Source organism: Streptomyces sp. NPDC014991, assembly GCF_043080665.1.
Classification (GTDB): domain Bacteria; phylum Actinomycetota; class Actinomycetes; order Streptomycetales; family Streptomycetaceae; genus Streptomyces.
On record NZ_JBIBVY010000008.1, the window covers coordinates 169,420 to 283,767 of the forward strand.

General features: G+C 72.7%; 95 protein-coding genes, 1 pseudogene and 1 riboswitch (2 of these 97 cut by a window edge). Of the genes and pseudogenes, 45 read left to right on the plus strand and 51 right to left on the minus strand.

From position 1 onward, the window contains the following. From ACF1BE_RS15500 to ACF1BE_RS15555, 12 genes are all read left to right on the plus strand, one after another. Positions 1-2,675 carry the 3' portion of a Cof-type HAD-IIB family hydrolase gene (locus ACF1BE_RS15500; protein ID WP_392199533.1) on the plus strand. Its footprint begins 340 nt before the window's first position, so only the last 2,675 of its 3,015 coding nucleotides appear in the window; its start codon lies off the left edge, out of view; the stop codon is at positions 2,673-2,675. Then, the gene (gene malQ / locus ACF1BE_RS15505) at positions 2,672-4,720 is read left to right on the plus strand and encodes a 4-alpha-glucanotransferase (protein WP_392199534.1); all 2,049 of its coding nucleotides are present in this window, start codon (positions 2,672-2,674) and stop codon (positions 4,718-4,720) included. Before ACF1BE_RS15500 ends, malQ begins: the two co-directional genes overlap by 4 nt. Before the next feature lie 8 nt (positions 4,721-4,728). Next, positions 4,729-5,934, plus strand: a complete 1,206-nt coding sequence (locus ACF1BE_RS15510; protein WP_392199535.1) for a sedoheptulose 7-phosphate cyclase — start codon at positions 4,729-4,731, stop codon at positions 5,932-5,934. Continuing rightward, positions 5,927-6,298 (plus strand): cupin domain-containing protein, encoded by a 372-nt coding sequence (locus ACF1BE_RS15515; protein ID WP_392199536.1) that lies wholly within the window; start codon positions 5,927-5,929, stop codon positions 6,296-6,298. Before ACF1BE_RS15510 ends, ACF1BE_RS15515 begins: the two co-directional genes overlap by 8 nt. Further along, positions 6,279-7,319, plus strand: coding sequence for an ROK family protein (locus tag ACF1BE_RS15520; RefSeq protein ID WP_392199537.1), 1,041 nt, complete (start codon positions 6,279-6,281; stop codon positions 7,317-7,319). Before ACF1BE_RS15515 ends, ACF1BE_RS15520 begins: the two co-directional genes overlap by 20 nt. Beyond that, the gene (locus ACF1BE_RS15525) at positions 7,316-8,245 is read left to right on the plus strand and encodes a sugar nucleotide-binding protein (protein WP_392199538.1); all 930 of its coding nucleotides are present in this window, start codon (positions 7,316-7,318) and stop codon (positions 8,243-8,245) included. Before ACF1BE_RS15520 ends, ACF1BE_RS15525 begins: the two co-directional genes overlap by 4 nt. 23 nt (positions 8,246-8,268) lie before the next feature. Continuing rightward, positions 8,269-8,535 (plus strand): hypothetical protein, encoded by a 267-nt coding sequence (locus ACF1BE_RS15530; RefSeq protein ID WP_392199539.1) that lies wholly within the window; start codon positions 8,269-8,271, stop codon positions 8,533-8,535. Positions 8,536-8,680: 145 nt separating this feature from the next. Beyond that, on the plus strand, positions 8,681-10,171 hold the full coding sequence (locus ACF1BE_RS15535) for a GMC family oxidoreductase (protein WP_392199540.1): 1,491 nt from the start codon (positions 8,681-8,683) through the stop codon (positions 10,169-10,171). Between the two features lie 38 nt (positions 10,172-10,209). Beyond that, on the plus strand, positions 10,210-11,154 hold the full coding sequence (locus tag ACF1BE_RS15540) for an aldo/keto reductase family oxidoreductase (protein ID WP_392199541.1): 945 nt from the start codon (positions 10,210-10,212) through the stop codon (positions 11,152-11,154). Positions 11,155-11,314: 160 nt separating this feature from the next. Next, complete coding sequence (locus ACF1BE_RS15545) at positions 11,315-12,544, plus strand: sensor histidine kinase (protein ID WP_392199542.1); 1,230 nt, start codon at positions 11,315-11,317, stop codon at positions 12,542-12,544. Then, positions 12,541-13,212, plus strand: coding sequence for a response regulator (locus tag ACF1BE_RS15550; RefSeq protein WP_392199543.1), 672 nt, complete (start codon positions 12,541-12,543; stop codon positions 13,210-13,212). The genes ACF1BE_RS15545 and ACF1BE_RS15550 overlap by 4 nt, the downstream gene beginning before the upstream one ends. Positions 13,213-13,529: 317 nt before the next feature. After that, positions 13,530-13,877, plus strand: coding sequence for a zf-HC2 domain-containing protein (locus ACF1BE_RS15555; protein ID WP_392199544.1), 348 nt, complete (start codon positions 13,530-13,532; stop codon positions 13,875-13,877). Positions 13,878-14,034: 157 nt separating this feature from the next. On the opposite strand, the gene ACF1BE_RS15560 is transcribed toward ACF1BE_RS15555, so the two are convergent. Beyond that, positions 14,035-14,397, minus strand: coding sequence for an STAS domain-containing protein (locus tag ACF1BE_RS15560; RefSeq protein ID WP_392199545.1), 363 nt, complete (start codon positions 14,395-14,397; stop codon positions 14,035-14,037). Between the two features lie 16 nt (positions 14,398-14,413). Continuing rightward, on the minus strand, positions 14,414-15,850 hold the full coding sequence (locus ACF1BE_RS15565) for a PP2C family protein-serine/threonine phosphatase (RefSeq protein WP_392199546.1): 1,437 nt from the start codon (positions 15,848-15,850) through the stop codon (positions 14,414-14,416). A 162-nt stretch (positions 15,851-16,012) separates the two neighbouring features. Here ACF1BE_RS15565 and ACF1BE_RS15570 point away from each other — a divergent pair, with 162 nt between their 5' ends. The 4 genes from ACF1BE_RS15570 to ACF1BE_RS15585 all read left to right on the plus strand — a co-directional run bounded on the left by ACF1BE_RS15570 (position 16,013) and on the right by ACF1BE_RS15585 (position 18,893). Next, positions 16,013-16,645, plus strand: coding sequence for a suppressor of fused domain protein (locus ACF1BE_RS15570; RefSeq protein ID WP_392199547.1), 633 nt, complete (start codon positions 16,013-16,015; stop codon positions 16,643-16,645). Between the two features lie 845 nt (positions 16,646-17,490). After that, entirely contained in the window at positions 17,491-18,114 is a 624-nt protein-coding gene (locus ACF1BE_RS15575; protein WP_392199548.1) for a histidine phosphatase family protein, read from the plus strand. Between the two features lie 161 nt (positions 18,115-18,275). After that, positions 18,276-18,443, plus strand: a complete 168-nt coding sequence (locus tag ACF1BE_RS15580; protein WP_392199549.1) for a hypothetical protein — start codon at positions 18,276-18,278, stop codon at positions 18,441-18,443. Positions 18,444-18,689: 246 nt separating this feature from the next. After that, the gene (locus tag ACF1BE_RS15585) at positions 18,690-18,893 is read left to right on the plus strand and encodes a hypothetical protein (protein ID WP_392199550.1); all 204 of its coding nucleotides are present in this window, start codon (positions 18,690-18,692) and stop codon (positions 18,891-18,893) included. 25 nt (positions 18,894-18,918) lie between these two features. On the opposite strand, the gene ACF1BE_RS15590 is transcribed toward ACF1BE_RS15585, so the two are convergent. The 3 genes from ACF1BE_RS15590 to ACF1BE_RS15600 form a co-directional block, all read right to left on the minus strand. Next, entirely contained in the window at positions 18,919-19,878 is a 960-nt protein-coding gene (locus ACF1BE_RS15590; RefSeq protein WP_392199551.1) for a redoxin family protein, read from the minus strand. 414 nt (positions 19,879-20,292) lie between these two features. Then, positions 20,293-20,580 carry an STAS domain-containing protein gene (locus tag ACF1BE_RS15595; RefSeq protein WP_392199552.1) on the minus strand — a complete coding sequence of 96 codons (288 nt, stop codon included), beginning with the start codon at positions 20,578-20,580 and terminating at the stop codon, positions 20,293-20,295. Next, the gene (locus ACF1BE_RS15600; RefSeq protein ID WP_392199553.1) at positions 20,580-24,740 is read right to left on the minus strand and encodes a SpoIIE family protein phosphatase; all 4,161 of its coding nucleotides are present in this window, start codon (positions 24,738-24,740) and stop codon (positions 20,580-20,582) included. Before ACF1BE_RS15600 ends, ACF1BE_RS15595 begins: the two co-directional genes overlap by 1 nt. Positions 24,741-25,430: 690 nt before the next feature. On the opposite strand from ACF1BE_RS15600, the gene ACF1BE_RS15605 reads away from it, so the two are divergent. The 4 genes from ACF1BE_RS15605 (at position 25,431) to ACF1BE_RS15620 (ending at position 29,848) form a co-directional block, all read left to right on the plus strand. Next, on the plus strand, positions 25,431-27,803 hold the full coding sequence (locus ACF1BE_RS15605) for a SpoIIE family protein phosphatase (protein ID WP_392199554.1): 2,373 nt from the start codon (positions 25,431-25,433) through the stop codon (positions 27,801-27,803). Between the two features lie 91 nt (positions 27,804-27,894). Beyond that, entirely contained in the window at positions 27,895-28,317 is a 423-nt protein-coding gene (locus ACF1BE_RS15610) for an STAS domain-containing protein (protein WP_392199555.1), read from the plus strand. A 218-nt stretch (positions 28,318-28,535) separates the two neighbouring features. Then, positions 28,536-28,709 carry a CsbD family protein gene (locus tag ACF1BE_RS15615; RefSeq protein ID WP_392199556.1) on the plus strand — a complete coding sequence of 58 codons (174 nt, stop codon included), beginning with the start codon at positions 28,536-28,538 and terminating at the stop codon, positions 28,707-28,709. Between the two features lie 272 nt (positions 28,710-28,981). Next, positions 28,982-29,848: a YihY/virulence factor BrkB family protein gene (locus tag ACF1BE_RS15620; protein WP_392199557.1), complete on the plus strand. Its 867-nt coding sequence runs from the start codon at positions 28,982-28,984 to the stop codon at positions 29,846-29,848. A 90-nt stretch (positions 29,849-29,938) separates the two neighbouring features. Here ACF1BE_RS15620 and ACF1BE_RS15625 read toward each other — a convergent pair whose 3' ends face one another. Beyond that, positions 29,939-31,123 carry an MBL fold metallo-hydrolase gene (locus tag ACF1BE_RS15625; RefSeq protein WP_392199558.1) on the minus strand — a complete coding sequence of 395 codons (1,185 nt, stop codon included), beginning with the start codon at positions 31,121-31,123 and terminating at the stop codon, positions 29,939-29,941. Positions 31,124-31,340: 217 nt separating this feature from the next. On the opposite strand from ACF1BE_RS15625, the gene ACF1BE_RS15630 reads away from it, so the two are divergent. Then, a complete protein-coding gene (locus tag ACF1BE_RS15630; protein WP_392199559.1) occupies positions 31,341-32,516 on the plus strand; it encodes a Glu/Leu/Phe/Val dehydrogenase dimerization domain-containing protein in 1,176 nt (391 codons plus the stop codon). Positions 32,517-32,651: 135 nt separating this feature from the next. After that, positions 32,652-33,272: a TetR/AcrR family transcriptional regulator gene (locus ACF1BE_RS15635; protein ID WP_392199560.1), complete on the plus strand. Its 621-nt coding sequence runs from the start codon at positions 32,652-32,654 to the stop codon at positions 33,270-33,272. A 100-nt stretch (positions 33,273-33,372) separates the two neighbouring features. On the opposite strand, the gene ACF1BE_RS15640 is transcribed toward ACF1BE_RS15635, so the two are convergent. Together ACF1BE_RS15640 and ACF1BE_RS15645 are read right to left on the minus strand one after the other, a co-directional pair. Then, positions 33,373-34,158, minus strand: a complete 786-nt coding sequence (locus ACF1BE_RS15640) for an SGNH/GDSL hydrolase family protein (RefSeq protein WP_392199647.1) — start codon at positions 34,156-34,158, stop codon at positions 33,373-33,375. Between the two features lie 252 nt (positions 34,159-34,410). Beyond that, complete coding sequence (locus ACF1BE_RS15645) at positions 34,411-35,325, minus strand: peptidoglycan DD-metalloendopeptidase family protein (RefSeq protein ID WP_392199561.1); 915 nt, start codon at positions 35,323-35,325, stop codon at positions 34,411-34,413. Positions 35,326-35,330: 5 nt separating this feature from the next. Continuing rightward, positions 35,331-35,485, minus strand: a riboswitch (cyclic di-AMP (ydaO/yuaA leader). Positions 35,486-36,297: 812 nt separating this feature from the next. Here ACF1BE_RS15645 and ACF1BE_RS15650 point away from each other — a divergent pair. Then, entirely contained in the window at positions 36,298-37,095 is a 798-nt protein-coding gene (locus ACF1BE_RS15650; protein ID WP_392199562.1) for a tyrosine-protein phosphatase, read from the plus strand. 31 nt (positions 37,096-37,126) lie between these two features. On the opposite strand, the gene ACF1BE_RS15655 is transcribed toward ACF1BE_RS15650, so the two are convergent. Together ACF1BE_RS15655 and ACF1BE_RS15660 are read right to left on the minus strand one after the other, a co-directional pair. After that, on the minus strand, positions 37,127-37,249 hold the full coding sequence (locus ACF1BE_RS15655) for a DUF6126 family protein (RefSeq protein WP_356944375.1): 123 nt from the start codon (positions 37,247-37,249) through the stop codon (positions 37,127-37,129). After that, positions 37,246-37,866 carry a helix-turn-helix domain-containing protein gene (locus tag ACF1BE_RS15660; protein WP_392199563.1) on the minus strand — a complete coding sequence of 207 codons (621 nt, stop codon included), beginning with the start codon at positions 37,864-37,866 and terminating at the stop codon, positions 37,246-37,248. Before ACF1BE_RS15660 ends, ACF1BE_RS15655 begins: the two co-directional genes overlap by 4 nt. Before the next feature lie 124 nt (positions 37,867-37,990). On the opposite strand from ACF1BE_RS15660, the gene ACF1BE_RS15665 reads away from it, so the two are divergent. Beyond that, positions 37,991-38,275, plus strand: a complete 285-nt coding sequence (locus ACF1BE_RS15665) for a hypothetical protein (protein ID WP_392199564.1) — start codon at positions 37,991-37,993, stop codon at positions 38,273-38,275. A gap of 24 nt (positions 38,276-38,299) precedes the next feature. Here ACF1BE_RS15665 and ACF1BE_RS15670 read toward each other — a convergent pair whose 3' ends face one another. From ACF1BE_RS15670 to ACF1BE_RS15750, 17 genes are all read right to left on the minus strand, one after another. Then, positions 38,300-39,685, minus strand: a complete 1,386-nt coding sequence (locus ACF1BE_RS15670) for an aspartate aminotransferase family protein (protein WP_392199565.1) — start codon at positions 39,683-39,685, stop codon at positions 38,300-38,302. After that, positions 39,682-41,580 carry a 1-deoxy-D-xylulose-5-phosphate synthase gene (gene dxs / locus ACF1BE_RS15675; RefSeq protein ID WP_392199566.1) on the minus strand — a complete coding sequence of 633 codons (1,899 nt, stop codon included), beginning with the start codon at positions 41,578-41,580 and terminating at the stop codon, positions 39,682-39,684. Before dxs ends, ACF1BE_RS15670 begins: the two co-directional genes overlap by 4 nt. Before the next feature lie 174 nt (positions 41,581-41,754). Continuing rightward, on the minus strand, positions 41,755-42,777 hold the full coding sequence (hpnH, locus tag ACF1BE_RS15680) for an adenosyl-hopene transferase HpnH (protein ID WP_392199567.1): 1,023 nt from the start codon (positions 42,775-42,777) through the stop codon (positions 41,755-41,757). Between the two features lie 5 nt (positions 42,778-42,782). Then, entirely contained in the window at positions 42,783-43,424 is a 642-nt protein-coding gene (locus ACF1BE_RS15685) for a 1-hydroxy-2-methyl-2-butenyl 4-diphosphate reductase (RefSeq protein ID WP_392199568.1), read from the minus strand. Position 43,425: 1 nt separating this feature from the next. Next, positions 43,426-45,456 (minus strand): squalene--hopene cyclase, encoded by a 2,031-nt coding sequence (shc, locus tag ACF1BE_RS15690; protein WP_392199569.1) that lies wholly within the window; start codon positions 45,454-45,456, stop codon positions 43,426-43,428. 102 nt (positions 45,457-45,558) lie between these two features. Next, complete coding sequence (locus ACF1BE_RS15695; protein WP_392199570.1) at positions 45,559-46,692, minus strand: polyprenyl synthetase family protein; 1,134 nt, start codon at positions 46,690-46,692, stop codon at positions 45,559-45,561. Continuing rightward, positions 46,692-48,119 (minus strand): hydroxysqualene dehydroxylase HpnE, encoded by a 1,428-nt coding sequence (gene hpnE / locus ACF1BE_RS15700; RefSeq protein ID WP_392199571.1) that lies wholly within the window; start codon positions 48,117-48,119, stop codon positions 46,692-46,694. Before hpnE ends, ACF1BE_RS15695 begins: the two co-directional genes overlap by 1 nt. Then, positions 48,116-48,235 carry a DUF6380 family protein gene (locus ACF1BE_RS15705; protein ID WP_392199572.1) on the minus strand — a complete coding sequence of 40 codons (120 nt, stop codon included), beginning with the start codon at positions 48,233-48,235 and terminating at the stop codon, positions 48,116-48,118. The genes hpnE and ACF1BE_RS15705 overlap by 4 nt, the downstream gene beginning before the upstream one ends. Further along, entirely contained in the window at positions 48,235-49,197 is a 963-nt protein-coding gene (gene hpnD, locus ACF1BE_RS15710; protein ID WP_392199573.1) for a presqualene diphosphate synthase HpnD, read from the minus strand. The genes ACF1BE_RS15705 and hpnD overlap by 1 nt, the downstream gene beginning before the upstream one ends. After that, positions 49,194-50,093 carry a squalene synthase HpnC gene (hpnC, locus tag ACF1BE_RS15715; protein ID WP_392199574.1) on the minus strand — a complete coding sequence of 300 codons (900 nt, stop codon included), beginning with the start codon at positions 50,091-50,093 and terminating at the stop codon, positions 49,194-49,196. Before hpnC ends, hpnD begins: the two co-directional genes overlap by 4 nt. Before the next feature lie 359 nt (positions 50,094-50,452). Continuing rightward, positions 50,453-51,241 (minus strand): ABC transporter ATP-binding protein, encoded by a 789-nt coding sequence (locus ACF1BE_RS15720; RefSeq protein WP_392199575.1) that lies wholly within the window; start codon positions 51,239-51,241, stop codon positions 50,453-50,455. Then, positions 51,234-52,163 (minus strand): ABC transporter permease, encoded by a 930-nt coding sequence (locus tag ACF1BE_RS15725; protein ID WP_392199576.1) that lies wholly within the window; start codon positions 52,161-52,163, stop codon positions 51,234-51,236. Before ACF1BE_RS15725 ends, ACF1BE_RS15720 begins: the two co-directional genes overlap by 8 nt. An 89-nt stretch (positions 52,164-52,252) precedes the next feature. Further along, positions 52,253-53,125: a glycosyltransferase family 2 protein gene (locus ACF1BE_RS15730; RefSeq protein ID WP_392199648.1), complete on the minus strand. Its 873-nt coding sequence runs from the start codon at positions 53,123-53,125 to the stop codon at positions 52,253-52,255. 5 nt (positions 53,126-53,130) lie between these two features. After that, positions 53,131-53,916: a CDP-alcohol phosphatidyltransferase family protein gene (locus ACF1BE_RS15735; RefSeq protein WP_392199577.1), complete on the minus strand. Its 786-nt coding sequence runs from the start codon at positions 53,914-53,916 to the stop codon at positions 53,131-53,133. Beyond that, entirely contained in the window at positions 53,894-54,955 is a 1,062-nt protein-coding gene (locus ACF1BE_RS15740) for an iron-containing alcohol dehydrogenase family protein (protein WP_392199578.1), read from the minus strand. The genes ACF1BE_RS15735 and ACF1BE_RS15740 overlap by 23 nt, the downstream gene beginning before the upstream one ends. Continuing rightward, a complete protein-coding gene (locus tag ACF1BE_RS15745; protein WP_392199579.1) occupies positions 54,943-55,695 on the minus strand; it encodes a sugar phosphate nucleotidyltransferase in 753 nt (250 codons plus the stop codon). The genes ACF1BE_RS15740 and ACF1BE_RS15745 overlap by 13 nt, the downstream gene beginning before the upstream one ends. Beyond that, positions 55,692-57,539: a DUF5941 domain-containing protein gene (locus tag ACF1BE_RS15750; RefSeq protein WP_392199580.1), complete on the minus strand. Its 1,848-nt coding sequence runs from the start codon at positions 57,537-57,539 to the stop codon at positions 55,692-55,694. Before ACF1BE_RS15750 ends, ACF1BE_RS15745 begins: the two co-directional genes overlap by 4 nt. 264 nt (positions 57,540-57,803) lie before the next feature. Between ACF1BE_RS15750 and galE the strand changes: the two genes are divergently transcribed. From galE to idi, 3 genes are all read left to right on the plus strand, one after another. Continuing rightward, complete coding sequence (galE, locus tag ACF1BE_RS15755) at positions 57,804-58,775, plus strand: UDP-glucose 4-epimerase GalE (protein ID WP_392199581.1); 972 nt, start codon at positions 57,804-57,806, stop codon at positions 58,773-58,775. A gap of 221 nt (positions 58,776-58,996) precedes the next feature. Further along, positions 58,997-59,938, plus strand: a complete 942-nt coding sequence (locus tag ACF1BE_RS15760; RefSeq protein WP_392199582.1) for a cation diffusion facilitator family transporter — start codon at positions 58,997-58,999, stop codon at positions 59,936-59,938. A gap of 183 nt (positions 59,939-60,121) precedes the next feature. Continuing rightward, positions 60,122-60,715, plus strand: a complete 594-nt coding sequence (idi, locus tag ACF1BE_RS15765) for an isopentenyl-diphosphate Delta-isomerase (RefSeq protein ID WP_392199583.1) — start codon at positions 60,122-60,124, stop codon at positions 60,713-60,715. Between the two features lie 6 nt (positions 60,716-60,721). Here the strand turns inward: idi and ACF1BE_RS15770 are convergent, their stop codons facing one another. Further along, positions 60,722-61,213 (minus strand): ATP-binding protein, encoded by a 492-nt coding sequence (locus ACF1BE_RS15770; protein WP_392199649.1) that lies wholly within the window; start codon positions 61,211-61,213, stop codon positions 60,722-60,724. A 276-nt stretch (positions 61,214-61,489) separates the two neighbouring features. Here ACF1BE_RS15770 and ACF1BE_RS15775 point away from each other — a divergent pair, with 276 nt between their 5' ends. Further along, positions 61,490-62,245, plus strand: coding sequence for an enoyl-CoA hydratase/isomerase family protein (locus ACF1BE_RS15775; RefSeq protein ID WP_392199584.1), 756 nt, complete (start codon positions 61,490-61,492; stop codon positions 62,243-62,245). Here the strand turns inward: ACF1BE_RS15775 and ACF1BE_RS15780 are convergent. Together ACF1BE_RS15780 and ACF1BE_RS15785 are read right to left on the minus strand one after the other, a co-directional pair. Next, positions 62,232-62,867, minus strand: coding sequence for a DJ-1/PfpI family protein (locus ACF1BE_RS15780; protein WP_392199585.1), 636 nt, complete (start codon positions 62,865-62,867; stop codon positions 62,232-62,234). The two genes, ACF1BE_RS15775 and ACF1BE_RS15780, sit on opposite strands and share 14 nt — an antisense overlap. 72 nt (positions 62,868-62,939) lie before the next feature. Beyond that, positions 62,940-63,899 (minus strand): GlxA family transcriptional regulator, encoded by a 960-nt coding sequence (locus ACF1BE_RS15785; RefSeq protein WP_392199586.1) that lies wholly within the window; start codon positions 63,897-63,899, stop codon positions 62,940-62,942. A gap of 194 nt (positions 63,900-64,093) precedes the next feature. On the opposite strand from ACF1BE_RS15785, the gene ACF1BE_RS15790 reads away from it, so the two are divergent. Further along, positions 64,094-66,514: a Tex family protein gene (locus tag ACF1BE_RS15790; protein ID WP_392199587.1), complete on the plus strand. Its 2,421-nt coding sequence runs from the start codon at positions 64,094-64,096 to the stop codon at positions 66,512-66,514. Positions 66,515-66,801: 287 nt separating this feature from the next. On the opposite strand, the gene ACF1BE_RS15795 is transcribed toward ACF1BE_RS15790, so the two are convergent. Beyond that, positions 66,802-68,442: an ABC-F family ATP-binding cassette domain-containing protein gene (locus ACF1BE_RS15795; protein ID WP_392199588.1), complete on the minus strand. Its 1,641-nt coding sequence runs from the start codon at positions 68,440-68,442 to the stop codon at positions 66,802-66,804. Between the two features lie 167 nt (positions 68,443-68,609). On the opposite strand from ACF1BE_RS15795, the gene ACF1BE_RS15800 reads away from it, so the two are divergent. Then, entirely contained in the window at positions 68,610-69,524 is a 915-nt protein-coding gene (locus ACF1BE_RS15800; RefSeq protein WP_392199650.1) for an FAD-dependent oxidoreductase, read from the plus strand. A gap of 156 nt (positions 69,525-69,680) precedes the next feature. Here ACF1BE_RS15800 and ACF1BE_RS15805 read toward each other — a convergent pair whose 3' ends face one another. After that, a complete protein-coding gene (locus ACF1BE_RS15805) occupies positions 69,681-71,630 on the minus strand; it encodes a Xaa-Pro dipeptidyl-peptidase (RefSeq protein WP_392199589.1) in 1,950 nt (649 codons plus the stop codon). A gap of 177 nt (positions 71,631-71,807) precedes the next feature. On the opposite strand from ACF1BE_RS15805, the gene ACF1BE_RS15810 reads away from it, so the two are divergent. Beyond that, positions 71,808-73,295, plus strand: a complete 1,488-nt coding sequence (locus ACF1BE_RS15810; RefSeq protein ID WP_392199590.1) for a M1 family metallopeptidase — start codon at positions 71,808-71,810, stop codon at positions 73,293-73,295. A gap of 489 nt (positions 73,296-73,784) precedes the next feature. Here the strand turns inward: ACF1BE_RS15810 and ACF1BE_RS15815 are convergent, their stop codons facing one another. Further along, complete coding sequence (locus ACF1BE_RS15815) at positions 73,785-75,260, minus strand: amino acid permease (protein WP_392199591.1); 1,476 nt, start codon at positions 75,258-75,260, stop codon at positions 73,785-73,787. A gap of 254 nt (positions 75,261-75,514) precedes the next feature. On the opposite strand from ACF1BE_RS15815, the gene ACF1BE_RS15820 reads away from it, so the two are divergent. Further along, entirely contained in the window at positions 75,515-76,264 is a 750-nt protein-coding gene (locus ACF1BE_RS15820) for a MerR family transcriptional regulator (protein WP_392199592.1), read from the plus strand. Positions 76,265-76,361: 97 nt separating this feature from the next. Here ACF1BE_RS15820 and ACF1BE_RS15825 read toward each other — a convergent pair whose 3' ends face one another. The 3 genes from ACF1BE_RS15825 to ACF1BE_RS15835 are packed head-to-tail and all read right to left on the minus strand — an operon-like array spanning position 76,362 to position 80,995. After that, positions 76,362-78,539 (minus strand): 3-hydroxyacyl-CoA dehydrogenase NAD-binding domain-containing protein, encoded by a 2,178-nt coding sequence (locus ACF1BE_RS15825; protein ID WP_392199593.1) that lies wholly within the window; start codon positions 78,537-78,539, stop codon positions 76,362-76,364. Between the two features lie 41 nt (positions 78,540-78,580). Next, positions 78,581-79,795 carry an acetyl-CoA C-acetyltransferase gene (locus ACF1BE_RS15830; RefSeq protein WP_392199594.1) on the minus strand — a complete coding sequence of 405 codons (1,215 nt, stop codon included), beginning with the start codon at positions 79,793-79,795 and terminating at the stop codon, positions 78,581-78,583. 42 nt (positions 79,796-79,837) lie between these two features. Next, positions 79,838-80,995: a CaiB/BaiF CoA transferase family protein gene (locus ACF1BE_RS15835; protein WP_392199595.1), complete on the minus strand. Its 1,158-nt coding sequence runs from the start codon at positions 80,993-80,995 to the stop codon at positions 79,838-79,840. A 407-nt stretch (positions 80,996-81,402) separates the two neighbouring features. Here ACF1BE_RS15835 and ACF1BE_RS15840 point away from each other — a divergent pair, with 407 nt between their 5' ends. Continuing rightward, positions 81,403-82,581: a saccharopine dehydrogenase family protein gene (locus tag ACF1BE_RS15840; RefSeq protein ID WP_392199596.1), complete on the plus strand. Its 1,179-nt coding sequence runs from the start codon at positions 81,403-81,405 to the stop codon at positions 82,579-82,581. Between the two features lie 182 nt (positions 82,582-82,763). Here the strand turns inward: ACF1BE_RS15840 and ACF1BE_RS15845 are convergent, their stop codons facing one another. Then, positions 82,764-83,513: an endonuclease V gene (locus ACF1BE_RS15845; protein ID WP_392199597.1), complete on the minus strand. Its 750-nt coding sequence runs from the start codon at positions 83,511-83,513 to the stop codon at positions 82,764-82,766. A gap of 59 nt (positions 83,514-83,572) precedes the next feature. On the opposite strand from ACF1BE_RS15845, the gene ACF1BE_RS15850 reads away from it, so the two are divergent. Further along, positions 83,573-83,869 carry a YciI family protein gene (locus ACF1BE_RS15850; protein ID WP_392199598.1) on the plus strand — a complete coding sequence of 99 codons (297 nt, stop codon included), beginning with the start codon at positions 83,573-83,575 and terminating at the stop codon, positions 83,867-83,869. Between the two features lie 10 nt (positions 83,870-83,879). Here the strand turns inward: ACF1BE_RS15850 and ACF1BE_RS15855 are convergent, their stop codons facing one another. After that, the gene (locus ACF1BE_RS15855; RefSeq protein WP_392199599.1) at positions 83,880-84,218 is read right to left on the minus strand and encodes a plasmid stabilization protein; all 339 of its coding nucleotides are present in this window, start codon (positions 84,216-84,218) and stop codon (positions 83,880-83,882) included. Between the two features lie 55 nt (positions 84,219-84,273). After that, a complete protein-coding gene (locus ACF1BE_RS15860) occupies positions 84,274-85,437 on the minus strand; it encodes a WD40/YVTN/BNR-like repeat-containing protein (protein ID WP_392199600.1) in 1,164 nt (387 codons plus the stop codon). Positions 85,438-85,665: 228 nt separating this feature from the next. Between ACF1BE_RS15860 and ACF1BE_RS15865 the strand changes: the two genes are divergently transcribed. The 4 genes from ACF1BE_RS15865 to ACF1BE_RS15880 all read left to right on the plus strand — a co-directional run bounded on the left by ACF1BE_RS15865 (position 85,666) and on the right by ACF1BE_RS15880 (position 90,124). Next, positions 85,666-86,082, plus strand: coding sequence for an SsgA family sporulation/cell division regulator (locus ACF1BE_RS15865; protein WP_392199601.1), 417 nt, complete (start codon positions 85,666-85,668; stop codon positions 86,080-86,082). A 312-nt stretch (positions 86,083-86,394) separates the two neighbouring features. After that, entirely contained in the window at positions 86,395-88,020 is a 1,626-nt protein-coding gene (locus ACF1BE_RS15870; RefSeq protein WP_392199602.1) for an ABC-F family ATP-binding cassette domain-containing protein, read from the plus strand. A 146-nt stretch (positions 88,021-88,166) separates the two neighbouring features. Continuing rightward, a complete protein-coding gene (gene ddaH, locus ACF1BE_RS15875) occupies positions 88,167-88,943 on the plus strand; it encodes a dimethylargininase (protein WP_392199603.1) in 777 nt (258 codons plus the stop codon). 206 nt (positions 88,944-89,149) lie between these two features. Continuing rightward, on the plus strand, positions 89,150-90,124 hold the full coding sequence (locus ACF1BE_RS15880; RefSeq protein ID WP_392199604.1) for an acyl-ACP desaturase: 975 nt from the start codon (positions 89,150-89,152) through the stop codon (positions 90,122-90,124). Positions 90,125-90,176: 52 nt separating this feature from the next. Here the strand turns inward: ACF1BE_RS15880 and ACF1BE_RS15885 are convergent, their stop codons facing one another. Next, positions 90,177-90,422, minus strand: a complete 246-nt coding sequence (locus ACF1BE_RS15885) for a WhiB family transcriptional regulator (protein WP_356820306.1) — start codon at positions 90,420-90,422, stop codon at positions 90,177-90,179. Between the two features lie 310 nt (positions 90,423-90,732). Between ACF1BE_RS15885 and ACF1BE_RS15890 the strand changes: the two genes are divergently transcribed. Then, on the plus strand, positions 90,733-91,524 hold the full coding sequence (locus ACF1BE_RS15890) for a VOC family protein (protein ID WP_392199605.1): 792 nt from the start codon (positions 90,733-90,735) through the stop codon (positions 91,522-91,524). Positions 91,525-91,585: 61 nt separating this feature from the next. Here the strand turns inward: ACF1BE_RS15890 and ACF1BE_RS15895 are convergent, their stop codons facing one another. Further along, positions 91,586-92,680, minus strand: a complete 1,095-nt coding sequence (locus tag ACF1BE_RS15895; protein WP_392199606.1) for a LacI family DNA-binding transcriptional regulator — start codon at positions 92,678-92,680, stop codon at positions 91,586-91,588. A 757-nt stretch (positions 92,681-93,437) separates the two neighbouring features. Beyond that, positions 93,438-94,457 carry a non-homologous end-joining DNA ligase gene (gene ligD, locus ACF1BE_RS15900; RefSeq protein ID WP_392199607.1) on the minus strand — a complete coding sequence of 340 codons (1,020 nt, stop codon included), beginning with the start codon at positions 94,455-94,457 and terminating at the stop codon, positions 93,438-93,440. 74 nt (positions 94,458-94,531) lie between these two features. Between ligD and ACF1BE_RS15905 the strand changes: the two genes are divergently transcribed. Beyond that, on the plus strand, positions 94,532-95,608 hold the full coding sequence (locus tag ACF1BE_RS15905; protein ID WP_392199608.1) for an ATP-dependent DNA ligase: 1,077 nt from the start codon (positions 94,532-94,534) through the stop codon (positions 95,606-95,608). 1 nt (position 95,609) lies between these two features. Here the strand turns inward: ACF1BE_RS15905 and ACF1BE_RS15910 are convergent, their stop codons facing one another. Then, positions 95,610-96,800, minus strand: coding sequence for a zinc-dependent alcohol dehydrogenase (locus tag ACF1BE_RS15910; protein ID WP_392199609.1), 1,191 nt, complete (start codon positions 96,798-96,800; stop codon positions 95,610-95,612). A gap of 207 nt (positions 96,801-97,007) precedes the next feature. Here ACF1BE_RS15910 and ACF1BE_RS15915 point away from each other — a divergent pair, with 207 nt between their 5' ends. Both ACF1BE_RS15915 and ACF1BE_RS15920 read left to right on the plus strand, forming a co-directional pair. After that, positions 97,008-97,952: a DUF3048 domain-containing protein gene (locus ACF1BE_RS15915; protein WP_392199610.1), complete on the plus strand. Its 945-nt coding sequence runs from the start codon at positions 97,008-97,010 to the stop codon at positions 97,950-97,952. A gap of 209 nt (positions 97,953-98,161) precedes the next feature. Continuing rightward, positions 98,162-98,395 (plus strand): annotated as a pseudogene (locus tag ACF1BE_RS15920) (4-carboxymuconolactone decarboxylase); the annotation flags it as partial. Positions 98,396-98,508: 113 nt separating this feature from the next. On the opposite strand, the gene ACF1BE_RS15925 reads toward ACF1BE_RS15920, so the two are convergent. Then, the gene (locus ACF1BE_RS15925; protein ID WP_392199611.1) at positions 98,509-101,190 is read right to left on the minus strand and encodes an ATP-binding protein; all 2,682 of its coding nucleotides are present in this window, start codon (positions 101,188-101,190) and stop codon (positions 98,509-98,511) included. A gap of 302 nt (positions 101,191-101,492) precedes the next feature. Between ACF1BE_RS15925 and ACF1BE_RS15930 the strand changes: the two genes are divergently transcribed. Continuing rightward, positions 101,493-102,539 carry a DUF2510 domain-containing protein gene (locus ACF1BE_RS15930; protein WP_392199612.1) on the plus strand — a complete coding sequence of 349 codons (1,047 nt, stop codon included), beginning with the start codon at positions 101,493-101,495 and terminating at the stop codon, positions 102,537-102,539. 136 nt (positions 102,540-102,675) lie between these two features. Here ACF1BE_RS15930 and ACF1BE_RS15935 read toward each other — a convergent pair whose 3' ends face one another. Then, positions 102,676-103,290 carry a TetR/AcrR family transcriptional regulator C-terminal ligand-binding domain-containing protein gene (locus ACF1BE_RS15935; RefSeq protein WP_392199613.1) on the minus strand — a complete coding sequence of 205 codons (615 nt, stop codon included), beginning with the start codon at positions 103,288-103,290 and terminating at the stop codon, positions 102,676-102,678. Positions 103,291-103,537: 247 nt separating this feature from the next. Between ACF1BE_RS15935 and ACF1BE_RS15940 the strand changes: the two genes are divergently transcribed. Next, complete coding sequence (locus ACF1BE_RS15940; protein WP_392199614.1) at positions 103,538-104,338, plus strand: phosphatase PAP2 family protein; 801 nt, start codon at positions 103,538-103,540, stop codon at positions 104,336-104,338. Next, complete coding sequence (locus tag ACF1BE_RS15945) at positions 104,335-105,363, plus strand: hypothetical protein (RefSeq protein WP_392199615.1); 1,029 nt, start codon at positions 104,335-104,337, stop codon at positions 105,361-105,363. Before ACF1BE_RS15940 ends, ACF1BE_RS15945 begins: the two co-directional genes overlap by 4 nt. Before the next feature lie 86 nt (positions 105,364-105,449). On the opposite strand, the gene ACF1BE_RS15950 is transcribed toward ACF1BE_RS15945, so the two are convergent. The 6 genes from ACF1BE_RS15950 to ACF1BE_RS15975 all read right to left on the minus strand — a co-directional run. Beyond that, positions 105,450-106,295, minus strand: coding sequence for a phospholipid scramblase-related protein (locus ACF1BE_RS15950; protein WP_392199616.1), 846 nt, complete (start codon positions 106,293-106,295; stop codon positions 105,450-105,452). A 66-nt stretch (positions 106,296-106,361) separates the two neighbouring features. Then, the gene (locus ACF1BE_RS15955; RefSeq protein WP_392199617.1) at positions 106,362-108,410 is read right to left on the minus strand and encodes a phosphocholine-specific phospholipase C; all 2,049 of its coding nucleotides are present in this window, start codon (positions 108,408-108,410) and stop codon (positions 106,362-106,364) included. Between the two features lie 326 nt (positions 108,411-108,736). Then, entirely contained in the window at positions 108,737-110,914 is a 2,178-nt protein-coding gene (locus ACF1BE_RS15960) for a discoidin domain-containing protein (RefSeq protein ID WP_392199618.1), read from the minus strand. Positions 110,915-110,971: 57 nt separating this feature from the next. Further along, positions 110,972-112,579, minus strand: coding sequence for a glycoside hydrolase family 13 protein (locus tag ACF1BE_RS15965; RefSeq protein WP_392199619.1), 1,608 nt, complete (start codon positions 112,577-112,579; stop codon positions 110,972-110,974). Positions 112,580-112,626: 47 nt separating this feature from the next. Further along, a complete protein-coding gene (locus tag ACF1BE_RS15970) occupies positions 112,627-113,508 on the minus strand; it encodes a carbohydrate ABC transporter permease (RefSeq protein WP_392199620.1) in 882 nt (293 codons plus the stop codon). Beyond that, positions 113,505-114,348: the 3' portion of a carbohydrate ABC transporter permease gene (locus ACF1BE_RS15975; RefSeq protein WP_392199621.1), read on the minus strand. It continues 110 nt past the right edge of the window; only the last 844 of its 954 coding nucleotides appear in the window; its start codon lies beyond the right edge, outside the window — the gene reads right to left on this strand; its stop codon occupies positions 113,505-113,507. The genes ACF1BE_RS15970 and ACF1BE_RS15975 overlap by 4 nt, the downstream gene beginning before the upstream one ends.

A 114,348-nucleotide genomic window follows, 5' to 3' on the forward strand; every position in this document is an offset into this window, starting at 1 on the left:
TGCTCCCCGACCGGCTGTATCCGCCGCCCGGCACCGAAGGCACGGATCTCGCCCACTTCAAGCCTCTGGTGTTCCAGGTCGCGGGCGCCCGCTTCATCCAGCGGTACCTGCACGGCGAGGAGGCGGTGGTGCACGGCTTCGAGCCGTACTACCACTACCTGCTGCCGCTCCTGTTCGCCGGGGACCCGTCCCTGCGGACCGTGAGCACGGTCGCGGCCAACGCACCCGTCACGCAGAAGGTGTACCGCCCGCAGGTGGAGCGGCTGCTCGACATGTTCGGCGTACACGCGGACCTGGACGCGCCGGAGGGTCCGCCGCCCGCCGAGGACAGCCCTGAGGCGACCATGGCGCGGGTTCTGACCGGTACCCGGATGCACGTCGAGTACGGCCCGGACCATGTCGCCTTCATGCCGCTGGTCCTGGCCCACGCCGATCTGGTCGACTTCGTCTCGCCGGGCCAGCGGGACTACTGCAGCACCTTCCGCGACACCCCGTTCGAGGACCTGTTCCGGGCCCTGCCGGTGTCCCGCATGCTGCGCGAGCAGGCGCACAAACTGCTCATGGGAGGCTGCGGGATATCCGGCAGCTGGCTGGCGCGGGATCCGCGGGCCGTGGACCGCGAGGCGGTGCTGCGTTCCCTGGGCCTCGACCCCGCCCTGCCGGTCTTCTACCACGCCGCCCGCTACGCCGTGCACCACAAGGGGCAGCTGGAACTGGTCCGAGCCGTCGAGGACGTCCTGGCGGGCGGTACGGAGGCGGCGTTCGTCCTGCGCTTCGCCACCAGCGGGGGCGGACAGGCGGCGCCTGCCGGCAACGCCTATTTCCGGAGCGTCGCCGACCGGTACCCGGGCCGGATATACCTGGACTGGCGCCTGGCCGACGAGGACACCCTGTTCGAGCAGGCCGCCTGTGCCGACTTCTGCGTCTTTCCCTCGAAGTTCGAGCTCGACGGGTTCCTCATCGCCCAGGCCGAGGCGATGGCGTGCGGCGCGGTACCGATCGCGACCGCGCAGAGCGTCACGGCGCACTTCGGGCACGCCCTGCCCCCGCACGATCCGCGCGCGACCGGGTTCTCGCTGCCCGGCTCGTTCCGCGACGACGACCCGTCCCTCGCCGGGGCACTCGCCGAACGCATACGCCAGGCCGCGGCGCTGCGGCGCGCGGCCCCCGAGGACTACGCCCGGCTGTCGGCCAACTCCCGTGCCACCGCTCGGCAGTTCACCTGGGCCTGGAGCGCGGGTCTGCGCCTGACGGCCTTCGAGGACCTGCTGCGCGGCCGGCCCAGGACCTTCCCCGTCGAGGACGCCGTCCGGTACGGCTGGTTCGACGCCCTGCCCGCCGCCGCCTGGGACCGGCATCGGGAACCCATCGCACGATCCGCCGCGGCCCTGGGCGACACGGCGGCCTACGGACGCTGCGCACCGCTGGACGAGGAGGCGTACGAGCGTCTCTTCGAGGCCGCCTACGCGCGAGCCGACTTCGAGCGGTGCGCCGAGACCGCGCGCGAGGCCGGCCGGGCCGACTGGGCGGCGCGGGTGCGCGGACGCCACAGGGTGCTCCGGGACGCCGCGGGCCGCCGGCACCTCGAGTACCGCCACCCGCACGCCCGGCACGTGGAGCTGGCGGTCCCCGGTACCGGTGCCTCCCCCGCGGGCCTGGAGTCTCCCGCGGAGGCCGTCGCCTCCGACGAGGTCGTGCCCGCGGACAGCGGCATGGTGCTGACGCCCCTGACAGCGGCCGCAGAAGGCGTCTTCCGGGGCGTCGTGCCCGGATCCCCCGTCGGAGGCCGTCTGCTCCTCATGCTGACCCTGGCCTCGGGACGGGTCACCTGGGACACCGTCCCGTGCGAGGGGTTCGCGGACCCGCCGCTCTTCCGTCTGGTGGCGACCGATCTCGACGGCACCCTGCTGCGCAGCGACCAGACCGTCTCCGACCGCACCCTGCGCGCCCTCGCCCGGGCGGCCGAGGCCGGAGCGCGCCATCTCGTGGTCACCGGAAGACCGGCCACGGCCTGCAAGCAGTACCTGGCCGCACTCGGCTACCGCGGACTCGCCGTGTGCGGGCAGGGCGCCCAGCTCTACGACGCCGGCACCGACCGGCTGCTCACCTCGGCCTCGCTCGACCTCGATGTCGCACGCGAGGTGGTGGAACGCGTCGAGGCGGCGCTGGGTCCCCTGGAACTGGGCGTCGTGACGGCGCCGCCGGAGAGCCGCTTCAAGGTCACTCCCCGGTTCGGTGAACGTGTCCGCCACGGCTGGGACGTCACGACCGACCGCGGCCTGCTGTGGACGGACCCCATCGACAAGCTGGTCCTGCACCACACGAGTGTGCCGGAGGAGGAAGTGGAGTCGGTGGCAAGGTCGCTGTGCGGTGACAAGGTCACCGTGGTGCACTCGGTGCGGGGAATGGTGGAGGTACTGCCGGCGGGCACCACCAAGGCGGCCGGGGTGGAGCGGGCGGCGCGGCTCCTGGGATGCGACGCGGCCGAGACCGTCGCGTTCGGCGACATGCCCAACGACATACCGCTCCTGGCCTGGGCCGGGTACGGCGTGGCCGTGGGCAACGCCCATCCGGCTCTGCGGGCGATGGCGGACGAGATCGCGCCCGGAAACGACGAGGACGGCGTCGCCGTGGTCCTGGAACGCCTTTTCGGCACCGCGGAGCGGGCGTCATGACCGGGATACTGCGCGAACTGGCCCGTGCCCACGGGATAGCCACCGCCTACACCACCGACCGGGGGCAGCGGGTGGCGGTGGCCCCGGACACCCTCGTGGCCGTGCTCGCCGCGTGCGGTGTGGACGCGGCCACCGGCACGGCGGCCCGCGCCGCTCTCGCGGCCCACCGCGAGCGTGCGGCGGCCCGGCTGCTGCCCGCGTGTGTCGTCGTGCGCGGGGGCGTCGTGCCACCGCTCGCCCTGCCCGGGAACGCCACGGCGGAGGTGGAGCTCGAAGGAGGGGGCCGTGCCGCCCTGTCCGGCCCCCTGCCGACCGGCCGGCACACCCTGCACGTCAGCGCGCCGGGGGGAGGCCGACGCGCACCGCTGCTCGTCGTGCCGGAACGGCTGCCTGTGCCCGCCGAACGGCACTGGGGGTTCCTCGTCCAGCTGTACTCGGTGCTTTCGGAGCGCTCCTGGGGCATGGGGGACCTCGGTGACCTGGCGGAGCTGGCGTCCTGGTCGGGTCGCGCGCTCGGCGCGGACTTCGTGCAGCTCGGCCCGCTGCACGCCGTGGAACCCGGTCCGCTGCCCGATCCGTCGCCGTACCGCCCCGGTTCGCGCCGGTACCCCGACCCCATGCATCTCAGGGTGGAGGCGATCCCGGAGTACGCGTACCTCACGGGCGAGGGACGTCGCACCGCCGACCGGTGCGTCACCCGGGCCCGGGCGCTCAACGAGGGTGTGCTGCGGGGCGATCTGCTCATCGACCGGGAGACGGTGCGCTTCCTCAAGCACGAGGCGCTTCGGGCGGTGCACCAGGTGCCGCTCCCGCCCGGGCGGGCGGCCGCGTTCGCGGAGTTCACCGCGCGTGAGGGCGGCGACCTGACGGACTTCGCCACCTGGTGCGCGCTGGCCGGCGTGCACGGCGGGGCCTGGCGCTCCTGGCCCGCCGGGCTGCGGGACCCGCGGTCGCCGGCGGTCGCCCGCGCCCGGGAGGAGCTGGCCGCCGAGGTCGACTTCCACCGCTGGCTCGCCTGGGTCACCGACGAGCAGCTGGCCGCGGCTCAGGCGGCGGCCGTCGACGCCGGTATGGGGATCGGCCTGATCCACGACCTGGCGGTCGGGGTGGCCCCGGAGGGTGCCGACGCCTGGGCACTCCAGGAGAGCCTGGCCACGGGGATGAGCGTCGGCGCGCCACCGGACGACTTCAACCCGCACGGCCAGGACTGGGGGCAGCCGCCGTGGCGTCCGGACGGGCTCGCGGCGGCCGGGTACCGGCCGCTGGCCGGGCTGCTGCGGGCCGGGCTGCGGCACGCGGGCGCGCTCCGCGTCGACCATGCCATGGGTCTGTTCCGGCTGTGGTGGGTGCCCGAGGGCCGGGCACCGTCCGAGGGTACGTACGTCCGCTACGACGCCGAGGCGATGCTGGGCGTGCTGATGCTCGAGGCGCACCGCGCCGGGGCGGCCGTGATCGGCGAGGATCTCGGCACGGTCGAGGCCGGCGTGCGGAGGCTGCTCGACGAGCGGGGGATCCTCGGCACGTCCGTGCAGCGGTTCGAGTACCTCGGGGGGTCGGAGGGACGGCAGGGTCCGTTGCCGCCCGAACAGTGGCGACGCGACTGCCTCGCCACGGTGACCACCCACGACCTGCCGACGACCGCGGCCTGGCTCAGCGGTGAGCATGTCGAACTGCGCGCCCGTCTGGGCCTGCTCACACGTCCGGAAGCGGAGGAGAAGAGCGAGGCCGCGGCCGAGCGCGACGGCTGGCTGGCCGAACTGGAGCGGCTCGGACTGCTGCCCGACCCGGACGGTGACGTCGTGGCGCTGCACCGTTTCCTGTGCCGCACCCCGGCACGTCTGCTCGGCGTCTGGCTGCCGGACGCGACCGGCGACCGCAGACCCCAGAACATCCCCGGGACGTCCACGGTGCACCCCAACTGGCGGCTGCCCGTGAGCGACGGCCAGGGCCGTCCCGTACCGCTGGAGGACCTTCCCGGCCGGCCGCTCGTGGCCGCTCTGTCCCGGGTGTTCGCGGACCTCCGGCGGCACCGTGAGAACTCGTGAGGAGAGAGATGTCAGGCCAGGTTCTTGATCGGGTCGACCATCCGGCGGGGGTCCGCGAGGATCCCGGCGGTTTCGACCTGAGAGCACCGGACGGCACCAGGTACCGGGTCGACCTCGCCACCGGGGTGCTCGACCCGCACAACACCCTGCTCGCCGACCACCTCGGGTCCCGCCGGGTCGTGACCTTCGTCAGCCCCACCGTCGACCGGCTCCACGGCGACCGGCTGCGCGCCTATCTGGACGCACACGCCCGGCCCGGCCAGTGGACCCTGCACGTGATACCCACCGGAGAACGCCACAAGACGCTCGCCGCGGCGGAGCACGTCTGCGCCCTCGCCAAGGCGGACGGGCTGGACCGGCACGGGGTGATGCTCGCCGTCGGCGGTGGCATCGTCGCCGACGTGGTCGGCTTCGCCGCGTCCATCTACGCCCGGGGCATCCGCTACATCAAGGTCAACACCACCCTCGTGGGTCAGGTGGACGTCGGCGTCGGTGTCAAGACCGGTGTCAACGCCCTCCGGACGAAGAACATGTTCGGCGCCTACCACCCGGCCCACGCCTCCCTGAACGACCCCGCCTTCCTCGCGACGCTCCCGCCCCGGGAGATCCGCTGCGGGCTCGCCGAGATCGTGAAGATGGCCGTGATCCTGGACGAGGACCTGTTCCGGACGCTGGAACAGCACCCGGACGCGTTCCGGCGCCCGGGCGGCGTAGGCCACCCGGGCCGTGCGCACGGTCATCTGGAGAACTACATCCTGCGCACGTCGATGCGCCTGATGATGGAGGAACTCTGCCCCAACCTCCACGAGCACGACCTGGCCCGCCTCGTCGACTTCGGCCACACCTTCAGCCCGGTCGTCGAGACGGCCGGCGGCCATCGCCTGGGGCACGGCGAGGCGGTCGCCGTCGACATGGCGCTGTCCGCGCACCTCGCGCGGCTCCTCGGCCTGGCGGACGACGAGACCTGCGACCGCGTCGTCCGGCTGCTGCGGCGGATCGGGCTGCCGGTGTTCGATCCCGGTACCTGCACACCGGAGCTGATGACGCAGGCCCTGCGTGCCTCCTGGCAGCGCCGGGGCCGCAAGCTGCACCTCGTCGTACCGACGGGTGTCGGCAAGGCGGCCTTCGTGGAGGACCTCGAGGACGTGCCCGGGGACGTCCTGGTGGCCGCGCTGGAGGCGCTGGCCGCGGACGGGGAGCGGTGCGATGCCTGAGGCCGTGGTCAACCTGAGGGAACTGCTGGCCGGCAAGGAGCGGGACCACGGCGGTCTCGGCACGATCCTCGCGCACCGCGTCTTCGCTCGCCGGCCCGGCTCGCCGGGTGCCGACTTCATCGACCTGGCGGTCCTGCCGCCGGGTACCTCGATCGGCCGGCACCGGCACGGCGCCGACCGCGAGACCTACATCGTGCTGGACGGCAGCGGACTGATGTACCGGGACGGCGCGGAGTTCCGGGTGGGCCCCGGCGATGTCGTCGTCAACGACGCCTACGGCGAGCACGGCCTGCTCAACGACTGTGAGCGGGATCTGCGGCTGCTCGTCTTCGAGGAGGAACTGGATGAGCGGCGTGCAGGCTGACGACGCCTTCACCGTGCTCGACGTGGGCGGCACCACGCTGCGGGTGGGCGCCTACGACCCCGCGACGGAAACCCTGTCCCGGGTGCGCCGGGTACCGGTCGACGGCATGCACCGGGACCCCGGCGCACCGGTGCCGGTGCTCCAGCGGCGGGTGCTGGACCAGATCGTGCGCGAGGTCGCCGCGCACACGGGGGGAAGGCCGCCGCGGGCGCTGGGCGTGGCGTTCGCCGGGCCGATCACGGCCGCCGGGCTCGTGCTCGCCGCCCCCACCGTCTGGGGACGGCGTGGCGCCCCCCTGCCGCTCGGCGAGCTGCTGACGGAGCGGACCGGGACGCCGGCCGTCGTGGTCAACGACCTGACGGCGGCGGCCTGGCGGTACGCCGCGGCCGAGCCCGGGGACTTCTGCCTGCTCACCGTCAGCTCCGGCATCGGCAACAAGGTGTTCCGGGGCGGCGAGGTGCTGGTGGACGCCGACGGCCACGGCGGCGAGCTGGGCCACTGGGTCTGCGACCTGTCCCCCGACGCGCCGCTGTGTGACTGCGGGGGCCGCGGCCACCTGGGCGCCATCGCCTCCGGGCGGGGTGTGCTGGCCGCGGCGCGCCGGGCCGCGCACGCCCACGAGGCCGCCTTCCGCGGCTCCCGGCTCGCCGGGCTGTGCGCCGGCCGCGCGGAGCACATCGACAACCGGGCCGTCGCGGAGGCGGTCCGTGCCGGTGACCCCTTCAGCACGGAGGTGCTGCGCGGCACCCTGACCCCTCTCGCCCAGGCGGTCGCCGGCGTGTTCGCGTCGGTCGGGGTGTGCCGCTACATCCTGATGGGCGGCTTCGCCCTGGCGATCGGTGAACCGTACCGGCGCCTGCTGGTCGCCGAGTTGGTGCGGCTGGGCTGCTTCGGCCTCGATCCCGGGCAGATCGACGCGATGGTGTCGCTCGGCGTCGCCGATGACGACCACGGACTGATCGGCGCGGGCCGGCTGCTGGCGGAGCGGACACCGGTGCCCTTCTCCCAGGGGGCGTCATGACCGGTGAGCCGGTCCTCGTCGTGGGCAGCGGCCTGGTGGGCGGCGGGATCGCCCGGCGTCTGGCGGCGACGGGTGATCCCGTGACCCTCGTCTCGCGCCGCCCTCCCCTGCTGCCGCCCGACGGGTACGGAGCCCGCTGGGCCGCCCTCGACGCCACCGACGCCGAGGCCTGCCGGCGGCTGCTCGACCGCCTGCGTCCCGGACGCATCGTCCTGGTGCACGGCCCGTCCGACGTCACCTGGTGCGAGGACCACCCGGAGGAGGCACGCGCGGCGCATGTCACGGTGGCGGACACCTTCGCCGGCCTGGCGCCGGACACGCGCATCGTCATGATCTCCACCGACAACGTCTTCGCCGGCGACTCGGCACACCACACCGAGGGCACCCCCGTGTCGCCGGCGAACGCCTACGGCCGGGCGAAGGTGAGGGCCGAGGAGGCACTGCTCGCCAAGGCCGCCCGGGCGGTGGCCCTGCGGGTCAGCCTCGTCTACGGCCATGAGCCGGCCGACGCGGGAAAGTGGCTGAACTTCTTCGCCGCCTGCGCCCACCGGCTGCGGCGCGGCGAGCGGATCGAAGCACCTGACGACCACTGGACGACACCGGTGCTCCTGGACGACGTGGCCGAGGTGACGGCGGCCCTCCTGCACGCCGGGCACCCGCTGCCACCCGTGCTGCACCTGGGCGGCCCCGACCGCGTCACGCGCGCGCAGTGGGCCACCGTCATCGCCCGGGCACTGGGAGCACCCGCGGACCTGGTGGCACCGGTGCCGCGGGCCCGCACCCGCTACGCCTCCCGCCCGGTGAACGCCTGCCTCGCCAGTGAGGTGCTGGCGACACTGCCCGCCACCGAGAGGATCGCGGTCCGGGGGGTGCGCGAGGGAGCGCGCCTGCTGGCGTCCGCGTTCGCCGGAACTCCGGCCGACTGATGTCGCACATGGGAGGAGCCCCCGTGGCCGCAGCACCCACCCGTTTCCGTCATGCCCGGCTGTACCTCACCTTCCGCCGCAACGCCCGCTGCGGCTACTGCGACGTCTGGCAGGATGCCGTCTTCGACGGACACCGGGAGCTGACGTCCGAGGGGCTGCGCCGCTGCCTGGACGAGCCCGCGGCGCTGGGCGTCACCTACCTCGACATCACCGGCGGCGAACCGTCCCCGCACCGCGAACCGGTCACGGCGGTACGGCACTCCGGCGCTGGAGGGCGCCGGATCCGGTGACGGCCCCGGACATCGAACGGCGTCTGCTCCTCGCCGAACTCGGGGTCGGGCCCCCGCGCGACCTCGGTGCCGCCGTTCGTCCCTTCCCCGCCCAGCCGGTCCATTCCCGCCGGACCTCCGGCGACGACATCCCGACGGAGCGACCATGACAAGTGCATCCATCCGGTCCGGCTACGACGTCGTCATCCTCGGTGGCGGAGTGGCCGGATGCGTACTGGCGGCCCGCCTCACCGAGGATGCCGGCCGGTCCGTGTGCCTCGTGGAGGCGGGCCCCGACTACGGACCGCGGCAGCAGGAGTGGCCGGAGAAGATCCTGAACGCCCGTGCCCTGCCACGCGACGACGTGTGGGAGCGGCACACCGCGTTCTACCGCATCCGGGCCCGGGTCCTGGGCGGCTCGTCGTGCATCAACGGCGCCTGGAACACGTGGGGTTCGCACGCCGACCACGCGGAGTGGACCCACGCCGGCGGTGAGCGATGGTCGGCCGGCGCGCTGGAGCCGTACCGGCTCCGGGCCGTGGAGCGCATGGGGCTGCGCACCGTTCCGGACAACGAGCTCTCCGCCTGGACCTCGGCCGCCCTGGAGGCGGCGCGCGAACTCGGCCACCGGGAGGTGGACATGGGCGTGCCCGGCCGCCCCGGCTACGGCCGGCCGCTGCTCAACTCGGTCGACGGACTGCGTCGGAACGCCGCCTTGGCCTACCTGGACCCGGCGACCCGGTCGCGGCCCGGCCTGACGATCCTCGCCGGCGCCCTGGTGGACCGGCTGTCCGTACGCGCGGGCAGGGTGGTCGGCGTGCACGCCGTCCTGGACGGGGAGCAGGTGACCCTGGAGGCCGACACGTACGTACTGGCGTCCGGTACCTTCGGCTCCCCCACCGTGCTGCTGCGCAGCGGCATCGGACCCGCCGCGCACCTGGAGGAGATCGGGATCCGCTGCGAGGTCGATCTGCCGGGCGTCGGCGCCAACCTGTCCGACCAGCCGGGTGTCTTCGTACCCCTGGTGCCCACGGGCGCCCTGAACAGGGCGCTGGCGGCCAAGGAGTCGGCGGGGGAACTGTACGTCAGCCGCATGCTGGTGCGGGCGGCCAGCGAGTACTGTCCGGACGGGGCGTGGGACCTGCATCTTCTGCCCACGGCCGGCCCGCCGCTGTTCGGCACGCTCCCGCCCGGTCAGTACGAGGCCGGTGTCTCCGCGTTCCTGATGAAGCCGGTCTCCCGCGGGTATGTCCGGCTCCGCTCGGCCGATCCCCTGGAGCCCCCCGAGATCGACCCCGCCTTCCTGACCGATCCGGCCGGCCGCGACATCGCCGTCGTCCGGGCGGGTCTGGAGAAGGCGCGGGAACTCGCCGCGGGCATGAAGCCGCTGGCGGATCCCTCGGAGGCGACCCCGGTCCAGGCGCTGTCCGACGCCGGCCTCCGCGACCGGGTGGGCACCTACTGGCATCCTGTCGGCACCTGCGCCATGGGCCCGGTCCAGGACCCGTGGTCCGTCGTCGACGGGCAGGGCGCCGTCCACGGTGCGGCAGGCCTGCGCGTCGCCGACGCCTCCATCCTGCCGACCGTGCCCGCCGCCAACACACAGCTGCCGGTCCTGGCCGTCGCCGAGATGCTCGCCGACACCCTTCGCGCCTGACCGCCCCGCCACCACCCGCACTCACCACGGAGACCACCATGGCGGCAGAGACCGACATACGCGCGCACAAGCTGATCCACGGCTGCATGGGACTCGGCGGCGGCTGGGACACGAAGCCGTACACACCCGAGGACGTCCAGCACGCCGAGACCGCGATCGAGACGGCCCTGGCCGCCGGCATCACGGCTTTCGACCACGCCGACATCTACCGGTACGGCAAGTCGGAGGCCGTCTTCGGGGAGGTGCTCGCCCGCAGCAGCGGGCTGCGGGAACGCATCGTCCTCCAGAGCAAGTGCGGCATCCGGCTGCCCGACGGAGACCGGCCCGGGTACTACGACCTGCGAGGGGCCGGCATCCTGCGGCGAGTCGAGGAGAGCCTCGTCCGTCTGCGCACGGACGTCCTGGACGTCCTCCTCCTGCACCGGCCCGACCCCTTGGCCGATCCCGTCGAGATCGCCGAAGCCCTGGCCGCTCTGCACGCCCAGGGGCTGGTCCGCCGGTTCGGCGTCTCCAACATGAGCGGCCCGCAGATCGCCTCGCTCCAGGCCCACGTGGATGTCCCGCTGGTCGTCAACCAGCTGGAGATGAGCCTCGCCCAGCGGGACTGGCTGGAGGCGGGCGTCCTGTTCAACACACCGGACGCCACGCGGAACGGCTTCGCGACGGGCACGCTGGAGTGGTGCGCGGCCAACGGCATCCGGCTACAGGCCTGGAGCCCACTGGCCCGGGGCCGCTTCACCACCCGCACGGACACGAGGGTGAACCGGCTCGTCGCCGGCCTCGCCCGGCGCAAGGGCACCACGCCGGAGACCATCGTCCTGTGGTGGCTCCAACGCCACCCGGCGGGCATCACCCCCGTCGTCGGCACCACCCGCCCCGAGCGCATCAGCGCCTGCGAGGACGCGGTGTTCCGCGAGCCGGACCTCACTCACGAGGAGTGGTACGACTTGTGGATCACCGCACGCGGCGCCCCACTGCCCTGAAAGCCGTTCGGTCCCGGACAAGGTCGTGAGGGCTCGCGCCACGCGCCCGGCGTTCGGGGCTCACTGCCCATGGTCCACCGGGCTCCTGCGGCAAGGCGGTCGGGCGATGGCCGGCGACGACAATCCGGCAGCACTCGGACATCGCCCCTACCGTGGTGGCATGGCAGTGATCCACGGTTGGCGGCGGGGAGCGGGAGCCGGGGGCGGCACGATGGACGTGCTGGGGCCGGTCATGCTCTTCGTGATGTCGGTCGTGGCCGCCTCCGTCGTCCCGCACGAGCACCGGATCTCGTTCCGTTGGCCTGCCGTGGTGGTGGCGGCGGTCGGGTGCTACGCCTTGCTGTGGCGTCGTCGCCACCCGTTCGGCGTACTGGTCACCGCGGTCGCCTGCGGGGTCGTTTTCCAGGTACTGGGGGTTCGGGAGAGCCCGCTGGTCACGAGCCCCGTCATGGTGTCCGTCTACACCGTGGCCGCCCGGACAGACCGGCGGACCACCTGGATCGTCGCGTCCGCCTCGGCTGCCCTGCTGGTGGGAGCAGCCATCGTGTCGGCCCCTGGCTCGTGGCTGGCCCCGGACAACGCGGCGATGCTGGCCTGGACGGCTCTGCCCGCCGCCGTGGGAGACGGGGTCCGCTCACGCCGCGCGTACGTGGCGGCCGTGGAGGAACGGGCGGAGCACGCGGAGCGGACCCGTGAACAGGAGGCACGGCAGCGAGTGGCGGCCGAGCGGGTCCGGATCGCACGCGAGCTGCACGACGTCGTCGCGCACCACATCGCCCTGATCAACGCGCAGGCAGGTGTCGCCGTCCATCTGGTGGAGCGGCGGCCGGAGCAGTTGGTCACCGCTCTGGAGGGTATCCGGGACACCAGCCGGTCCGCGCTGGACGAGCTGCGGGTGACCGTGAGCCTCCTGCGGCAGTCCGGTGACATGGAGGCGCCCCGGGATCCGATGCCGGGCCTGGCGCAGGTGCCGGCGCTGCTGGCGTCCTTCGAGCGTGCCGGACTGTCGGTCAGGCACACGCGGCATGGCATGGCCGAGCCGTTGGCGCCGGCGGTGGACGTGACCGCGTACCGCATCGTGCAGGAGGCTCTGACCAATGTGCGCAAGCACGCCGGGGCCGATCACGCCCGCCTCCACCTGCACTACCGGCCTCAATGGCTGACGATCACCGTCGAGGACGACGGGGGCGCACGACGGCCGCCCGAGCCCCGCCCGGGGACCGGACACGGGCTGATCGGGATGCGCGAGCGTGCAGCGAGCGTCGGGGGAGAACTGGAGGCGGCAGCACGCCCCGACGGGGGCTTCACCGTCATCGCCGAACTGCCGCTGCGGCCGAGTCCGGCAACGGGAGCACCGCTCGGGCGGACCGCCGAGGAGAGTCCGGCATGACGATCCGCGTACTGCTCGCCGACGACCAGGCCCTGCTGCGGGGCACCTTCAGGATGCTGTTCGATTCCGCCGACGACATGAGGACCGTGGGCGAGGCGTCCAACGGCCGCGAGGCAGTGGAGCTGGCGAGGACACGGCGACCGGACGTCATCCTGATGGACATCCGCATGCCCGAGATGGACGGCCTCGTCGCCACACGGCTGATCGGCGGGGACGAGGACCTCGCGGAGGTGAAGGTTCTCATCCTGACCACCTTCGAGGACGACGAGTACGTCGCAGAAGCACTGCGGTCGGGCGCGAGCGGCTTCCTCGGCAAGGGGGCCCTGCCCGAGGAACTGCTCGACGCGGTCCGCACCGTCGCAGCGGGGGACGCGCTGCTGTCCCCCGCTGCGACGCAAGGGCTGATCAGGCGGTTTCTGGCGCAGCCGGAATCGTGCTCGGCAGCGGTGCACGAACGGCTGGAGTGCCTGACGCGACGGGAACGCGACGTCGTGGGGCTTGTCGCGCTGGGGCTGTCGAACGACGAGATCGCCGCCCGCCTGTTCGTCAGCCCACTGACCGCCAAGACCCACGTCAACCGGGCGATGACCAAGCTGGCCGCCCGGGATCGGGCCCAGCTCGTGGTCATCGCCTACCAGTGCGGCCTGGTCAGCGCAGGGCGGCAGTGACTCGCCCATCAGTGTCCGGGTGAACGTCGGTACGGCTCGGCGGGGAGCGTGCCGCGTCGCGGACGTAGGACGGTCCACCGCGTACCGCGACCGTGGTACCCGGGAATCGCTGCACGGGGACGACGCGCAAGCGGCCGTTCCCGGGCGATGGTGAGGTCATGGACGGAGCTTCCGTACGAGTGCACCAGCCGTGTACCGGCTCCGTTGTCGTCGGTCGCGCTCGGCCGGACCTTCTCGGCGTCCTCCGACCACGCTCACTCCCGACTCTCGTGGCGCCGGCTGCGCGATTCTCACCCCGCACGAAGGGAAACCCCACCATGCTCGCTCCCTCCCAGGACTGCCGCACGATCTGCGACCTGCTGGCCGGACACGCACTCAATGTCCTGGAGCCCGCTGACGCGAGCGCCGTCGGCACCCATCTGGCGACCTGTTCCACCTGCCGGGACGAGCACGACTGTCTGGCGGCCGTGGCCGCACACCTGACCTCTCTCCGCGACGCCCTGGCGCGCCGCACCGGCCGGCAGCAGCTGTCGCACATGCCCGGCCTGGCCGGGCCCTGTCACCGCTCACGCCACCGGCACCGTGCACGCGGTTCCGCCCGCGGAGCCGTGGCCGCCTCGCTCACGCTGCCCCAGTGGGTGAGCCGGATCGCCTACGTCAGGTGAGCGCGGCGAGCGGCCTGCGGTGTCGCCAGGATCCGTTCGGCGGCGTGTCCGGCTCCCGACGCCCGGTCCTTTCCCACGGCGGCAGGTCGCGCCGCCCCGGGACACGGTGCCACCGCCGCCGTCTCCCGTCGGGAGTGCCTGATGCGCGCGGGTCGCGTCAGGACGGCCCTGCCGGCCCCGCTCGCACGGCGTCGGCAGCCGTGGGATGCACCGGAAGGATCTCGTCCACGCCGGTGAGGGTGAGCATGCGCTGCAGGCGGGTCGGCACGCCGACCACGGCGAGCGAACCGCCCGACTGACGCATGAGGTGCCAGATCCCGATCAGGACGCTCAGGCCGGTTGAGTCGCAGAAGCCGATACGGGACAGGTCCAGAACCAGGTGAACGGGTTCGCCCCGGACGAGGTCCGCGACCCGGTCGCGCAACCCACGGCCGCTCCGCTGGTCCAGGTCACCGATGAGAGCGGCGAGTACGACCCCTTCACGAGGCTTCTCGAAGGTCATCTCGACGTCGTCGATCATGTCGTCGTCCCTCCTCTCACCGCTCGACCGGGACCGACAGCGCCAGGACGGCGACGTCGTCCGCGGCCCCGCCGGGCAGCGTCTCCAGCAGGGCGACGGTGTCCCGCACCAGGGCGGTGGCGCTGACCGGCCCGGTGCGCTGGTGCAGAAAGCCGGTCAGTCCCTCGTTACCCAACATGACGCCCTGAGCGGTATGCGCCTCGATCAGACCGTCCGTGTAGAGGAGCAGCGCTTCCCCCGGGGCCAGCCGGAAGGCGACCTGGGCGAACCGCGCCTCGGGGAACGCGCCCACGAGCATCCCTCCTTTGGGCCGTACCGCCCGCACCCACGTCGCACCCTCGTGGTCCGGACGCAGGTGGTAGACAGGGGGGTGGCCTCCGGTGGCGATCGTGACCTCGAACCCGCCGGTCTCCTCGGGTGTGAGCAGGCCGAAGACGGCAGTGCAGAAGCGGCTGCCGGCGGCGACATCGGTGAGCAGGACCGTGTTCAGCGCGGACAGGACCCCGGCGGGGTCGCAGTCGACCCGGGCGGCCGCCCGCAGAGTGTGACGGGCCAGCGAGGTGACGGTCGCCGCCTCAGTGCCCTTGCCGCATACGTCACCCAGGAAGAACACCCAGCGGTCGTCGTCGAGGGGGAAGACGTCGTAGAAGTCCCCGCCCACCTCGTACACGGAGGCCGCGTGGTAGTGGCAGGCCAGTTCGAGACCGTCGGCGGTCGGTAGCACCGGGGGCAGCAGGGCGCGCTGGAGCGTCGAGGCGAAGGCGGCGATCGCGGCTCGGTCCTGCTCCGCACGTTTCCGTGCCGCGCTCTCCGCCTCGGCCCTTGCGTGCTCCGCTTCCGCTCGTGCGCGTTCCGCCTCCGCCTGACGGCGCTCGGCCTCGCGCCGCTCCTGCTCGTGTCGCAGGGCCCGCAGGGCGGACAGCCGCAGTTCCAGCTCGTCCATCACGATCGAGGCCAGGTCGGCGAGGGTGGCGGTGTCGGCCCGGGTGATGGAGCGCGGCTTGGTGTCGAGGATGTTGACCGTGCCCAATCGGTGTCCGTCACCGGTGACGATCGGGGCCGCGGCGTAGAAGCGCACTCCCATCTCGCCTGCCACGAGCGGGTTGTCCGCCGCGACCGGATCGAGCAGCGTGTCGGGGATCACGAGCGTCTCGTCGCGCAGGACGGCCGAGCCGCACAGTCCCGGATCGCGGCCTATCTCCTTCACACCGTCCAGGCCGTGGGTGGCCTTGAACCAGATGCGGTCGGTGTCCACGATCGTGACCGTCGCCACCGGCACGTCGAAGAGCCGGGCGGCCAGCGCCGCCACCCGGTCGAACGCCCCGTCGGGCGGCGTGTCCAGGATGTCGTAACGGCGGACCGCCTCGATGCGGCGAGTCTCCACCTCGGTGTCCGGAACCACCTCGGGGCGCGGCCCCGGGACAGGGCCGACCGCGGAAGTCTGCTGGGTCATCGCTGTTTCGCCTTCGCTGCCCGTACGAGGGGGGTTGACACGGACTGGTGCACCCTAGTCCGAGGACGGGTCAGCGACCAATCATGGTGAGGGACATCGACCCCGGGACTGGTAGGCCCGCATGTCTCGGTGTCGCGTATTCGGGGCGGATGCCCACGAGTCATGACGCTGGGTAAGAGGTCAGGCCGGTTGGTTGTGGTCTGGCATGATCGCGCGGTGAGTGATGCGAGGCTGCAGGCCGCGGAGGCCGTTGAGTCACATGTCCGGGCGTTCTTCGAGGGACATTCCGTGGAGGTCGTTGTCCGGGACCTGGGGCCGGACCGGCGCGAGGCCGTGCCCGACCTACGGGTTCTCGTTGTGGGCCCTGGTCCGCGCAGCGACAGTTGGGCCTATGTGACCGCCGGATGCTGGGCCGCCATGGAGAAGGACGGTCATGGGCTTGAGTTCGTCATGACCGCCCACGTCCGCGACCAGCGGTTCATCGACCTCATGGCCATGATCGCCTACTACCATTGCGGAGGGCACCAGCTCGACCTTGAGCACAGCATGCCGATCGGTGAACCATGGGTGCCTGGCTCGACCTGCGATCACCTGCTCATCAGCCTGCCCTATCTCCACGGGCCTGACCTTGAGCACTGTTCACTGCCTGGTGGGCATGCCCGCATCCTGTGGACCCTGCCTGTGACGGCCACCGAGATCGACTTCCGCAAGCACCAGGGTCATGAGGCGTTGGAGCGACTCTTCGACGACGCGGAGATCAATCCCACTGATCCTTTCCGGGCATCGGTGGTGTGAGGCGTTGGCCAAACCGTTCCCGGCGGTCACCGACAGGTGTTGCCGGGACTGGATGTAGGCCCGCATCAGGTCGGCGACGGGTTGTGGCAGCGGGGACGGCGGGTCTCCCAGCAGGGCGGTGTCGGTGGTCTCGTCGTCGGTGACGTCGTCGATGGTGAGGCGGACGATACGGCTGACGGGTTGCGCGTAGAGGAGAACGAGCGCGGCGGCGACCCGGGCCCGCAGGGCCAAGGATTCGTCGTTGAGGACCCGGCGGAGGATCGCGAGCCGGCGGTGCTGGTGCAGCGGTTCCGCATCCTGGGTGACGACCGCCGGCGGCAGCGTGAGGCGGGGCATCCGGCTGGTCTTCATGCACCACCGCAGGAATGACTGGGACGGACGGCGGGTTGCCAGGCTCTCGGTATGCCAGGCGTCGATGTCGGCCTGCCGGCACTGCCCGATTGCACATCCTCGGCCGGCGAGCCATGCGAGGAAGGCACCGGCCTGGGTGACTTCCTGCTTGGTGTGGTTGGTCCGGGAGCGTCCCAGCGGTCCCTTCTCCGCCTTGGTCCGCAGGCGCCGCATCTGGTGCCAGGTGGCGAAGTAACGGAGAAGCTGACGGTGTTCGGGGTCTTCGACGGGAGCGAGCCGTTCGGTCAGCCAGCGTTGGTAGAGCATGAGCTGCCGGTCGACCCGCGGGAGGACACCGCTGTCCATCAGCAGGTCACGCAGGCGAGTGCTCGGCCGCTACAGCTTCAGCGCCTCGGCCCCGCTTGAGGCCCGACTCCCCCCTTCGTGGAACCGGTCTGCGTGGGTCGGCGTCCTTCCATGAGTCCGCAAGATCGACTTCACTGGAGGACGCATCCATGACCGGTACGGCCGCCCGTTACCTCTACATCGCCCGTCACGGCGAGGCATCGCCGGATGAGAGTGGATTGACGGAGGCGGGCCGCCGCCAGGCCGCCCTGCTGGGGGAGCGGCTCCGTGGGGTCCCGCTGGCGGCGATACACCACGGCCCTCTCGCCCGTGCCGAACAGACCGCCCGGCTGGTCGGTGAGCAGCTCGACGGGGTTCCCTGCCGTCGTTCCGAAGCGGCTGGCGACTACCTTCCCTACCTGCCGGAACGCGAGGAGCTGCCGCCGGAGGCAGCGGACGCCTGGATCGAGTTCCTGCACCAGTTCACGGCCGAGGAACGCGAGCAGGGCCCCGGGCTCGCCGCGACGGCACTCGCAGAGTTCACCGGGACTGTCGTCGGAGACGAACCGCGGCACGAGCTGGTCGTCACCCACAACTTCCTCGTCGGCTGGCTCCTCCGAGCCGCCCTCGACGCGCCGAAGTGGCGATGGCTGGGCATCAACCATGCCAACGCGGCCCTGACCGTCATCCGTTACGCACCTGACCGTCCCCCGGCGGTCCTCCTCTTCAACGACACCGGCCACCTCCCCGCCGAGCTCCGCTGGACCGGCTTCCCGCCAGAGCTCCACGTCTGAGGCCCGTGGCTGAGATTTTGACGACAGGCGGCCGCCGCGTCCGATGAACCCGTGCAATCCGGGGGTTCGCGGCGGCCCGAATCCGATCAGGCCCGATAGTGATTGCTGACAGGGTTTGACGACAGACAGGGTTCGATCCTCCGCACGGAAGGGGCCCACGAGTGGCGAACCTGGTCCACAAGCGGGTCTCGACCGACCAGCAGTCGACCGCCCGGCAGAACCTCGTCCTGGACGAGGCCGGGATCGAGGACCCGGTCGTCTTCGAGGAGAACCCGGGCACCTCCGGTCGCCTCCACCCCCTCCAGCCGGCGAACTCCAGCGCGAGCTGACCTACGACGGGCTGCGCGCCGCCGAGGCCAAGGGCAGCAAGGGCGGTCGCCGCGCTGCCATGGCGGCCGAGAAAGGCCGCTCGATCGCCGCCCTCGCGCGCGAGCACGGAGTCAGCCGCGGCGCGATCCGCACGGCCGTCGCCGACCTCATGCCCGACCACACCGCCATCGAGGAGGACGCCCCCGCCCCCGAGTTGCCGGTCACCCTCGACATGCAAGGTCGCCGACTTTCTCCGCGCCACCGAGATGGGCGATGCCGAGCCGGCCGCGCCCGACCACGGCGTAACCGAACGGCGCGGCCGGGGCTACACCCTGCGCGTCAGCGCCACCCCGGCAGTCCACCGCCAGCTCCTCAACGGCACCCAGGACGAGCCGACCGTCCCGGCGCAGCGCATGGCCCGCCGTGAATACGCGAACAGGGTCAGCGCCCTTGTTCCGACGGAACCATGATCCCGCCAACAGCTGTACCGACGTATCAAGGCCGGTGGGCGTTGTCGCTGAGCCAGGCCAGGACCTGGCCGGCGTGCTTGTCCGGCGGGAAGACCGGGTAGAAAACGTGCTCGATCACGTTGTCCTTGATTATCAGCGTGAGCCGCTTGTACAGCGTCAGCCCGCCTGTGGTGAATGTGGGAAGGTCCAGTGCCTGGGCCAGACCCCGTGCGGGGTCGGACAGCATCTGGAACGGCAGGTGGAGCCGCTCGGTGACCTCACGTTGGTAGTCGCTGTCCTGGCTGGAGAGGCCGTACACCTGGGTCGCGCCGGCCGCGAGCAGGTCCTGGTAGTGGTCGCGGAAGCCACATGCCTCGGCGGTGCAGCCACGGGCGCCGGGGATGGAGTCCCAGCCCTCGGGCAGATCGGTGCCGGGGCGGCCCGTCAGCGGGTAGATGTAAAGCACCGTGCGACCTGCACCCAGCGCTTCAAGGCTGACTGTGGCGCCGGCGGTGGCATGGAGTTCGAGCTGCGGCATGCTCGCACCGCGCAGGCGGGCAGCAGCGCCGTCGTCCTCGGGAACGGGCAGGTCGGCAGGCAGGCTCGTGTAGTCGGTCATCGGTTCCTCTCCTCCAGCCGGCAAGAAGTGGCTGTTGCGGTGAGCGGCCTCGTGCAGGTGCGCCACCAGCACCGCCCGGCGGGCGGTGAGGCCCTCAATCCGCTGCGTGAGCTCAGCAATGGCGTCCCGGTACCCGGCCAGCGCGGCCGGGCAGTCGTCCGCGTGCCGGTGCCCCAGGGCCAGGCATTCCACAAACGGCCGTGTCGCCTCGACAGGGATGCCGAGGAGGCACAGCGCCCGGATCTCCTGCGTGAGCCGTACGTCGTGCTCGTCGTAGTCCCGATAGCCGTTGGTCAGCCGCACCGGCGCGAGCAGCCCCAGCGATTCGTAATAGCGCACAGCCTTGGTCGTCACACCCGCTCGCCGGGCCAACTCACCTATCCGCATGCCTCTCACCTCGAAGAACGCTAAACCTTGCCCCTGAGGGTAAGGTCAAGCGCTCCGCGGGGATGCCTGCACGACCCGCAGGTGAACACAGCCCGCCCGCTGGTTCAGGCATTCACTGCTCGTACGGAGCCCGCCTCGGATCGAGGCGATGTGCGCGCTCATCGACACCACCGGCCATGATCGTTCTCACCGATGACCGCTGTACCGATGTTCTCCGAGGCCGGACTTGGGGAGGGCGGCGCAGCCAGGCCTCGCGTAGCCAGTCGCCGGGTGGCCGGGCGCGCCTCCTGGCACCTGGGCGGCGCGGTGCCGCTGCGCCGAACGCCTGAGACCGCGCCGCCGTCCTGCCCGCGGCAGCCCACCGTCGCCCCAGCCGTTGGCGCGCCACCGCGATGGCCCGCCCTCGGGCGTCGGCTACAGACCGTGGACGGTGGTGAGGTCGGCGAGTCCCGAGATCGTCAGCACCGGGGCGAGGAGAGCCGTGGCCACGAGCTCGACCCGGTCGGCGCGGGCGAACAGGACGTTGAGGCCGGCGCTGTCCAGGTACTCGACGCCGGTGAGGTCGAGGACGACCGGGCCGTGCGCGGTGTCCAGGGCCTCGCAGAGGGCGTCGGTGTTGGTCATGTCGATCTCGCCGACGGCGGTGAGCAGCGCGGTGCCGTCGGACCGCCGGCCCGGGGTCAGGGTGAGCGGGGTGGTCATCACGCGATCCTTGTGTGCATCTGGACGGTGGTACCGGCGGCGCCGGAGGTGACGGTGACGTGTTGCATCATGGCTTTCATCAGGGTCATGCCGCGGCCACGGTGGGCGTTGGCCTCGGGTTGCGGGGTCTTCCACTGTCCGGTGTCGGCGATCACCAGGCGCAGGTCGTCCACGAACGCCTCGGCGCGCAGCCGGACGGGCTCGCCGGGGGTGTCGCGATGGCCGTGTTCGATGGCGTTGGCGCAGGCTTCGCCGACCGCGACCAGGACGTTCTGCGCGGTCTGCGGGGGGAGCTGGCACCGTTCGAGCCAGGTACGTAGAGCCTGGCGGACCGGTGCGAGCTGCGAGGATTCGGCGGGGAAGGTCATCTCCAGCGGGGCCGGGTGCCGGTACAGCAGCAGGGCGACGTCGTCGTCGTAGCCGTTCTCGGGGGCCAGACGGGTCATGACCTGGGTGGCGAGATCGTCGACGCCTGCGTCCCTGCCGTCCTGGACGGCTTCGCCGGCCTGGTGGATGCCCGCGCTCAACGGGCGTCGCCGGCGCTCGACGAGACCGTCGGTGTACAGCAGCAGGGTGGCGCGCGCCGGGATCGTGCACTCCCCCTCGGGGCGTGCTCTGCCCGGCCGCACGGCCAGGGGCAGGGACCGCCCGTCCTCGAGCAGGCGGGTCGTGCCGTCGTGGTGGGCGAGGATGCCCGGCGGGTGTCCGGCGCTGGAGTAGGTCAGCCGGCCCGTCCCGGGGTCGAGAACACCGCAGAAGACGGTGGTGCACAGCGCGCCGGGGATGCCGGCGGCGAAGCGGTCCAGGGCCATGAGGGTCTGGGCGGGATCGGCGTCCTGCAGGAGCAGGGCACGGCAGGCGCTGCGCAGCTGGCCCATGACGCTGGCCGCTTCCAGTCCCCGGCCGACGCAGTCACCGACGACGATGCCGATCCGTCCGTCGGGCAGCGCCACGGTGTCGTACCAGTCACCGCCCACCTCCAGGGGCTGGGTGGCCGGTTCGTAGCGGACCGCGAAGCCGTCGGGCAGGTGGGAGGGGCCGAGGATGGCCCGTTGCAGGGCGATCGCGGTCTCGCGCTGCTGGTCGATCTGGTGGGCGCGGACCAGACCCTGGGCCAGGTGCCCGGCCAGCAGCGACAGCAGCAACTGGTCGTCGTGGGTGAACGGCCGGCCGGCGCCGAGGTCCACCCGGAGCACCATGGGGCCGTCGGGGTGCTCCACGGTGATGCTCGCGCTGGTGTGGTCGGTGACCGGGGTCAGCAGGGGTCTCTCGCGCAGGACGGTGAGCGTCTCGCGCCGGTCGGCGGGCAACTCCCGCCAGTGCGGCGCGGCGTCCGTGGCGGTCACTACGGGATCCGCGTGATGGCCGAAGACGACTGCCAGGACCTGTCGGGCGCGCCACAGCTCCTTCAGCTCGCTCAGGGCACCGGTCAGTGCTTCGCCCAGGCTGGTGGCCTGGGAGATCCTGAGACTGAGCGCCGCCAGGGCGCTGTCGCGCTGGATGGCGTAGTGCTCGGCGGTGACGTCGCGGAAGGTGCCGACGACCACGCGGCGTCCGGTGTCGGGATCCTGGGCGTGGTTGAAGGCGACGTCGATCCACAACCGGTGCCCGTCACGGTGGGTGACGGGGATGGTGTAGCGGCCACGTCCTTTCTCCATCAGTTCGGCGAAGGCGCGGCCCACCTGCTCGTGGCCCTCCGGATCACTGTCGGCCTCCGGCCACCAAGGGTGGACCGGCTGGTAGGGCAGTTCCTCGGGGCCGTAGCCCAGGAGGCCGGTGAACGCCGCGTTGATCTCGACGACCGCGCCGTCCTCGTCACAGACGAAGAACGCCTCCTGGAGGGAGTCGACCAGCGCGGTGCGCCAGCGGGCGTGGTGAGTGCGCAGGCGGGACAGTTCCACGTTGGCCCGCACCCGGGCCAGCAGTTCCGCCGCCGCGAACGGCTTGACGAGGTAGTCGTCCGCACCGGCCTGCAGGCCCTCGATGGAGGCTTCCTGCCCGGCCCGGGCGGACAGCAGCAGCACAGGCACGGCAGCGGTACGCGGGTCGGCTCGCAGCTCCCGCACCAGGGCCAGTCCGTCCAGGCGGGGCATCATGACGTCACTGACCACGAGGTCGGGAGCCTCCGCGCGGACGGCCCACAGGGTTTCGTGCCCGTCGGTGACCGCCTCCACGTGGTATCCGGCGCCCCGCAGGATGCGGGTGAGGTATTCCCGCATGTCGGCGTTGTCGTCCGCGATCAGCACCCGCGCCGGTACCACGGGACCCGAGGTGTAGGCGGTGTCGCTCGTCGCCGGTGCCACGGGTGTCTCCGCGTCGGGCGTGTCCGTGGGGAGCCAGCGCAGCGCCTCCACGACGTACGGCTCGGCGGTGGACGAGGGGACGGCGGTGGAGGCGGCCGGCGCCAGGGCGTCGGCCGGCAGGTGCTCCGTACCGAAGGGCAGGCGGACCGTGAAGCGGGTGCCCCGGCCCGGTGTGCTGTCCGCGGTGATCGTGCCGCCGTGGAGGCTGACGAGCTCCTTGACCAGCGCGAGCCCGATGCCGCTGCCCTCGTTGGAACGCGAGCGGGCGGTCTCGATGCGGTGGAAACGCTCGAAGAGCCTGGGCATCTCCTCGGCGGGCACACCGATGCCGGTGTCGGCGACCGTGACCACCGCGTGGCCGTCCTCGGTACGGACCGATACGCGGATGGATCCCTCGAAGGTGAACTTCAGCGCGTTGCTGATCAGGTTCAGGACGACCTTCTCCCACATGCCGCGGTCGATGTGCACCGGATCGTCCAGCGCGGGGCAGTCGACGTCGAAACCGAGACCGGCCTTGTCCACTGCCGAGCGGAAGACACTGGCCAGCTCGGCGGTGACCGCCGACAGGTCGACGGGCTCGTAGCTGGCCTGCATCCGCCCCGCTTCGATCCGGGAGAAGTCCAGCAGGCTGTTGACGAGTTTGCCCAGCCGGAGGCCGTTGCGGTGAACGGCCTCCAGTTCGTCGCGCACCCGGGGATCGCCTCCGTCGAACCGCGCGCGCAGTTCCTCCACCGGCCCCATGATCAGCGTGAGCGGAGTGCGGAACTCGTGGCTGATGTTGGAGAAGAAGGTGGTCTTCGCCCGGTCCAGCTCCGCCAGTTCCTCGGCCCGCCGCTGCTGGGCCTGGTAACTGCGCGCGCTGGAGATCCCGGCCGCGATGTGTCCGGCGACCAGTTCGACGAAGCCGCGGTAGCCCGCGTCCAGCGGGCGGAAGCGGTTGAGTCCGGCCACCAGGAACCCGTAGGGGGCGCTGCCCTGCTGCAGCAGTGGCACGGCCAGCGCCCGGACGGGCGGCTCGGGCCACGGCTCGACGGGCAGCGCGGTGAACGGGGCGCCGACGAGGTCCATCACCGCGGACTCACCTCCGGCCAGGGCGGCGGCCGGCCACAGAGCGTCCTGCGCGCCGGCCGGCAGACCGGCCGGCGCCGCGGGGTGTCCCGCCGTCAGCCCGGTGCATCCCGCCAGTCGCGCGGTGCCGTCCGGCTGGAAGAGGTACGTCAGCGTGAACGGCAGGTCCCGCAGGTTGTGACTGAGCTGCTGACCGGCGAAGGCCAGCATCTCCTCTTCGGTCCGCACCACGCTCGGATCCGAGCCCAGGTCCCGCAGCGTCGTCATCCGCCGTTCGCCGATGACCCGCTCGGTCTCCTCGCTCACCACGCACAGCATCCCGACCACCGCGCCGGAATCGTCCCGCAGGGGGCTGTACGAGAACGTGTGGTACGACTCCTCGGGATACCCCGAGCGCTCCAGGAACAGCAGCAGCGCCTCGTCCCACGTGGCCTCGCCCGTGGCCAGTACGGCGTCGATCCGCGGGCCGATGTCGCCCCAGATCTCCGCCCAGACCTCGCTCGCCGGACGACCCAACGCCCAGGGATACTTCTGTCCCAGGGTGTCCCGGCGGTAGGCGGCGTTGCAGAAGAACGTGAGATCGGGTCCCCAGGCCATCCACATGGGAAACCGTGACGACAGCAGGATGCTGACCGTCGTCCGCAGGCTTTGCGGCCAGCAGTCCGGCGACCCGAGCGGGGTCGCGGCCCAGTCCACCGCGGCAAGGTCTTCGCCGACCTCCGCGTCGGCGGCGAACACATCGGCCGCCGCGGTCGACGGCCGGTGCCCAGCATCTGTGGAACCCGCCACACCCATCCCTCTCCTCCACGCCGTCCAGTCCACCCACCGTGCCGACCGCGCCGGAGGCCGACCCGTTGCCCACGTGCGGAACGAGGCGACGACGTCTCCGCACGAGTCGTCGGCACGACGAACCCCGCCCGGCACGGCCTCCCGCTCGGTACCGCGACCGCCCTGTCCGCTCGGAGCGGAGCGCTACGTAGGATAGGCGGGCCGGCCAGGGCGCCGGCACAGGACCTCCGGCGCCCAGACGGCCGGCGTGGCGACCGGGGACACGACCAGGTGCGCGGTGGCGCCGTCGCGCGCTGTCACCGATGCCGTGACCGATCCGCGTACCGCGGATCACCCTTGGCCACCTCGGCGGCCCGGGCCCGGGAGACGGTGTCGGCGACGACACGGCTCCGCTCACCCTGTCCGTTCCCGTACCGCCCGCACCACCCCGTCAGGAGAACCGGTGACGGACGCCACGCCGCCACTGTGCGCGGCCCGCGCCGCATCCGCGCGGGGCGGCCGGGTACAGGGAGGGCAGCACGGACCGGGACGAACCAGAATCGGCCAGGGACTAACCTGTGATGTCCACGGTCCTGCTGTTCGTCCATGGCCCTACCCCCTTCAGTGATCGAGGTGTGACACCGCGTGCGGGACGCCCGGTTCGACCTGTCGGCTTTCGGTCTCAGTGAGACAGCCCGATGCAGTGCTCACTTGCGGAAGGCCGTCAGCGGTGCGCCGTCACCGGACGCGGCGGCTCAAACGGTCGCCGACTTCTTCTACGACAGCCTGGTCGACGGGCGTGAAAGCCGCGCCTGCCCCGCGGTGGGTGTCTTCCTCGCCGGGCCGTGGAACGCCGTCACCGCGGCACCGGCAGGCGAGGGACCGCCCGCTGAGCACGCGCGGCGTCTGACCCTGGCCGGATTCCGTGGCCCGTACGTCCCCTGGCCCGGCGCGGAGGGATCCGGTCCGCTGCGCATGCCCGTGCCGTCGTCCGGCGGCGCCCACGAGACACCTTCGGTGCACCGGCTGCTCGAACGCCTGGGAGTCACGACCGGGGAGGCGGACGGCGCTGTGCCACCGGCGAGCGACGTCGAGGTCGTGCACGTGTCCGGCAGCCGGGTGGACGGGCTGGAGGAACTTCTGCCGGGGCAGGGCGTCCGTTCCGCGCTGGCCTTCGGGGGAACCCTGTCGCCGGGTGAGTGGTTCGCGGTGGTGCTGTTCTCCCGCGTTCCGCTGCCCGCCGAGGCCGCCACGCTCTTCCGCACCGTCACCGGCAGTACGCGCCTGGCGCTGCTGTCCGCCGGCCGGCCGTCGCCCAGCGCGGAGGCGGACGCGGCGCGCACCCTGCTGGAGGACATGGAGAGCCTGGTGGGACAGCGGGCCGCGCACCTTCAGACGGTGGTGGCCGAGCTGCGCTCCACCACGACGGAGCTGCGCCGGTCCCAGCAGGAGCTGGAGCAGCGCGAGCGTGACCTGCGCGAGGAGGCGGCGATCGTCGAGCTGCTGCAGGAGGTCGGCAGCGTCCTGGCCGCGGAACTCGACCTCGACGCGCTGGTCCAGCACGCGGTCGACGTCACCACCCGCCTGGCCGGGGCGGCGTTCGGCGCCTTCTTCTACAACGTCCTGGGCGAGACCGGAGAGTCCTACCTGCTGTATGTGATCTCCGGTGTCGACCGGTCGGCCTTCGACAAGTTCCCCATGCCGCGCAACACCCAGGTGTTCGAGCAGACCTTCCGGGGCCTCGGCGTGATGCGGTCCGACGACATCACCGCGGACAGGCGTTACGGGCACAACGCACCGCACCACGGCATGCCGGAAGGGCACCTGCCGGTGCGGAGCTACCTGGCCGTTCCGGTGATGTCCCGGGGGACGGTGCTCGGCGGGTTCTTCTTCGGCCATCCCGAGCGGGGGGTCTTCACCGAGCGACACGAACGCCTGGTCACCGGTGTCGCCGCGCAGACCGCCGTGGCGCTGCAGAACGCGCAGACGTACCGCCAGGAGCGGGAAGCGGCCACAGAGCTGCAACGCCACCTGCTGCCGGCTCTGCCACGCGTCGACGGGGTCTCCAGCACGTCACGGTACCTGCCCGCCGCGCGGGATCGCGGCGCCGGCGGTGACTGGGTGGACCTCATACCGCTCCCGGACGGCGAAGTGGCGCTGGTCGTCGGTGACGTGATGGGCAAGGGCGTCAGGGCGGCAGCGGTCATGGGCCAGATCCGCACGGCCTGCCGGGCCTACGCACAGCTCGGTCTCGCCCCCGCCGACGTGCTGGAACAGCTGAGCGTCCTGGTGGACGACATCGCTCCCGGTTCCATCGCCACCTGCGTCTACGCGGTGCTCGACACGCGCCGCGACCAGTTGCGCGCCGCCGTCGCCGGGCACTTGCCGCCGGCCCGGCGCGACCCGGAGGGCGGCGTGCGATTCCTCGACGAGAAGGTCGGCCCGCCGCTGGGGGTGGGCAGGCACCGCTATGCGGAGCAGGTGGTCCCGCTGCCGCCCGGATCGCGGCTGCTGCTGTACACCGATGGCCTGGTCGAACGCCGCGGGCGCCCCATCGACGACGGGCTGCGGCAGCTGCGGGAGCTGCTGGCCGGGCCCGTGGGCGAGATCGAGGCGGACTGCGACTCGTGGCTGGACGCCCTGGCCGGCGGTCAGCACGACGACGACATCGCCCTGCTGTACCTGCACCGGCCCGAGGACGCGTCGCACCAGGTGGTGGCGGTCGCACGTGACTACCCCCCGGTCTCCAGCGCGGTCCCCGACGCCCGTGACCTGGTGTCCAGGGTCCTGCACGAGTGGGGTCTGCGGCATCTGGCGAACGACATGATGCTGATCGCGGACGAGTTGGTCGCCAACGCCGTCCGCCACGCCAGGACACCGCTGCGCGTCGAGCTGCGGCGGGCCGGTGAACGCGTCGTCCTGGAGGTGACGGACAGCAGTCTCGAGGAGCCTCGTCTGATCGTTTCCCAACCCGGGGAGTTCGGGCACCGGGGCATATTCCTGATCGACGCCATTGCGACACGATGGGGCACCCGCTGGATCGACGGAGGAAAAGTGGTGTGGGCGGAGGTCAAGACCTCGTGACGACGTACTCCGGTCGGCTCCCCGGCCGGCACCAGGACAACCAGCCGACCCGTTGGCCCCGTTCGCCCCGGATACAGGAGAGCCACTCCCGATGACCCCCTCGCCCGGCCCCGAGGCGCACAGGCCCACCGTCGGCTCACCACCGGTCGATTCCAACAGCCTGGTTCCCACCGGCCCCACCCTGACCCTCGCGTCGCACCGCGGCCCACGACACGCGGTCGTCGCCGTGGACGGCCCCATCGACTACCACACCGCGCCCCAGTTGCTGGGGCATCTCACCACCACGGAGATGCAGGGTGTGCCGCTGCTGGTCCTGGACCTCACCCACGTGAACTTCTGCGACTCCAGCGCGCTGGGAGCCTTCGTCGACATCCACCGCCGCCGTACGGACGCCGGGCACCGGTTCGCGTTGACCGGTGTCCAGCCGGAGGTCAGACGCATCCTCGAACTCACCCGGCTCACCTCGGTGCTGCCGATACACGAGACGGTCAAGGACGCGCTCTCCGAAGACTGATCCCCGCCGGCCGGGCGCGAGGCGGCCGGCGACGCCGGACGGAGCGTGAGCCTGGATCATCACGGCGCCTCCACCGGGACGGACGCCCGTCCGCGAAGCCGCCCCTGCAGGCCGGCTGAGCGAACCGACCTGGCGCACGGCCCTTGTTTGTGGAGGGAAGGCCGGGGCACGAGCGGGTTACCGCGACAGCGGAAGGACCTATCAGGAGGTGTGCTCCCATGACCGCCGGCGAGAAGACCGAGGCGAAGACCGAGCAGGCCGCGGGCAAGGCGAAGGAAGCCCTGGGAAGCGCTGCCGGAAACGACCGGATGGCCGCCGAGGGACAGGCGGAGAAGACCACGGGTGATGCCCGCGAGGCCAAGGAGAAGGCCAAGGACGCGTTCAGGCACTGACCGCGCGTCCCGCCGGGAGCGTGGAAAGGGCCCGGCGCGATTCCGGGGGAGCGCCTTCTCGGCGCCCTCATCGACTTCCGTCCCTGGCCGTCGTTCAGGTCGCCGCCATGACCGCGCCCCCGACCTCCCGGGAGAGGGAAGCGTGCTGTTCACCGCGCGGTGACCGAGAGAGGCGAGGGGCCGTGGCCCGGCCGCGACTGTACGCCGGGCGAACCGGTGGCTCGGAACGCGCGCCGGTCATACGTATCGACCGGAGGTGGAGCATCCGCGTCATGGATGACGGAGACGGCGGCACGGCCCGGTGGTGGGCGGCGCTGCGCCGGACGCCGGTGGCCGTCTGGAACGATGACGTCACGGACTGGGCCGCCGCGCTGACCTATTACGCGGTCCTGGCCCTGTTTCCCCTGCTGCTGGTGATCCTCTCGATCCTGGGCCTGACCATGCCCACGGCCAAGCCGGAGGTCATCGACCGCATGTCGCAGGCCGCTCCGGTCGCGTCCCGCCCTCTGCTGCGCAGCACCCTGGGGCAGATGGCCCGGCAGTCGTCAGCGGCATGGACGCTGATCTTCTTCGGAGGAGCCGGAGCCCTGTGGTCGGGATGCAGCTATCTGAGCGTCTTCCGCCGAGCGTTGCACGCGATGCATCGAGTCAGCGCGCACCGGCCGGTCTGGCGCACCGCCCCCCGCATCATCGCCACGGCCCTCGTCCTGGTCTCCCTGCTACTCACATCGACCCTCGCGCTGTCTCTCACCGGCAGCCTGGCCCGGCGTCTGGGCCGGGCGCTGCACCTGGGGACCGGGCCGCAGGACGCCTGGGAGACGCTGCGGTGGCCGGTCGTGGCCGCGGTCGCCGTCACCCTGGTGCTCGTCCTGTACCGTTCGGGCCCGGCGTCCTCCCGCCCCGTCCGGAGGATGGCGCCCGGCGGCACACTGGCAGTGGTGCTCCTGTTGGCCGCCTCACTCGGCTTCGCCCTCTATGCCGCGCATGTCGGCACCTATCACCGTCTGTACGGTTCACTGGCAGGCGTCGTGGTCTTCCTGGTGTGGCTATGGCTGTCCAACCTGGCGCTCCTGGTCGGCGCCCAGCTCAACGCAGAGCTGATGAAGCCCGTGGAGAGGGAGTCCCCGCAAGGGGAATGAGACGGTCTCCCGCACACTCGCGGGGGCTCCCCTCGTCCGGCCTCCGACAGGCTGCGAGGACTTCCGGGACGCGCTCCGGTTCCTGTACGTTCAGGCCTCGCCCACAAGGTCGAGGTCGTCCCGAGAGGCCACCGGAGTGATCTGCGCAACAGGCCACTCACGGTGCAGCGGCAAGGACGCGTCCCGCCACCAGGGGCGCGTAGGGAGGACGCCGGCAGGCTCGAAGGGCCGGCCCGGAACGGGGAGGGCGACCGCCTGCCCCACCGCCTCGGCCGCGGCCAGCGTCCACTCCCCCGGCTCGGCCCAGGGGTGCGGGGCCAGGTTGAAGGTGCCCCAGTGGATCGGCAGGAGCACGCCGTGCGGCGCCCCGCCCTGGAGGTCGAGGTGAGCGCGCATGCCCTCCTCGGGAGTCATGTGGATGTCGGGCCAGAACTCGCTGTACGCCCCGATCTGGATCATCGTGGCGTCGAACGGGCCGTGCGCGGCACCGATGTCCTTGAAGCCGTCGAAGTAGCCGGTGTCACCGCTGTGGTAGATCCGGTGCTGCTCGCCGGCGACGACCCAGGACGCCCAGAGGGTGTGCTGGGTGTTGCGCAGGCCCCGGCCGCAGAAGTGGCGGGCCGGGGTGGCGGTGAGGGTGAGGCCGCCGACCCGGGTGGACTCGTGCCAGTCCAGTTCGCGCAGCCGGTCCGGGGAGACGCCCCAGTGTTCGAGGTGGGCGCCGACGCCCAGCGGCACGGCGAACAGGGTGTCGGTGCCGGCCAGCGCCTTGATCGTGGGCAGGTCCAGGTGGTCGTAGTGGTCGTGGGAGATGACGACGACATCGACCGGTCCCAGCGCGGCCAGCGGCAGCGGCACCGGGTGCAGCCGCTTGGGCCCGGCGAACGGGAACGGGGAGCAGCGCTCGCCCCAGACGGGGTCGAACAGGACCCGGTGGCCGTCGATCTCCGCGAGCACGCTGGAGTGGCCCACCCAGGTGAGCCGGAGCCCGGTGGCGGGCGGCTGGGCCAGGTCGGCGTAGGTCGTGGGGTGCACCGGGACGGTGCCCCTGGGGGCGCGCAGGGGCCGGGTGTCCTTGTCGAGGAACACCTTGGCGACGTCGAGCGTGGAGCCGGAGGGGCGGGTGCGTGCGGAGCCGCCCGGGTTCAGGAAGACACCGTCCTTGAAGTGCGGCGAGCGGCGGATGCGTGCCAGACGCTCTCCGCCCGGGTCCGCGCCGAAGGCCGCGGGCCGCAGCGCGCGGAGCCCGGAGTTCGGGGAACGCAGACCGGTCACGGTACCTCCCGGTGGAGTGGGTGAGGCCTTCCATTATGGTCGGCCGCACCGACAGTCCCGACGCGCCGGGGGCCCGCCTGCCGTCAGCGGGCTTCCGTCCGCCACGTCGACGCCCGCCGGACCGGCTCCGAACACTGACCCGCCATTCAGTGTCTAGCGTTGTCGCACCGTCCGGCCGGCACCCTCGCAGCCGCGCCCCGGCCCCCCTGGAGACCCCGTGACCGCCCCTTGGATGTCGCTCGTCTGGACCGACCACGTCACCGGCCGCCAGGGCTTCCTGGTCGTGGACCGGCTGGTGCGGGGCGTGGCCAGCGGCGGGCTGCGGATGCGGCCCGGCTGCACGCTGGAGGAGGTGACGGGGCTCGCCCGCGGTATGACGATGAAGGAGGCCCTGCACTACCGCCCCGGTGGCCGCTACATCCCGCTCGGCGGCGCGAAGGGCGGCATCGACTGCGATCCGCGGGACCCGGGGGCGTACGGGCTCCTCGTACGGTACCTGCGCGCCGTGCGGCCGTACATCGAGACCCTCTGGGCCACCGGCGAGGACCTCGGCCTCAGTCAGGACGTGGTGGACCGCGCGGCGGCCGAGGTGGGGCTGGTCTCCTCCGTCCAGGCGGTGTATCCGCTGCTGGACGACGAGGCGGCGGCCCGCAGGCGGCTCGCGGACGCCTTCGCGGCCGAGGTGGACGGCATCGGCCTGGACGAGCTGGCCGGCGGCTGCGGGGTCGCCGAGTCGGTGCTCGCGGCCCTGGACCGGGCCGCGGTGCCGTACGCGGGGACCCGGGTCGCCGTGCAGGGTTTCGGCACGATGGGCGGGGCCACCGCGCGTTTCCTCGCACGCGCGGGCCTGACGGTGGTGGCCGTCGCCGACGTCAAGGGCACGATCGCCAACCCGGCGGGGCTCGACGTCGAGGCCCTGCTGGCCGCGCGGGACGGCTACGGCACCGTGGACCGCCGGGTGCTGCGCCCGGACGACCTCGAACTGTCCGGCGACGCCTGGCTGTCCACGGAGGCGGAGGTGCTGGTGCCGGCGGCCGTGTCGTACGCGATCGACAGCCTGAACCAGGAGGAGACCGGCGCCCGTTGGATCGTCGAGGCCGCCAACATGCCGGTCGTGCCCGAGGCGGAGGAACTGCTCGCCGCGCGGGGGGTGACGGTGCTGCCGGACGTGGTCGTCAACTCCGGGACCAACGCCTGGTGGTGGTGGACGCTGTTCGGCGACATCGGTGCCGACGCCGAGGAGGCGTTCGCGTACATCCGTCGCTCGATGCGCGCCCTGGTCGGGCTGACGCTCGACCGCGCGTCGGCCGACGGGACGACCCCGCGGGCGGCCGCGCACGCCCTGGCGGCCGACCGGCTGCCGCTGATCACGGAGCGCTTCGGCTGGTACTGACGGGCCCAGGAAGAGGGCGGGCGGCACGGCCGCGGGTGCCGAACGCCGCCGTGCCGGGGTGTCCCGGCGGCGTGGGCGGGGCGGGGGACGCCGGACGGCTTCGGCGTCCCGGGCGACAACGGCTAGGGTGACCGCGTGGCGAGAGTGCGGTTGAGCGTGGCGGAGCGGCGGGAGGAACTGCTGCGGGCCGCCATCGAGCAGATCGAGGCGCGGGGCGTGGCGGCGGTCAGGATCGCCGACGTCGCCGCGACACTCGGTGTGAGCAACGCGCTGGTGCTGTACCACTTCTCGACGAAGGAGAAGCTGGTCGCCGCCGCCTTCACCTACGCGGCGGCGGACGATCTCGCGCATCTGCGCGGGCTGCTGGGACGCCGGACGTCCGCGCTTCGCCGGCTGCGGGCGGCGGTGCGCTGGTACGCGCCGACGGGGCAGGCCAAGGGCTGGCGGCTGTGGATCGAGGGCTGGGCGGTGGCCCTGCGCGAGCCCGCGCTCCGCGATGTCACCCGGGACCTGGACAGGCAGTGGAAGGCGGCCATCGCTGCGGTCATCAGCGAGGGTGTGACGGCCGGCGAATTCGTGTGCGCGGACCCGTCCGGTGCGGCGCTGCGGCTGACCGCGCTGCTGGACGGTCTGGCCGTGCAGCTGACGTCCTACCCGGGCGGGGTGCCACGGGCCCGGGCCCAGGAGTGGGTGGACGACGCCCTCGCCCGGGAACTGGGCCTGGACCGGCAGGCGTTGGCCGGACGCGAGCGCTGAGCGCGCCCGCCCGGGGCGGGGATGCACCGCACGGGCGGCGCATCCCCGCCCCGGGCGGGCACCGAGGCCCGCACCGACCAGGCGCGGTTCGGCCGTGGGGTCAGGCCACGGTGGCGATCCGCATCCTGATGTCGTCCGGCGACAGGAGGCCCTTGGCGGTCACGTGGTCGCCGGAGGACTCCCCGCGCAGCCGGCGCCCGATCCAGGGGACGAGGTGCTCGCGGGCCCAGTGCACGTCGTCGCGGCGGATCTCCAGGGTGCCCCGGGGCGGCAGCGGCGGCCACGGCTGCTCGGGGTCGGCGGGGATGTCCAGGCCGAGGGCCTGCCCGGCCCGCAGGGCCACGCGCGTGTGCCCCTCGGGCGAGAGGTGCAGCCGGTCCCGGTCCCAGGCCCTGCGGTCCTGCACGGACTTGAGGGACCACAGGTCGAGCACGGGGCAGCCGTACCGGTCGGCGACGGCGCGGACGTGCCCGTTGTACGTGGCGATCTTGCCGCGCAGGTGCTTGAGCACGGGCACGCCTCGGGTGTCGAAGCCGGTCGTCACCAGCACCGTGCCGACGGCCTCGGTCAGTCGGGCCACGGCGCGTTCGAAGCGCTCGGCCACCTCGTCGGGGTCGGTGCCCGGGCGGATGATGTCGTTGCCGCCCGCGCAGAAGGAGACCAGGTCCGGAGCCAGTTCCAGGGCCTTGGGGAGCTGGTCCGCCATGACCTGGTCCAGCAGTTTGCCGCGCACGGCGAGGTTGGTGTACTGGAAGTCGCCCTCGGGACGCCGGTCGGCGAGCAGCACCGCGAACCGGTCTGCCCAGCCCACGAACGCCCCGTCGGGACCGGGGTCGCCGACGCCCTCGGTGAAGCTGTCCCCCACCGCTACGTACGACCCGATCACTGATCTGTTGTCATTCTTCGAATCGTCTGCCACGTCGGATCATGATTCACCTTCCGGTGTGACCTACGCGACCGTAAGCGGGGGTTGACGATCGGTGAGATGAGCCACTCCAGGGATCGCGCCCATCACGGAATAGGGCGGCCGTCAGGCGCGTTGAACGCCGCACAACCGGAACACCGAAGGCCGGGCCCCGAGTTCGGGGTCCGGCCTTCGGTGTGCGTGTCAGGCAGGTGGTGCGGAAGGGGCCGGGCGTCAGCCCACGGCGAGGCCGTGCCGGCGGAGGTAGCCGACCGGGTCGATGTCGGAGCCGTAGTCCGGCGTGGTGCGGATCTCGAAGTGCAGGTGCGGGCCGGTCACGTTTCCGGTGGCGCCGGACAGGCCTATCTGCTGGCCCGGGGAGACGCTCTGGCCGGCCGAGACGGAGAGCTGGGAGAGGTGGCCGTACTGGGCGTAGTAGCCGTCGTGCAGCCGGATGACGACCTGGTTGCCGTACGCGCCGCCCCAGCCGGCGGAGACGACGGTGCCCGCGGCGACGGCCTTCAGGGAAGTGCCGGTCGGGACGACGAAGTCGACGCCGGTGTGGTAGCCGCTGGACCACATCCCGCCGGCCACGTGGTAGGCGGTGCCGGTGGCGGCGCCGGCCACCGGGAGGGTGTAGCCGGTGGAGGTGGACGTGGGTGCGGATCCGGAGGACGGCGCCGCCTGCGCGGACCGGGCGGACCGGGTGGACTTCGGGGCGGCCGGGACGTGCCGCGGGGCGGCGGTCTCGGTGCGCGTCCGCGCGGCCTTCGCGCCCAGGCTGAGCTTCAGGCCCGGGTGGATCAGCGACGGATCGGCGCCGACGGCCTGCCGGTTGTCGTCGTAGAGGCGCTGCCAGCCGCCGCTGACACGCTGCTCGTCGGCGATCTTCGAGAGGTAGTCCCCGCTGCGGACCGTGTAGGTGCGCAGGCTCGTGCCGGGCTGCGCGGCGGTCTTGTCCGCCGTGTCCGGGAGGGACTGCACGGTCTTTCCGGACACGGCCTGCGCGGGGGCCGCGGCCTGCGCGGCGTGCGCGCCGGTGGCCCCGATCAGCGGGAGTGCCAGCGCGGCGCCACCGGTTCCGGCGGCGGCGATGGAGCGGGAGAAGCGCTGGGGCTTGGGGCGTCGGTGCTTACCCTTGGCGGGCATGGCGCGGTTCCTCTCCGGCGCCTGCGAGGTCAGCTGTCGGGTTCGGGCTGGAGCTGCCCGGCCGTGCGCTGCACGGCTGCACCCCAAAGCCTGTCGCGGAGACCGGACAGGCAGTCGTACCTGGTGGGTCCCCCGCTCCTGCCGGACGCGGGTCAAGTGAGGGGCTCCGGGCGGCGGCAGGATTCGGCGTCCCGTCCGGATTGGTGGTGAACGTAAGCGAGCGGGACGCGAGGAAACAAGCATCGGATGCCCGCTGTTCGTGTTTCGGGTGACCGGATAGGGGGTTTCATGGTCACCCTGCGTTGTTTCCGTCTCCCCCCTCCCCTCAATTTCCCTTGTGCGCACCGGAATTACGTGAACATGACGCGCGACGCACGGTCACGGATATGACGCTCCTCACTTGAGCCCTCCCCAGACCGTCCCCTTTGGCGCCGAGTTGGACGAAAAGCCGCAATTCGGTCAGCCGGCTCAGATGCGACGCAACCGGAATGCCGGGTCGCGTCCGCGTGGCCGCGCTTCTCGGTGACGTCGGTGCCGAGGGCGGCCCTGGGCAGGTGCTGGTGGCCGGTGCGGCTCGGCAGCGGGGCCGCCCTCGACGGGATACTCCTCGCGGCCGTCGAGCGGGGACTCCGAGGGCCGGCGACCGGGCAGCGGGCCGGCCGTGAGGGCCTCGGCGCCGGCGAGGGCGAGCCGCGGCCCCCAGTACGGGCGGAGCGGCTCGCCCTCGCCGGTGAGGTGCGGGGCGTGACCGCTGCCGGGCCCGGCAGGAGACACGTACGGCCCTCTTCGGCGATGTCCGCCGCCCAGACCTCACAGGTGCCGGCTCCCGCATCAGGCATCGCCGTCATCGAGGACACCGGAGCGCGTGACCATGCCTGTGGACAACTCGTCGCCCGGGGAAATCGATGTCGTATCGTCGTCGCAGTGCCCGCCGGTGAGCCGCTCCGGCGGGGCCGACCGGGAGGAGCCCCCGTGACGCAGCAGGTCCCGTCGACCGAGCCGGAGCTGGCCGGAGTGCGCAATTTCCGTGACGTGGGCGGGTTGCCGACCACGGACGGACGGCGGGTGCGCTACGGCGTGCTGTTCCGCAGCGGGCATCTGGCGCACGCGACCGAGGACGACGCGGCGTTCCTCGCCTCCCTGGGCCTGCACACGGTGTTCGACTTCCGCAACGCGGCCGACCAGACGCTGGAGGGCCCCGACGTCGAGCTGCCCGGCGTGCGGAACGTGAATCTGCCGCTGAGCGACCCGGCGGACGGCGCGGAGTTCTGGAAGATGGTCCGGGACGGCGACCTCGACCAGCTGCGCGCGATCCTCGCCGACGGCAAGGGGGCGGCCCGGATGATCGCCTCCTACCGGAAGATCGTCAGAGAGCGCACCGCCGAGCACTCCCGGGTGCTGCACGCGCTCGCCGGTGACAGCGTGCCCGCGCTGATGCACTGCGCGGCCGGCAAGGACCGCGCGGGCATCTCCATAGCGGTGACGCTCCTCGCCCTGGGGGTGGAGCGGGACGCGATCGTCGCGGACTACCTGGAGTCCAAAGCCCGGCACCGCCGCTACAAGGTCCGCCGCAGCGGTAGCGCGGACTCCGCGTACACCCCCGAGATCATGGAGCTGCTCGACCCGCTCTTCGACGCCCGCGCCGAGTACCTGGAAGCGGCCTTCGAGAGCATCGCGGAGACCTGGGGCGACGTCGACACCTACCTGTGTCAGGGCCTGGACCTCTCCCCCGGGACCCGTGAACGGCTCCGCGAGCGCCTGCTGGACTGACCGGTGACCCCGGCCGCGGCCGCCCGGCGGTTCACGACTTGGCGCCCACCGTGAACAGCAGGTACAGGAACGCGGCCAGGACATGCCCGAGGGCGATGTAGATGACCAGCCGGATCCAGAGGGAACGGGGGAACTTGGTCTCGAAATCGCTCATGGCAGCTCTCCGGTCAGCGGCCCCAGGCACAGCGTGGCCGTGGGACTCTGCAACAGGGTGTGGACGAACAGCAGCTCGACGCCGTCCTGGTCCTCGGCGGCGAGGCGGTGCGGGGTGAGGGAGTCGAAGTGCGCGCTGTCACCGGGGGCGAGCAGGTGCGCGGTGTCGCCGAGCCGCAGCCGCAGCCGCCCCCTCAGGACGTACAGCCACTCCTCACCGGGATGCACGCGCACGATGTCGCCCTGCGAGCCGTGGGGCACGCGCACCCGCAGGGCCTGCATACCGCGCCCGGGCGCCCCGGCCTGCACGTACGTCCAGCCGCCCGCCTGCGTGGGCTCCATGTCGGAGGCCCGCAGGATCGCGTCCCGGTCGGTGACCGTCTCACCGAGCAGCTCGGAGACGGTCGTACCGTAGATACGGGCGAGCGCGAGGAGCATCGGCAGCGAGGGCTGGCGGTGCCCGGTCTCCAGACGGGACAGGTGGGCCGGCGAGAGCCCCGCGGCACGCGCCGCGGCCTCCAGGGTCAGCCCCGCACGCCGGCGCAGGGCGCGCAGCTGGGGCGCGACGGCGGGCAGGTCGTCGCCCGGTCCCCGCGGCGGGACGTCTGAGGCGTTCATGCCTCCATTCAGCCCGATTTTTGCCCGTGCGGCAATTTCTTTGCCTCAGAGGCAATAAGCGCGACCGCCATGTGCCGCTACGATCGAACCCTGGATTTGAACGCGTTCAGAACAGGGGGATCTCATGTCCGCGAGCACCACGGGCCGAGCCGACACGCCCGCCGGCGGCCTCAGCCCCACCGCACTCGTCCTGGGGACCATGGCCGCCGCGGGCGTGTGGCCGACGCTGACGTTCGGCCTGCTGCCGGTGATGGTCGTCGCCGGGGGCCTCGCCGTCACGTTCGGACTGGCGGGCGTCCACCACGCCCGGCGGGGCGTCGGCCAGCTGTGGACCGCTGTGACGGGCACCGTCCTGGGCACGGTCGGGCTGCTCCACCCCCTCGTCCTCCTCATGGCGCTGTCCGGCTGAGCCGACCGGCCGGACGGCCCGCCGTCAGCGGTTCGCCACCGCCTGCTTGATCAGGGTCTTGCCGAAGTCCCACAGCAGGCCGCTCCCGCTGTGCGCGTCGTCCATCACCGCGGTGAAGGCGTCCACGAACCGGTCAACGTCGGCCTCGTCGACGACCAGCGGCGGGATGAGCTTGATCACCTCCAGGTGGTCGCCGGAGACCTGGGTGAGGATCCGGTGCCGTTGCAGCAGCGGGACGACGACCATCTGCGCGAACAGCCCCTTGCGTGCCGCCTGGAGCACCGTCCAGCGGCTGCGCAGCGCCAGCGAGGACGGCCGGCCGAACTCGATGCCGATCATCAGGCCCCGCCCGCGGACGTCGGCGAGCAGCTCGTACCTGTCGATGAGCGCGGTCAGCCGGGACTTCAGCAGCTCACCCGTCCTGCGCACCCCGGCGACGATCTGCTCGTTCTCCATCACCGACAGCACGGCCAGGCCGGCCGCCATCGCCTGGGCGTTGGAGCCGAAGCTCGCCGAGTGGACCAGGACGCGGTCCATGGACGAGTAGACCTTCCTGAAGATCCACTCCTTGCCGAGGGTGGCACCGACCGGGACATAGCCGCCGGACAGCGCCTTGGCCACGCACACCAGGTCGGGTTCGACGCCGTCCTCGTGCTGGTAGGCGTAGAAGTCGCCGGTGCGGCCGAGCCCGGTCTGCACCTCGTCGACGATGAGCAGCGCCCGGTACCGGCGCAGCAGCTCCTGCGCGGCGCGCAGATAGCCGGGCGGGGTCTCGTGCACGCCCTTGCCCTGGATGGGCTCGACGATCAGGGCGGCCACGTCGCCCTTGCTCAGCTCCCGGGCGAGCGCGTCCAGGTCACCGAGGGGTACGGCCGTGTCGGGCAGCAGCGGGTCGAAGCCGTCCCGGAAGCCGCTCTCGCCGTTGACCGACAGCGACCCGGTGGTCAGGCCGTGGAAGGCGTGGTGGCAGTAGAGGATGCGGGGCCTTCCGGTGGCGTACCGGGCGAACTTCAGGGCCGTCTCGACCGCCTCGGTGCCGCTGTTGCCGAAGAACACCCGGTCCAGGTGCGGGCTGTGGGCCAGCAGCCGCTCGGCGAGCAGGCCGGGCAGTGGCTGGCAGTCGAAGCGGGTGAGGTCGGCGAGGTCCATGTCCAGGACGTCGTGCAGCGCCTTGCGGACGACCGGGTGGTGACGGCCGAGCCCCATGACCCCGAACCCGGCAAGCATGTCCAGGTAGTCGTTGCCGTCGGCGTCGTAGAAGTGGGCGCCCTCCGCCCGCTCGTAGACCTTGTCGAAACCGATGGTGTGCAGCATGCGCGGGAGCTGCGGGTTGAGATGCCTGGCGTGCAGCTCGTAGCGTTCGGTTCCGCGCTGGGCGAGCAGGGCGCCGAGGTCGAACTCGGTGGTCATTCACTCTCCTTGGCTGTGCCGTCGGCGTCCTTGGCGGCCAGACCGGCGCTGATCCGGCCGGCGATCTCGACGGGCGTGAGGCCGATGTCGGCCAGCACCTCGTCGCGTCTGGCGTGTGCGAGGAACTGCTCCGGGATACCGAACCGCCGTACCGGCACGTCGACGTCGGCATCGCCGAGGGCCAGAGCCACGGCCGAACCGACGCCCGCCGCGCGGCTGTTGTCCTCGACCACGGCCACCATCCGGTGGCCGGCCGCGAGTCCGGGCAGGGCGGGGTCGACGGGCTTGACCCACCGCGGGTCCACCACCGTGCAGCCGAGGCCGCGGGCTTCGAGCAGCTCGGCCGCCTGGAGGCACACCGGGGCCATCACGCCCACGGCGACGAGGAGCACGTCGGGGCGGTCGGCGCGGTGCAGGACGTCCATGCCGCCGACCCGGTCGAGGGCCGGGACGGACGGGCCGGCGGTCTCCTTGGGAAAGCGGACCAGGGTCGGCGCGTCGTCCACGGCGACCGCCTCGCGCAGCTGCGCGCGCAGCTGGTCGGTGTCGCGCGGGGCGGCGATCCGCAGCCCCGGGACGACCTGGAGGACGGACATGTCCCACATCCCGTTGTGGGAGGCGCCGTCCACGCCGGTGACGCCGGCCCGGTCCAGGACGAAGGTGACCCCGCAGCGGTGCAGGGCGACGTCCATCAGCAGCTGGTCGAAGGCGCGGTTGAGGAAGGTGGCGTAGACGGCGACGACCGGGTGCAGGCCGCCGGTCGCGAGCCCGGCCGCGGAGACGGCCGCGTGCTGCTCGGCGATGCCCACGTCCCACACCCGGTCCGGGAAGCGTTCGGCGAACTCGCCGAGGCCCACCGGGTGCAGCATGGCCGCCGTGATGGCGACGACGTCCTCCCGCTCCTCCCCGATCCGCACGATCTCGTCGCCGAACACCGAGGTCCAGGACGGCCCCCGGGAGGGCAGCAGCGGTGCGCAGGTCAGCGGGTCCATCACGCCGACGGTGTGGAAGTGGTCCTCCTCGTGGGCGAGAGCGGGCTCGAAGCCGCGGCCCTTCTCGGTGAGGCAGTGGACCAGGACGGGGCCGTGGAAGCGTTTCGCCCGGCGCAGCGCGGACTCGACGGCGCCGATGTCGTGGCCGTCGACAGGGCCGACGTACTTCAGGCCCAGGTCCTCGAACATGCCCTGCGGGGCGAAGGCGTCCTTGAAGCCCTTCTTCGCGCCGTGCAGGGACTCGTAGAGCGTGTTGCCGACGACCGGGGTGCGCCGGAGCACGTCCTTGCCCCAGGCGAGGGCCTTCTCGTAGCCGTCGGTGGTGCGCAGGGTGGCCAGGTGGCCGGCGAGGCCGCCGATGGTGGGGGCGTACGACCGCTCGTTGTCGTTGACGACGATGATCAGCGGCCGGTCCCTCGCGGCGGCGATGTTGTTGAGCGCCTCCCAGGCCATGCCTCCGGTCAGCGCGCCGTCCCCGATGACGGCGACCACATGGCCCTTCTCCCCCCGCACCTGACGGGCCTTGGCGAGGCCGTCGGCCCAGCCCAGCGCGGTGGAGGCGTGACTGTTCTCGATGACGTCGTGCTCGGACTCCGCACGCGAGGGGTAGCCGGACAGACCGCCCTTGCCGCGCAGTTTCGAGAAGTCCTGCCGTCCCGTCAGCAGTTTGTGTACGTAACTCTGGTGGCCGGTGTCCCACAGGATGCGGTCGACGGGTGAGTCGAAGACCCGGTGGAGCGCGACGGAGAGTTCCACCACGCCCAGATTGGGTCCGAGGTGGCCGCCGGTTCTCGACACCGCGTGCACCAGGAACTCGCGTATCTCGTCAGTCAGTTCACCGAGCCTCGCCTCGGACAGCGCCTTCAGGTCGCGTGGTCCCCGGATGCTCTCCAGAATCGTCACGCTCGGCCCCCTCTCGGTCCGCGCATCGCCTCAACCCGTCTGTTCCGCCGCACCGCACCGGGCCGGCGCCCCCGACCGCCACCGGCCCGGCCCGGATCCGCCGCGACTGCCGGTGCGGCGGATCCCCACGCGCCGGTCCCTCGGGAACCACCCGAGGGGACGGCGGTCATCGCGTCAGTCCCGGTTCCCGGAGACGGTCTCGCGCATCGCCCGCAGCGACTCCTTCAGGGACCCCATGGTGGCGAGGACGGCCGTGGGCTCGTACCCGCAGTGCGCCATGCAGTTGGCGCAGCGCGGGTCCTTGCCGCGGCCGTACTTGTCCCAGTCGGTCTTCTCGATCAGCTCGCGGTACGTCGGCACGTACCCGTCGCTCATCAGGTAGCAGGGGCGCTGCCAGCCGAAGAGCGAGTAGTTGGGGATTGCCCACGCGGTGCACGGGAAGTCGACCTTGCCCTCCAGGAAGTCCAGGAAGAGCGGGGAGTGGTTGAGCCGCCACTTGCGGCGGTTGCCTCCCGCGAAGGCCTTCCTGAACAGCTCGCGGGTCTGCTCGACACCGAGGAAGTGCTCCTGGTCGGGTGCCTTCTCGTAGGCGTACGCGGGCGAGATCATCATCTCGTCGACCTGGAGGTCGTCGTTGAGGAAGTTGAGCACCTCGATGATCGTCTGCGGGGTGTCGGTGTTGAAGAAGGTGGAGTTGGTGGTCACCCGGAAGCCACGCCGCCTGGCCTCCTTGATGGCCTCCACCGCCTCGTCGAACACCCCCTCCTTCGCCACGGAGGCGTCGTGCCGCTCGCGCAGGCCGTCGATGTGCACCGCGAAGGCGAAGTAGGGCGACGGCGTGAACTTGTCGATCTTCTTGCGCAGCAGCAGCGCGTTGGTGCACAGGAAGACGAACTTCTTCCTGGCCACCAACTGCCGCACGATCTCGTCGATTTGGGGATGCATCAACGGTTCGCCGCCGGCGATGGACACCATGGGCGCGCCGGACTCCAGCACCGCGCCCACGGCCTGCGCGACCGGCATGCGCTGCTTGAGCACACCGGCGGGATGCTGGATCTTGCCACAGCCCTCGCACTTGAGATTGCAGGCGAAGAGCGGTTCGAGCTCGACAATGAGCGGGAACTTGTCCCGCCTGCGCAGCTTCTGTTCAGCCAGGTATGTAGCGACCTTGATGGACTGACGCAACGGCATGGCCATCTGGCTCACCTCCGGGGGAGCGGCAAAGAACGGTGCCATTCGAAAAAAGCGGGAAGAACGGAACGGAGAACACGGAAAGCTGATATTCCACCGCGCACCGTGCCGATCCGGACGAGTTCGTGTTCGGGAGCGTCCACGACCACCCGGACGGCCGCAACCGGGCGCGGGCCCGCGCGGACGGCCGCGAGGAGCGTCGCCGCCGACTCCATGTCGACCGCGATCGCGCCGGTCGCGAGCAGTTCGGACCGCTCGTGTCCCCGGACCACGTGGTCGGAGCCGGTGAGCGGGCCGGTGTGCACCGTACGTCCGGGCAGCCGGCGCACGAGTTCCGCCACCAGCGGCGCGGTACCCGCGCACGGGACGGTCCCGCGCGGGTCCCGGGTCTCCTCGGCGACGACGAGGTCGCCGGGGTGCATGCCGGGGGCGAGTCCGGCGCAGAAGCCGGTGGCCAGGACGGCCGCGCCGGCCAGGACCGGGTCGCCGAGGTGCCGGATGACGGAGCGTTCCGCCGCACGGGGGCCCATGCCCGTACGGACGAGGGTGACCGGCCCGTCCGCCCCGCTCCTGTCGCCGGCGCGCAGGGCGAGGTGCTCGATGCCGAGCGCGCAGGCGATCAGGAGCGGGGCGGGGACGGGCGGGTTGCTCACGTCAGGCCCCCTTGGCCCCGGTGAGCGGTTTCACGGCCCGGGCGAGCGGCTGCCGCTCGAAGGGGTCCCCGTGGAGGTACCGGCCGAGCGCGGTCAGCGGGAACACCTGCCGGTACAGGTGGTAGTTGATGGAGAAGTCCCAGGGGAAACCGGTGCCGGTGAAGTAGGGCTCGTCCCAGGTGCCGTCCGCCCGCTGGGTGGTCGCCAGCCACCGGACGCCGCGCTCCACGGCCTTGGAGTCCCGCTCACCCGCCGCGAGCAGTGCCATCAGCGCCCACGCGGTCTGGGAGGCGGTGGAGGCGCCGCGGCCGCTCCACTCCTTGACGTACCTGTAGGAGCGCAGGTCCTCGCCCCAGCCGCCGTCGTCGTTCTGGACGCTCTCCAGCCAGACCACGGCCCGCCGGATCGCCGGGTGCGAGCCGGGCAGTCCGGCCGCGGTGAGCGCGGGCACCACCGACCCGGTGCCGTAGAGGTAGTTGACGCCCCAGCGGCCGAACCAGGAGCCGTCGGGCTCCTGTTCGGCGAGCAGCCAGGCGATGCCGCGCCGGGTGCGTGGATCGTGGGCCAGGCCCTCGGCGGCGAGCATCTCCACGACGTGCGCGGTGACGTCCGCGGACGGCGGGTCGATGACCTCACCGAAGTCGCAGAACGGCAGCCGGTTGGGGAACGGGCTGGTGTTGTCGGCGTCGAACGCGCCCCAGGCGCCGTTCCTCGACTGCATGCCCAGGTTCCAGCGGACCGCCCGGCCGATGGCCCGGTCCACGCGCTCGGGGTCGTGGTGACGGACCCGGCGCAGCGCGAGCGCGACCTCGGCGGTGTCGTCGATGTCCGGGTAGTTGTCGTTGTGGAACTCGAACGCCCAGCCGCCGGGCGGGAGATGAGGGCGTTTGACGGCCCAGTCGCCGGGCCGGACGATCTCCTCGCCGAGCATCCAGTCGGCCGCCTTGACCAGTTGCGGATGGTCGACCGGGAGCCCGGCGTCGACGAGGGCGATGGTGGCCAGGCAGGTGTCCCACACCGGGGACTGGCAGGCCTCGATCATCCGGGCGCCGTCCTCGCGCCAGACCGCGAAACGGTCCAGGGAGGCGAGGCCCTCACGCATCACGGGGTGCTGGAGGTCGTAGCCCAGCAGGTACAGGGCGATGACCGAGTACACGGCCGGCGGCTGGATACCGCCCCAGCAGCCGTCGTTCTCCTGGCGTTCGATGATCCAGCGGGCCGCCGAGTCCATCGCCGCCTTGCGCACCCTGCGCGGGGCGACCTTGCGCAGCCGGTGCAGCGCCTTGTCAAGCCGCTGGAAAGCTCCGTCCCAACTCGCCAGCGGAGCAAGGGGCCTGGGCGGGTTGGGCTGGGCGGGGTCGGTGTGCAGCTCGTCCAGCGGAAAGGGCGCCGGGCGGACCGGGCGCTTGGCCGAGACGATGGTGAGCGGCACGATGGTCTGCCGGGCCCAGCAGCCGAAGTCGTAGATGTTGAGCGGCATCCAGGTGGGGAACCAGATGAGTTCCGGCGGGAGTTCGGGCAGGTCCTCCCACTTCCACCAGCCGAACAGGGCGAGCCAGATCCGGGTGAACACGCGGGCGGCGGCGATGCCGCCGCGCTCGCGCACCCAGGCCGACGCCTTCGCCATGTGGGGGGCGTCGGGCGCGTCACCGGCCAGCCGGAGGGCGACGTAGGCCTCGACGGTGGCGGACAGGTCGCCGGGCCCGCCGTAGAAGGTGGCCCAGGTGCCGTCGTCACGCTGCTCGCCGCGGATGAACCTGGCGGCGGCCTGCGTGGTGTTCTCGTCCAGGATGTCCAGGAACTGACGCAGCAGCAGGTCCTCGGCGTCCATGGTGACGTTCGTCTCCAGGTCGCCCTTCCACCAGCCCTGGGCGTCCTGCCGGGCCAGCAGGAAGTCGGTGGCGCGCTGCGCGGCGCGTGCGGCGGCTTCGTGTACCCCGGTCGCCTCGGGGATGGTGAAGGTGGTGTCGCTGGCCGCGGCAGCGCGGGACGGCAAGGTCGCCCCGGTGCTTCCGTCGGTCGTCGCTGTCATGGCTTCCCCTTCGTGCAGTCGTGCGAGTCGTGCTGCTGTGGGAACGCCGTCGGCCGGTGTCACCGGCCGGCGACTACGCGAGGCTTGTCGAGCCGGTGACGGTCACCGCTTCCGTACGACGACGAAGTCGGCGAGGGCCGTGAAGGAGTCCCGCACCCGGTCGGGCATGTCGACGGCGTCGAGGGCCTCGACGGCGATGGTGTGCTGACGGCGCGCCTCCCGCGCCGTCCATTCGCGGCCGCCGGCCTCCTCGATGAGGGCCGCGCGGGCCGCGAACTCCTCCTCGGAGAAGTTCGCGAAGTCGCTGCTCTTGGCGTCGGCGGCGAGGATCTCCCCGAGCTGGTCCGAGGCGGGGCCGCCGGCCGCGAGCGCGGCCACCACCGGCAGGGACTTCTTACGCTGGCGCAGGTCGCTCCACGTCTGCTTGCCGGTGGCCTCCGGGTCGCCCCAGATGCCGAGGAGGTCGTCGACGGCCTGGAAGGCGAGGCCGAGGTGGTATCCGTAGCGCTCCAGCGCGTCGGCGGTGGCGTCGTCGGCTCCGCCGAGGACCGCGCCGATGGAGGAGGCGCAGGCGAGCAGCGCGCCGGTCTTGTTGCCCTCCATCTCCAGGCACTCCTCGACGCTGACGCGGTCGCGGTGCTCGTAGGAGATGTCCTGGGCCTGACCGTCGATCAGGGCGCGGGTGGCGCTGGTCAGCCGACGGGTGGCGCGGCCGGCCTCGACGGTGCCGAGTTCCAGCAGGACCTCGTTGGCGAGGGCGAACAGGGCGTCACCGACCAGGATGGCCTGGGCGGGCCCGTGCACCTTCCAGACGGTGTCCCGGTGCCGGCGCTGCTCGTCGCCGTCCATCAGGTCGTCGTGCAGCAGGGAGAAGTTGTGCACGAGTTCGACGGCGACCGCGCCCGGGATGCCCGCCTCGGGTGCGGCGCCGGTGACCTCGGCGGAGAGAACGGCGAGCGCGGGGCGGACGGCCTTGCCGCCGTCGCCGTCGGCGGGGTTGCCGGCGGCGTCGATCCAGCCGAAGTGGTAGGCGGCGACGGTGTCCATGGGAGGCGCCAGGCGGTCGACGGCCGCACGCAGGACCGGTGTGGCCAGGGTCCGGCCGCGCTCCAGCAGCGCGGTCACGTCCACCGCGGCCCGTGGAGCGGGCGTCGAGGCCGGGGGCACAGTGGGCACAGTCTCTCCTCTTGTTGCGGTACCGGGGGTGCGGGGGCCTGCCGCCCGCTGACCGGGCATCAGGTCGCCTCCTCGAAGCCGAAGAGGCGGCGGGGGCGGGGCCGGCCCAGGGCGCCGAGCGCGGCGTCGGCCGCGCTCACTCCACTGCGGACCGCACTCTCCATGGTCGCGGGCCACCCGGTGGCGGTCCACGCTCCGGCCAGGTACAGGCCGGGGGCCTTGGTGCGGGCGCCGGGCCGCAGCCGCCCGACGCCGGGGACGGGGGCGAACGTGGCCGTGCGCTCCCGGGTCACGAAGAAGTCCTCCACGACGGCCGTACGCGTCGCCGGGATCAGTCGTGCCAGCTCGGGCAGGTAGCGCTGACGCAGTTCGGCGACCGGGGTGTCGATCTCGTCCTGCGCGGCCGACTGGGACAGGGCGAGGTACTGGCCGGTACGCAGTCCCGAGGCGTCGGTGCGGTCGAAGACCCACTGCACCGGGGTGCCGAGTGCGGCGAAAAAGGGTTTCGCCAGGACCCGGCGGTCGTAGACGACGTGGACGTTGAGGATCGGCGCGGTGCCGATCTCCAGCAGCCGCCGCGGCGCGTCGAGGGCGCCGGACGGCAGCAGTTCGTGGGCCTCGCGCTGGGGTACGGCGAGGACGACGGCGTCGGTCTCCAGCGTCTCGCCGGGAACCTGAACGCTCCAGGCCCCGTTTGCGTTGAGGGAGAGGGAGGTGACGCGTGTACGGACCTCGGTACGGACGCCCGCGGAGTCGAGCGTCCTGCGGGCCAGCCGGTCGTGCAGTTCGCCCAGCGGGACGCGGGCCCAGCCGATGTCGGCCGCGCCCGGGGCGGACAGCAGACCGGTCCTGAACACCATCGCGGCGAGCCCCAGCGAGGCGTCGCCCGCGACCGCGTTGAGGGTGGCGACCCCGACCAGGTCCCACAGGGCCTCGATGGCGCGTGCCGACTGGCCGTGCGCGGCCAGCCAGCTGCCGAAGTCCTGTGCGTCCAGGGCCGGATCGGCGGGGTCGAGTCCCTTCAGCGCGAGCGCGGCCCGTCCGACGGCCGCGCGCTCGGCGAGCGAGAGGTGCGGATAGGCGGCCAGGCTGCGCCCCAGGTGGAGGGGGACGGGCAGCGGGTCGCGCCGCAGCCGGCCGAGCCGCCTGCCGGCGGGCTTGGTGACGTCGACGACGGGCACGTCCAGGCGGTCCTGGAGCGGCGCCAGCGCCGCGCCCTCGATCCGGTCGAGGAACCAGCGGTAGGCGGTGCAGCAGCGCAGGTAGACGTGCTGGCCGTTGTCGACGGTCAGCTCGCCGCGCCGGAAGGAGAAGGCGAGGCCGCCCAGGCGGGGTCTGCCTTCGAGCAGGGTGACGCGGACGCCGGCGTCGGCGAGGGCGAGCGCCGCGGTGATGCCGGCGAGGCCGCCGCCGACCACGACGGCGCTGCGGCCCGCCGGCTGCGGGGTCGCGGCGTGCGCCGGTGCGGGGCGTGGGCCGTCGCTCATCGTGCGTCCTTCCGTGCGTGCCGGTTGAACGGTGCACGCCCGGCTGTCACAGTGAGGGACGCCGCGCCGCGGCGGAGGGTTGCCCGGCCTCTGCCGTCCGGTCCCGGGAGGTCCATCAGGCGCGCCTCCTGACGGACCGCCGGGAGACATGGCGGGTCACGTGCCGGGTGTCGAGCCCGGACAGGCCGCGCACGGCGACGTAGGCCTTCTCGTGTCCGGGCAGCGAGACCCGGCCGCGCAGCACGGCCGCCGGGTCGCGCTCGATGCGGTCGAGCAGCCGGCGGTAGATGCCGGCCATCGCGGCCACGCAGGCGCCGCTGCGCCGGTCGAGCATGGGCAGCAGTCGGTAGCCCTCGGCGAACAGGGCGCGGGCGCGGCGTACTTCGAAGTGCACGAGGCCCGCGAAGTCGGAGCCGTCCGGCGGCGTCGGCCCGTGGAACCCGGCCGAGCAGCCGAACTTGGCGAGGTCGTCGGCGGGCAGATAGGTGCGGCCGCCGTCGGCGTCCTCGCGGACGTCCCTGAGGATGTTGGTGAGCTGGAGCGCGAGACCGAGGGTGTCGGCGTACTCGGGTGCGCGCTCCGCGCCGCGGGCCCCGGCTTCGGTGCCGAACACGCCGAGCGAGAGGCGGCCGATGGCACCGGCGACACACCGGCAGTAGACCTTCAGGTCGTCCCAGGTCTCGTAGGTCTGTCCGCGCACGTCCATCTGGACGCCGTCGATCAGCTCGTCCAGGCCGCCGAGCGGGACCGGGAAGGCCTGTGCCGCGTGGGCGAGGGCGACGGCCACCGGGTCGGTGTCGTCCTCCTCGACCTTGCCGTCCCTGACCCGGGCGAGCAGCGTGCGGGTGTCCTCGAGGCGGCCCAGTTTGACCTCGCCGGCCAGGTCGCCGTCGCCGATGTCGTCGACCCGCCGGGAGAACGCGTACAGCGCCGACATGGCGCGGCGCTTGGCCGTCGGCAGCAGCCGGATGCCGTAGGCGAAGTTGCGGGCCTGCTGCCCGGTGACGGTCTCGCAGTAGCTGTAGGCGGCGAGTACCGGTGCGGACACGTGCTGCGGAGAATCCACGGTCCGGATCACCCCTTTCCTCGCAGGATCACGCCCGCCTCACGCAGCAACCGGAGCGTGCCGGGCTCGGGCGGACCGGGAAGTACGTCGAACTCGGCGGCGGCGATCGCCCGGATCGCCGCCCTCCCCCCCGCCACGAACCCCGCGAGCAGCAGTTTCAGCCTGCCGTGGACGCTACCCACCAGGGGGGCGCCTTCATTCAGCAGATCGCCGGCGCGTTGTGCTTCATATGCAACCAGGGCGCGCACCGATGCGCCCGCGGTTTTCACGGCGAGGTCCCTCTCCTGGACGTGGAAGCGCTTCATGTCCTGCGCGGGCAGGTAGATCCGGTCGCGGCCGAGGTCCTCGGCGACGTCCTGGAGGTGCTCCACGATCTGGAGGGCGGTGCAGACCGCGTCGGAGCGCCGGATGCGCTCGGGGGTCGAGGTGCCGGTGACGGCGAGGACGAGGCGGCCGACGGGGTTGGCGGACAGCTCGCAGTAGGCGAGGAGGTCGTCGTAGGTCTCGTAGCGGGTGACGAGCTGGTCCTGGCGGTTGGCGGCGATCAGCCCGAGGAAGGGTTCGGGCGTGAGGGCGTGGCGGCGGACGGTCGGCTGGAGGCGGCGCAGCAGCGGATGGCGCGGGGTGCCGTCGAAGACGCGGCGCAGGTCGGTCTCGAAGGCGTCGAGGAGGACCAGCCGGTCCTCGGCCTCGTCCGGCGACACGCCGAGCAGGCGGGCGTCGCCACCACCGGGGGCGAGGTCGCCGTCGCCGATGTCGTCCACCAGACGGGCGAAACCGTAGACGGCCATGAGGTCGTCGCGCCATGCCCGGGGCAGGAAGAAGGGGGCCACGGGGAAGTTCTCGCTCGCGGCCTTGTCCAGGGTGGCGCGTACCGGGTCCGGCGCCGGGTCGGTGGCGGCCGTCATCGCACGCTGCCCGGGGCGGGGACGGCACATGCTGCGTCGAGCAAGGGAGTCTCCGTAGCCATTGCCGTCACATCTCCCGTTCTACACTGCCGACCTAATACACACTATTTCGGACACGCCGCCCGGCCGCGCGCGAGGCGCCCCGACGGAGGGTGTCGTGCGTTATCGCCCCACTTGCCGGGTTCCGGCGCCGGTACAGCTTACGTTGTACAACGCGGCACGGATCGCCGGGGTGTCCCGCACATCACAACAACACACCGATTGGCTCCAAGATTCCTGAGCCCAGCGGGAGTTGACGTTTCCTTTGCAGACGCAGGGCCCCGCCGGACGGATACCGGCGGGGCCCTGGCCGAAACGGGTCACTTGCCCGTGAACTTCTCGTACTCCTTCAGGACCTCGTCGGTGGGTCCGTCCATGCGCAGTTCACCGCGCTCCAGCCACAGCACACGGTTGCAGGTGTCGCGGATCGACTTGTTGTTGTGACTGACCAGGAACACCGTTCCGGCCTCCTTGCGCAGTTCCCGGATGCGCTCCTCCGAGCGCTTCTGGAACTTGCGGTCACCGGTGGCCAGCGCCTCGTCGATCATGAGCACGTCGTGGTCCTTGGCGGCGGCGATGGAGAACCGCAGCCGGGCGGCCATGCCGGAGGAGTACGTGCGCATCGGCAGGGTGATGAAGTCGCCCTTCTCGTTGATGCCCGAGAAGTCGACGATGTCCTGGTAGCGCTCCTTGACCTGCTCCCGGGACATGCCCATGGCGAGGCCGCCGAGGATGACGTTGCGCTCGCCGGTGAGGTCGTTCATCAGGGCCGCGTTGACGCCGAGCAGGGAGGGCTGGCCGTCGGTGTAGACCTTGCCCTTCTCGGCGGGCAGCAGGCCGGCGATGGCACGCAGCAGGGTGGACTTGCCGGAACCGTTGGAACCGATCAGCCCGATGGCCTCGCCGCGGTACGCGACGAAGGACACCCCCCGCACGGCGTGCACCTTGCGCACCCCGCGCCCCGCGTCGTCGGAGCCGCGTCTGAGGATCCGGCTCAGGGCCGCCGTCGCGCTGCCCTTGCCGGTCCTGGCGCCGTTGACGCGGTAGACGATGTGCAGCTCGTCGGCGATGACCGTCGGGCGACGCTCGCCGTTGTCGTGTTCAGCCACGGCCGTACCGCTCCTCCGCCTTCCAGAAGTACACGAAGCCGCCGGCGAAGACCGCCAGGGCCCAGAACAGGGCGATGGCCCACACGTGCGGCGGCAGGTTCGAGGCACCGTAGCCGTCGATCAGCGCGAACCGCATCAGGTCCATGTAGATCGCGGCCGGGTTGACCTGGAGCAGCCGGACGATCCACTCGGGGCGCCCCTCCAGCATCTTGTTGATCGAGAACATGACGCCGGAGGTGTACATCCAGGTGCGCAGCAGGAACGGCATGAGCTGCGCGAGGTCCGGCGTCTTGGCGCCCATGCGGGCCACGATCATCGCCAGCCCGGTGTTGAACAGGAACTGGAACACCAGCACGGGCACGATGAGCAGCCAGGACACGCTCGGGTAGCTGCCGAAGCCGATCGCCACGACGAACAGCACGATCATCGAGAACAGCAGCTGCTGGAGCTGCTGGAGCGAGAAGGAGACCGGCAGCGACGCGCGCGGGAAGTGCAGGGCCCGCACCAGGCCGAGGTTCCCGGAGATCGCCCGGACCCCGGACATCACCGAACTCTGGGTGAAGGTGAACACGAACACGCCGGTGACCAGGAACGGGATGTAGACGTCCCGGGACATCCCGCGGCTGGCCTGCAGGATCACGCCGAAGATGAAGAAGTACACGGCCGCGTTCAGCAGCGGCGTGGCCACCTGCCACAGCTGGCCGAGCTTGGCCTGGCTGTACTGGGCCGTCAGCTTCGCCTGGGAGAAGGCGAGGATGAAGTGGCGGCGCCCCCACAGCTGACGGACGTACTCCACGAGCGAGGGCCGGGCGCCGCTGACGGTCAGCCCGTACCTGGCGGCCAGCTGGTCCGCTGTCGGTCCCTCGTCGGGCGACGGGGCCGCGGTCACCGCGACCGTGCCGTCGTGCGTGGTCTCACTCACAGGTGGAAACTTTCGTCTTCGGGTTCGCGTTCGAGTTCGTCGTCCGGTGCGTCCGTCGGCGGGCGCACGGGCCCTCACGGACGAGCTTGTCAGATGACCGGGGGACGGCCCAGTCGGGTGAGGCGCCACACCGTACGCCAGCGCATCGGGCGGCGTGGACCGCACGGTGTGCTCCAGCCTTCCCGGAACCCGCCGAACCAGGCCTTCAGGGCCGGCCGCGAAGGGCGGCGCAGGAGGGTGAGCAGCAGCCAGACCCCGAGGTAGACGGGGACCAGGAGGGCGGGCAGGTTGCGGCGGGCCAGCCAGACGCGGTTCCGGGCGACCATGCGGTGGTAGACCGCGTGCCGCGAGGGCGCGGTCGTCGGGTGGTACAGCACCATGTCGGACCGGTAGTCGATCATCCAGCCCGCGTCGAGGGCCCGCCATGCCAGGTCGGTCTCCTCGTGGGCGTAGAAGAACTCGTCCGGGAGCCCGCCGACCTCGGCGAAGACGCGGGTGCGTACGGCGTTGGCGCCGCCGAGGAAGGTGGTGACCCGGGAGGAGCGCATCGGGTCGGCGGCGCGCAGCCGGGGCACGTGCCGGCGCTGGGTCTCGCCGGTGCCGGGGTCGGCGATGCGGAAGCTGATGATGCCGAGTGCCGGGTCGGCGGCGAAGGCCTCCCGGCACAGCTCGGCGGTGTCGTTCCGGGCGAGCAGGCCGTCGTCGTCGAGGAAGAGCAGGATGTCCACGTCGCGGCCACTGGGACCGAAGGCCTCGATGCCGACGTTGCGGCCGCCGGGGATGCCCAGGTTCTCGGGCAGCTCGACGGTGCGTACGCCGGCCGGCACGTCCGGGACCGGCGAGCCGTTGCCGACGACGACGACCTCGACCGGGTCGCCGTCCTGCTTGGCGACGGAGTCGAGCAGGGCCCGCAGCTCCTCGGGCCGGTTGCCCATGGTGATGATGACGGCGCCGACCTTCACGGCACTCACCGCAGCCTGCTGGACGCGAGGACGGACACCAGGTGCAGCAGCGTCTGGAGCACGGCGATGCCGGCGAGGACGGCGGTGCCCAGACGGGTGAAGAACAGGTCGCCGCGGGCCTGGTCCGCGATGGCGAGGACCAGGATGAGCAGCGAGGCCTCGATGCCGAGGATGAGCCGGTGGAACCGCAGCGCCGAGGCGGCGCGGCGGGCCAGCGCCATGCCCGCGGAACGCGGCTCGGCGACGCCCGCCGCGTCCTGCACGGGCGGCATCCCGGCCTGGTGGCGGGCGACGCCGACCAGGTCGGTCTCGGCCTTGATCAGGACGGCGCCGAGCGCGGCGAGGGTGCCGAGGAAGGCCCACAGCCAGTCGATGCGGCCGCTGCCCCACAGGTCGGCGGCGCGCAGGCCCAGGCCGACCAGCACGGCCGCGTCGGTGAGGTAGGCGCCCACGCGGTCCAGGTAGACCCCGCTGAGCGAGTACTGCTTCTTCCAGCGGGCGATCTCGCCGTCGACGCAGTCCAGCAGGAGGTACAGCTGGGTGGCGACGATCCCGAGGACGGCGCCCGCGATCCCCGGCACCAGCAGGGCCGGGGCCGCGAGCACGCCGCAGACGGTCATCAGGTACGTGAGCTGGTTGGGCGTGACCCTGGTGTCGACCAGGTAGCGGTCGACACGCAGGGACACCTCACGCATGTAGAGGCGTCCCGCCCAGTGCTCACCGCTGCGCCGGTCCTTCACCCCCGCGGGGTGGACGACCGGACGGAGTTCAGCTACCGATGGCCTTGACATAGTCGGCGTAGATGTCCTTGATCTGGTTCGTCTTGAGGTCGAGGTGTTCGATGATCGTGTAGCGGCCGGGCCTGGTCTCCGGGGCGAACTCCACCACGCGGACGAACTCGTCCACCGTGAAGCCGATCTCCTCCGGCAGCACCGGAAGCCCGTGCCGGCGCAGCACCCCGGCCATGTACGCCGACTCCTCGTGCGCGCCGCGCAGGTACATCGCGAAGGCGGCGCCGAGGCCGCACTGCTCGCCGTGGGCGGCCGCCCGCCTGGGGTAGAGCAGGTCGAAGGCGTGGTTGATCTCGTGGCAGGCGCCGGAGGACGGGCGGGAGTCACCCGACACCGACATGGCGATGCCGGTGAGGACCAGCGCCTCGGCCAGTACCTGGAGGAAGCCGTCGTCACCGACCCCGCCAGGGTGCCTGAGCACCGCCTCGCCGGCCTGACGGGCCATGGCGGCGGCCAGGCCGTCGATCTTCTCGCCGTTGACGCGGTGGGACAGCTCCCAGTCCGCGACCGCGGAGATGTTGGAGATGGCGTCGCCGATGCCGGAGCGCACGAACCGGACGGGCGCCTCGCGGATCACGTTCAGGTCGATGACGACCGCGATCGGGTTCGGCACGCCGTACGAGCCGCGGCCCGCGTCGTTGTCGAGGGTGGCGACCGGCGAGCACAGACCGTCGTGCGCGAGGTTCGTGGCGACGGCGACCAGCGGCAGGCCGACGCGGGCCGCCGCGAACTTGGCGCAGTCGATGATCTTCCCGCCGCCGAGGCCGACGACCGCGTCGTAGTGGCCGGCCTTTATGTCGCCCGCCAGCCGGACCGCGTCGTCGATGGTGCCGCCGTCGACCTCGTACCAGGTGGCGCCGGGCAGCGAGGGGGCGATCCGGTCGCGGAGCCGGGCGCCCGACCCGCCGCTGACGGCGATGGCGAGCCGGCCCGACTGGGAGATGCGCTCGTCGGCGAGGACACAGGCCAGGTCGTCGAGGGCACCCGGGCGGATGTCCACGACGACCGGCGAGGGAATGAGCCGGGTCAGTACTGGCACGCGATCTCCCGTCCCCGGGCGAGGTCGTCGTGGTTGTCGATCTCCACCCACGGGACCTCGCCGATCGGCGCGACGTCGATCCTGAAGCCGCGGTTCACCAGCTCCTGGTATCCGTGCTCGTAGAACTGCTGCGGGTCGGTCTCCCACACCGTCTTCAGCGCGTCCGCCAGCTCGGGGGCGGCGTCGCCCTCGATCAGGGTGACACCGATGTACTCGCCGGTCGCCTCGGCCGGGTCCATCAGCTTGGTGATCTTCCGGACGCCCTTGGCGGGGTCGACGACGACCTTCATCTCCTCATCGGCGAGGGACTTGACGGTGTCCAGCGCGAGGATGATCCGCCTGCCCTCGCCGCGGGCGGCGAGCAGCGTCCGCTCCACGGAGACCGGGTGCACGGTGTCGCCGTTGGCGAGGATGACGCCGTCCTTCAGGGCGTCACGGCCGCACCACAGCGAGTAGGCGTTGTTCCACTCCTCCGCCTTGTCGTTGTCGATGAGCGTGAGCTTCAGGCCGTACTTCCGCTCCAGGGCCGCCTTGCGCTCGTACACGGCCTCCTTGCGGTAGCCGACGATGACCGCGACCTCGGTCAGCCCGATCTCGGCGAAGTTGCCGAGGGTCAGGTCCAGAACCGTCGGTTCGCCCTCTATGCCCGCGGGGCCCACCGGCACCAGAGCCTTGGGAAGGCTGTCGGTGTAGGGGCGCAGACGCCGTCCGGCGCCGGCCGCCAGCACGAGGCCGATCATGCGGGTTCTCCTTCATCGTGTACGGCGGGCGCGCCACCCTTGTGGGCGGACACCCAGAAGCGGATGCTCTCGACGAGCACCAGCAGGGCGACGGCCACGGCGAGGACCGTGAGCGCGGCCTTGAACTGCGAGGCGGTGAGCACCGCGGCCAGGACGGTGACGAGCAGCGTCCGCCCTTCCTGCCCCCCGACGGCACGCACCAGCCAGGCCGGGGGCGCTCCGGCGTTGCCGCGGATGCGGTACACCGTGTCGTAGTGATGGTAGGCGACGGCGGCCACCAGGCCGAAGGCCGCGGGAAGGGCCCCGTTCACCCCCGCTCTGCCGGCCAGGGCGAGCACGGTGCCGTACTCGGCGGCCCGGAAGAAGGGCGGCACCAGCCAGTCGAGGGCGCCCTTGAGGGGGCGGGCGACGGCGAGGGCGGAGGTGAGGACGTACACGAGGGCGCCGGCGACCGGCAGGACACCGCCGAACCCGGTCAGCGCCGAGGAGGCGACGACCGCGGCACCGCCGAGCAGGGCGACGGCGGGCACGGCGAGACCGGGCAGGCCCCGCCCGGCCACGCGCCCGATCGTCTCGGCGAGCGGGCCGGAGTCGGTGAGGTCGGCGAGCGCCTGCGCCGCCCGGTCGGTACGCCGGGCCCGTCGGGTCACCGAGCGCAGCACGCGGCCGGCCGTCGTGTAGGTGGCCGCGAAGGCGCAGCCGGCGAGCAGGACGTAGAAGGTGATCCGCGGGGTCGTCGCGGCCGTGAGCACGGCGATCATCGCCCAGCGCTCGCCGATCGGCAGCACGATCATGCGGCGCAGCCAGACCGTCCAGCCGACGCTGTCGAGCTTGTCGGAGAGGGCGGCGGTGGGGCTGGTGTTGGCGGTGGCGTCGTGGTTGGCCTCGTTGAAGGAGAAGTCGACCACGTGCCGGCAGGTCTGGAGGATCATCGCGCCGAGCGCGAGCGCCCACACGTCGTCCCCGCCGCGGGCCGCGCCGAGCGCGAGGCCGGCGTAGTAGGCGTACTCCTTGGCCCGGTCGAAGGTGGCGTCGAGCCAGGCGCCGAGCGTGGAGTACTTGAGCGCGTAGCGGGCGAGCTGGCCGTCGGTGCAGTCGAGCACGAAGGACGCGATGAGCAGCACGCCGGCCGCGACGAAGCCGCCGCGGGTGCCGGTGGCCGCGCAGCCGGCCGCTATCAGGGCGGTGAGGAGCGAGGCGGTGGTGACCTGGTTCGGGGTCAGGCCGCGACGGGCGCACCAGCGGGCGAGGTAGCGCGAGTAGGGGCTGATGAAGAACGTGGTGAAGAAGCCGTCGCGGGACTTCACTGCCGACTTCAGGCGTACGGCCTCGTCGTCCACTGCGGCGACGGCCTGCCGGGCCTCGTTGCGGGCCTGCGGGTCGGCGGGCACGGTGGCGACCAGACTGCCCAGCTCGGGCCGGTGCACGGCGCCGCCCTCGGCGTCGAGGGCGGTGACGACGTGGTCGGCGAGGCTGTCCGGGGCGAGCGCGGGGGCGCCGCCCGGTGCGAGCGCCGCCGGCTCGCCGGCCGTACCGGTGCCCGCGGAGGTCTCGCGCGCCACGGCCCGGGTGAGCGCCTGCCGGGCGGCCGGCTGGGCGGTGACCGCTCCGGGGACGGCGGCGAGCGGGAAGCGCGGGTCGGTCAGTCCGAGACGCAGGGCGTGCGGGTGGCCGACGAAGCGGGAGTCGACCAGGGCCACGCGCCGGTCGGCGGGCACGGCGGCCAGCAGGGTCTCCGCCTCGGCGGCGTCGGCGGCCACGCGCACGTCGAAGCCGAGGGACCGCAGATCGTTCTCGAGTGACGATCCGGGCACCGGCTGACCGGTGACGATGGCGGTCGACAACCGAACTCACTCCCTGGGTGCCGGCGCGCGGGCGCCGGTCTTCTGCGTGGTGGGGCGCCCTGCCTGCGGCACCCGGGCGGCATGTCGGCAGAGGCTATCGGATGGGCCGGGGCCCGTGTTCACCGGCCGTTCACGGCCCGGCCCACGGGGGCTGCCCCGGCCTTTGCCGCGATCATCATCGGGGATCCGGGCCCCGGCCCACAAACCCTGGGAGCAGACCCGGGCATCCGGGACACCGGGCGGCTCGGCATAGGGTGGGCGACCATGACGTGGCTGATCACCGGCGGAGCCGGATACATCGGGGCGCACGTGGCACGGGCCATGACGGGCGCCGGGGAGAGCGTCGTGGCGCTGGACGACCTGTCGGCCGCCGTGCCCGCGCGGCTCCCGGCCGAGGTGCCGCTCGTCCGGGGCTCGACGCTGGACGGGGCGCTGCTCAAGCGGGTCCTCACCGAGTACGGCGTGACGGGCGTGGTCCACCTCGCGGCGCGCAAGCAGGTCGCGGAGTCGGTGGCGCAGCCCACCCGCTACTACCGGGAGAACGTGGGCGGACTGGCCACGCTGCTGGACGCGGTCGCCGAGGCGGGTGTCGGCCGGCTGCTGTTCTCCTCGTCGGCGGCGGTGTACGGCAACCCGGACGTGGACCTGATCACCGAGGACACCCCGTGCGCCCCGGTCAACCCGTACGGCGAGACCAAGCTGGCCGGGGAATGGCTGGTGCGGGCGGCGGGACGGGCGCACGGCATCTCCACGGTGTGCCTGCGCTATTTCAACGTGGCGGGTGCGGCGGCGCCGGAACTCGCGGACACGGGGGTGTTCAACATCGTGCCGATGGTCTTCGACCGGCTCACCCGGGGCGAGGCCCCGCGGATCTTCGGCGACGACTATCCGACGCCGGACGGCACCTGCGTGCGGGACTACATCCATGTCGCCGATCTCGCGGAGGCCCATCTCGCGGCGGCCCGGCGGCTCGCCGGCGGTGAGGTCACCGGTGACCTGACGCTGAACATCGGCCGGGGCGAGGGCGTCTCGGTGCGCGAGCTGATCACGGTCATCGGGTCGGTCACCGGGGACCGCAGGGCGCCCCTGGTGGAGGGGCGCCGCCCCGGCGACGCGCCCCGCGCGGTGGCCTCGGCCGAGCGGGCCGCCGAGGCCCTGGGCTGGCGGGCCCGGCGCGGGGTACGGGAGATGGCGGAGTCGGCCTGGCAGGGCTGGCGACTGCACCACGGCGGGTGAGCGGGCGGGGCGCGTGCGCCGGCGGGGAGGGTGAGCCGGCTCCGGTGCGGCGAGGGGACGCGCGGACGGCGGGCGGACCCGTCCGGGGGTCGGCAGCGCTCTGACCTGCGGAACGTTTACGCAGGTCAGAGCACATGACAACGGTGTTCAGTCCCGCGTTGCCCCCTACCCCGGCCCCGTAGTTGACTGGCCTCCCGGCAGGCACACGGAAGGCGGTAGTCATGGGGGCAGGGCACGACCACGGGCACGCGCACTCCCACGTGCCGGCCACGGGTACGGCCACGGCCGCGTACCGGGGCCGGCTGCGGATCGCGCTGGGCATCACGCTCACGGTCATGCTGGTCGAGATCGCCGGCGGCCTGCTCGCGGACTCGCTCGCGCTGATCGCGGACGCGGCGCACATGGCGACCGACGCCGTGGGCCTCGGCATGGCACTGCTCGCGGTCCACTTCGCGGGCCGCCCGCCGAGCACCAACCGCACCTTCGGCCTCGCCCGCGCGGAGATCCTCGCCGCACTGGCCAACTGCCTGCTGCTGCTCGGGGTCGGCGGATACGTGGTGTACGAGGCGGTGCAGCGGTTCGTCGAGCCCGCGGACACCCGGGCGGGGCTGATGATCGTGTTCGGTCTGGTCGGCCTGGTCGCGAACTCCGTCTCGCTGGTGCTGCTGATGCGCGGGCAGAAGGAGAGCCTGAACGTGCGCGGCGCCTTCCTGGAGGTGGCCGCGGACGCCCTCGGCTCGGTGGCGGTGCTGATCTCGGCGGCCGTGATCCTCACCACCGGGTGGCAGCCCGCCGACCCGGTCGCCTCGCTGCTGATCGGGCTGATGATCGTGCCGCGGACCGTCAGGCTGCTGCGCGAGACGCTGGACGTACTGCTGGAGGCGGCGCCCAAGGACGTCGACATGGCGGAGGTCCGGGCGCACATCCTGGCGCTGGACGGTGTGGAGGACGTCCACGACCTGCACGCCTGGACGATCACCTCGGGGATGCCGGTGCTGTCGGCGCACGTGGTGGTCAGCTCGGAGGTGCTGAACGCCATCGGCAACGAGAAGATGCTGCACGAACTGCAGGGCTGTCTCGGCGACCACTTCGACGTGGAGCACTGCACGTTCCAGCTGGAGCCGGGCGGGCACGCGGAGCACGAAGCGCGGCTGTGTCACTGATCGTCCGTACGGCCGTTCGACGTCTCACGGGCGGTTCCCGGGGGCGTCCGGCGGGCACGATGATCCCCCGGGTCCGGCGTCGCGTGCCACACCGTGCGCGGACGGCTCCCCTGCCGGGAAGTGCCGGGAGCGCCGGATTCGTACGGCAGACTTGGGGTGCGAAGACCGAGGCGAAGGATGGGTATGCCGATCACACCTGCCACCGCGACGCACAGCTCGTCGCAGGGCACCGAAGAGGCGATTCTGCTGGAACTGGTCGACGAGAAGGGTGTGACGACCGGTACGGCGGAGAAGCTCGCCGCCCATCAGCCGCCGGGACAGCTGCACCGGGCGTTCTCGGTGTTCCTCTTCGACGAGCGGGGCCGGATGCTGTTGCAGCAGCGGGCGCTCGGCAAGTACCACTCCCCCGGTGTGTGGTCCAACACCTGCTGCGGTCACCCGTACCCCGGCGAGGCGCCGTTCGCGGCGGCCTCCCGGCGCACGTACGAGGAGCTGGGCGTGTCGCCCTCGCTGCTCGCGGAGGCCGGCACGGTCCGGTACAACCACCCGGACCCCGCCTCGGGCCTGGTGGAGCAGGAGTACAACCACCTGTTCGTCGGCCTGGTGCAGGCCGCGCTCGGGCCGGATCCGCAGGAGGTCGCCTCGACGGCGTTCGTGACGGCGGCCGAGCTGGCCCAGCGGCACGCCCAGGACCCGTTCTCGGCCTGGTTCATGACCGTGCTGGACGCGGCCCGTCCGGCGATCAGGGAGCTGACGGGCCCGTCCGCGGGCTGGTAGGGGTCCTCAGGAGAAGTCGGGCTTGAGCGGCAGGGCGGCCCAGATCACCTTGCCGCCGCTCGCGGTGTGCTCGACGTCGACCACTCCGCCCGCCTCCCGGGCCACCTCACGGACCAGGAGCAGGCCCCGGCCGCCGGTCCGGCCGTGGTCGGCCTCCAGGGCGGTCGGACGGTAGGGGTGGTTGTCCTCGACGGACACCCGTACCCACTCGGCTCCGACGGCGACCTCGACGGCCAGCACCGGCGACAGCAGTGCCGCGTGCCGGACCGCGTTGGTGACCAGCTCGGAGACGATCAGCAGCAGCCCGTGCACCAGGTCGTCGGGGACCGGCACGCCCTGGCGCAGCAGCAGGTCCCGTACCGCGTGCCGGGCCTGCGGGACCGAGGCGTCCACCGCGGCCGCGGTGAACCGCCAGACGCCTTCGTACGGCAGTGGATCGGGCGGCCGGTCGCCGCCCTCCGCTGGGCGCCGGCCGTCCCCGCGCCCGTGGTTGTCCATTGTCAGGTCGCCACCCTCGCACTCGATTGTCACCACGCGTCGAGTGTTGGTAACAATCCGCTGCGGTCCGGATGCCTGAACGCAAGTCAGCGGGTATCGAGCGATTTCTGACCGAGTGCGCATGTCGTGGTCACGCGCGGGACCGTTTCTGTCGCCCGGGCGCGGGTTCGCGAACTAGTCCGACGATACGGCGCCGGCCGTGGCCGGCCGGCCGGTTGCCGCCCGCGGGTGCGGACGCCGGGTCCGGCGGACGGCGGCTTCGGTACGATCCGCCGCATGGAGCCCCAGCTGTCCCACCAGGTCACCGACTCCGTCGCCACCGTGGTGATCCGTCATCCCGCCAAGCGCAACGCCATGACGGAGGAAATGTGGCGGGCCCTGCCGCCGCTGCTGGACGCGCTGGCGCACGACCCGGGTGTGCGGGCGCTGGTACTGACCGGCGAGGGCGGCACCTTCTGCGCGGGCGCCGACATCTCCACGCTGCGCGGGTCACCGGACCGGACACCCGGCCTCGCGGTGGCGGCCGAGGAGGCGCTGGCCGCCTTCCCCAAGCCGACCGTCGCCGCGGTGCGCGGGCACTGTGTGGGCGGCGGTGCGCAGCTCGCGGTGGCCTGCGACCTGCGGCTGGCGGAGGAGGGCGCGCTGTTCGGGGTGACACCGGCGAAGCTCGGCATCGTCTATCAGGCCTCCTCGACCCGCCGGCTGGTGTCCCTGGTCGGCCCGGCCACGGCCAAGTACCTGCTGTTCACGGCCGAGCTGATAGACGCCGGGCGGGCCCTGCGGACCGGTCTCGTGGACGAGGTGTTGCCCGGGGGCGAACTGGACGGGAGGGTGGCCGAGTTGACCCGGGTCCTGGTGTCCCGCTCGCAGCTCACCCAGGCCGCCGCCAAGGAGTTCGCGAACGGCCGCACGGACCGGGACGCCCACTGGGCCGGGCAGGCACGGGGCAGCGGCGACACCGCGGAGGGGGTCGCCGCGTTCCTGGAGCGCAGGCAGCCGCACTTCACCTGGAGCGTGTCTACGTCAGGATGAAACGGCTCGCGGAGCGGAACTCCGCGACGAGGTGGGCCGGCGCCTTCTTGGGCGACCCGGCGTCGTAGGGCGGCTGCGGGTCGTACTCCGTCAGCAGTTGGACGGACTGGGCGTGTTCGTCGCCGGCGATGGTGCCGAGCAGCGTGAGGCCCATGTCGATGCCGGACGACACGCCCGCCGCGGTGACGTACTTGCCGTCCACGACCACCCGCTCCCCCGTCGGCTCGGCCCCGAAGCCGCGCAGCTGGTCCAGGGCCAGCCAGTGCGAGGTGGCACGGCGCCCCCGCAGCAGCCCGGCGGCGGCCAGCAGCAGCGAGCCCGTGCACACGGAGGTGGTCCAGGCGCTGGCGGCGTCGGCCGTGCGCAGCCAGTCCAGCAGGACGGGGTTGTCCATCTGCGCCGTCTGGCCTGGACCGCCGGGCACGATCACGATGTCCGGGCGCGGTACGTCGTCGAGGCCCCGGTCGGCGGTGAGCGCGAGGTTTCCGGTGTCGGTGCGGACGGGTCCGGTCCGCTCGGCGACGAACACGGTCTCGGAGTCCGGCAGCCGGCCGAGGGTCTCGTAGGGGCCGACGGCGTCGAGGGCGGTGAAGCGGTCGTAGAGGACGACGGCGATCTGCACGCTGTTTCCTTCTCTCGGGTTCGGTGACCATGAGTCGGGGCAGGTGACGGCGACCAGGAAGGGTCGACCCGGTCAGGTCACGGGGGCGGGGCGGAAGCGGCGGCGGTACTCGGCCGGAGAGGTGCCGAGGGCGCGGAGGAAGGCGCGGCGCATGGCCTCCGGCGTGCCGTGGCCGCTCGCGCGGGCGACCTGCTCGATGCCGTCGGTGGTGTCCTCCAGCAGGCGGCGCGCGTGCTCCAGGCGGACGCGGTCGACGTACCGGCCGGGTGTCGTACCGGTCTCGGCCTGGAAGGCGCGGGCGAAGTGGCGCGGGGAGAGGGCGGCCCGGGCGGCCAGCGCCTCGACGCCGAGGTCGCCGTCCGGGTGCTCGGTGATCCACTGCTGGATGTCCCGGAGGGGTTCCCGCCGGGCCGTCTGGGCGGCCAGCTGGGCGCTGAACTGAGCCTGGTTGCCCGGCCTGCGCAGGAAGACCACGAGGTGGCGGGCGACGGTCAGCGCCGCCTCCCTGCCCAGGTCCTCCTCCACCAGTGCGAGGGCGAGGTCGATGCCCGCGGTGACCCCGGCCGAGGTGGCCACGTTCCCGTCGCGCACGAAGATCGGGTCGGGGTCGACGTGGACGGCGGGGTGGTCCCGGGCGAGCTTGTCGCAGTACGCCCAGTGGGTCGTGACGCGCCGGCCGTCCAGCAGCCCGGCCCGGGCCAGCGGGACGGCGCCGGTGCAGACGGAGACGAGGCGCGTGGCCCGGGGGCCGTGCGCGCGCAGCCACTCGACCAGCCGTGGATCCGGATCGCGGGTCCCCTCCCCGCCGGGGACCAGCAGGGTGTGCGGATCCGCCGCGTCCGCCAGGGAGCCGTCCGGTACCAGGATCAGCCCGCTGGAGGTGCGCACGGGCCCGCCGTCCAGGGAAGCCGTACGGATCCGGTACGAGCCCGGGGTGTGCCGTTCCGCGCCGGCGAAGACTTCCACGGGGCCGGTGACGTCGAGGCTCTGGAGGCCGTCGAAGACGGTGAGGAGTACGGATCGCTGCGGCATGACAGCGATTGTTCGCGGCTGTGGCGATGGCCGCAATGACGTGTTTCCCACCTTTTCGGCCACGCGGGATTCCGCGGCGCCGCGTGCCCGCGGCCGGGGACCCGCGCCCCGCCGCGCGTCGCTCTGATCCCCGGTTGTCGGTGTCACCTGCCACAATTGCCGCGCAACCTCAGTGGAGAAGGCGGTACGGGATCGTGACGACACCCGGTTCCCTGGCAGCAGGGTCCATCGAAGGCAGGATCGCCGAGGAACTCGGCGTACGGGAGCGGCAGGTGAAGGCCGCGGTGGAACTGCTCGACGGCGGTTCCACGGTGCCCTTCATCGCCCGCTACCGCAAGGAAGCGACCGAGATGCTCGACGACGCGCAGCTGCGCACGCTCGAGGAGCGGCTGCGCTACCTGCGGGACCTGGAGGAGCGGCGGACCGCGATCCTGGAGTCGGTGCGGGAGCAGGGCAAGCTGACCGAGGAGTTGGAGGCCCGTATCCGCGGCGCCGAGACCAAGGCGCGCCTGGAGGACGTCTACCTGCCCTACAAGCCCAAGCGGCGCACCAAGGCGCAGATCGCGCGCGAGGCGGGCCTGGAGCCGCTGGCGGAGGGGCTGCTGGGCGATCCCACCGTCGATCCGGCGGCCGCCGCGGCGGCGTTCGTCGACGCGGACAAGGGCGTCGCCGATGCCCACGCCGCGCTGGAGGGCGCGCGGGCGATCCTCACCGAGCGGTTCTCCGAGGACGCCGACCTGATCGGCGAGCTGCGCGAACGCATGTGGGTCCGCGGGCGGCTGGTCGCGAAGGTGCGGGAGGGCAAGGAGGAGGCGGGCGCCAAGTTCGCCGACTACTTCGACTTCGCCGAACCGTTCACCGCGCTGCCCTCGCACCGCGTCCTGGCGATGCTGCGCGGCGAGAAGGAAGAGGTCCTGGATCTCGTCCTGGAGCCGGAGGAGCCCACGGAGGGGCCGTCCTCGTACGAGGGCGTCGTCGCCGCGAAGTTCGGTATCGCGAACCGGGGCCGCCCGGGCGACAAGTGGCTCAACGACACGGTCCGCTGGGCCTGGCGCACCCGCCTCCTGGTCCACCTCGGCATCGACCTGCGCCTCCGGTTGCGTACGGCGGCCGAGGACGAGGCGGTGAACGTGTTCGCCGCGAACCTCCGCGACCTGCTGCTGGCCGCGCCGGCCGGCACCCGCGCGACACTCGGCCTGGACCCCGGTTTCCGTACCGGCGTCAAGGTCGCCGTCGTCGACGCCACCGGCAAGGCCGTCGCCACGGACGTGATCCACCCGCACGTGCCGGCCAACAAGTGGGACGAGGCGATCGCCAGGCTGGCGGAACTGGCCCGGGCGCACGCGGTCGAGCTGGTCGCGATCGGCAACGGCACGGCCTCCCGCGAGACCGACCGGCTCGCCGGTGAACTCATCGCCCGGCACCCCGAGCTGAAGCTCACCAAGGTGGTGGTGTCCGAGGCCGGCGCCTCCGTCTACTCCGCCTCGCAGTACGCCTCCCAGGAGCTGCCCGGCATGGACGTGTCGCTGCGCGGCGCGGTCTCCATCGCCCGGCGCCTCCAGGATCCGCTGGCGGAACTGGTGAAGATCGACCCCCGGTCGATCGGTGTCGGCCAGTACCAGCACGACCTGTCCGAGGTGAAGCTGTCCCGTTCGCTGGACGCGGTCGTCGAGGACTGTGTGAACGGCGTCGGCGTGGACGTCAACACCGCGTCCGTGCCGCTGCTGTCACGGGTGTCCGGCATCTCCGCCGGGCTCGCCGAGAACATCGTCGCGCACCGGGACCAGAACGGTCCCTTCGTCTCCCGCGCGCAGCTGAAGAAGGTGCCGCGGCTCGGCCCGAAGGCGTACGAGCAGTGCGCGGGCTTCCTGCGCATCCGGGGCGGCGCCGACCCGCTGGACGCCTCCAGCGTGCACCCGGAGGCGTACCCGGTGGTGCGCCGCATGGTGAAGACCACGGGTCAGGAGGTGGCCTCCCTCGTCGGCAACACGGGCGTCCTGCGCTCGCTGCGGCCCGCCGACTTCGTGGACGACACGTTCGGCCTGCCGACCGTCACCGACATCCTCAGGGAGCTGGAGAAGCCGGGGCGTGACCCGCGTCCCGCCTTCCGGACGGCCACCTTCAAGGAGGGCGTGGAGAAGATCTCCGACCTGTCCGCCGGGATGGTCCTGGAGGGCGTGGTGACGAACGTGGCGGCGTTCGGCGCGTTCGTCGACATCGGTGTCCACCAGGACGGTCTGGTGCACGTGTCCGCGATGTCGAAGACGTTCGTCAAGGATCCGCGCGACGTCGCGAAGCCGGGTGACATCGTCCGGGTGAAGGTCCTGGACGTCGACATCCCGCGCAAGCGGATCGCGCTGACCCTGCGCCTGGACGACGAGGCGGCCCCCCAGGGCGAGGGCGGCGGCAGGCCGCAGCGCGGCGGCACCCGGCCGCCCCAGCAGCGGCAGAGCGGCGGCGGCCAGGGGCGTCGGCAGAGCGGTGACCAGGGTCAGCGGCAGGTCCGTGGGGGCGGCGACCGGGGCGGCCGGCAGGCGCCGGCGCCGGCGCCGGCCAACAGCGCCATGGCCGACGCCCTGCGCCGCGCGGGCCTGCTGAACCCGAAGAAGCGCTGACCGGCCGGGGCCGGGGCACCACTGCTCCGGCCCCGCGGAGAGTCCGCCCCCCCGGACGGCGCCCTCCGGCGGCACCCCGCCGCGGATCACCGGCCGGAGCGGCGGGGCAGCCGCGGGTCCGGGCCCTCTCGTTCGGATCATCCCGGGCCAGCGAACCTGGTACCGCTCCCTGATGCGGCCTGACCCGAACGAAGGACCCTAGGGCCTCTCTTTCGGATCTTGCCGGGGCCGTGGGGTCTGGCACGCGGCGCCCGCGATCCCGGCCGGCCTGATCCGAAAGAAAGGCCCTAGCGCTCGGTCACCTTGCCGGCCGCCACCTCGAGGCGTCGGGTCACCCGGACCGCGTCCAGCATGCGCCGGTCGTGGGTGACCAGCAGCAGGGTGCCCTCGTAGGCGTCGAGGGCCGACTCCAGCTGCTCGATGGCCGGCAGGTCCAGGTGGTTCGTCGGCTCGTCCAGGACCAGGAGGTTGACGCCCCGGCCCTGGAGCAGGGCGAGCGCGGCGCGGGTGCGCTCGCCCGGGGAGAGGGTCGCCGCCGGGCGCAGGACGTGGCCGGACTTCAGGCCGAACTTGGCGAGCAGCGTGCGGACCTCCGCCGGTTCGGTGTCGGGTACGGCCGCGCAGAAGGCGTCGAGCAGGGACTCGGGCCCGTGGAACAGCTTGCGGGCCTGGTCGACCTCGCCGACCAGGACACCGGAGCCCAGGGCCGCGTGTCCCGCGTCGAGCGGGACGCGGCCCAGCAGGGCGCCGAGCAGCGTGGACTTGCCCGCGCCGTTGGCCCCCGTGACCGCGACCCGGTCGGCCCAGTCGATCTGCAAGGACACCGGGCCGAAGGAGAAGCCGCCGCGCCGCACCTCGGCGTCGCGCAGCGTCGCCACGACCGCACCGGAACGCGGCGCGGACGCGATCTCCATGCGCAGGTCCCACTCCTTGCGCGGCTCCTCGACCACCTCCAGACGCTCGATCATGCGCTGGGTCTGGCGGGCCTTCGCGGCCTGCTTCTCGCTGGCCTCGCTGCGGAACTTGCGGCCGATCTTGTCGTTGTCGTTGCCGGCCTTCCGCCGGGCGTTCTTGACGCCCTTGTCCATCCAGGACCGCTGCGTCTGGGCGCGGTCCTGGAGGGTGGACTTCTTGTCGGCGTACTCCTCGTACTCGTCGCGGGCGTGCCGGCGGGCCACGTCCCGCTCCTCCAGGTAGGCCTCGTACCCGCCGCCGTAGAGGTTGATCTGCCGCTGGACCAGGTCGAGTTCGAGGACCTTGGTGACCGTGCGGGTGAGGAACTCGCGGTCGTGGCTGACGACGACCGTGCCCGCGCGCAGGCCGGTGACGAACCGCTCCAGACGCTCCAGGCCGTCCAGGTCGAGGTCGTTGGTGGGCTCGTCCAGGAGGAAGACGTCGTACCGCGACAGCAGGAGGGACGCGAGGCCGGCGCGGGCCGCCTGACCGCCGGAGAGCGAGGTAGTCGGCTGCTCCAGGTCCACGGCCAGGCCGAGGGAGTCGGCGACCTCCTCGGCGCGTTCGTCGAGGTCGGCGCCGCCGAGACCGAGCCACCGCTCGAGGGCGGTCGCGTAGGCGTCGTCGGCGCCGGGCGCGCCGTCGACCAGCGCCTGGGTGGCCTCGTCCATGACCCGCTGGGCCTCGGCGACGCCGGTGCGGCGGGCCAGGAACTCCCGGACGCTCTCTCCCGGCCTGCGCTCCGGCTCCTGCGGCAGATGGCCGACGGTCGCGGCCGGCGGGGACAGCCGGAGTTCGCCCTGCTCGGGCGGGGTGAGGCCGGCGAGCATCCGCAGCAGGGTCGACTTGCCCGCGCCGTTGGCGCCGACCAGCCCGATGACGTCGCCGGGCGCGACGACCAGGTCGAGCCCGGAGAACAGGGAGCGGTCGCCATGGCCGGCGGCGAGGTTCTTGGCAACGAGGGTGGCAGTCATCAGGCGTCGATCCTAATGGCCGTACGCGCGTGGCTCAGCCCCGTTTCCGCCGCTCACCGGCGCCCCGGGCACACCTGCCCGCCCCTTCGACCGCCTCGGGCCGCGGGGTGCCGCCGGACACCCGCGGGGCCTATCGTCCTGGCGTGGACAGCGAGCCGAGTGACGAAGTGATCGTGGTCGGGGGCGGGATCGCCGGGCTGACGACGGCCGTACTGCTGGCCGAGTCGGGGCGGCGGGTGCGGGTGTGGACGCGGGAGCCGGCCGAGCGGACGACCTCCGCGGTCGCGGGCGGCCTGTGGTGGCCGTACCGCATCGAACCGGAGCCGCTGGTCGGCGCCTGGGCGCTGCACTCCCTGACGGTGTACGAGGAGCTGGCGGCGCGGCCCGGGGAGACGGGCGTACACCTCGTGGAGGGCGTGCACCACGGAGCGCGGCTGGACGGGCTGGGCGCGTGGGCGGGGCGGGTGCCGGGGCTGCGGGCGGTGGCCGACGGGCTGGCGGCACGGCTGCCGGTCATCGACATGCCGGTGCATCTCGCGTGGCTGCGGGAGCGGCTGGTGAAGGCGGGAGGGACGGTGGACCTTCGGGAGGTGACCGACCTGGCCGCGGTGCCCGCCGCCGTGGTGGTCAACTGCGCCGGTCTGGGCGCCCGTTCGCTGGTGCCGGATCCGGCGGTGCGTCCCGTGCGCGGGCAGCTGGTCGTGGTGGAGAACCCGGGCGTCACGACCTGGTTCACCTCCGTCGACCACTCCTCGGCCGCCTCCGTCTACTTCATCCCGCAGCCGTGCGGGCTGCTCCTCGGCGGTACGGCGGAGGAGGACGACTGGTCCCTGGACCCGGACCCGGACACCGCCGCGGCGATCGTCGCCCGCTGCGCGGCGGTCCGGCCGGAGATCGCCGGGGCCCGGGTGCTCGCCCACCGGGTGGGCCTGCGCCCGGCCCGCGACGCGGTACGGCTGGAACGCCGCCCCCTGCCGGACGGCCGCACCCTGGTGCACAACTACGGCCACGGCGGCGCCGGCATCACGGTGGCCTGGGGCTGCGCCCGAGAAGCGGCCGAACTGGCGTTCCCGGGGGCGTGAGCGGGCGTAGGAGCGATGGGCCCCGGGGCCGGTCCCGGCCACGGTGGACGTGCCCCGGCCGCGTGGTGTCGCCCCCGGCCCACGGGCGGGTGTACCGGCCGCCCGCGGTATCGGCAGGCGGCCGGGGTGCCTGGTCGGCGGGTGGTCGGGCCGCCGTCAGGCCGCCGGGATGTGGTGGACGGCGCGAGGCGCGCGGAGGCCGGACAGGGGCGCCGGCGCGGGAGCCGTGGCGCTGCCGGACGTGGCGCGGGCGAACGCCGCCGCACCGCCGGCCAGTGGGAGCCGCGCGCTCGTACCGGACAGGTTCACCGTGAGCGTCGGCTCGGCCGACGGGGGTGGGTCGATGAGGTCCCGGTCGGTGCCGGCGACGATCAGCGCCAGCCGGTGCCCGGCGGGCACGACGTGGTCGGTGGCCGCGAGGTCGAGGGTGATCGTGTACGGCTTGCCGGGGGTGAGCGGGACGCCCTTGCCGAGGGAGGCGTGATGGCCGAGGTCGGCCCAGCCGCGGCTGAACACGGTGTAGTCGACGGCGGCCGTCCTGGCCCTGGTCTCCTTGAAGCAGGCGCTGTCCCCGGCCGTGCTCGCGCCCCAGCAGGTGCGGTCGGTGAGGGTGGTGATGCCCTCGGCGCTGTCGGCGTAGTCGCGGATGGTGTCCGGGCCCAGGTCGACCAGGACGGCGGACAGGTGGGCGGAGGTGGTGGTCGGGGTCGCGGTGACCGTCACGCGGGAGGAGCCGGACAGGCGCAGGCCGCGGGTGAGCGGTGCCGTGAGGAACCCGGCCTTCTCGGGGGTGGGGGTGGTGAGGTGCCCGGCCCAGTCGGTCTCGCCGAGCCGCGGGTCGTCGGTGAGGGTCTCGGTGCCGGCGGCCGGGCGCAGCCCGAGCGTGCCGACGCCGGCCCGGGTGCCGGAGGCCGGGTGCAGGACGGTGGTGCGGGTGCCGTGCGGGGGCCAGGCCGCCGAGGTGACCCACTGGTCGGGGTGGCGTTCGATGTCGGCCGTGGGCTCGCGGTCGATGCCGTTGTCGTAGCCGAGGAGTTCGTGGTCGAACCAGCGGTGCAGGGTGTCGACCCAGGCGCCGCGCCGGTAGTCGAAGGGGTCGACGTGTCCGGTCTGCGACAGCCAGATCTTCCGCTCGACGCCGTGCTGCGCGAGGGCGTTCCACCACTGGCCGAGATGCTTGGTGCGGACGTTGAGGTCCTGCATGCCGTGCACGAGGAACACGCTGGCGCGCACCTTGCCCGCGTCCTTGACGTAGTCCCGTTCGGTCCACAGCGGGGTCCAGTCGCCGCTGCGTGGGCTGCCGTCGGCGAGCTTTCGCTGCACGGCGGCGCAGTGGGCCTGGGCGGCGTCGCTCTCGACGTAGCCGGCCAGTTCGCCGGGGCCGCCGTCGTAGAGGGGGGCGCCCTGCGCGAAGTAGTAGTCGTACCAGGAGGAGATGGCGCTGATCGGGACGATGGTCCTCAGGCCCTTGACGCCCGTGGCGGCGACGCCGTTGGCGATGGTGCCGTCCCAGCTCTTGCCGATCATGCCGGTTCTGCCGTTGGTCCAGCCGGCCCGTACCGGGGTGCCGCCGGTGCGGCTGGTGTACGCCCGGGCGCGGCCGTTCAGCCAGTCGACGACGGCCTTCGCGGACCGGATGTCGGAGCGGCCACCGACGTCGACGCAGCCGTCGGAGCGGTCGGTGCCGGCGAGGTCGACGCCGACGAAGGCGTAGCCGCGGGGCACGAAGTAGTTGTCGTAGAACAGCGGCATCTGTACCACGCGGCCCTGGGCGTCGTACGTCTTGCGCTGGCTCTCGTTGCCGCGTCCGCAGCAGGAGTAGTACGGGCTGGCGTCCATGATGACCGGCACCCTGCGGCCCTGCCGGGCGGGTTCGGCGGGGCGGACGATGTCGGCGGCGACGCGGTCGGTCCGTCCGTCGCGGTCCTCGTCGAGACCGGTGTCCACCCAGACGGATTCGCGGATGGCGTCGGCGTAGGAGTAGACGGGTTCGCTCTCCCGGGGCGTGGCCCGTGCACCGGCCGGGGTGAGGAACACGGCCGTCAGGGCGGCGACGGCGGCGATGACGAGCGTTCTCCGGAGTGTGGAGCGCTTGCGTTTCGGCATGCGCGGACGGTACCGCCGCCAACTGCCGTGCAGAAGAGGGCTCTCCGGGGCCCGTGACGGCTGAATGGCGATCGTGTGACGGCAGGGGTGATGGACAGGTCAGTGGCCACAGGGACTGAATAGGCTGCGGACGGACTTCTCCGAACCGACTGGTACAACCGACGACTTGGAGCTGACGTGCACCGCAGAATCATCGCGCCGGGCGCCCTGGCGGCGGCCTCCCTCCTGCTGGCGATCCCGGCATCGGCCGCGAGCTACTCCCCCGGCGCCCCGGGCATCGGCGACCCCTACTACCCGGACTACGGCAACGGCGGCTACGACGTCTCCCACTACGACCTGAGGCTCCGGTACCAGCCGGCGACGGACGAGCTCGAGGGCACGGCGACGATCCTGGCGAGGACGACGCAGGACCTGTCCAGCTTCGACCTGGACTTCCTGCTGGACGTCAGCGAGGTGCGGGTCAACGGAACGAAGGCGGCCTTCACCGCCTCCGGCCGGCACGAACTGGTCGTCACCCCGAAAACACCGCTGGCGAAGGGCACGCCGGTCACGGTCGTCGTCCGCTACAGCGGGGTGCCGTCGACGAAGAGCGCCTACGGTTTCACCGCATGGCACCGCACCCCGGACGGCGCGGTGGCCGCCGACGAGCCCGAGGCCGCCTGGTGGTGGTTCCCGAGCAACGACCACCCGAGCGACAAGGCCACCTACGACGTGTCGGTGGCCGTACCGGACGGCGTCCAGGCCATCTCCAACGGCACGCTCCAGTCGACGAGTTCGAAAGCGGGCTGGACCCGCTACAACTGGCGGCAGAACAAGCCGCAGGCCACTTATCTGGCCACACTGGCGCTCGGCCGGTTCGACATCACCACCGGCACCTCCGACGGCGGGGTGCCCGTCGTCAACGCCTACAGCAAGGACCTCGGCGACAACGACGGGGCCGCGCGGGCCAGTGTGGAGCGCACCGGGGAGATCGTCGACTGGCTGAGCGGCTACTTCGGGCCGTATCCCTTCAGCTCGGCGGGCGGCTACGTGCCGAACACCACCACCGGGTACGCGCTGGAGACGCAGAGCCGGATCTACTACAGCCCGAAGCAGTTCGCGAACGGCTCCAACACGTCCGTGGTCGTGCACGAGCTGGCGCACCAGTGGTACGGCGACGACGTGTCGCTGAAGGGCTGGAAGGACATCTGGATCAACGAGGGCTTCGCCCGGTACGCGCAGTGGCTGTGGTCCGACGCGGAGGGCGAGGGCACCACGCAGGAACTCGCCGACTACGTGTACGCCTCGCACCCGGCCGACGACCCGTTCTGGACGGTCCGGCCCGGCGACCCGGGCCCGGACGAGCAGTTCAGCGCCGCCGTCTACGACCGGGGCGCCCTGGCCATCCAGACGCTGCGCAACGCCATCGGTGACGACGCGTTCTTCGCGGTCCTCAAGGGCTGGCCGAAGACGCACGCATACGGCAACGCCTCGGTGGCCGACTTCCAGAAGTACGCCGAGCAGGTGTCCGGCAAGCCCCTGTCCCCGCTGTTCGACACCTGGCTGTTCCAGCCGTCGAAGCCGGCCGCGCCCGCGGCCCGCGCGCTGGCGGGTACGGGTGCGACGGTGGCGCAGCCGAAGTCGTGGAAGAGGATCGAGGCGACGAACGGCGTGCACGGGCACTGACCCGCGCGGTCCTCACCGGGCCGGCTCGGCCGTCTGCCCCAGGAGTTCCGCCCGGCCTGTCGCGGCGGCGCGGACGGCCGCGCCGTGCGGGCGTACGCCCCCCGGGAGCGCGCCGTGCCGGGCGCAGGCCCCGGGTGGCTCGCCGGTGAGGCGGCCGTCGGGGGAACGCGGCGGCGAAGGCGTCGCCCGCGCCGTTGGAGTCGTCCACCGGCGCGGGCGGGGCCGTCGCCGCTGTCCGGGTCGGTCCGCCGTCGGCCGGCAGACAGGTGCCCTCGGCCGCGGACTTCCCGGTCGTGCAGGTCCGTGCGGAGCGGTACGCCCGTCTCGGCCAGGACCGGCAGGGCTCGCGCGGGATCTCCGGGGAACGGGCCCGGCTCGGGTCGTACAGCGGCAGGCGGCGGCCGGCGGCACGTGGCGTCACCCCGGGACGTGTGGCCCCCGGCATGACGCCACCGTGGGCGAAGCCACGGGCAGTGGCCCGCCGAACAGCTACTTCGTGGCCGGTACGTCCGTCGTGCCCCGGCCGGTGTTCCGGGCCACCCGGCGGCGGACGCCGAACCAGCCGGCGACCAGCATGACGGCGATCACCGGGATGAGGAGCAGGGTCTTGCGGCCGACCTCGGGGTCGTTCCACATCAGGCCGAGGCAGACCATGAGGAAGGCGATCGTGGCGATCTCGGTGACCGGGCTGAACTTCAGCTGGAAGTTCGGCCGGCTCACCCGCCCGTCGCGGGCGCGGCGGACGAAGACCAGGTGACAGATCATGATGATCACCCAGGTGCTGATGATGCCCAGGGAGGCGACGTTCAGCACGATCTCGAAGGCCTGGCCGGGCAGGCGGTAGTTCAGCACGACGCCGAGGACACAGACCGCGCAGGTCAGCAGGATGCCGCCGTAGGGGACCTGGCTGCGGTTCATGCGGGCGGTGAACTTGGGGGCGGAGCCGGCCGTGGCCATGGAGCGCAGGATGCGGCCGGTGGAGTACAGCCCGGAGTTGAGCGAGGACATGGCGGCGGTCAGCACCACCAGGTTCATCACGTCGCCGGCCGCCGGGATGCCGATCTTGGACAGCACGGTCACGAACGGGCTCTGGTCGGCGGAGTACACCGAGCCGGGCAGCAGCAGCGCGAGCAGGACGACCGAGCCGACGTAGAACAGGCCCACTCGCCACATGATCGAGTTCACCGCGCGCGGGACGATCTTCTCCGGCTCGGCCGTCTCGCCGGCGGCGACGCCGACCAGTTCCAGGGCGGCGTAGGCGAAGATCACGCCCTGCATGACGAGGACGACCGGCATCATGCCGTGCGGGAAGACGCCACCGTGGTCGGCGATCACGCTGAGGCCGGGCCGGGTGCCGCCGACGTCGTGCTGGGTGGCCAGCAGGAAGATACCGATGAGCATGAAGCCCACGAGGGTGGCGACCTTGATGATCGCGAACCAGAACTCCATCTCACCGAAGATCTTCACCGAGATCAGGTTCACGGCGAGGACCACCGCGAGGGCTATCAGCGCCAGCACCCACTGGGGGATGGAGGTGAACATGCTCCAGTAGTGCGCGTAGAGCGCGATCGCGGTGATGTCGGCGATGCCGGTGGTCGACCAGTTCAGGAAGTACATCCAGCCGGCGACGTAGGCGCCCTTCTCGCCGAGGAACTCGCGCGCGTACGACACGAAGGAGCCGGAGGACGGGCGGTACAGGACCAGCTCGCCGAGGGCCCGGACGACGAAGAAGGCGAAGATGCCGCAGACCAGATAGGCCAGGGCGAGCGCCGGGCCCGCGTTGTGCAGGCGTCCGCCGGCGCCGAGGAAGAGACCGGTGCCGATGGCGCCACCGATGGCGATCATGTTGACGTGGCGGGCCTTGAGGTCCTTGCTGTAACCGGCGTCGCCCGCGTCCGCGGGCGTCCGGGCCACCTCGGGACGGTCGGCGGCCTGTGTGGTGTCCACGGCGTCCTTGCTGCTCACGGGTGGTTTCACTTCCTGGTGCGCCCGGACCTCGTGGGGCCGGGGTTCGTGCAGGTCCTGGCCCGCACCACCCTGGTATGTCGCGGCACAGACCAAGACAGCAGCTTCCCAGAGGGATCGGCCGGCGCGCGGTGTCCCACGTCACAGAGCGTCCTTTCTCACAGGTCAGCGGCGCGGGAAGCAGACGTCACGGGGCCGCTTCACGGTGGCTCGTGAGGTGTCACGGCATTGGCGGGACAGCGATACTGCTGCACATGACGACCGACACCACGGAGCAGACGGATCCGGGCGGCCCCACGCTGACGATCGACGAGCTGGCCGCGCGGGCGGGCGTCACCGTCCGTACCGTCCGTTTCTACGGCACCAAGGGGCTGCTGCCTCCTCCGGCGCTCGGTCCGCGCCGGGTCGGGCACTACGGACCGGAGCACCTGGCGCGGCTGGCCCTGATCGACGAACTGCAACGGCAGGGCATGACGCTGTCGGCGATCGAACGGCATCTGCGCCGGCTGCCGCCGGACCTCAGCGCGCAGGACCTCGCCATCCACCGGGCGGTGGTGGCCTCCTGGGCGCCGGAGACGGTGGAGACGGTGACGCGCGAGGAACTGCGCCGGCTGGCGGGACGGGAGCTGAGCGACGCGGACGTGGCCCGCCTGGCCGCCCTGGACGTGGTCACGCCCGAGGACGGCGGCTACCGGGTCGACGCGGGACTCCTGCGGCTGGGCGTCGAGCTGCTCGACGTACCGCTGTCCCAGGAGATGGTCCTCGCGGCGCGGGAGGTGCTGCTGGAGCACTCACGCGCGGCGGCGCAGGAGCTGTCCCGGCTGCTGCGCGAGGCGGTGTCGGAGCTGGCCGCGGAGGACGTGAAGTCGCTGACGGCCCACATGCACCCGCTGGTGGTGCAGGCGCTGCTCACGACGTTCCAGCGCTCCCTGCGGCAGGAGCTGCGTGGCTGGCTCAGCGAGGCCGGCGAGAGCGGGCGGGACGGCGAGAGCGGGCCGGGCTGAGGAGGCCGGCGCGTCCCGGCGGCGGCAGGAGCGTTCCGCCGGCGGACGCCCTGCGGGCCTGCGGGTCGGCAGGCCCGCAGGCCGGGACGTCAGTGGGTCAGCGGGCGTCGGTGAAGGTCTCCCCCTTCTCGGCCTTCGCCACGAGCAGCGCGGGCGGGGTGAACCGCTCGCCGTAGCGCTCGGCCAGCTCGCGCGCGCGGGCCACGAATCCGGGCAGGCCCCCTTCGTAGCCGTTGATGTACTGGAGGACACCACCGGTCCAGCCGGGGAAGCCGATGCCCAGGATCGAGCCGATGTTGGCGTCGGCGACCGAGGTCAGGACGCCCTCCTCCAGAAGGCGTACGGTGTCGAGGGCCTCGGCGAAGAGCATGCGCTCCTGCATGTCCCGGAACGGGATCTCGTACCCGGCCGTGGTGAAGTGCTCGCGCAGGCCCGGCCACAGTCCGGCCCGCTTGCCGTCCTCGGTGTAGTCGTAGAACCCGGCGCCGCCACTGCGGCCGGGGCGGCCGAACTCGTCGACCATGCGGTCGACGACCGCCTCCGCCGGGTGCGCCGTCCAGGTGCCGCCCGCCTCCTCCACGGCCCGCCGGGTCTCCTCGCGGATCCTGCGCGGGAGGGTGAGGGTCAGCTCGTCCATGAGGGACAGCACCTTGGCCGGGTAGCCGGCCTGGGCCGCGGCCTGCTCGACGGAGGCGGGCTCGATGCCCTCGCCGACCATGGCGACGCCCTCGTTGATGAAGTGGCCGATCACCCGGGAGGTGAAGAAGCCGCGCGAGTCGTTCACGACGATCGGCGTCTTGTTGATCTGCCGGACCAGGTCGAAGGCGCGTGCGAGGGCCTCCTCCCCGGTGCGCTCGCCCTTGATGATCTCGACGAGCGGCATCTTGTCGACCGGCGAGAAGAAGTGCAGCCCGATGAAGTCGGCCTGGCGCTCCACGCCCTCGGCGAGGGTGGTGATGGGCAGCGTGGAGGTGTTGGAGCACAGCAGCGCGTCAGCGGCGACGACGGACTCGGTCTCCTGGAACACCTTGTGCTTGAGGGCGGTGTCCTCGAAGACGGCCTCGATGACCGCGTCGCAGCCCGCGAGGTCGGCGACATCGGCGGTGGGGGTGATCCGGGCGAGCAGCGCGTCCGCCTTCTCCTGGCTGGTACGGCCCTTGGCGACGGCCTTGGCGCACAGCTTCTCGGAGTAGCCCTTGCCCTTGACGGCAGCCTCCAGGGAGACGTCCTTCAGGAGGACGTCGATGCCCGCGCGGGCACACGAGTACGCGATGCCGGCGCCCATCATGCCGGCGCCGAGGACGGCGACCTTGCGCACCGGGCGGGGCTCGATGCCCTGGGGGCGGCTGACGCCGGAGTTGACCGCCTGGAGGTCGAAGAAGAACGCCTGGATCATGTTCTTCGCGGTCTGCCCGGTGACCAGTTCGGTGAAGTAGCGGGTCTCGATGGTGATCGCGGTCTCGAAGTCGACCTGGGAGCCCTCGACGGCGGCGGCCATGATGTTGCGCGGGGCCGGATAGGGGGCGCCGGCCGTCTGCTTGCGCAGGCCGGCCGGGAACGCGGGAAGGTTGGCGGCGAACTTCGGGTGGGCCGGGGTGCCGCCGGGGATCCTGTAACCGGGGACGTCCCAGGGCTGGTGCGACTCGGGGTGGGCGTCGATGAACGCGCGGGCCTTGGCGAGCATCTCCTCCTCGCTCGCGGCCACCTCGTGGACGAGGCCGTTCTCCAGGGCGCGCCGGGGGGTGTACTGGGTGCCCTGGAGCAGCACCTTCAGCAGTGCGTCCGTGATGCCCATCAGCCGTACCGTGCGGGTGACGCCGCCGCCCGCCGGCAGCAGGCCGAGGGTGACCTCGGGCAGGCCGATCCGGGAGCGGGGGGCGTCCAGGGCGATCCGGTGGTGGGAGGCGAGCGCGATCTCGTAGCCGCCGCCGAGGGCCGCGCCGTTGATGGCGGCGACGACCGGCTTGCCGAGGGTCTCGATGCGGCGCAGCGCGTTCTTGATCTCGGTCGCGGTGTCGAAGACCTGCTGGGCGTCCTCGGGGCGGGCCTTGATCATGTCCTTGAGATCGCCGCCCGCGAAGAAGGTCTTCTTGGCGGAGGTGTAGATGATGCCGCGGATGGAGTCCTTCTCGGCCTCCGCGCGCGCGGCGATCGCCGTGACGGAGGCCCGGAAGGCCTGGTTCATGGTGTTCGCGGACTGGTTCGGGTCGTCCAGGACGAGGGTGACGACACCGGTGTCGTCCTGCTCCCAGCGGATGGTGGTGCTCTCGGTCATGACAGTCGTCTCCGTTGAAGTCGCTTGGTTCCGCGGGGAGTTCAGACGCGCTCGACGATGGTGGCGACGCCCATGCCGCCGCCCACGCAGAGTGTGGCGAGGCCGTAGCGCTTGTCCTGGCGCTCGAGTTCGTCGATGAGCGAGCCGAGGATCATCGCGCCGGTGGCGCCGAGCGGATGACCGAGGGCGATGGCGCCGCCGTTGACGTTGACCTTGTCCAGGGACAGGCCCATGTCCCTGACGAAGCGCAGCACGACCGCGGCGAACGCCTCGTTGATCTCGACCAGGTCGATGTCGTCGATGGTGAGGCCGGCCTTGGCCAGGGCCTTGCGGGTGGCGGGGGCGGGACCGGTGAGCATGATGGTGGGCTCGGAGCCGGAGACGGCCGCGGAGACGATCCGGGCACGGGGGGTGAGTCCGTGGCGCTCGCCGACCTCCCTGGAGCCGACGGCGACGAGCGAGGCGCCGTCCACGATGCCGGAGGAGTTGCCCGCGTGGTGGACGTGGTCGATCTTCTCCACGCGGTGGTACTTCTGCAGCGCGACCGCGTCGAAGCCGCCCAGCTCGCCGATGTCCGCGAAGGACGGCTTCAGCCTGGCGAGGGAGTCGGCGGTGGTGCCGGGGCGCATGTGCTCGTCGTGGTCGAGGACGACCAGGCCGTTGCGGTCCCTGACGGGCACGACCGAGCGGTCGAAGCGCCCTTCCTTCCAGGCGGTGGCGGCGCGCTCCTGGGACAGGGCCGCGTACTCGTCGACGTCCCGGCGGGAGAAACCCTCGATGGTGGCGATCAGGTCGGCGCTGATGCCCTGCGGCACGAAGTTGACGGCGAGATTGGTCATCGGGTCGTTGAACCAGGCGCCGCCGTCGGAGGCCATCGGGACGCGGGACATGGACTCGACACCGCCCGCGAGGACCAGGTCCTCCCAGCCCGAGCGGATCTTGGCGGCGGCCAGGTTCACGGACTCCAGGCCGGAGGCACAGAAGCGGTTCTCCTGCACGCCCGCGACCGTGTCCGGCAGTCCGGCGGCGATGGCGGCGATCCGGGCGATGTCGGCGCCCTGGTCGCCGACGGGGCCGACGACACCGAGCACGATGTCGTCGATCGCGGCCGGGTCCAGGCCCGGGAAGCGGTCGCGGATCTCGTGGATGAGACCGACGACCAGGTCGATGGGCTTCGTGCCGTGCAGGGCGCCGTTCGCCTTGCCGCGCCCGCGCGGGGTGCGGATCGCGTCGTACACGTACGCTTCGGTGCTCACTGGTGTGCCTTTCGGGAGGGTGGGCCGAGCGGGTGGGCGGGGTCAGCCGCCGTCGGTGACCAGGTCGTCGGTCGGGCGTGCGGGTATGCCCCAGTCCCGGGCGACCGTCTCCGTGTCCGCGCCGGGCCGGGCGGGGCCGCCGCGGACGGTGGTGGGCGTCGCGGAGAATCGGGGCGCGGGGGCCGGCTGGGTGATGCCGTCGTGGTCGGTGAAGGTGCCGCGGGCGGCCAGGTGCGGGTGGTGCGGGGCCTCGCGCAGGGTCAGTACGGGTGCCACGCATGCGTCGGAGCCCTCGAAGACGGCGGTCCACTCGGCCCGGGTACGGGACCTGAAGCGGGCGGCGATCCGTTCACGCAGCTCGTCCCAGCGGGCCGGGTCCGTGCGGGCGGAGGTCAGGCCGTCCAGGCCGAGCAGGCGCAGGAACTCCTCGTAGAACTTCTCCTCCAGGGCGCCGACCGCCATGTGGCCGCCGTCGGCGGTCTCGTAGGTGCCGTAGTAGGGGCAGCCGCCGTCCAGCAGGTTGGCGCCGCGCCGGTCCTGCCAGCCGCCGGCGGCGAGCATGCCGTGGATCATCGTGGACAGGTGGGCCGTGCCGTCGACGATGGCGGCGTCGACCACCTGGCCGGTGCCGGTCGCGCGCGCGTGGTGCAGGGCGGCGAGGACGCCGATGACCAGGTAGAGGGAGCCGCCGGCGTAGTCCCCGAGGAGGTTGGCGGGGACGGCCGGGGGCTCGCCGGGGCGGCCGGTCATGCCGAGCGTGCCGGTGAGCGCGATGTAGGCGATGTCGTGGCCCGCGCGCCGGGCGAGGGGGCCGTCCTGGCCCCAGCCGGTCATGCGGCCGTAGACCAGACGGGGGTTGCGGGCGTGGCAGTGCTCGGGGCCGATGCCGAGCCGCTCGGCGACGCCCGGGCGGTAGCCCTCGACGAGGATGTCGGCCCGCTCGGCGAGGTCCAGGACGCGCGCGGGGCCGTCCGGCGCCTTGAGGTCGATCACGACCGAGCGCTTGTTGCGGTTGGTGACGTCGTACGCGGGGTCGATGGCGAGGCCGGGGCCGCCCGGGCGGTCCACCCGGACCACGTCGGCGCCCAGGTCGGCCAGCAGCATGGCGGCGAACGGGCCCGGCCCGATGCCGGCCAGCTCGACCACGCGCACGCCGCGGAGCGGGCCGGCGTCCGGCGTCGGCGTCCCTGCCGTTGTCATGCGACCAGCTCCCGGAGCGTGTGTGACACAACTGATGTAACACCGACGATGCTAAGAACGCGTTCCACCCGGCACAAGACCTGAACGAGCAAGCGCTTAGCCGAGTGCCCGTCCCGCCGCTCATCACCCGGGAGAGTGACGCGCCCCCCGGCACCGCTCCGCGTCGCCCGCGCCCCCCGGGCTACGGATCGCGCGTGCCTGCCTCCGCAGCGGGACGCCGGGTGCGGCCGGCCGGCAGCACTCCTCCGTGGGTCTCGGCGGGTGCTTTCTCCCGCTTCTTCGGGGCATTCCTGGCCACCGCCATCGCTTCCTCCGGGTGACGTGTCGGACTCCGCACTCCTCACGCTAGCCTCAGCCACCGACAGCGGCGCGGGCTGCACGACGGACTGCACGAACCGAGGGGTGTCATGAGCAGGCTGAACAGGACAGGCCGTCCCTACGACCTCGTGCTCTTCGGAGCCACGGGCTTCGTCGGCACGCTCACGGCCCGGTATCTCGCCGCGCACGCGCCGAAGGACCTGCGCTGGGCGATCGCCGGCCGCGACGAGCGCAGGCTGGAGGAGCTGCGCGAGGAGCTGCCCGGAGGCGCGGACATCGGCGTGCTGCGCGCGGACGTGGACGAACCGGCCACCCTGCGCGCCCTCGCCGAGCACGCGCGCGTGGTCGCCACGACCGTGGGGCCCTACGTGCTGTACGGCGAGGAGCTCGTCGCCGCCTGCGCCGACACGGGGGCCGACTACCTGGACCTCACGGGTGAGCCGGAGTTCGTCGACCTGATGTACGTCCGGCACGACGCACGCGCGCGTGAGACGGGCGCACGTCTCGTGCACGCCTGCGGGTTCGACTCCGTACCGCACGATCTCGGCGCGTACTTCACGGTCCGGCAGCTGCCGGAGGGTGTCCCGCTGACCGTGGACGGCTACGTGACCGCGCACGCGGCCTTCTCCGGCGGCACCCTCGCCTCGGCGCTGAACCAGATGGCCCGCGGACGACGCCTGCTGGGCGCGGCCCGCGAGCGGGCCCGGTACGAGCCGCGGCTGCCGGGCCGCCGGGTGACGGCGCCGACCGGCGCGCCGAGGTTCGCCGGCGAGGTCGGCGCGTGGGCGCTGCCGCTGCCGACCATCGACCCCCGGATCGTGCGCCGTTCGGCGCGGGCGCTGGAGCGGTACGGCCCGGACTTCCGCTACCGGCACTACGCCGCCGTCCGGCGCCTTCCGGTCGCCCTCGGCTCGGTCGCCGCCGTCGGCGCGCTGACCGCGGCGGCCCAACTGCCGCCCGCGCGCCGCTGGCTGTCGGACCGGCTCCGGCCGGGTGACGGACCCGGCGCGCAGCAGCGGGCGAGGAGCTGGTTCAGGGTGCGGTTCGTCGGTGAGGGCGGCGGGCGCCGTGTGTTCACGGAGGTCGCGGGCGGCGACCCCGGTTACGACGAGACGGCGAAGATGTTCGCCGAGGCGGCCCTGAGCCTGGCCTTCGACGACCTGCCGCCGACGGCCGGACAGGTCACCACGGCCGAGGCGATGGGCGACGCCCTGACGGAGCGGCTGCGTGCCGCCGGCATCACCTTCCGGGTGGTGGCGGAACGCTAGGGCCTCTCTTCCGGATCTTGCCGGGGTCGCGGGGTCCGGCACGCGCATCTGCGGCGTTGTCGTCGGTTGCCGACGCTCCGCGTCGACGCCCTCCTCCGCCTTGCAGCTGCACGCACCGGACCCCGCTCGGGTAGGCCATGCGGCGCCCGCGATCCCGGCCGGCCTGATCCGAACGAAAGACCCTAGGACCTGCCGTCGGGATCCTGCCGCGGCCGGCCGGAAGCGGCCTGGTCCGCGGGGAAGGCCGTGACGGCCGCCCGCAGGGCCTGCCGGCACAGGGCGTCCGCCCGGCGCGTGGTCTCCGGCAGCCGGTAGCGGGGGCTCAGCGCCAGGGTGTGTGCCAGGGCGGTGCCGAGGCTCACCCGGTGGCCGGCCGAGACGAACACCGGCTTGACGCCGTCCCGGGTACGCAGGGCGCGCCCGACCTCCTCGGTCCCGTCGAGCAGCGGCGCCGTACTGCCCCGCGCCGGACCCGGGTCGTCGTACGTGAAGGTGAACGGGTTCTTGGCGACGCCGATGGTCGGCAGGTCCGTGAGCACGCCCAGGTGGCTCGCCAGGCCGAAGCGGCGCGGATGGGCCACCCCGTAGCCGTCGCACACCACCAGTCCGGGCGGGCACGGCAGCCGGTCCAGGGCGGCCCGCACGGTCGGGATCTCGCGGAAGGCGAGGAGACCGGGCACGTACGGGAAGGAGACCCGGCCCACGGCCGTCGCCTGAGCGACGACCTCCAGGGTCGCGGCGTCCAGCACGACGGCCGCCGCCGCGACGAGGTCCAGGCCGTCGTCGTAGGCGACGTCCACCCCCGTGACCCGGCCCGTCCCCGGCGGGGGTCCGGGTTCGTCGAGAACCACCCGCCCGCGCAGCCCGTCCTGTACGGCACGGGCCTCTTCCTCGGTCGCGGGCCAGCCCGCGGGTACGCCGACGATCGTCATGGTGGGCGACTGTACGGACCCGCCGCGGGGCCCCCGTCCGCCGGGGTAGGCTCGCGATCATGTTCGTACTGGAGCTGACCTACACCGCGCCCCTCGATGCCGTGGACGCCGTCCTGCCGGACCACGTGGTCTGGCTGGACGAGCAGTACGACAAGGGCGTCTTCCTGGCCTCCGGACGCAAGAACCCCCGCGACGGAGGGGTGATCCTGGCCGTCGCGGAGGATCGCGCCCGCATCGAGGAGATCGTCGCGGGCGACCCGTTCGCCGTCGCCGGCGTCTGCGCCTACCGCGTCACGGAGTTCGTCGCCACGAAGACGGCTCCTGAGCTGGCGCGGCACCGGCAGACGCTCGGCTGAGTCCGGCGGCTCAGCCTTTCCTGGAGTCGAGCGCGCGCTGGAGCTCGTCCTTGTTCATGTTCGAGCGGCCTTCGATGCCGCGCTGCCTCGCCTCGTTGTAGAGCTGGTCGCGGGTCGGTCCGTGCGAGCCGGACCGGTTGCCCGACCGCTGACCGCCCCGCCTGCCGGACGACATGTCGTTCGTGGAGCTGCGGCTGGCGGTCTTCGACTCGCCCGAACGCGCGCGTTCCTTGTTCACCGTCCGTGCGGCGATCTCCTCGGCGCGTCCCTCGCTCTCGCCCCGGTTCTGGGCGCTCTCCTTGATGTGCTCGTACTGACGTTCGCGCTTGGGGCTGGAACCGGCTGGCATGATCGTTCCCTTCCGTTGCGGCAGGGAACGGGTACCCGCCTCGCGCTCACCTACGTCAGCGTTCCAGCCGGGCCACCCTTCCCTGCTCGCCGGCCGCCCAGCAGCCCAGGTCGGACGCGCAGGCCACGGTGTCGTACGACCCGGTGCCGGTGGTGCGCCAGCTGCGCCCGCCGTCGGTGGTCAGGTCGGTGCCGGCCGGGCCGACGGCCAGCGCGGCGCCGCGGCTGTGCGGGAGCCAGGCGGCACCGGAGCGGTAGGCGGGTGGCGGGGCCGCGGCGGGCCGCCAGGTCCGGCCGCCGTCGGCGGTGACCGCGGCGTTGTGCGGTGAGGGCTGGTCGGGGCGGTAGTCGCCGCCGACCGCGATGCCGTGGGCGCGGTCGCGGAAGGCGAGCGCGAAGACACCCTTGGCCGGATCGCCGGCCGGGACCGGCGTGCCGGCGGCCGTCCAGGTCAGTCCGCGGTCGGCGGAGTACAGCACGCGTGCGTGGGCGCCGCCGCCGGTGGCCAGCCAGACGTCCTTCGGACCGGAGGTGACCAGGCACTGCCCGCTCGCGGCGAAGCCCGCCTCGCCGTCCAGGGCGGGCGGCATGCCGGCCGAGGGCAGCACGCGCCAGGAGCGGCCACCGTCGGCGGTGGACAGGAGCCGGAACTTTCCGTCGACCGGGTCGCTCAGCGCGAGGCCGTGCCGGGGGTCCAAGAAGGCGAGGCAGTCGTAGAAGGCCTTCGGGTCGGTGTTGCGGAAGGACTCCGTCCACGTGGTTCCGCCGTCGTCGGTGCGGTAGACGCGGGACGCCTCGCCCTCACCGATGGCCAGCACGACCGCGCGCCGCGCGTCGAACGCCTCGATGTCCCGGAACTGGAGTGCGGCCGCGCCCGGTGGGGAGACGTTCCGCCAGCCGGCGCCGCCGTCCGTGGTGCGCAGCACCGTGCCGCCGGTGCCGGCCAGCCAGGCGGTGCGCCGGCTGACGGCCGCGAGGCCCCGGAAGCGGACCTGCGGGGTGCCGGGGTCCTTCGGCGCCCAGTGCGCGTCCGCCCGGCCCGTGCCGCCCGGCCCTGGTTCCGTCCCCTCGACGCCCGCCGGCGTGAGGCCGGCCCGTTCGAGCGGCCGGGCCCCGGCGGCCGGGACCGTCAGCGCGGCCAGCACCGCGCCGCACGCCACCCCCACCGCCACCAGTCCGTTCGCCCGCCCCCCGCGTCGCGTGCTCCCCGAGCGCCTCATGGCGGGCGAAGCTGGCCCACCGCACCGGTGCCGTCCAGAGGGCCGGTGTCTCCCGGCGCGGGGCGGCACCGGAAGTGATCGTGAACACCTGGCCGGTCCCGGTGCATGAAAGGCGGTGACCGAGGTCACTCGTCTCCCGTGTGCACGCAACGGCCGTTTCCTTCGTCTCTTGCGGTGCCGGGTGTCACACGTCCGGAGGCAGTCCAGCCGTCACGAGGGAGCAAGGCGTTGTCCACCGTCATCGAGCAGCTCGTAGAGGCCCGCCTCGTCGCCGCCGCACCGCGCATGCCGAGCATCCCCGCCACGCTGCGCTACGACCGGCGTGACCCGTTCGCCGTCCGCATGACGTTCCCCGCCCCGGCGACGCTGGAGGGCGTCGAGGTGTGCTGGACGTTCTCCCGGGAGCTGCTGGCAGCCGGGCTGGCGGGACCGGAGGGCCATGGCGACGTCCGGGTGCGGCCGTACGGGTACGACCGTACGGTGCTGGAGTTCCACGCCCCCGAGGGCACCGCGATCGTCCACGTGCGCTCCGGTGAGATCCGGCGTTTCCTGGAGGCGGCCGACGCCCTGGTGCCCGTCGGCCGTGAGCACCTCCAGTTCGACCTGGACCACGACCTGGCCGAGCTGATGCGGGACGCCTGCTAGCGCGGGCTCCGCGCGCCACGCGCGCGTTGCCGGGGCGGCGCGGTAATTCCCGTTGACAGCTCTCCGGGCCCCCTCCTACGGTGTGAGCGGTTCTGTTGCCGTCGATAGGAGAAGGACGTTGCTCGTCTGAGGTCCTGAGACACCGTGTCGCACCGGTTGAGGTGTGCGCGGCGTACGACCTCGGCGTCCGAGCCGTCCGTCCCTGGCACAGGCCTTCTCTCGTGGCCTCCTGCGTTCCCAGGCCCTTCGGTTTCCGCCTCACGGTGTCTCGACACGTGTCCGCCCGACCGTTCGCACCGTAACGAGGCGCCCATGTCTGCTTCCCTCACCTGTACGTCCCTGTCCTTCGCCTGGCCCGACGGCACCGCCGTCCTCGACGGCCTCGACCTCGCCTTCGGCCCCGGCCGGACCGGGCTCGTCGGCGTCAACGGATCAGGGAAGTCCACCCTGCTGAAACTGCTGGCCGGCGAACTGACCCCGGCCGCAGGCACCGTCAAGGCGGCCGGCGAGATCGGCTACCTGCCGCAGAACGTCACCCTGGACACCACGCTCCGCGTCGACCGGGCCCTCGGCATCGCCGGCCGGCGCGCCGCGCTGCACGCCATCGAGGCGGGCGACGTCGCCGAGGAGCACTTCGAGACCCTCGGCGACGACTGGGACGTCGAGGAGCGCGCCCTGGCCGCCCTCGGCGAACTCGGCCTCGGCCACATCGGGCTGGACCGGACCGTCGGCGAGGTGTCCGGCGGCGAGTCGGTGCTGCTGCGGCTCGCCGCGCTGCTGCTGCGCCGCCCGGACGTCCTGCTGCTGGACGAGCCCACCAACAACCTCGACCTGTACGCGCGCCGCCGGCTGTACCAGGCCGTCGCCTCCTGGCCCGGGGTGCTGGTCGTGGTCAGCCACGACCGGGAGCTGCTCGACCTGGTCGACCAGATCGCGGAGCTGCGCTCCGGAGAGGTCACCTGGTACGGCGGCAACTTCTCGGCCTACGAGGAGGCGCTGGCCGTCGAGCAGGAGGCGGCCGAAAGGATGATGCGCGTCGCCGAGGCCGATGTGCGCAAGCAGCGGCGCGAACTGTCCGACGCCCAGGTCAAGCTGGCCCGGCGCAAGCGCTACGGGCAGAAGATGTGGGACTCCAAGCGCGAACCGAAGATCGTCATGGGTGCGCGCAAGCGCGCCGCCCAGGAGTCCGCGGGCAAGCACCGCATGCTGCACGAGGACCGGCTCGCCGGGGCCCGGGAACGCCTGGACGAGGCGGCGGAGGCCGTACGGGACGACGACGAGATCCGCGTCGATCTGCCCCGCACGGCCGTGCCGCCCGGGCGGCAGGTGCTCACCCTGGAGGACCTGCGCATGGTCCACCAGGCGCGCGTGGAGGGCCTGCTCGACCTGCGCGGCCCGGAGCGGATCGCGCTCGTCGGCCGCAACGGCTCCGGCAAGACGACGCTGCTGCGGACCGTCGCCGGGGAGCTGGCGCCGGTGGCCGGCACGGCGACGGCGCACGTACCGCTGCGGTTCCTGCCCCAGCGGCTGGACGTGCTGGACGACGGCCTGACGGTGGCCGAGAACGTGGCCCGGTTCGCGCCGGACGCCACCGGCAACCGGATCCGCGCGCGTCTCGCCCGCTTCCTGTTCCGGGGCGCGCGGGCCGACCAGAAGGCGGGCACCCTTTCGGGCGGCGAGCGGTTCCGGGCGGCGCTGGCCGCGTTGATGCTCGCCGAACCCGCACCCCAGCTGCTGCTGCTCGACGAGCCGACCAACAACCTCGACCTGGCCAGCGTCCGGCAGCTGACCTCGGCCCTGGAGTCGTACGAGGGCGCGCTGATCGTGGCCGGCCACGACCTGCCGTTCCTGGAGTCGATCGGGATCACGCGGTGGCTGCTGATGGAGGGAGGACAGCTGCGGGAGACGACACCCGAGGCGCTCGGCGACCCGGCCTGACCGGCCCGGACGGTGAACCCGGAACGGCCACGGCCCGGCAGCGAGGGTTTTGAGCCGGCCGTGGCGCCCTGCATGATGGCGGACCGGTGCCGTCTCACCGGCACCGGAGAACCGCATCGTCGACCGCCAGACCCGAAAGGCCCGTCGTGCCCAGCAAGAAGGCTCTCGTCCGCCGCCCCAGCCCCCGCCTCGCCGAAGGCCTGGTGACGCACGTCGAGCGGGAGAAGGTCGACGTGGGGCTGGCCACCGAGCAGTGGGAGGCCTACGTCGAGGCACTCGGTGCGAACGGCTGGGAGACGATCGAGGTGGAACCGGCCGACGACTGCCCCGACTCGGTGTTCGTCGAGGACACCGTGGTCATGTACCGGAACGTGGCGTTGATCACCCGGCCCGGTGCCGCGTCCCGGCAGGCGGAGACCGCCGGCGTCGAGGAGGTGGTGGCCCGCCTCGGCTGCTCGGTGAACTGGATCTGGGACCCGGGCACGCTGGACGGCGGTGACGTCCTGAAGGTCGGCGACACGGTGTACGTGGGCCGGGGCGGGCGGACCAACGCGGCCGGCGTGCAGCAGGTGCGGGCGGCCTTCGAGCCGCTGGGCGCCCGGGTGGTGGCCGTACCCGTGAGCAAGGTGCTGCACCTGAAGTCGGCCGTGACCGCGCTGCCCGACGGCACGGTGATCGGGCACATCCCGAAGGTCGACCGGCCGTCGCTGTTCCCGGGTTTCCTGTCGGTGCCCGAGGAGGCCGGCGCGCACGTGGTGCTGCTCGGCGGCGGGAAGCTGCTCATGGCGGCGAGCGCCCCGCGGACGGCGGAGCTGCTGACCGACCTCGGCCACGACGTGGTCACGGTGGACATCAGCGAGTTCGAGAAGCTGGAGGGATGTGTGACCTGCCTCTCGGTGCGCATGCGGGAGCTGTACGCCTGACCGGGTACCCGTCCCTGCGGCGGGTTCGGGACCTGCGGGTCCCGGGGCCGCCGCGCAAGGGCCGCACCCGACGGCTGATCAGCGGTTCCTTTACGGCATTCTTAACCTACGGCTTCGTAACCTACGGGTTCGTAGCCTACGATTTCGTAGGATCCCGGCACCGCTCGCCGGTCCCCTCCCCTGTTCGGCGTCCCCCTGGAGTTCCCGTGACGATCACCTCCCCCCATCTCGGCAGCCCGTCCGCCTGGACCGACGCGCGGCTGCTCCACGCGCTGGAGGAAGTGGTCGAGACCGAACTGAACCGGCACCTGAAGGTCGCCAAGGACTGGATGCCGCACGAGTACGTGCCGTGGACCGACGGACGGAACTTCCCGGGCCTCTTCGAGGACGGGGAGGCCTGGCGGAAGGACCAGTCCAAGGTCACGGAGATCGGCCGGATCGCCCTCGTCGTGAACCTGCTGACCGAGGACAACCTGCCCAGCTACCACCACGAGATCGCCTCGCTGTTCGGCCGCGACGGCGCCTGGGGCACCTGGGTGCACCGCTGGACGGCCGAGGAGGGCCGCCACGGCATCGTGATGCGCGACTACCTGCTCACCTCGCGCGCCGTCGACCCGGACAAGCTGGAACAGTTCCGCATGTCCCACATGAGCGAGGGCTTCGAGTCCGACAACCGGCACTCGATGCTGCACTCGATCGCCTACGTCGCCTTCCAGGAGCTGGCCACCCGGATCTCGCACCGCAACACCGGCCACCAGTCCGGCGACCCGGTCTGCGACCGCATGCTGGCCCGGATCGCGACCGACGAGAACCTGCACATGGTCTTCTACCGCAACCTGCTGAAGGCCGCGTTCGAGCTGGCGCCCGACCTGACCATGCAGGCGGTCCGGGACGTGGTCGTGAACTTCCGCATGCCCGGCCATGGCATCCCCGGCTTCGAGCGGGCCGCCGCGCAGATGGCGATCGGCGAGGTCTACAACCTGCGCATCCACCACGACGACGTGATCCAGCCGGTGCTGCGCTTCCTGAGAGTCCTGGAGATCGACGGCCTCGGCCCCGAGGGACTCCAGGCGCAGGAGGAACTGGGCCTGTTCCTGGGCGGGCTGGACACGGAGGCCTCGAAGTTCGACGAGAAGCTCGCCGCGCGCAAGGCCCGGATGGCGGCGCGCGCCGCAGGCTGACGGCCCGCGGGGGGGGCGGGTGGGCCGGCCGGACGAGGGGCCCGGGGCGGCGTCAGCGGGCGGTGCGTCTCAGGGCGAGGCGTTCCTTCTCCGACAGACCGCCCCAGACGCCGAACCGCTCGTCGTTGGCCAGCGCGTAGTCCAGGCAGGCGGGGCGCAGCTCGCACATGGCGCAGATGCGCTTGGCGTCGCGCACCGAGCTGCCGGGCTCGGGGAAGAAGAAGTCCGGCCCCGTCTGCGCGCACAGGGCCTGCGCCTGCCAGGTGTCGTCGGCCGGGGTGATGGTTTCGGAGTGCATGCCCAGGAGCGTGCCGTACGCCGAAAAACGTTCGATCAACGCCGGCTCAACGGCGTCCCCGGCCGCGCGGTGCGCCCGTCGCCGCTCCCGTCGCGGTCGCCGCTACCTTCGCCCCGGTGCCGCTCCCGTCCCCCCGATGCTGCTCCCTCCGGCCCGGCGCGCGCACGGCGGCGCGCGGAACCGGTGGGGAAACCGGCGGCGTGAGGGCGGACGGCGGCCCGGCGCGGCGTGGTGCTCCGGCGGCGCTTGTCAGTGGGCGGTGCCAGACTCGGCAGTGCACAGGACGGGACCCCCTTCGAGGAGGGCACGAATGCTCACCACCCGTTTCGTCACCGGCGCGCCGAACTGGGTCGACGTCGGCACCCCCGACATCGACGGCGCCACCTCCTTCTACGGCGCTCTCCTCGGCTGGCGGTTCCGGTCGGCGGGAGGGGAAGCCGGCGGTTACGGCTTCTTCCAGCGGGACGGAAAGACCGTCGCGGGCGGCATGCAGACCGGTCCGGAGCAGGGCCCGCCGGCCTGGACGGTGTACTTCCGCAGCGAGGACGCGCAGGCCACCGCCGAGGCGGCCGAACAGGCCCACGGTGGCGTCCTGGTCCGGCCGACCGACGTGATGGGCCAGGGCCGCATGGCGATCCTCGCCGACCAGGCGGGCGTGCCGTTCGGCATCTGGCAGCCCGGGCGGACGGAGGGCGTGGACGCGGCGAACGAGCCGGGCGCGCTGTGCTGGGTCGAGCTGTACACCCGGGACGTCGCGGCCGCGGCGGCCTTCTACCACCAGGTGCTCGGCCTGGAGACCTCCGCCGTGCCCTTCCCGGGCGGGACGTACACCTGCGTCAATCCGGCCGGGGCCGGGGAGGACGCGATGTTCGGCGGGGTGGTGCCGCTGGCCGACGCCCCTGGCGAGGCGGAGGACGGCCCGCACTGGCTGCCGTACTTCGAGGTGACGGACCCCGACGCAGTGGCCGGCCAGGCGGAGCGGCTCGGCGGGAAGGTGCGGATGCCGCCGACGACGGTGGACGGCGTGGGCCGCATGACCAAACTCGCCGACCCGTACGGCGCCCGCTTCGCCGTGATCAGAAGCGCTCCCCCACAGGGCTGATGCCCCGCCGCCGGGCCCGACCGTGCTCCGCCGGGCCCAGGCGTGCCGGGCCGGCTCCGGGTCACGCCGAAGCGCGGCGTATCAGGGTGGTCGGGAGGATGACTCCCGCCGGGGTGGCGTCCCGGGCGCCCGCGGGGGGCTGCGGGTGGTCCTCCGTCGCCGGGTCGCCGCGGTCGCCGGTCAGGCCCTGCAGCAGGAGGCGGGCCATCAGGCGGCCCATCTCCTCGATGTCCTGGCGGACGGTCGTCAGCGGCGGGTCGGCCTGCTCGGCCACCGGCATGACGTCGTCGAAACCGACCACCGCCACGTCCTCGGGCACGCGCCGGCCGCTCTCCCGCAGCACCCGCAGGGCACCGAGCGCGGAGAGGTCGTTGGCGGCGAACACGGCGTCCACGTCCGGGCGGCGGCCCAGAAGTTCACGCATCGCGCGTTCCCCGCCGGCCGGGGTGAAGTCGCTCTCCACGACCAGCGAGGGATCGTTCCCGCCCGGGACGTCGGCCATGACGTCCCGGTAGCCGTCGAAGCGGTCCGCCGCCGAGGTCTGGTCCAGCGCGCCGGTGATGTGCGCGATGCGCCGGCGGCCGAGGCCGACGAGGTGCCGTACGGCCGTGCGGGCCCCGCCGCGGTTGTCGCAGTCGACGTACACGACGCCCGGGTCCTGCGCCCGGCTGTTCTCGCCCCAGTGGGGCCGGCCACCGAACACGGTGGGCACGCCGGCGTCGCGGATGAGGCCGGGCAGCGGGTCGTCCAGGTGGAGGGAGAAGACGAGCGCGCCGTCGACATGGCCGCCGGCCAGGTACCGGGCCATGCGCGCGTGATCGGCGCGGCCCTCGGTGAGCAGCAGCACGAGCTGGTTGTCGTGGGCGGTCAGTTCCTTGCTGATGCCACGCAGCTGGAGGGCGAAGAAGGGGTCGGCGAAGACCCGGGCCTCGGGTTCGGCGATGATGACGGCGACGGCGTCGTGCCGCCGGGTGACGAGGCTGCGCGCCGCCTGGTTGGGGACGTAGCCCAGCTCCTCCACGACCCGCCTCACCCGCTCGGCCAGCGACTTGCGGACCCCGTCCCCGCCGTTGACCACCCGGGACACGGTGGCCCGGGAGACGCCGGCCCGCGCGGCCACGGCCTCCAGCGTGGGGCGCGACACTGCCTCGGTCACTTCGGGACTCCTCATCGGCGGTTGCCGATCAGGATAGCCGCGGGGCGCCGGACCGGCCGGTGCCGGCAGCGGCTCAGCCGAACGGGTCGACGGGCGTTCCACACCCCGGCGTGGCGCCTCACGCGTGGCCCACCGGGCGAGGGCGAGATGCGGCCAGGGCGGCCCGACGGGCACGTGCATGGTGCCCTGCCCGACCGGTGTCCGGCCGCGGGGTGCGTTGCGCGCACGATGTCGGTGAGGGTGGCGTCGGCGGTCGTCCGCGCCGGACCGGGCGCCACCGGCACGCCGATCCGCGCGATCGGTCCACGACGGTGAGTGCCGCGTGCAGCAGGTCGGGGCCGGTTGCGCCGCTCGCCGGACTCGTCGGTGCCGAGGCTCCCGAGGTGCTGCCCGGTGCGGGTGTGCTGGGGCCGGCAGCGGCGCGCGGGAGCGGGTCGCGGGCAGCCCGACGCCGGCCGCCTCGGCCACCGCACGGTCCGACCGCCGGACGACGTCCCACCTGCACCGGCCTGGCGCACGGTACTGGCCGCCGCCCTCGGCACCGCGCTGCCGGGCCCGGCCGGAGAATGGGTCCTCGGCATCGTCGGCGCCGGCCCCGGCCCCGGCCGGACACGAGGTCCTCGGCATCGTCGGAGCCGGCGCCCGGGCCGAGTCGACGCCGCGCGGACCGAGAGGCGAGCACCGGCCGCGGGACCTCGTCGTCCACGGCACCGGCCCCCGGACACCGGGCCGGCCCGGCGGAACATCCGCTCCCCCGTCAGGACGTCGGCTCGTGGCGGGCCCGGCTCGGCTGGACGCGTTTCGGTTCGCCGGGCATCTTCGGGTACTCCGGCGGGTACGGCAGATCCCCCAGACCGTGGTCGTGTTCGTCGCGGCGGGCGAGGTCGAGCAGCGCGTCCAGGGAGTAGGCGTGGTCGTCCATGCCGGCGTGGACGTCGCCCACCTCGGCGAACCGGGCCGGCATGGTGGCGAGATCGAAGTCGCGGGGGTGGGCGACGCCGACCTCCTCCCAGCGCAGGGGCGCGGAGACGGGGGCGTGCGGGCGGGGGCGTACCGAGTAGGCGGAGGCGATGGTGCGGTCGCGGGCCGTCTGGTTGTAGTCCAGGAAGATCCGGCGTCCGCGCTCCTCCTTCCACCACCTGATGGTCACCTGGTCGGGCATCCGGCGTTCCATCTCCCGGCCGACCGCGATCGCCGCGCGGCGCACCTGGGTGAAGGTCCAGCGGGGTTCGATGGGCACGAAGACGTGCAGGCCCCGGCCGCCGGAGGTCTTCGGCCAGCCCCGCAGCCCGCCGAACTCCTCCAGGACGGCACGCAGTTCGTGGGCGGCGCGGACCGCGTCGTCGTAGTCGGTGCCGGGCTGCGGGTCGAGGTCGATGCGGAGTTCGTCGGGGTGGTCGACGTCGGTGGCGCGCACCGGCCAGGGGTGGAAGGTGAGGGTGCCGTACTGGGCGGCCCACACCACGGCGGCCTCCTCGGTCGGGCACATCTCGTCGGCACTGCGCCCGCTGGGGAAGGTGATGTGGGCGGTCGGGATCCAGTCGGGCATGCCCTTGGGGGCGCGCTTCTGGTAGAACCACTCCCCGCCCACGCCGTCCGGATAACGCTCCAGGGTGGTGGGGCGGTTGCGCAGGGCGCGCAGGATGCCGGGGGCGACGGACGCGTAGTAGCGGGCGAGGTCCAGCTTCGTGAAGCCCCGCTCCGGGAAGAACACCTTGTCCGGGCTGGACAGCCGCACCGTCCGGCCGCCCACCTCGAGTTCCACCGCATCGCCCATGCGGCCACGGTAGGCGCACGCCGCGCGGCGCGCATACCGGGCGAAGCGGGACGTATGCGCGCAGAATCGGACCCATGGATCTGCCCGTCATGCCGCCCGTGAAGCCCATGCTCGCCAAGTCGGTGGCGAAGATCCCGCCGGGAATGCACTACGAGGCGAAGTGGGACGGGTTCCGCTCCGTCGTGTTCCGGGACGGCGCCGAGGTGGAGCTGGGCAGCCGTACCGGAAAGCCGTTGACCAGGTACTTCCCGGAGCTGGTCGCGGCGCTGAGGGAGCGGCTGCCCGAGCGGTGCGTGGTCGACGGAGAGATCGTGATCGCACGGAACGGCCGGCTGGACTTCGACGCGCTGACCGAGCGGATCCATCCGGCGGCCTCCCGGGTGCGGATGCTCGCGGAGCGGACGCCGGCGTCCTTCGTCGCCTTCGACCTGCTGGCCCTGGACGACCACGCCCTGCTGGACGTGGAACTGGCCGACCGCCGCGCCCTGCTGGACCGGGCGCTGGCCGGTGCGACCCCGCCGGTGCACGTGGCGCCGGCGACGACCGACATCGAGGTGGCCCGGCAGTGGTTCGAGCAGTTCGAGGGCGCCGGTCTCGACGGGGTCGTCGCCAAGCCGCTCACCCTGCGCTATCTCCAGGACGAGCGGGCCATGTTCAAGATCAAGCACGAGCGGACGGCGGACGTCGTGGTGGCCGGGTACCGCTTCCACAAGAGCGGTCCGGTGGTCGGCTCGCTGCTGCTCGGGCTGTACGACGACCGGGGCCGGCTCCAGCACGTGGGCGTGTCGGCCGCGTTCCCCATGCGTACCCGCGCGGAACTGGTCGAGGAGCTGGAGCCGTCGCGCATGGACGACGTGTCCGCGCACCCCTGGGCCGCCTGGGCGGACGAGGCCGCGCACGAGACGGCCCGGCTGCCGGGGGCGCCGAGCCGCTGGTCCGGCAAGAAGGACCTGTCGTGGGTGCCGCTGCGGCCGGACCGGGTGGCCGAGGTGGCGTACGACCACATGGAGAACGGGCAGCGGTTCCGGCACACGGCCCGGTTCCGCCGCTGGCGGCCGGACCGCACACCCGAGAGCTGCACCTACGCCCAGCTGGAGGAGCCGGTGCGCTACGACCTGGCGGAGATCCTCGGCGAGAAGGACCGCGGCTGAGCTACGGCTTCATGAGGATCTTGACGGCGCCGTCCTGCTTGCGCTGGAACATCTCGTACGCGTGCGGAGCCTCCGACAGTGGCACCCGGTGGGTGGCGAAGTCGTCCACGCCGAGCGGGTCCGCGTCCGTCAGGTAGGGCATGATCTGGTCGCTCCAGCGGCGGACGTTGGCCTGTCCCATGCGCAGCTGGATCTGCTTGTCGAAGAGGGTGAGCATCGGCATCGGGTCGGCCATGCCGCCGTAGACACCGCTGAGGGAGATGGTGCCGCCGCGGCGGACCAGGTCGATGGCCATGTAGAGGGCGCCGAGCCGGTCGATGCTGAAGCGCTCGGCGAACGGCGCGCTGATCTTGCGCGGCATGAGTGCGGTGGCCTGCTGGGCCAGTTTGGCGGCGGCGCTGCCGTGCGCCTCGGTGCCGACGGCGTCGATCACGGCGTCGGGACCCCGGCCGCCGGTCTCGTCCTGGATGGCGTGGACGAGCGCCTTCTCGTTGTCGAAGGCCCTGAGGTCGTACGTCTCCACGCCGCGCCGGTTCGCCCGGGCCAGGCGCTCGGACACGAGGTCGACGCCGAACACCCGCTCGGCGCCGCGTGCCTTGGCGATGCGGCAGGCCATGTCACCGATCGGGCCGAGGCCGAGGACCGCCAGGGTGCCGCCGGGCGGGACGGCGGCGTACTCGACGGCCTGCCAGGCGGTGGGCAGCACGTCGGAGAGGTAGACGAACCGGTCGTCCGACGGGCCCTCGGGCACCTTGATCGGCCCGAACTGCGCCTGCGGTACCCGCAGATACTCGGCCTGGCCGCCGGGGACGGCGCCGTACAGGCGGGTGTAGCCGAACAGGGGGGCGCCCATGCCCTCGCCGGTGACCTGGGTGGTCTCGCACTGGGTGGGCAGCCCGGTGTCGCACATGAAGCAGTGCCCGCAGGCGATCTGGAAGGGCACCACGACACGGTCGCCGGGCCGTAGGTCGGTGACCTCCGGACCCACCTCCTCGACGATGCCCATGGGTTCGTGGCCGAGGATGTCCCCCGGGGTCATGAACGGCGTCAGCACCTCGTACAGGTGCAGGTCCGAGCCGCACAGTCCGGTCGACGTGACCCGGATGACGGCGTCCGTCGGTTCCTCGATCCTCGGGTCGGGAACGTCCTCGACCCGTACGTCCCGCTTGCCCTGCCAGGTGACTGCCTTCATGCCGTCGCACTCCCTTGGTCGCGTGTGGCCACGTCCTGCGTCCCGTGTGCGGTGGCGGCCGGGTACCCACCGCCGCGGCCACCGAATCCCGGACCGTTCCCGTGGGCAACCAGGTATGGCCGGCTGTGAACTGATGAGCGCACAATCGGACAAGACGGACGGGGGTGGCCCACGGTGGACACGAGGGGCAGGGCGCGCCGGCGGCGCGTGGCACCGACGGTGGCGCTGCTGGCCGTCGCGCTGTCGGCCTCGCTCGCGGCGGGCTGCACCGGCCACGGCCGGGACGACGACCACCGCGCCCCGCACCGCACCCCGGCGCCGACCGCGCCGACCGCGGCTGGTTCCCCCCTCGCCGTGAAGATCGACAACGTGCCCGCGGCCCGCCCGCAGACCGGGCTGGAGGCGGCGGACGTGGTGTACGTGGAGCAGGTGGAGGGCGGCCTGAGCCGGCTGATGGCGGTCTACGCGACCCGGCTCCCGCGGACCGTCGGCCCCGTGCGCAGCGCCCGCGAGAGCGATCTGGAGCTGCTGCGCCAGTTCCGCATGCCGGTCCTCGCCTTCTCCGGGGCCCAGCACAGACTGCTGCCGCTGATCGACCGGGCGCCGTTGCGGGCCGAGCCACCCGACGAGGCCCCCGGCGCCTACCGCCGCGACACCGGCAGGGCCGCCCCGCACAACCTCTATCTCCGCCCGGCCGCCCTGCTGCCCTCCGCTCCCGGCGGGACGGCCCTGACCACGGGTTTCCGCTACGGTCCGGCCCCCTCCGGCGGCACCTCCGCGTCCTCACGGACCGTGCGCTACCCGGCCGCCCGCTTCACCTTCACCTGGTCGGCCGGGCGCGGGGGCTGGGTGGTGGCGATGGACGGCACCCCCACGGACACGGCCGGCCGCGGCGGGCCCGCGCCGGCCACGGTCGTCGTGCAGCACGTGCGGATCCGCACCTCGCGCTACCACGACGCGCTCGGCAACCACACGCCGTACACCCGGACGGTGGGTTCCGGACGGGCGGAGGTGCTGCGGGACGGGCGGTCCTTCGACGCCCTCTGGTCGCGGCCGACGGCGGCGGCCGGTACGACCTTCACGGCTCCGGACGGCAGCCGGCTGGACTTCGCCCCCGGGCAGGTGTGGGTGGTGTTCGTACCGGCGGCGTGAGGGCGCGGGGGCACGAAGGCCCGGTGGCGCGCGGCGCCCTCGGCGAGAGGGCCCGGCAGCGTGAGGGGCCGGCAGGCCGGCGGCGGGAGAGTGCGGTCAGCCCTGGGCGCAAGGACATCCTGGACACGGCGACCGTGCTGGTCGCCGTACGCAGCCTGGAGCCGGTCCTCGCCGACCTCGCCCGCACGAGCGGAAGCTCGCCGCCCACCGCGACACGCCGATGCTGCGACGCGTTCGCCGCGCTCGATCTGCGCGACCGGCTCGCCGGCCTCACGGTACCGGCCCTCCTCGTGGCCGGCCGGCAGGACCCGGCCACACCGCCCGCGCACCTGCGGGAGGCGATGCTGGTGGAGCTGCCCGGGGCCGCCCACCTCGCACCGGCGCAGTGCCCCCGGGCCGTGCTGACCGCGCTGCGCACGCAGCTCGACGGGCGGACGGGGCGGGCCGGACTGCAGGCGCACGGGCCGAGCGGTGGCGTCACCCGACGGCTGTCGTGCCCACCGCAGCGCTCGGCGTCAACCCGGTAACCGCTGTGGCGGGTGAGTCGGTCGTCGGGTCACCGGAGTCCGGGTGCCGATCCCAGGGCGTCGCGGGCCTGGGTCGTCAGACCCTCCGCGCCGCAGGCTCGGGCGAGGACCAGGCCCCGGTCGAGTTCCGCGGCCGAGCCGGTCGCGATGCCGTACTCGATCCGCGCCGCCGCGTGCTCGTACTGGGAGGGTGAGGCCTCCAGGTAGGTGACGGCCCGGGCGGCGAGCCGTACCGCCTCCGGGCCCGTCGCCAGGGCGGCGGCGCAGCGCAGGGCCTCGCCGATCGCGGTGTCGGTGCCGAACCGCTCGGCCTGCCGGCGGGCGTCGGCCGCGAGCAGGGCGGCCCGGGCCGGGTCCTGACGGGCGAGGGCCTTGGCGAGGTCGATGGACCAGGGCGCGAGGACGGGGTTGTGGCCGCCGCGGGAGGCGGCGGTCTTCTCGGCGGCCTCCAGTTCGTTGACGCCGTCCTCGGTGCGGCCGACGGCGAGCAGCAGCCGGCCGCGCACGGACCGGATGTCGGGCAGCACGATCGTGGACGGGTACGGCGGCGCGAAGCCGTACTGTTCGGCGACCGACCAGGCCTCCGCGACGCGGCCCCGGGCCAGCAGGGTGTCGACCAGCCCGCAGACGGCCGACCAGTACAGCGGCAGGCGCCGGCCGACGCGTTCGGCCAGGGCCAGGGCCTCGCGCAGGACGGACTCGGCGTCGCGCAGTCTGCCCTGTCTGCGGTAGGCGAGCCCGAGGAAGGCGTTGGCCAGGGAGAGGTGGCCGCCGCGCCAGCCGGCCGTGGTGTAGACACGCCGGGCCTCGGTGAACAGGCTCTCGGCGCGGTCCAGCCGGTCGGCGTAGGCGTACGCGCTGCCGAGCATCATCAGCAGCTCCATGCCCCACGCGGGGTCGGTCCAGCCGAGGCCGGGCGCGAGGCGGCCGTTGACGAGGGCGCGGTCGCACAGGGCGACGACCTCGTCCGCGCTCTCGCCGTGGGTCATCGCGTCGAAGCCGCGCACGATCAGCAGGGCGCGTTCGGCGTTGTCGCGGCCGGTGCAGGTGGCGGCCAGCTCGGCGAGGCGCCGGGAGCGGGCCGGGGAGACGGTCTCGCCGTGGATGCCCTCCCACATGAACTGGAAGGCCTGGAGCCGCATCCGGACGGGGCCCGCGTCGTGCCCGGCGGCCTCGGCCTCGACCGTGCGGACGGCCTCCTCCAGCTGGTCGTTGTGGAGCAGCGCCTGGGAGAGGCGGACGACGGCGTCGACCCGCTCGGTCGCGTCCAGGCCGCGCATGCCGAGCGCGCTCCGGAGATGGCCGATGGTGACGGCGGGGTTGGTCAGGAGGGTGGCGCAGCCCAGCTCGTACAGGACCTGCGCGTGGACCTCGGGCAGGGGCGGCTCCCGCAGGGCGCGTTCGAGGCAGCGGCGGGCCGCGTCGGGGGCGCCGACGGCGAGGTGTTCGCGGGCGGCGTCGCGCAGCTGCTGGACGAGTTCCTCGTCGTCGTCCGGGTGCACCTTCAGCAGGTGCCGGGCGGCCTCGGCGGCGCCGCGGCCCAGCTCGGTGATGATCTGGGCGGCGACCCCGTGCATGGCGGTGCACACGCCGGGCGGGATGGAGTGGTAGACGGCGGAGGCGATGAGCGGGTGGACGAACTCCAGCTCGCCTTCGGCGTGTTCGGTGCCGCCGGCCGGGTCGGGCGGGGTGAGGATGCGGGCGTTGCAGAGCAGTCCGGCGCTGTGACGGGCGACGTCGTCGTTCATGGTGGCGAGGCGGGCGACCATGTCGACGGTGATGCCGGTGCCGAGGATGGCGGCGGCCCAGGCGAACCGGGTGGCCTCCAGGCCGAGGTTCTTGAGCCGGTCGACGAGTCCGCCGCCGCGGGCGCCGCGGTTGAGGGCGCGCAGTTCCCCGGCCTGCGCCTCGACCGGCTCGAGTTCGCTGTCCCGCACCTTGGCGAGGAGTTCGACGGTGTCGTAGGGGTTGCCGCCGGTGACGGCCCAGACCTCGCGGCAGAACGCGTCGTCGGCCTGCCGGCCGAGGGTGGCGCGGGTGAGGCCCGCGGTGGCGTCCGGAGTGAGGCTTCTGAGGTTGCTGACGGGGCGGCCCGCGGCGGCCACCGCGTCGAGATGGCGGGCGCTGTCCCCGCCGGCCTCGTCCGGGCGGCGGGCGACCACGACGAGGACGGACAGGTCGTCCAGGCGCTCGGCGAACTCGGCGAGCCAGCGCAGGGTCTCCTGGTCGGCCCAGTGGGCGTCGTCGAGGAGCAGCACGAGCGGCCACTCGCGGCGGGCCAGCCGGCGTACCGCCGCGACGAGTCCGTCGCAGACGTACTGCGGGTCTGCGTTGCCCTCCTGCGGGTCGGCTATGCCGAGGGCGGGGCCGGCGATGTCGTACCAGTCGCCGAGGTATTCGCGGGCCTCCTCGGGCAGCAGGGCCAGCAGTGCGGGCTGGAGCAACTGCCGTACCACGTTGAACGGTACGGACTTCAGGGTCTCGGCGCCGCGCGCGGACCAGACCGTGCAGCCGCGGCGCTCGGCGATGCGGCGGGTCTCGGCCAGCAGCGCGGTCTTCCCCAGTCCCGCGTCGCCCCGGAACACCAGCAGGCCGCCCGCGGACCGCTGGTCGGCACAGAGTACGTCGAGCGCCTGTACGACGGTGGCGATCTCGGTATCGCGCTCCCACAGGGGAGCCGAGCCGGCCGCCGACGGCCGTCCCTCCGTCATCCGTTACCTCCCCAGGCCGTCCGAACGACGTACGGAGCACGAGCGTAGCCGTCCGGCGGGGCCTGTGGTGGCCGGTCCCGTCAGGTGTTGCCCCGCCGGGTGAACGGGAGCGCGAACCGGCGACGCACACCGCGCCCGACCCGTGGACGGGACGTCGGCGCGGGGCTCCGGAAGGTGCTGGGAAGACGCGGAAGCGGTGGGACGGGACGGGCCGCGGACAAATCCTGGGCGGAATGCGCCTTCATGGGATCGGCAGCGGATCCTCTCATCCCGCTTTCACCGTTGCCTCATACGGTGGGGACATGACGCAGGTGACTCCTCCCGGGTGGTATCCCGACCCCGGGCAGACGCATGACGGTCCGCCCACCGAGCGCTGGTGGGACGGCAAGGCCTGGACGGACCGGACCCGCCCCGCCGGCACGGCCGCCTCGTGGGGTCCCCCGCCGCGACCGGCGGACGGCGGCCCGCCGACGGCCCACCCCGGACAGCCGGCCGGTCCGACGGCCGCGATGCCGGTGGGGTACGGCGCGCATCCGGGATATCCGGCGTATCCCGCCCAGCCGCCGGCCGGGTCCCGGACCGGTCTGCGCACGGGCATAGCCGTCGCGGTGACGGCCGCGGTACTGGTGAGCATCGGTGTCGGCGTGTACGCCCTCGCCGGACACGACGGAGACGGTGACCGCGCGGGCTCGCGGCGGGGCCCGGTCGGCGGGCAGGACGGCGGCCCGGGCGGTTCCGGTGGGACCGGCGGTTCCGGTGGACCGGGGGGCTCCGGCGGGGCCTCGCCGTCGCCGGGGCAGTCCGGGGCGCCGAAGGTACAGGGCGGCGGTACGGTGTCCGACCCGGTCACCGGGATCAGCCTGCCGGTTCCGAAGGGCTGGAGTGGGCAGACGATCCCCGCCGGCGTGCAGGTGACCTCCGACGACTCCTACAAGTGCCCGGGAGACGCCACCAGGACGTGCACCGCGGGCGGCGCCTACACGGCCCCGGCGGTGGGGCTGGGCATCCGGGCCGACACGGCCAGGAAGGTCGCCGAGGCGGACATCGCGGCCAACGCCGAGGCTTCGTACGGCGGCACCAGCTACGGCAGCATCACCTCGCACAAGGTGCTGGCCTCCGAGGCGGTGACGGTCGCCGGACAGAAGGGCTACCTGGTCCGCTGGAAGGCGGTCACCAGCAAGGGCGCCGACGGCTATGTCGAGTCGGTCGCCTTCCCCTCGCCCGACGCCCCCCGCCGGTTCATGGTGGTGCGCTTCGGCGTGGACGTCGGCCGGCAGGTGTCCGTGGTCGACGAGATCGTCAAGGGCATCACGGTCTCGTCCGGCACCGGGAACGGCCAGGACGTCTGAGCCCCGGATCGGCCGGGTGGGATTCCTCTCCGCTCAAGAGGAGTCCCACCCGGCCGGGGGTGCGCGCCGCCCCCGTCCCCACGGTGCGGCGCGGTCAGGTCACCGTTCAGTCATCCCGTGAACGGCGGCCTGGGTCTCAGGTCAGTCCCAGCGCGGGCAGCACGGCGGCCTCCACGAAACCGGCGAGGTAGTCGGAGTCGGCGTACTGGCCGCAGAGCACCGGCCGCACCCGCAGGACGCCGAACATCATGGTGGGCACGTAGGCCAGCGCCGGATTTCCCGCGGGGACCTCGCCCCGGGCCACGCCCCGGGCCAGCATCTCCTCCAGCGCGGCGATCTCCGGCAGGACCAGCGCCTCACGCAGCGCCTGGGCCAGTTCCTGGTCCGCCGTCACCGCGTGCCCCAGGGCCTGGAGCAGCCGGGTGTCCTTGCCGGACCAGTCGCCCGCGGCCCGCGCGGCCCGGCGCAGGTCCTCGACGAGCGATCCCGTGTCGATGCCGGCGAAACGCACCCGGCGGTTGGCGCGCAGCGCCGCCGCCACGAACTGCGGTTTGGTCTTCCACTGGCGGTAGAGCGTGGACTTGCTGCACCGGGTGCTGGCGGCGACGCCCTCCATGGTGACGGAGTCGTAGCCGCACTCGCGGATCTGTTCCAGCACGGCGTCGAAGAACTCCCGCTCACGCTCCGGCGTGATCTTGGAGCGGCGCGAGGCGACGACCGTCTCCGGTTCGTCCGCGGCCTGCGACGTCATGCGCTGCTTCCCCTCACTCGTGTACGGCCCGTCCGGCTGCGCGGCCCACTGCGGCGGAGCCGGGCGTCCGGGCCTGTCTCCAGTGTGTCGCACCTCAATCGATACGTCAGTGTACCGGTACCCAAGCGTATCGGTACACTGGCGTATCGGTACGGAAACGTATCGATCAGTTACGGGTACGGCAGCGCCCGACACCGGGACACGCACGCACCACCACACGCACCACCGTCAGCGAAGGGGCCGGGGGATGAATGCCCGAACCGAGCCTGCGGGGGCGAAAGCGGAGCCGGACACCACGGCACGCCCGCCCCTGATACGTGAGTTCCTGCTGGTCGCCGGGCTCTTCCTGGTCTACAAGCTCGGCCGGCAGCTGGCCACCGGCCACACCGCCGAGGCCTTGCGCAACGCCCGTGGCGTGTGGCACCTGGAGCGGGCCGCGCACCTCCCCCACGAGAACGCCGTGCAGTCCGCGCTGCTGCACGGCGACACCCTCGTCCACCTGGCGAACACCTACTACGCGACCGTCCACTTCCCGGCCACGCTCGCCTTCCTGGTCTGGCTCTACGTGCGGCGGCCCGCGCACTACGTCTGGGCCCGCCGGGTCCTCGCCGTCGTCACCACGGCCGCCCTGGTGCTGCCGTTCACCTTCCCGCTGGCCCCGCCCCGGATGCTGACCGGCACCGGCCTGGTGGACACGGCGCGGATCTACGGGCCGTCCGTGTACGGCCCGCCGTCCAGCGACCACCTGTCCAACCAGTTCGCGGCCATGCCCTCGCTGCACTTCGGCTGGGCGCTCATGGTGGCGGTCGGCCTGATCGCCGCCACCCGCTCCCGGTGGCGCGCCCTCTGGCTGCTGCACCCGGCGCTCACCCTGCTGGTGATCACCGGCACGGCGAACCACTACTGGCTCGACGCCCTCGTCGCCACGGCCATGCTCGGCGTGGCCCTCGCGGTCATCCATCCGCCGCGGCACACGGCCACCACGGCCGGGCGCGGCGCCGGCCGGCTCGCCGCGCCGGAGCCCGTCCTGGCGGGAGCGGCCCGATGAGCGCCGCCGAGGTGACCGCCCTGGCCCTGTCCCTGGTGTCGGCCGTCGCCTACGCGCTGGCCGCCGTCGCCCAGGAACGCCTCGCCGCGCGCAGCGCCGGCACCGGCCTGCTGCGGCTGCTGGGCACCGGCGCCTGGTGGTCCGCGGTCGGCCTGAACGCCGTCGCCGCGCTGCTGCACGTCGTCGCCCTGAGGTACGGCCCGCTCACCGTCGTCCAGCCGCTGGGCGCGCTCACCCTGGTCGCGGCGGTGCCCCTGGGCGCGCGGGCGGCGGGCCGGCGGGTCAGCGCGGTGGAGTGGCGCGGTACGGCACTGACCCTGCTCGGACTCGGGGCCCTGCTCGTCGCCGCCTCCGGCCCCGCACCCGCCCGGGTGCTGTCGCTGTCCGAGGCGCTGGCGGTCGCCGGTGCGACGGCCGCGGCCATCGGGCTGCTGTCCCGGCCCGGCGCCCGGCCGGGCCTGCGGCACGCGACCGCCTCCGGCTTCGCCTCCGGTGTCGCCTCCGCGCTCACCCAGACGGTGACCGTCTCGGCAACGGACCGGTCCGGACCCGCGCTCGGCACCGGGGTGATCGTCGTGGCCGTGCTCGTCGCCGCGTTCGCCGTCGGCGGGCTGCTGCTGTCGCAGACGGCCTACCGCGGCGGCCTGGGGGCTCCGCTGGCCGTCGTCACCCTCGCCAACCCGGTGGCCGCCGCGGTGATCGGCCTCACTCTGCTGGGGCAGGGCCTGGAGGGCGGCGCCGGCGGGGTGCTGCTGGCCGTGGCGGGTGCGGCGCTGGCCGCGTCGGGCGTGGTGCTGCTGACGCGGGCGGCTCCCGCGCCCGGCCGCGCGGAGGAACGCGGACAGCACGACGGACGGCACGACGGACCGGAAGAACGCGACCGGCTCCAGGAGCACGACGGGCACGACCGGCACGACGAGCATCCGGTGGCGGCGGTGCTGGCCCTGGAGCCCGCGACGGCGACAGCCGAGCCGGTGCTGCTGCCACGGCGGACGGAGCAGCCGGGGCATCTCACGGCACTGTGATCGCGTACGGCGACGGCGGCCGGCGCGGGCGGAGGACATCCGCGCGCACCGGCCGCCGTCGGCAATACCTGGTCCCGTCCTGCCGGTCAGCCCCAGCCGCGCGAGTCCTGCTTCAGCGCGGTGTCCACCGTCAGCGCCGTGGCCACCACGAGGCTCAGCAGCGGCTCGGGGAGCTGGTAGTGGATCTGGAGGACGTAGTTGTCCGCGGTCGTGAACAGCGTCTTGGCGAGGCCTTCCCAGGTCTTGGTGATCCGGGCGACCTCGTTGTCCGCGTGGTCGACGATCGCGAAGTTCCAGGCCCGCCAGTTCTCCGCCTTGATCGCGCCGACCTGCTGGCCGTTCGCGGTCATCGCGAAGTTGATCTTCCCGATCATGTTCTTCTGGACGATCTCGCCGACCGGCGAGCCGTCCGGGCGGGTCACGACCACCCGGGACTTGAAGATCTTCGCGGGGCGGGTCAGCAGCAACTGCGGCTGGCCGTAGGCGTCGCGGATCTCCAGCCGGTGGGTCATGAACTGGTCGAGGCTGGAGACGAAGCGCAGGATCTTCTTCAGTACGCCCTGTCCCACCTGGGTGACGGACCCGAGCTGGCGGCCGTTCTGATCCATGACCGTGTACTCGTTGGTCAGCTCGATCAGCTTGGCCTTCTGGTTCACGACCAGGACGGGCTCGGTGAAGAGGGTGCCGCCGCCGGTGCCGCCGGCCGCGACACCGGCCTGCCGCTGCACCTGCCGCTGCACCTTGCTGTCGGCGGTCTGCTGCTGCGGGAAAGCGGCCTGCTGGGCCGGTGCCTGCTGCGGCGGAGCCTGCCCGGCCGGCTGAGCCGGGTTGGTGTGCTCGGTCCACTGCGCGCCGTCCCAGTAACGGAGCGTCTGGACCGCCCCGTGCGGATCCGGGTACCAGCCTGCCGGGGTGTTCGATTGCGTGGTCACCGGGGCACACTACCCTGATCTGACCGGTACCTGACCAGTCCGCACGGAGCGGTGTTCATCGCCCGTTCATCGCGCGCCGATGGCCGGGTCGCTGACGCCGGGCAGCCCGTTCTCGACATGGCCGGCGAAGCCGCGCAGGAAGACCGGGTCGGCGTCGGAGGTGACGGTCAGGTCGTACCAGCGCTCGCTCGCCGCCAGGCCGACGGTCTGCCGCACGGTCGCGCCGGGCCGCACGCCTATCACGACGGGGCTGCCGCCGTAGCCGTCGGTCAGTGTCAGCCTGACGGTGCCGGAGCCCCTGTTGGTGAAGGTGAGCTGGATGTCGTCGCCCGCGTGCCGGGCGGTGACCTCCGGGCCGGCGACCTTGTTGCGGCCCCTGAAGACGCGCAGGAAGCCGTTGGGGCCGTGCACGGCGAGGTCGTAGGTGCCGCCGGAGTAGGCGGAGTTCCAGGTGTCCGAGAGGCTCTTGCCGGCCTGGGTCGTGTACGTCCAGGGGCCGTCGGTGCGGTTGCCGGACGTGACCAGGAAGGCGGCGCCCGCCTGTGCCCCCGAGGCGAAGGTGAGCGTGAACTTGCCGGCCGCGGTGTCCGCGGAACCGTCCGTCGTGGGTGCGTACTTCAGCGGGCGGGTGGGCCGGCTGCCGGGCTCCTGCCCGGGCAGTGCGGGGTGGGCGGGCGGCTTGGGGACGTAGTCCGGGTGGCGGGTGCGGTCCGGCGGCAGGTAGCCGGCCGTGGAGGGCAGCGCGACCGGCGCGGTGTCCTTGCGGGAGAAGTCGAAGGCGCTGGTCAGATCGCCGCAGACGGCTCGCCGCCAGGGCGAGATGTTCGGTTCGCGCACACCGAAGCGGCGCTCGATGAACCGGATGACCGAGGTGTGGTCGAAGGTCTCGGAGCAGACGTAACCGCCCTTGCTCCAGGGGGAGACGACGATCATCGGCACCCGCTGCCCCAGCCCGTACGGCCCGGCGACATGGCTGCCGTCGCCCTTGAACAGGTCGGGCGCCGGGTCCACCGTCGACCGGCCCTGGGCGGCGGAGGCCGGCGGGTAGGGCGGGATCACGTGGTCGAAGAAGCCGTCGTTCTCGTCGTAGGTGAGGAAGAGCGCGGTCCTGCCCCACACCTCGGGGTTGGAGGTGAGCGCGTCCAGGACCTGGGAGACGTACCAGGCGCCGTAGTTGGCGGGCCAGTTGGGGTGTTCGGTGAAGGCCTCGGGGGCGACGATCCAGGAGACCTGGGGCAGCCGGTCCGCCTGGACGTCGGCCTTCAGCCGGTCGAAGAAGCCCTCGCCCTTGCGGGCGTCGGTGCCGGTGCGGGCCTTGTCGTACAGCGGGTCACCGGGCCGGGCGGCGCGGTACCGGTCGAAGTAGAGGAGCGAGTTGTCGCCGTAGTTGCCGCGGTAGGCGTCGCTGATCCAGCCCCAGGAGCCGGCCGCGTCCAGACCGTCACCGACGTCCTGGTAGATCTTCCAGGAGACCCCGGCCCGCTCCAGTCGCTCGGGGTACGTCGTCCAGCCGTAGCCCGCCTCCTCGTTGCCGAGGACCGGGCCGCCGCCCTCGCCGTCGTTTCCGGTGTAACCCGACCACAGGTAGTAGCGGTTGGGGTCGGTGGAACCGATCAGCGAGCAGTGGTAGGCGTCGCAGACGGTGAAGGCGTCCGCGAGGGCGTAGTGGAAGGGGATGTCGTCGCGGGTCAGGTACGCCATCGTCGTGGCGGACTTGGCCGGCACCCACTTGTCGTACCTGCCGCCGTTGAACGCGGCGTGTCCGTCGTTCCAGCCGTGCGGGAGGTCCTGGATGAAGGCCAGGCCCAGGTCGTCGGCGTCGGGGTGGAAGGGCAGGATGTCCTTGGTGCCGTCGGACTGCTTCCAGACGGACCTGCCGTTCTGGCTGACCGGACGGGGGTCGCCGAAGCCCCGGACTCCGCGCAGCGAGCCGAAGTAGTGGTCGAAGGAACGGTTCTCCTGCATCAGGACGACGATGTGCTCCACGTCGTCCACCGAGCCGGTGCGGTGGTGGGCGGGCAGGGCGGCCGCCCGCTGGATGCTGCCGGCCAGCGCCGTGAACGCCGTTGCGGCACCGGACACTTGGAGGAAGCGCCGCCGGTTGACTTCGGGCATGGGTGAGGGTCCTCTCGTCCTGACGTACGTCCGCGAACCCGTCAGTTGACGGAATGTGCGCGGAGCGAGTGTTCCAAGAGCAGCAAACGTCAGGGAAGTCCCCGGTGGCGCCCGCGTGAAAGTCGGCGGTACGGGCGGAGCCGGGGCGGGCGCGTGCGGCGCTGCCGATCAGGGAGCCCGGCGGCTGACCCTTCGGCACAGGGCGGGCTGCCGGTCGAAGCAGCGGGGCGGACGGGTGACGGTCCGCCCCGGTGCCTCGTCCCGCTCGGCCACGGTGGCCGTCCGGCACCTCGCGGCTGCCGGCCGTCACCTCGCTCCGGTGGGGATCACGATGTCAGGTACGCCTCCACCTCGCTGAACTGTCCGGCCGGCCATGCCGTGTTGGCGGTGACCGTCAGGCGCAGGTAGCGCAGGTCCGTACCGCTGGGCAGGGGGACGGTCACGGTGTTGCCGGTGGCCGGGTCGAAGCGGTAGGCGTGGGCGGCGGCCACGGTCGTGTAGCCGGAGCCGTCCGTGCTGCCCAGTACGGTGATCGTCTGGGTGCGTGCGCCCCAGGCCGGGGACGGCGGCAGTTTCAGCACGAGGCGGCGTACGGCGTACGGCGAGCCGAGGTCGGCCGTCCAGGACTGCGGGAAGGCGTTGTTGGCGGACTCCCAGTACGTGTTCGCGTCGCCGTCGGCCGCCTTGCCGGGCGAGTAGACGTCCTGGGAGCCGGTCGCTGTGGTCGGGCGGCCCTTGACGAGGTTGCGGTTCGGGTCGGGCTCGGGGTTGCCCTGGCCGGGCTGGGGCCAGGTGGAGCAGTCCGACCAGGTGGTGGACCAGCCGGAGTTGCCGCCGCCGTCGGTGAGCGCGAAGGAGCCGGAGTTCGCCGGGTAGGGGCAGTTGTAGACACCGGCCGCCCCGACCTGGGTGGCGGTGACGTTCTTGAAGCCGGCCGCGCCCTGCGCCTCGGCCTGGACCACGACCGTGCCGGTGTTCCGCACGGTCGCGCCGGTCACGTTGACGTTGCGGACCGGGTGGCCCTGACCGCCGCCGGAGACGAACTCGAAGGCGCTGTACGGGCTGTCGGTGATCGTCGTGTTGGTGATGTTCACGGTCGCGTTGATCGCGCTGTCGTAGGAGTCGACGCGCAGGGCGCCCATGGGGTGGTTCCAGTTGGGGTTCATGGCGCCGGTGCGCACGAGTGTGTTGCCGTCGACGGTGATCGTCCCGGCGAGCGGGCTGAACGGGTCCATGAACTTCTGGTTGGAGATCGCGATGCCGCTGCCGAGGGCGTTGGTGTCGGAGACCAGGTTGTTCCGCACGGCGATGTCGGTGCCGCCGTAGACGGCGATGCCGTTGGCGAGGTTGGGCTGCGAGATCGTGTTGTTGTCGAAGCTGGAGTCGGTGTCCGGGGCGTACAGGGACCACATGGCGAGGGCGTCGTCGCCCTGGTTGCGCAGGAAGTTGTTGCGGACCCGGACGCCCCTGGCGGTGCCGTTGAGGTTGAGGCCGTCGGCGGTGGTGTCGAGGATGCGGTTGTTCTCCACCACCAGGTTGTCGTTGTTGCCGGTCAGCCACAGGCCGACCTTCAGGTGCTGGATCCACATGCCGGACACGGAGGAGTTCGGGCCGAGGGAGCCGTTGACGAAGTTGTCGGGGCTGGAGTCGACGCGTTCGGTGACCTCGCCGATGACCGCGAAGTCCTTGATGCGGACGTTCCCCGAGGAGCCGGTCTGGTCGACGAAGTGGGAGGTGTGCACGACGGAGTGCCAGCTGCCGGCACCCTGGAGCGTCACGTTCTGTACGCCGTTCAGGGAGGACGTGAGGCGGTAGTCGCCCGGTGGGATCCACACCGTGCCGCCCTGGGCGGCGGCGATGGCGTCGCGGAACGCCTGGGTGGAGTCGCCGTTGCCGCCGGGGTCGGCGCCCTTGGAGACGACGGACACCGAGCCGGCGGGCTGGGTGGCGGCCGGAGCGACCTGCTCGAAGTCGGCGACGTCGACGGTCACCTGGGTGCCGGCCGGCTCGACGGCGATCTTGTCGCCGGCCTGGACGTTCTGCCCGAGCAGCAGCCGGGCGTTGTCGAAGAAGTGGTGCGTCCGGGCGCCGGCGATCCAGCCGGTGTCGATGTACGAGTACTTGGAGGTGACCGGGAGGGATCTGGCGAGTCGGGTGCCGTTGACGTACACGTTCAGTGTGCCGGACTGACCGTCGGGCACGTTGTAGGCGATGTTCAGCGCGTTGGACGCGCGGGGCACGGTGAACTCCACCCGCTGCCCGGCCGTCAGCCGCACGGCCTGCCGGCCGGAGGCCTCCGAGGCGAGGGTGCCCTGCGTGTGATCGGGGCCGGTCCGCGTGCCGGTGGTGGCCGCCGACTCGGCTTCCACGGAGGTGAAGGGGAGGGCGGCGCCCGCCGCCGCGTGGGCGGCCGGGGCGAGGGTGACGAGCATGCCGGCGGCGAGGGCGACGACCGCCCCGATGGCCGGCATGCGCCTGACGTGTCCGGCGGTGCTGCTGTCCATGTGCTGATCCCTTCGTGGTGGGGGTGCGGGGATAGCGGAGTGCGTACGGGGGGCGGCTCAGGCACGCAGCCAGGCCGCCGTGTCCGGTGGCAGCCGGCCCGCCCGGTCCAGCGGGCCGCTGCTCAGCAGGAGCCGGGAGTGCGGGGGCAGGCCGGCGGGCGTGGGCGCGAGGTTCACCACGCACAGCGCTCCCCCGGCGCGGGAGAAGGCGAGGACGCCGTCGGGGGCGGGCAGCCAGGTCAGGGGGCCGTCGCCGAACACCGGGCGGAGGCTGATGGCCTGGCGGTAGAGGGCGAGCATGGAGTCCGGGTCGCGTTGCTGGCGGTCGACCGCGTACGACGGCCAGTCGGCCGGCTGCGGCAGCCATGGCTCCTCGCCGGCGCCGAAGCCCGCGTACGGCATGTCCTCGGCCCAGGGCAGCGGGACCCGGCAGCCGTCGCGGCCGGGGGCTGCGCCACCGGAGCGGAAGTACATCGGGTCCTGGGCGCGGTCGGCCGGGACATCGGCCTCCGGCAGGCCCAGTTCCTCCCCCTGGTAGAGGTACACCGAGCCGGGCAGCGCCAGTGACAGCAGGGCCGCGGCCCGCGCCCGGCGGGTGCCGAGCGCCAGGTCCGCCGGCGTACCGAAGGCCTTGGTGGCGAAGTCGAAGGCGGTGTCCTCGCGGCCGTACCGGGTCACCGTGCGGGTGACGTCGTGGTTGCACAGCACCCAGGTGGCCGGGGCGCCGACGGGGGCGTGCTCGGCGAGGGTGGTGTCGATGGAGGCGCGCAGCCGTGCGGGGTCCCAGGGGCAGGACAGGAAGGAGAAGTTGAAGGCGGTGTGGAGTTCGTCGGGGCGCAGGTAGCGGGCGAAGCGTTCGGGGTCGGGGAGCCAGACCTCGCCGACGAAGACGCCGGCGTACTCGTCGGCCACGCGCCGCCAGGAGCGGTAGACGGCGTGGAGTTCATCGCGGTCGACGAAGGGGTGCGGCCGTGGCCGGGTGGCGAGGTCGGGCAGGTCCGGGTCCTTGGCGAGCAGGGCGGCCGAGTCGATGCGGACTCCGGCGACGCCCCGCTCGAACCAGAAGCGCAGGATGTCCTCGTGTTCCTGGCGGACGGCCGGGTGGGCCCAGTTGAGGTCCGGCTGCTCGGGAGTGAACAGGTGCAGGTACCAGTCGCCGTCGGGCAGCCGTGTCCACACCGGTGCGGTGGAGCCGGCGAACTGCGACGGCCAGTCGTTCGGCGGGAGTTCGCCGTGCGCGCCGCGTCCCCGCCGGAAGTGGAACAGCTCCCGCTCGGGGCTTCCCGGCCCGGCGGCGAGTGCCGCCCGGAACCAGGGATGCTGGTCGGAGACGTGGTTGGGCACGATGTCGACGATCGTCCGGATGCCCGACTCGCGGGCCTCGGCGATGAGTTTCTCCGCCTCGGCGAGGGTGCCGAAGGCCGGGTCGACGGCACGGTAGTCGGCGACGTCGTAGCCGCCGTCCTTCATGGGCGAGGGGTACCAGGGGCTGAACCACAGGGCGTCCACGCCGAGTCCGGCGAGGTACGGCAGCCGGGAGCGGACCCCCGCGAGGTCGCCGGTGCCGTCGCCGTTGCCGTCCGCGAAGCTGCGGACGTACACCTGGTAGATGACGGCCGTGCGCCACCAGTCGGGGTCCTCGGGGGCATGGCGGGGCTGTCCCACGGAGCGTGCCTTTCGGTAGACGGGGGGCCGGAGACGGGGCGCCGGTGTCAGCCCTTGGTGCTGCCCGCGCTGATCCCGGCGATGATGTGCCGCTGGAAGACGAGGAACAGTGCCACCATCGGGATGCTGGCGATCACCATGGCGGCGATGAGCACGGTGAGCTGGATGTTCTGCGACAGCTGGACGAGCGCCACGCTGACCGGCTGCTTGCCGGTGTCGGAGAAGACCATCAGCGGCCACAGGAAGTCCTGCCAGACGGCGACCAGCGCGAAGATGGACACCACGCCGAGGACCGGCCGGGACATGGGCAGGACGACCGACCACAGGATGCGCAGCCTGCCGGCGCCGTCGATCTCGGCGGCCTCCAGCACGTCGCGCGGCAGCTGGTCGAAGAACCGTTTGAGCAGGTACAGGTTGAAGGCGTTGGCGACGGCCGGCAGCCAGATCGCGAGGGGGTCGTCGAGCAGGCTGGTGTGGATCAGCGGCAGGTCGGCGACGGTCAGGTACTTGGGGACGACCAGCGCCTGCGCCGGGACCATGAGGGTGGCGAGGATGCCGCCGAGGACCACCTTGCCGAAGGCCGGTCTCAGCCTGGACAGGGAGTAGGCGGCGGCCGTGCAGAACACCAGCTGGAAGGCCCAGGCGCCGACGGCCTGGACGACGGTGTTGCCCAGGTGCTGCGGGAGCTGCATCAGGTCCCATGCGTCGGTGTAGCCGCCGAGGTGGAAGTGCTCCGGCAGGAGGTCGGGTGGGGTGCGCGCCACCTCGTTGGGGGACTTCATCGCGCCGGTCACCATCCAGTACACGGGGAAGAGGAAGGCGAGCGCGAAGAGGACGACGACGGCCGTGAACACCGCCCAGTAGGCGGCTTTCCCGCGCGGGCGGGCGAGGGTGGCCGGGGAGATCAGGGTGCGGGTGGTGGTGCTCATGCGTCCCCCTCGGAGCGGGTGAGGCGGAGGTAGAGCGCGGAGAAGGCGCCGAGCAGGAGCAGCAGCAGGACGCTGAGGGCGCAGGCGCCACCGAAGTCGTTGTAGAGGAAGGCGTACTTGTAGATGAGGTAGAGGACGGTGACGGTCGCGTTCTCCGGGCCGCCGCCCGTGATGACGAACGGTTCGGTGAACACCTGCATGGTGGCGATGATCTGGAGGAGCATCAGCATGAGGATGACGAACCGGGTCTGCGGGACGGTGACGTGCCGGACGCGCTGGAGGAGGTTCGCCCCGTCGAGTTCGGCGGCCTCGTACAGCTCGCCCGGGACGGACTGGAGGGCGGCCAGGTAGATGAGGACGGTGCCGCCCATGTTGGCCCAGGTGGCGACGACGACCAGGGAGACGAGGGCGGTGTCGGTGCCGTTGGACCAGTTCGAGGTGGGCAGGTGCAGGAAGCGGAGGGTCTCGTTGGCCAGGCCGGTTCCGGGGTCGTAGAACCACTTCCACAGCAGGGCGCTGACCACGGGCGGGATCATCACCGGCAGGTAGACGACGACGCGGAAGAAGGCTCTGGCGTGCCGCAGTTCGTTGAGGACGAGGGCGAGCACGAAGGGGATCGCGAAGCCGACGATCAGCGCGAGCAGGGTGAAGGTGAGGGTGTTGCGCCAGGCGGCGGCGAACTCGGGGTCGTGCAGCACGCGGGTGAAGTTGGCGGTGCCGGCCCACTCGGGCGGTGAGCCCGGGGTGTACTTCTGGAAGGCGATGACGACCGCGCGGATCGCTGGGTACCAGGAGAACAGGGCGAAGCAGATCAGGCCGCCCAGGAGGAAACCGTAGGCG

Excerpts from the sequence above, each read along its gene's own strand:
- ACF1BE_RS15795 (WP_392199588.1), bottom strand. The coding sequence starts at position 68,442 with ATGACTGCCACCCTCGTTGCCAAGAACCTCGCCGCCGGCCATGGCGAC.
- malQ (WP_392199534.1), top strand. The coding sequence starts at position 2,672 with ATGACCGGGATACTGCGCGAACTGGCCCGTGCCCACGGGATAGCCACC.
- ACF1BE_RS15910 (WP_392199609.1), bottom strand. The coding sequence starts at position 96,800 with ATGAAGGCAGTCACCTGGCAGGGCAAGCGGGACGTACGGGTCGAGGAC.
- ACF1BE_RS15905 (WP_392199608.1), top strand. The coding sequence starts at position 94,532 with ATGGATCTGCCCGTCATGCCGCCCGTGAAGCCCATGCTCGCCAAGTCG.
- ACF1BE_RS15670 (WP_392199565.1), bottom strand. The coding sequence starts at position 39,685 with ATGACCACCGAGTTCGACCTCGGCGCCCTGCTCGCCCAGCGCGGAACC.
- ACF1BE_RS15540 (WP_392199541.1), top strand. The coding sequence starts at position 10,210 with ATGGCGGCAGAGACCGACATACGCGCGCACAAGCTGATCCACGGCTGC.
- ACF1BE_RS15855 (WP_392199599.1), bottom strand. The coding sequence starts at position 84,218 with ATGCCAGCCGGTTCCAGCCCCAAGCGCGAACGTCAGTACGAGCACATC.
- ACF1BE_RS15760 (WP_392199582.1), top strand. The coding sequence starts at position 58,997 with ATGGGGGCAGGGCACGACCACGGGCACGCGCACTCCCACGTGCCGGCC.
- ACF1BE_RS15610 (WP_392199555.1), top strand. The coding sequence starts at position 27,895 with ATGACCCCCTCGCCCGGCCCCGAGGCGCACAGGCCCACCGTCGGCTCA.
- ACF1BE_RS15585 (WP_392199550.1), top strand. The coding sequence starts at position 18,690 with ATGGGCGATGCCGAGCCGGCCGCGCCCGACCACGGCGTAACCGAACGG.
- ACF1BE_RS15525 (WP_392199538.1), top strand. The coding sequence starts at position 7,316 with ATGACCGGTGAGCCGGTCCTCGTCGTGGGCAGCGGCCTGGTGGGCGGC.
- ACF1BE_RS15835 (WP_392199595.1), bottom strand. The coding sequence starts at position 80,995 with ATGACAACGGCAGGGACGCCGACGCCGGACGCCGGCCCGCTCCGCGGC.
- ACF1BE_RS15735 (WP_392199577.1), bottom strand. The coding sequence starts at position 53,916 with ATGTCAAGGCCATCGGTAGCTGAACTCCGTCCGGTCGTCCACCCCGCG.
- ACF1BE_RS15925 (WP_392199611.1), bottom strand. The coding sequence starts at position 101,190 with ATGACGGAGGGACGGCCGTCGGCGGCCGGCTCGGCTCCCCTGTGGGAG.
- ACF1BE_RS15560 (WP_392199545.1), bottom strand. The coding sequence starts at position 14,397 with ATGATCGACGACGTCGAGATGACCTTCGAGAAGCCTCGTGAAGGGGTC.
- ACF1BE_RS15955 (WP_392199617.1), bottom strand. The coding sequence starts at position 108,410 with ATGCCCGAAGTCAACCGGCGGCGCTTCCTCCAAGTGTCCGGTGCCGCA.
- galE (WP_392199581.1), top strand. The coding sequence starts at position 57,804 with ATGACGTGGCTGATCACCGGCGGAGCCGGATACATCGGGGCGCACGTG.
- idi (WP_392199583.1), top strand. The coding sequence starts at position 60,122 with ATGCCGATCACACCTGCCACCGCGACGCACAGCTCGTCGCAGGGCACC.
- ACF1BE_RS15805 (WP_392199589.1), bottom strand. The coding sequence starts at position 71,630 with ATGCCGAAACGCAAGCGCTCCACACTCCGGAGAACGCTCGTCATCGCC.
- ACF1BE_RS15825 (WP_392199593.1), bottom strand. The coding sequence starts at position 78,539 with ATGACCGAGAGCACCACCATCCGCTGGGAGCAGGACGACACCGGTGTC.
- ACF1BE_RS15885 (WP_356820306.1), bottom strand. The coding sequence starts at position 90,422 with ATGCACTCCGAAACCATCACCCCGGCCGACGACACCTGGCAGGCGCAG.
- ACF1BE_RS15620 (WP_392199557.1), top strand. The coding sequence starts at position 28,982 with ATGGATGACGGAGACGGCGGCACGGCCCGGTGGTGGGCGGCGCTGCGC.
- ACF1BE_RS15695 (WP_392199570.1), bottom strand. The coding sequence starts at position 46,692 with ATGCCCGGTCAGCGGGCGGCAGGCCCCCGCACCCCCGGTACCGCAACA.
- ACF1BE_RS15960 (WP_392199618.1), bottom strand. The coding sequence starts at position 110,914 with ATGGACAGCAGCACCGCCGGACACGTCAGGCGCATGCCGGCCATCGGG.
- ACF1BE_RS15850 (WP_392199598.1), top strand. The coding sequence starts at position 83,573 with ATGTTCGTACTGGAGCTGACCTACACCGCGCCCCTCGATGCCGTGGAC.
- ACF1BE_RS15615 (WP_392199556.1), top strand. The coding sequence starts at position 28,536 with ATGACCGCCGGCGAGAAGACCGAGGCGAAGACCGAGCAGGCCGCGGGC.
- ACF1BE_RS15595 (WP_392199552.1), bottom strand. The coding sequence starts at position 20,580 with ATGACCACCCCGCTCACCCTGACCCCGGGCCGGCGGTCCGACGGCACC.
- ACF1BE_RS15705 (WP_392199572.1), bottom strand. The coding sequence starts at position 48,235 with ATGGACCTCCCGGGACCGGACGGCAGAGGCCGGGCAACCCTCCGCCGC.
- hpnH (WP_392199567.1), bottom strand. The coding sequence starts at position 42,777 with ATGGCCATGCCGTTGCGTCAGTCCATCAAGGTCGCTACATACCTGGCT.
- ACF1BE_RS15970 (WP_392199620.1), bottom strand. The coding sequence starts at position 113,508 with ATGAGCACCACCACCCGCACCCTGATCTCCCCGGCCACCCTCGCCCGC.
- hpnE (WP_392199571.1), bottom strand. The coding sequence starts at position 48,119 with ATGAGCGACGGCCCACGCCCCGCACCGGCGCACGCCGCGACCCCGCAG.
- ACF1BE_RS15550 (WP_392199543.1), top strand. The coding sequence starts at position 12,541 with ATGACGATCCGCGTACTGCTCGCCGACGACCAGGCCCTGCTGCGGGGC.
- ACF1BE_RS15870 (WP_392199602.1), top strand. The coding sequence starts at position 86,395 with ATGTCTGCTTCCCTCACCTGTACGTCCCTGTCCTTCGCCTGGCCCGAC.
- ACF1BE_RS15860 (WP_392199600.1), bottom strand. The coding sequence starts at position 85,437 with ATGAGGCGCTCGGGGAGCACGCGACGCGGGGGGCGGGCGAACGGACTG.
- ACF1BE_RS15535 (WP_392199540.1), top strand. The coding sequence starts at position 8,681 with ATGACAAGTGCATCCATCCGGTCCGGCTACGACGTCGTCATCCTCGGT.
- ACF1BE_RS15890 (WP_392199605.1), top strand. The coding sequence starts at position 90,733 with ATGCTCACCACCCGTTTCGTCACCGGCGCGCCGAACTGGGTCGACGTC.
- ACF1BE_RS15590 (WP_392199551.1), bottom strand. The coding sequence starts at position 19,878 with ATGCGGATAGGTGAGTTGGCCCGGCGAGCGGGTGTGACGACCAAGGCT.
- ACF1BE_RS15935 (WP_392199613.1), bottom strand. The coding sequence starts at position 103,290 with ATGACGTCGCAGGCCGCGGACGAACCGGAGACGGTCGTCGCCTCGCGC.
- ACF1BE_RS15945 (WP_392199615.1), top strand. The coding sequence starts at position 104,335 with ATGAGCGCCGCCGAGGTGACCGCCCTGGCCCTGTCCCTGGTGTCGGCC.
- ACF1BE_RS15840 (WP_392199596.1), top strand. The coding sequence starts at position 81,403 with ATGAGCAGGCTGAACAGGACAGGCCGTCCCTACGACCTCGTGCTCTTC.
- ACF1BE_RS15565 (WP_392199546.1), bottom strand. The coding sequence starts at position 15,850 with ATGACCCAGCAGACTTCCGCGGTCGGCCCTGTCCCGGGGCCGCGCCCC.
- ACF1BE_RS15770 (WP_392199649.1), bottom strand. The coding sequence starts at position 61,213 with ATGGACAACCACGGGCGCGGGGACGGCCGGCGCCCAGCGGAGGGCGGC.
- ACF1BE_RS15570 (WP_392199547.1), top strand. The coding sequence starts at position 16,013 with ATGACGCTGGGTAAGAGGTCAGGCCGGTTGGTTGTGGTCTGGCATGAT.
- ACF1BE_RS15775 (WP_392199584.1), top strand. The coding sequence starts at position 61,490 with ATGGAGCCCCAGCTGTCCCACCAGGTCACCGACTCCGTCGCCACCGTG.
- hpnC (WP_392199574.1), bottom strand. The coding sequence starts at position 50,093 with ATGACGGCCGCCACCGACCCGGCGCCGGACCCGGTACGCGCCACCCTG.
- ACF1BE_RS15545 (WP_392199542.1), top strand. The coding sequence starts at position 11,315 with ATGGCAGTGATCCACGGTTGGCGGCGGGGAGCGGGAGCCGGGGGCGGC.
- ACF1BE_RS15665 (WP_392199564.1), top strand. The coding sequence starts at position 37,991 with ATGTCCGCGAGCACCACGGGCCGAGCCGACACGCCCGCCGGCGGCCTC.
- ACF1BE_RS15645 (WP_392199561.1), bottom strand. The coding sequence starts at position 35,325 with ATGCCCGCCAAGGGTAAGCACCGACGCCCCAAGCCCCAGCGCTTCTCC.
- ACF1BE_RS15745 (WP_392199579.1), bottom strand. The coding sequence starts at position 55,695 with ATGATCGGCCTCGTGCTGGCGGCCGGCGCCGGACGGCGTCTGCGCCCC.
- ACF1BE_RS15510 (WP_392199535.1), top strand. The coding sequence starts at position 4,729 with ATGTCAGGCCAGGTTCTTGATCGGGTCGACCATCCGGCGGGGGTCCGC.
- ACF1BE_RS15555 (WP_392199544.1), top strand. The coding sequence starts at position 13,530 with ATGCTCGCTCCCTCCCAGGACTGCCGCACGATCTGCGACCTGCTGGCC.
- ACF1BE_RS15930 (WP_392199612.1), top strand. The coding sequence starts at position 101,493 with ATGACGCAGGTGACTCCTCCCGGGTGGTATCCCGACCCCGGGCAGACG.
- ACF1BE_RS15575 (WP_392199548.1), top strand. The coding sequence starts at position 17,491 with ATGACCGGTACGGCCGCCCGTTACCTCTACATCGCCCGTCACGGCGAG.
- shc (WP_392199569.1), bottom strand. The coding sequence starts at position 45,456 with ATGACAGCGACGACCGACGGAAGCACCGGGGCGACCTTGCCGTCCCGC.
- ACF1BE_RS15845 (WP_392199597.1), bottom strand. The coding sequence starts at position 83,513 with ATGACGATCGTCGGCGTACCCGCGGGCTGGCCCGCGACCGAGGAAGAG.
- ACF1BE_RS15785 (WP_392199586.1), bottom strand. The coding sequence starts at position 63,899 with ATGCCGCAGCGATCCGTACTCCTCACCGTCTTCGACGGCCTCCAGAGC.
- ACF1BE_RS15655 (WP_356944375.1), bottom strand. The coding sequence starts at position 37,249 with ATGAGCGATTTCGAGACCAAGTTCCCCCGTTCCCTCTGGATCCGGCTG.
- ACF1BE_RS15520 (WP_392199537.1), top strand. The coding sequence starts at position 6,279 with ATGAGCGGCGTGCAGGCTGACGACGCCTTCACCGTGCTCGACGTGGGC.
- ACF1BE_RS15515 (WP_392199536.1), top strand. The coding sequence starts at position 5,927 with ATGCCTGAGGCCGTGGTCAACCTGAGGGAACTGCTGGCCGGCAAGGAG.
- ACF1BE_RS15820 (WP_392199592.1), top strand. The coding sequence starts at position 75,515 with ATGACGACCGACACCACGGAGCAGACGGATCCGGGCGGCCCCACGCTG.
- ACF1BE_RS15940 (WP_392199614.1), top strand. The coding sequence starts at position 103,538 with ATGAATGCCCGAACCGAGCCTGCGGGGGCGAAAGCGGAGCCGGACACC.
- ACF1BE_RS15660 (WP_392199563.1), bottom strand. The coding sequence starts at position 37,866 with ATGAACGCCTCAGACGTCCCGCCGCGGGGACCGGGCGACGACCTGCCC.
- ligD (WP_392199607.1), bottom strand. The coding sequence starts at position 94,457 with ATGGGCGATGCGGTGGAACTCGAGGTGGGCGGCCGGACGGTGCGGCTG.